The 115,343-nt window shown below is 71.4% G+C and carries 81 protein-coding genes and 2 pseudogenes (2 of these 83 running past the window's edge); 43 read left to right on the forward strand and 40 right to left on the reverse strand.

The features are described 5' to 3' along the window. Positions 1-1,231: the 5' portion of an MFS transporter gene (locus OG841_RS41105; protein ID WP_371569436.1), read on the reverse strand. Its footprint begins 320 nt before the window's first position; the window shows 1,231 of its 1,551 coding nt (coding positions 1-1,231); the start codon lies at positions 1,229-1,231; the stop codon falls past the left edge of the window. 86 nt (positions 1,232-1,317) lie between these two features. Here OG841_RS41105 and OG841_RS41110 point away from each other — a divergent pair, with 86 nt between their 5' ends. Next, positions 1,318-1,698, forward strand: coding sequence for a MarR family winged helix-turn-helix transcriptional regulator (locus OG841_RS41110; protein WP_371569439.1), 381 nt, complete (start codon positions 1,318-1,320; stop codon positions 1,696-1,698). Here OG841_RS41110 and OG841_RS41115 read toward each other — a convergent pair. Together OG841_RS41115 and OG841_RS41120 are read right to left on the reverse strand one after the other, a co-directional pair. Continuing rightward, on the reverse strand, positions 1,695-2,429 hold the full coding sequence (locus tag OG841_RS41115) for a maleylpyruvate isomerase family mycothiol-dependent enzyme (protein ID WP_371569442.1): 735 nt from the start codon (positions 2,427-2,429) through the stop codon (positions 1,695-1,697). The genes OG841_RS41110 and OG841_RS41115 overlap by 4 nt on opposite strands. 76 nt (positions 2,430-2,505) lie before the next feature. Beyond that, on the reverse strand, positions 2,506-3,450 hold the full coding sequence (locus OG841_RS41120) for a LysR family transcriptional regulator (RefSeq protein WP_328636728.1): 945 nt from the start codon (positions 3,448-3,450) through the stop codon (positions 2,506-2,508). Positions 3,451-3,500: 50 nt separating this feature from the next. On the opposite strand from OG841_RS41120, the gene OG841_RS41125 reads away from it, so the two are divergent. Next, positions 3,501-4,196 carry a type 1 glutamine amidotransferase domain-containing protein gene (locus OG841_RS41125; protein WP_328636727.1) on the forward strand — a complete coding sequence of 232 codons (696 nt, stop codon included), beginning with the start codon at positions 3,501-3,503 and terminating at the stop codon, positions 4,194-4,196. 10 nt (positions 4,197-4,206) lie between these two features. Here the strand turns inward: OG841_RS41125 and OG841_RS41130 are convergent, their stop codons facing one another. Both OG841_RS41130 and OG841_RS41135 read right to left on the reverse strand, forming a co-directional pair. Further along, positions 4,207-4,860, reverse strand: a complete 654-nt coding sequence (locus tag OG841_RS41130) for a TetR/AcrR family transcriptional regulator (RefSeq protein ID WP_371569445.1) — start codon at positions 4,858-4,860, stop codon at positions 4,207-4,209. A gap of 26 nt (positions 4,861-4,886) precedes the next feature. Beyond that, positions 4,887-5,129, reverse strand: a complete 243-nt coding sequence (locus OG841_RS41135) for a hypothetical protein (RefSeq protein ID WP_328636725.1) — start codon at positions 5,127-5,129, stop codon at positions 4,887-4,889. Positions 5,130-5,316: 187 nt separating this feature from the next. On the opposite strand from OG841_RS41135, the gene OG841_RS41140 reads away from it, so the two are divergent. After that, positions 5,317-5,652, forward strand: a complete 336-nt coding sequence (locus OG841_RS41140; RefSeq protein WP_328636724.1) for a hypothetical protein — start codon at positions 5,317-5,319, stop codon at positions 5,650-5,652. A 28-nt stretch (positions 5,653-5,680) separates the two neighbouring features. Here the strand turns inward: OG841_RS41140 and OG841_RS41145 are convergent, their stop codons facing one another. Continuing rightward, positions 5,681-6,859, reverse strand: coding sequence for an MFS transporter (locus OG841_RS41145; RefSeq protein ID WP_328636723.1), 1,179 nt, complete (start codon positions 6,857-6,859; stop codon positions 5,681-5,683). A 295-nt stretch (positions 6,860-7,154) separates the two neighbouring features. On the opposite strand from OG841_RS41145, the gene OG841_RS41150 reads away from it, so the two are divergent. Together OG841_RS41150 and OG841_RS41155 are read left to right on the forward strand one after the other, a co-directional pair. Then, a complete protein-coding gene (locus OG841_RS41150; protein ID WP_328636722.1) occupies positions 7,155-8,072 on the forward strand; it encodes a helix-turn-helix domain-containing protein in 918 nt (305 codons plus the stop codon). 128 nt (positions 8,073-8,200) lie between these two features. Then, positions 8,201-8,473, forward strand: coding sequence for a hypothetical protein (locus tag OG841_RS41155; protein ID WP_371569447.1), 273 nt, complete (start codon positions 8,201-8,203; stop codon positions 8,471-8,473). An 80-nt stretch (positions 8,474-8,553) separates the two neighbouring features. On the opposite strand, the gene OG841_RS41160 is transcribed toward OG841_RS41155, so the two are convergent. The 4 genes from OG841_RS41160 to OG841_RS41175 form a co-directional block, all read right to left on the reverse strand. Then, complete coding sequence (locus tag OG841_RS41160) at positions 8,554-9,453, reverse strand: ATP-binding cassette domain-containing protein (protein WP_371569449.1); 900 nt, start codon at positions 9,451-9,453, stop codon at positions 8,554-8,556. A 7-nt stretch (positions 9,454-9,460) separates the two neighbouring features. Then, positions 9,461-10,540 (reverse strand): ABC transporter permease, encoded by a 1,080-nt coding sequence (locus OG841_RS41165; protein WP_371569452.1) that lies wholly within the window; start codon positions 10,538-10,540, stop codon positions 9,461-9,463. After that, a complete protein-coding gene (locus OG841_RS41170) occupies positions 10,540-11,547 on the reverse strand; it encodes a substrate-binding domain-containing protein (protein WP_371569455.1) in 1,008 nt (335 codons plus the stop codon). The genes OG841_RS41165 and OG841_RS41170 overlap by 1 nt, the downstream gene beginning before the upstream one ends. A 315-nt stretch (positions 11,548-11,862) precedes the next feature. Further along, positions 11,863-12,642, reverse strand: a complete 780-nt coding sequence (locus tag OG841_RS41175; protein WP_371569458.1) for an alpha/beta fold hydrolase — start codon at positions 12,640-12,642, stop codon at positions 11,863-11,865. A gap of 79 nt (positions 12,643-12,721) precedes the next feature. On the opposite strand from OG841_RS41175, the pseudogene OG841_RS41180 reads away from it, so the two are divergent. The 6 genes and pseudogenes from OG841_RS41180 to OG841_RS41205 all read left to right on the forward strand — a co-directional run. Continuing rightward, positions 12,722-13,003, forward strand: a pseudogene (locus tag OG841_RS41180) (hypothetical protein); the annotation flags it as partial. A gap of 116 nt (positions 13,004-13,119) precedes the next feature. Next, a complete protein-coding gene (locus tag OG841_RS41185; protein ID WP_371570977.1) occupies positions 13,120-13,518 on the forward strand; it encodes a sulfite exporter TauE/SafE family protein in 399 nt (132 codons plus the stop codon). 281 nt (positions 13,519-13,799) lie between these two features. Further along, the gene (locus OG841_RS41190) at positions 13,800-15,137 is read left to right on the forward strand and encodes a gluconate:H+ symporter (RefSeq protein WP_328636715.1); all 1,338 of its coding nucleotides are present in this window, start codon (positions 13,800-13,802) and stop codon (positions 15,135-15,137) included. A gap of 40 nt (positions 15,138-15,177) precedes the next feature. Next, positions 15,178-16,506 (forward strand): enolase C-terminal domain-like protein, encoded by a 1,329-nt coding sequence (locus OG841_RS41195; RefSeq protein WP_371569462.1) that lies wholly within the window; start codon positions 15,178-15,180, stop codon positions 16,504-16,506. Between the two features lie 146 nt (positions 16,507-16,652). Further along, on the forward strand, positions 16,653-17,252 hold the full coding sequence (locus OG841_RS41200) for a hypothetical protein (RefSeq protein WP_371569464.1): 600 nt from the start codon (positions 16,653-16,655) through the stop codon (positions 17,250-17,252). A gap of 116 nt (positions 17,253-17,368) precedes the next feature. Further along, the gene (locus OG841_RS41205) at positions 17,369-20,563 is read left to right on the forward strand and encodes an amidohydrolase family protein (RefSeq protein ID WP_328643468.1); all 3,195 of its coding nucleotides are present in this window, start codon (positions 17,369-17,371) and stop codon (positions 20,561-20,563) included. A gap of 162 nt (positions 20,564-20,725) precedes the next feature. Here OG841_RS41205 and OG841_RS41210 read toward each other — a convergent pair whose 3' ends face one another. Continuing rightward, positions 20,726-21,706, reverse strand: a complete 981-nt coding sequence (locus tag OG841_RS41210) for a hypothetical protein (protein WP_371569467.1) — start codon at positions 21,704-21,706, stop codon at positions 20,726-20,728. Here OG841_RS41210 and OG841_RS41215 point away from each other — a divergent pair. The 7 genes from OG841_RS41215 to OG841_RS41245 all read left to right on the forward strand — a co-directional run bounded on the left by OG841_RS41215 (position 21,698) and on the right by OG841_RS41245 (position 31,273). Beyond that, positions 21,698-23,695: an ATP-binding SpoIIE family protein phosphatase gene (locus tag OG841_RS41215; RefSeq protein WP_371569469.1), complete on the forward strand. Its 1,998-nt coding sequence runs from the start codon at positions 21,698-21,700 to the stop codon at positions 23,693-23,695. The two genes, OG841_RS41210 and OG841_RS41215, sit on opposite strands and share 9 nt — an antisense overlap. A gap of 2 nt (positions 23,696-23,697) precedes the next feature. After that, positions 23,698-24,642, forward strand: a complete 945-nt coding sequence (locus OG841_RS41220; RefSeq protein ID WP_365116750.1) for a LacI family DNA-binding transcriptional regulator — start codon at positions 23,698-23,700, stop codon at positions 24,640-24,642. Between the two features lie 45 nt (positions 24,643-24,687). Then, positions 24,688-25,932, forward strand: a complete 1,245-nt coding sequence (locus OG841_RS41225) for a sugar ABC transporter substrate-binding protein (protein WP_371569472.1) — start codon at positions 24,688-24,690, stop codon at positions 25,930-25,932. Next, positions 25,929-26,840 (forward strand): carbohydrate ABC transporter permease, encoded by a 912-nt coding sequence (locus tag OG841_RS41230; protein ID WP_328636708.1) that lies wholly within the window; start codon positions 25,929-25,931, stop codon positions 26,838-26,840. The genes OG841_RS41225 and OG841_RS41230 overlap by 4 nt, the downstream gene beginning before the upstream one ends. Continuing rightward, complete coding sequence (locus OG841_RS41235; RefSeq protein WP_328636707.1) at positions 26,837-27,664, forward strand: carbohydrate ABC transporter permease; 828 nt, start codon at positions 26,837-26,839, stop codon at positions 27,662-27,664. The genes OG841_RS41230 and OG841_RS41235 overlap by 4 nt, the downstream gene beginning before the upstream one ends. A 5-nt stretch (positions 27,665-27,669) precedes the next feature. Next, the gene (locus tag OG841_RS41240) at positions 27,670-29,685 is read left to right on the forward strand and encodes a TIM-barrel domain-containing protein (protein WP_328636706.1); all 2,016 of its coding nucleotides are present in this window, start codon (positions 27,670-27,672) and stop codon (positions 29,683-29,685) included. 109 nt (positions 29,686-29,794) lie between these two features. After that, the gene (locus OG841_RS41245) at positions 29,795-31,273 is read left to right on the forward strand and encodes a glutamate-cysteine ligase family protein (protein WP_328636705.1); all 1,479 of its coding nucleotides are present in this window, start codon (positions 29,795-29,797) and stop codon (positions 31,271-31,273) included. On the opposite strand, the gene OG841_RS41250 is transcribed toward OG841_RS41245, so the two are convergent. Both OG841_RS41250 and OG841_RS41255 read right to left on the reverse strand, forming a co-directional pair. Further along, entirely contained in the window at positions 31,274-32,377 is a 1,104-nt protein-coding gene (locus OG841_RS41250; RefSeq protein WP_365116760.1) for a Gfo/Idh/MocA family protein, read from the reverse strand. Further along, positions 32,347-33,057, reverse strand: a complete 711-nt coding sequence (locus OG841_RS41255; RefSeq protein ID WP_365116763.1) for a ThuA domain-containing protein — start codon at positions 33,055-33,057, stop codon at positions 32,347-32,349. Before OG841_RS41255 ends, OG841_RS41250 begins: the two co-directional genes overlap by 31 nt. A gap of 220 nt (positions 33,058-33,277) precedes the next feature. On the opposite strand from OG841_RS41255, the gene OG841_RS41260 reads away from it, so the two are divergent. Further along, the gene (locus tag OG841_RS41260) at positions 33,278-34,420 is read left to right on the forward strand and encodes a S1 family peptidase (protein WP_371569477.1); all 1,143 of its coding nucleotides are present in this window, start codon (positions 33,278-33,280) and stop codon (positions 34,418-34,420) included. Positions 34,421-34,468: 48 nt separating this feature from the next. On the opposite strand, the gene OG841_RS41265 is transcribed toward OG841_RS41260, so the two are convergent. Then, complete coding sequence (locus OG841_RS41265; protein ID WP_371569479.1) at positions 34,469-36,631, reverse strand: serine/threonine-protein kinase; 2,163 nt, start codon at positions 36,629-36,631, stop codon at positions 34,469-34,471. A gap of 283 nt (positions 36,632-36,914) precedes the next feature. Here OG841_RS41265 and OG841_RS41270 point away from each other — a divergent pair, with 283 nt between their 5' ends. From OG841_RS41270 to OG841_RS41285, 4 genes are all read left to right on the forward strand, one after another. Continuing rightward, positions 36,915-39,647, forward strand: coding sequence for a tetratricopeptide repeat protein (locus OG841_RS41270; RefSeq protein WP_371569482.1), 2,733 nt, complete (start codon positions 36,915-36,917; stop codon positions 39,645-39,647). After that, positions 39,551-40,768, forward strand: coding sequence for a hypothetical protein (locus OG841_RS41275; protein WP_371569485.1), 1,218 nt, complete (start codon positions 39,551-39,553; stop codon positions 40,766-40,768). The genes OG841_RS41270 and OG841_RS41275 overlap by 97 nt, the downstream gene beginning before the upstream one ends. Then, on the forward strand, positions 40,765-42,042 hold the full coding sequence (locus OG841_RS41280) for an alpha-glucoside ABC transporter substrate-binding protein (RefSeq protein WP_365116769.1): 1,278 nt from the start codon (positions 40,765-40,767) through the stop codon (positions 42,040-42,042). Before OG841_RS41275 ends, OG841_RS41280 begins: the two co-directional genes overlap by 4 nt. A 67-nt stretch (positions 42,043-42,109) precedes the next feature. Then, positions 42,110-42,757 carry a DUF6629 family protein gene (locus tag OG841_RS41285; RefSeq protein ID WP_371569488.1) on the forward strand — a complete coding sequence of 216 codons (648 nt, stop codon included), beginning with the start codon at positions 42,110-42,112 and terminating at the stop codon, positions 42,755-42,757. Between the two features lie 52 nt (positions 42,758-42,809). Here the strand turns inward: OG841_RS41285 and OG841_RS41290 are convergent, their stop codons facing one another. Further along, the gene (locus tag OG841_RS41290; protein WP_371569491.1) at positions 42,810-43,673 is read right to left on the reverse strand and encodes a LysR family transcriptional regulator; all 864 of its coding nucleotides are present in this window, start codon (positions 43,671-43,673) and stop codon (positions 42,810-42,812) included. Positions 43,674-43,756: 83 nt separating this feature from the next. On the opposite strand from OG841_RS41290, the gene OG841_RS41295 reads away from it, so the two are divergent. Continuing rightward, complete coding sequence (locus OG841_RS41295; protein ID WP_328636695.1) at positions 43,757-44,482, forward strand: SDR family oxidoreductase; 726 nt, start codon at positions 43,757-43,759, stop codon at positions 44,480-44,482. A 287-nt stretch (positions 44,483-44,769) separates the two neighbouring features. Here OG841_RS41295 and OG841_RS41300 read toward each other — a convergent pair whose 3' ends face one another. The 5 genes from OG841_RS41300 to OG841_RS41320 form a co-directional block, all read right to left on the reverse strand. Beyond that, complete coding sequence (locus OG841_RS41300; RefSeq protein WP_365116775.1) at positions 44,770-45,801, reverse strand: LacI family DNA-binding transcriptional regulator; 1,032 nt, start codon at positions 45,799-45,801, stop codon at positions 44,770-44,772. 72 nt (positions 45,802-45,873) lie between these two features. Then, positions 45,874-46,941: a glycerophosphodiester phosphodiesterase family protein gene (locus tag OG841_RS41305; protein WP_371569495.1), complete on the reverse strand. Its 1,068-nt coding sequence runs from the start codon at positions 46,939-46,941 to the stop codon at positions 45,874-45,876. A 324-nt stretch (positions 46,942-47,265) separates the two neighbouring features. Beyond that, positions 47,266-48,027, reverse strand: a complete 762-nt coding sequence (locus OG841_RS41310) for a YqjF family protein (protein ID WP_328643467.1) — start codon at positions 48,025-48,027, stop codon at positions 47,266-47,268. Between the two features lie 109 nt (positions 48,028-48,136). After that, positions 48,137-50,305 (reverse strand): MMPL family transporter, encoded by a 2,169-nt coding sequence (locus OG841_RS41315; RefSeq protein WP_328636692.1) that lies wholly within the window; start codon positions 50,303-50,305, stop codon positions 48,137-48,139. Positions 50,306-50,526: 221 nt separating this feature from the next. Beyond that, positions 50,527-51,534, reverse strand: coding sequence for an aldo/keto reductase (locus tag OG841_RS41320; protein WP_328636691.1), 1,008 nt, complete (start codon positions 51,532-51,534; stop codon positions 50,527-50,529). 87 nt (positions 51,535-51,621) lie between these two features. Between OG841_RS41320 and OG841_RS41325 the strand changes: the two genes are divergently transcribed. Both OG841_RS41325 and icmF read left to right on the forward strand, forming a co-directional pair. Further along, positions 51,622-52,536 (forward strand): AraC family transcriptional regulator, encoded by a 915-nt coding sequence (locus OG841_RS41325; protein ID WP_328636690.1) that lies wholly within the window; start codon positions 51,622-51,624, stop codon positions 52,534-52,536. 702 nt (positions 52,537-53,238) lie between these two features. After that, positions 53,239-56,469, forward strand: a complete 3,231-nt coding sequence (gene icmF, locus OG841_RS41330; protein ID WP_328636689.1) for a fused isobutyryl-CoA mutase/GTPase IcmF — start codon at positions 53,239-53,241, stop codon at positions 56,467-56,469. A 21-nt stretch (positions 56,470-56,490) separates the two neighbouring features. On the opposite strand, the gene OG841_RS41335 is transcribed toward icmF, so the two are convergent. The 3 genes and pseudogenes from OG841_RS41335 to pdhA all read right to left on the reverse strand — a co-directional run bounded on the left by OG841_RS41335 (position 56,491) and on the right by pdhA (position 59,575). Beyond that, the gene (locus OG841_RS41335) at positions 56,491-57,546 is read right to left on the reverse strand and encodes a dihydrolipoamide acetyltransferase family protein (protein ID WP_328643466.1); all 1,056 of its coding nucleotides are present in this window, start codon (positions 57,544-57,546) and stop codon (positions 56,491-56,493) included. After that, positions 57,523-58,497 (reverse strand): annotated as a pseudogene (locus tag OG841_RS41340) (alpha-ketoacid dehydrogenase subunit beta); the annotation flags it as partial. The pseudogene OG841_RS41340 and the gene OG841_RS41335, both read right to left, overlap by 24 nt. A gap of 1 nt (position 58,498) precedes the next feature. After that, complete coding sequence (gene pdhA, locus OG841_RS41345; RefSeq protein ID WP_371569499.1) at positions 58,499-59,575, reverse strand: pyruvate dehydrogenase (acetyl-transferring) E1 component subunit alpha; 1,077 nt, start codon at positions 59,573-59,575, stop codon at positions 58,499-58,501. Positions 59,576-59,829: 254 nt separating this feature from the next. On the opposite strand from pdhA, the gene OG841_RS41350 reads away from it, so the two are divergent. The 6 genes from OG841_RS41350 to OG841_RS41375 are packed head-to-tail and all read left to right on the forward strand — an operon-like array spanning position 59,830 to position 81,759. Beyond that, positions 59,830-61,119, forward strand: a complete 1,290-nt coding sequence (locus OG841_RS41350; protein ID WP_328636687.1) for a cysteate synthase — start codon at positions 59,830-59,832, stop codon at positions 61,117-61,119. Continuing rightward, positions 61,116-68,804 (forward strand): amino acid adenylation domain-containing protein, encoded by a 7,689-nt coding sequence (locus tag OG841_RS41355; RefSeq protein ID WP_371569501.1) that lies wholly within the window; start codon positions 61,116-61,118, stop codon positions 68,802-68,804. Before OG841_RS41350 ends, OG841_RS41355 begins: the two co-directional genes overlap by 4 nt. A 6-nt stretch (positions 68,805-68,810) precedes the next feature. Beyond that, complete coding sequence (locus OG841_RS41360) at positions 68,811-76,460, forward strand: amino acid adenylation domain-containing protein (RefSeq protein WP_371569503.1); 7,650 nt, start codon at positions 68,811-68,813, stop codon at positions 76,458-76,460. Positions 76,461-76,483: 23 nt separating this feature from the next. After that, the gene (locus tag OG841_RS41365) at positions 76,484-80,311 is read left to right on the forward strand and encodes an amino acid adenylation domain-containing protein (RefSeq protein WP_371569506.1); all 3,828 of its coding nucleotides are present in this window, start codon (positions 76,484-76,486) and stop codon (positions 80,309-80,311) included. Continuing rightward, positions 80,308-80,520, forward strand: a complete 213-nt coding sequence (locus OG841_RS41370) for an MbtH family protein (RefSeq protein ID WP_328636683.1) — start codon at positions 80,308-80,310, stop codon at positions 80,518-80,520. Before OG841_RS41365 ends, OG841_RS41370 begins: the two co-directional genes overlap by 4 nt. Positions 80,521-80,538: 18 nt before the next feature. Beyond that, positions 80,539-81,759: a cytochrome P450 gene (locus tag OG841_RS41375; RefSeq protein WP_371569508.1), complete on the forward strand. Its 1,221-nt coding sequence runs from the start codon at positions 80,539-80,541 to the stop codon at positions 81,757-81,759. Between the two features lie 3 nt (positions 81,760-81,762). Here the strand turns inward: OG841_RS41375 and OG841_RS41380 are convergent, their stop codons facing one another. Genes OG841_RS41380 through OG841_RS41390 form a run of 3 tightly spaced genes read right to left on the reverse strand, consistent with a single transcriptional unit; the run spans position 81,763 to position 84,680 of the window. After that, positions 81,763-83,022, reverse strand: a complete 1,260-nt coding sequence (locus OG841_RS41380; RefSeq protein WP_371569511.1) for an MFS transporter — start codon at positions 83,020-83,022, stop codon at positions 81,763-81,765. Between the two features lie 33 nt (positions 83,023-83,055). Further along, a complete protein-coding gene (locus OG841_RS41385; RefSeq protein ID WP_371569514.1) occupies positions 83,056-83,586 on the reverse strand; it encodes an AAA family ATPase in 531 nt (176 codons plus the stop codon). A 47-nt stretch (positions 83,587-83,633) separates the two neighbouring features. Continuing rightward, positions 83,634-84,680 carry a LacI family DNA-binding transcriptional regulator gene (locus OG841_RS41390; RefSeq protein WP_371569516.1) on the reverse strand — a complete coding sequence of 349 codons (1,047 nt, stop codon included), beginning with the start codon at positions 84,678-84,680 and terminating at the stop codon, positions 83,634-83,636. Between the two features lie 148 nt (positions 84,681-84,828). On the opposite strand from OG841_RS41390, the gene OG841_RS41395 reads away from it, so the two are divergent. The 3 genes from OG841_RS41395 (at position 84,829) to OG841_RS41405 (ending at position 87,299) form a co-directional block, all read left to right on the forward strand. Further along, complete coding sequence (locus tag OG841_RS41395) at positions 84,829-85,884, forward strand: glycoside hydrolase family 5 protein (RefSeq protein WP_328636678.1); 1,056 nt, start codon at positions 84,829-84,831, stop codon at positions 85,882-85,884. A 147-nt stretch (positions 85,885-86,031) separates the two neighbouring features. Beyond that, entirely contained in the window at positions 86,032-86,724 is a 693-nt protein-coding gene (locus OG841_RS41400; protein WP_371569519.1) for a restriction endonuclease, read from the forward strand. Positions 86,725-86,828: 104 nt separating this feature from the next. Then, positions 86,829-87,299 (forward strand): carboxymuconolactone decarboxylase family protein, encoded by a 471-nt coding sequence (locus OG841_RS41405; protein ID WP_371569522.1) that lies wholly within the window; start codon positions 86,829-86,831, stop codon positions 87,297-87,299. Between the two features lie 58 nt (positions 87,300-87,357). Here the strand turns inward: OG841_RS41405 and OG841_RS41410 are convergent, their stop codons facing one another. The 6 genes from OG841_RS41410 to OG841_RS41435 are packed head-to-tail and all read right to left on the reverse strand — an operon-like array spanning position 87,358 to position 94,015. After that, complete coding sequence (locus tag OG841_RS41410) at positions 87,358-88,377, reverse strand: ABC transporter ATP-binding protein (protein WP_371569524.1); 1,020 nt, start codon at positions 88,375-88,377, stop codon at positions 87,358-87,360. Then, complete coding sequence (locus OG841_RS41415) at positions 88,374-89,402, reverse strand: ABC transporter ATP-binding protein (protein WP_371569528.1); 1,029 nt, start codon at positions 89,400-89,402, stop codon at positions 88,374-88,376. Before OG841_RS41415 ends, OG841_RS41410 begins: the two co-directional genes overlap by 4 nt. Beyond that, positions 89,395-90,363 (reverse strand): ABC transporter permease, encoded by a 969-nt coding sequence (locus OG841_RS41420; RefSeq protein WP_371569531.1) that lies wholly within the window; start codon positions 90,361-90,363, stop codon positions 89,395-89,397. The genes OG841_RS41415 and OG841_RS41420 overlap by 8 nt, the downstream gene beginning before the upstream one ends. Positions 90,364-90,365: 2 nt before the next feature. Further along, the gene (locus OG841_RS41425; RefSeq protein ID WP_371569534.1) at positions 90,366-91,382 is read right to left on the reverse strand and encodes an ABC transporter permease; all 1,017 of its coding nucleotides are present in this window, start codon (positions 91,380-91,382) and stop codon (positions 90,366-90,368) included. Then, positions 91,379-93,100 (reverse strand): ABC transporter substrate-binding protein, encoded by a 1,722-nt coding sequence (locus tag OG841_RS41430; protein ID WP_371569537.1) that lies wholly within the window; start codon positions 93,098-93,100, stop codon positions 91,379-91,381. Before OG841_RS41430 ends, OG841_RS41425 begins: the two co-directional genes overlap by 4 nt. A gap of 18 nt (positions 93,101-93,118) precedes the next feature. Next, positions 93,119-94,015, reverse strand: a complete 897-nt coding sequence (locus OG841_RS41435) for a proline iminopeptidase-family hydrolase (RefSeq protein ID WP_328636671.1) — start codon at positions 94,013-94,015, stop codon at positions 93,119-93,121. A 282-nt stretch (positions 94,016-94,297) separates the two neighbouring features. On the opposite strand from OG841_RS41435, the gene OG841_RS41440 reads away from it, so the two are divergent. Beyond that, a complete protein-coding gene (locus tag OG841_RS41440) occupies positions 94,298-95,014 on the forward strand; it encodes a FadR/GntR family transcriptional regulator (RefSeq protein WP_328636670.1) in 717 nt (238 codons plus the stop codon). Between the two features lie 6 nt (positions 95,015-95,020). On the opposite strand, the gene OG841_RS41445 is transcribed toward OG841_RS41440, so the two are convergent. Together OG841_RS41445 and OG841_RS41450 are read right to left on the reverse strand one after the other, a co-directional pair. Further along, on the reverse strand, positions 95,021-96,493 hold the full coding sequence (locus OG841_RS41445; protein WP_328636669.1) for an L-fucose/L-arabinose isomerase family protein: 1,473 nt from the start codon (positions 96,491-96,493) through the stop codon (positions 95,021-95,023). 25 nt (positions 96,494-96,518) lie between these two features. Further along, entirely contained in the window at positions 96,519-97,817 is a 1,299-nt protein-coding gene (locus OG841_RS41450) for an MFS transporter (protein WP_328636668.1), read from the reverse strand. Positions 97,818-98,058: 241 nt separating this feature from the next. Between OG841_RS41450 and OG841_RS41455 the strand changes: the two genes are divergently transcribed. Continuing rightward, entirely contained in the window at positions 98,059-102,021 is a 3,963-nt protein-coding gene (locus OG841_RS41455; protein ID WP_371569542.1) for a glycosyl hydrolase, read from the forward strand. On the opposite strand, the gene OG841_RS41460 is transcribed toward OG841_RS41455, so the two are convergent. Then, a complete protein-coding gene (locus OG841_RS41460; protein ID WP_365117154.1) occupies positions 102,004-103,029 on the reverse strand; it encodes a LacI family DNA-binding transcriptional regulator in 1,026 nt (341 codons plus the stop codon). The two genes, OG841_RS41455 and OG841_RS41460, sit on opposite strands and share 18 nt — an antisense overlap. A gap of 334 nt (positions 103,030-103,363) precedes the next feature. Between OG841_RS41460 and OG841_RS41465 the strand changes: the two genes are divergently transcribed. The 3 genes from OG841_RS41465 (at position 103,364) to OG841_RS41475 (ending at position 106,169) form a co-directional block, all read left to right on the forward strand. Continuing rightward, positions 103,364-103,582: a hypothetical protein gene (locus tag OG841_RS41465; protein ID WP_328636666.1), complete on the forward strand. Its 219-nt coding sequence runs from the start codon at positions 103,364-103,366 to the stop codon at positions 103,580-103,582. 161 nt (positions 103,583-103,743) lie between these two features. Next, positions 103,744-104,532 carry a cyclase family protein gene (locus OG841_RS41470; RefSeq protein WP_365116807.1) on the forward strand — a complete coding sequence of 263 codons (789 nt, stop codon included), beginning with the start codon at positions 103,744-103,746 and terminating at the stop codon, positions 104,530-104,532. Further along, the gene (locus tag OG841_RS41475) at positions 104,529-106,169 is read left to right on the forward strand and encodes a thiamine pyrophosphate-binding protein (protein ID WP_365116810.1); all 1,641 of its coding nucleotides are present in this window, start codon (positions 104,529-104,531) and stop codon (positions 106,167-106,169) included. Before OG841_RS41470 ends, OG841_RS41475 begins: the two co-directional genes overlap by 4 nt. A 258-nt stretch (positions 106,170-106,427) precedes the next feature. Here OG841_RS41475 and OG841_RS41480 read toward each other — a convergent pair whose 3' ends face one another. The 5 genes from OG841_RS41480 to OG841_RS41500 all read right to left on the reverse strand — a co-directional run bounded on the left by OG841_RS41480 (position 106,428) and on the right by OG841_RS41500 (position 112,435). Next, positions 106,428-107,873: a glyceraldehyde-3-phosphate dehydrogenase gene (locus tag OG841_RS41480; RefSeq protein ID WP_328636663.1), complete on the reverse strand. Its 1,446-nt coding sequence runs from the start codon at positions 107,871-107,873 to the stop codon at positions 106,428-106,430. A 76-nt stretch (positions 107,874-107,949) separates the two neighbouring features. Next, positions 107,950-109,179: a DegT/DnrJ/EryC1/StrS family aminotransferase gene (locus tag OG841_RS41485; RefSeq protein ID WP_371569548.1), complete on the reverse strand. Its 1,230-nt coding sequence runs from the start codon at positions 109,177-109,179 to the stop codon at positions 107,950-107,952. Positions 109,180-109,272: 93 nt separating this feature from the next. Beyond that, the gene (locus OG841_RS41490; protein ID WP_328636661.1) at positions 109,273-110,415 is read right to left on the reverse strand and encodes a GNAT family N-acetyltransferase; all 1,143 of its coding nucleotides are present in this window, start codon (positions 110,413-110,415) and stop codon (positions 109,273-109,275) included. A 161-nt stretch (positions 110,416-110,576) separates the two neighbouring features. Beyond that, positions 110,577-111,224 carry a response regulator gene (locus OG841_RS41495; RefSeq protein ID WP_371569551.1) on the reverse strand — a complete coding sequence of 216 codons (648 nt, stop codon included), beginning with the start codon at positions 111,222-111,224 and terminating at the stop codon, positions 110,577-110,579. Further along, positions 111,221-112,435 (reverse strand): sensor histidine kinase, encoded by a 1,215-nt coding sequence (locus OG841_RS41500; protein WP_328636659.1) that lies wholly within the window; start codon positions 112,433-112,435, stop codon positions 111,221-111,223. Before OG841_RS41500 ends, OG841_RS41495 begins: the two co-directional genes overlap by 4 nt. Before the next feature lie 159 nt (positions 112,436-112,594). On the opposite strand from OG841_RS41500, the gene OG841_RS41505 reads away from it, so the two are divergent. From OG841_RS41505 to OG841_RS41515, 3 genes are all read left to right on the forward strand, one after another. Further along, positions 112,595-113,380: a class I SAM-dependent methyltransferase gene (locus OG841_RS41505; RefSeq protein WP_371569554.1), complete on the forward strand. Its 786-nt coding sequence runs from the start codon at positions 112,595-112,597 to the stop codon at positions 113,378-113,380. Between the two features lie 52 nt (positions 113,381-113,432). Continuing rightward, positions 113,433-114,050, forward strand: a complete 618-nt coding sequence (locus OG841_RS41510; RefSeq protein WP_328636657.1) for a TOPRIM nucleotidyl transferase/hydrolase domain-containing protein — start codon at positions 113,433-113,435, stop codon at positions 114,048-114,050. 227 nt (positions 114,051-114,277) lie between these two features. Further along, a protein-coding gene (locus tag OG841_RS41515; RefSeq protein ID WP_328636656.1) for a Gfo/Idh/MocA family protein crosses the window boundary here: on the forward strand, positions 114,278-115,343 show its 5' portion. 47 nt of this gene lie beyond the right edge of the window; only the first 1,066 of its 1,113 coding nucleotides appear in the window; its start codon is at positions 114,278-114,280; its stop codon lies beyond the right edge, outside the window.

A 115,343-nucleotide genomic window follows, 5' to 3' on the forward strand; every position in this document is an offset into this window, starting at 1 on the left:
TGAGCAGTCCGGAGACCATGCCCTGCTCGTGGTCCTCGACGCCGTTGGTGGCCTGGATGTTGAGCGACGGGAAGACCAGAGCGCAGGCGGCTCCGATGAGCAGCATCGACGGCAGGATCGCGGCGGCGTACCCGGGGTCCAGGTCGACACCCAGGAACAGTGCGTATCCGACGACCATCAGTGCGAAGCCGGCCGGGATCAGCCGCTGGGTGCCGAACCGGTCGACGATCGAGCCGACCTTCGTCGAGGACACCGCCACCAGCGCGCCCGCGGGCAGGAAGGCGAGCGCGGTGTGCAGCGCCGACCAGCCGAGCAGCGACTGCATGTACAGGGTCACGAGGAACTGGAAGCCCACGTACGAGCCGAAGAAGGCCATGGCACCCAGCTGGGCGCGGATCTGGGTGCCGGAGCGCAGCACGCCGAGCCGGACCAGCGGGCCCGGCGAACGCCGCTCGACCAGGACGAACACCGTCAGCAGTACGGCCACGGCGAGGAAGGACAGCAGGGTGCGGGCCGAGGCCCAGCCGGACTCCGGTGCCTGGACGACGGTGAAGACCAGCAGCAGCATCGAGGCGGTGCCGAGAACGGCGCCGGGGATGTCGTAGCCGTTGTGGTCCTTCTCGCGGGCGCTGCGCGGCAGCAGCTTGAGGCCGGCGACGAGCGCGATCAGGGCGATGGGCGCGGGCAGCAGCATGGTCAGGCGCCAGCTGGCCTCGGTGAGCAGGCCGGACAGCACCAGGCCCATGGAGAAGCCGGTGGCGGCGCAGGTGGTGTAGATGGAGAGCGCGCGGTTGCGCAGCGGGCCCTCCGGGAACGTCGTGGTGATGATCGACAGGCCCGCGGGCGCGGTGAAGGCCGCGCTCAGGCCCTTGATGAACCGGCTGGCGATCAGCAGCGGGCCCGAGTCGACGAGGCCCCCGAGCAGTGAGGCGACCGCGAACACGCCGAGGGCCACCAGGAAGACCTGGCGCCGGCCCAGCAGGTCGGCGGCCCGGCCGCCCAGGAGCAGCAGACCGCCGTAGCCGAGGATGTAGCCGCTGACGATCCATTGCAGTGTGGAGGTGGAAAGGCCCAGGTCGGCGCCGATGGACGGCAGCGCGACGCCGACCATCGACACGTCCAGCGCGTCCAGGAACATCGCGGCGCACAGCACCAGCAGGGTGCCCCAGAGCCTGGGTGTCCAGCGGACCGTTGAGGAAGGGTCCGCGGGGGTGGTGAGCGGAGAGGTCATGCCGACGACACTACATGCGCGTGCATCGAATGTAAGCGCATTTAATTCTGATGCAATAATTCTTCCTCTCTGCTACGGTGCCGCCCATGGCGGCGAAGAAGCCCGAGCGGGAGCTCGCGGAACAGTGGCGGGGCATCCTGGCGCTGCATGCGCGCACGCAGTGCGAACTGGACCGTGCTCTTCATCAACACGGCCTGTGCGGCAGCGACTTCGAGGTACTGGACGTCCTGGCCGACGGCGGCTGCGACTACCGCGTGCAGGAGATTTCCGAGCGGGTCCATCTGAGCCAGAGCGCGCTGTCGCGGCTGATCGCCCGGCTCGAGAAGGACGGGCTCGTCGAGCGCGGGATGTGCGCGGAGGACCGGCGGGGCGTGCGGGTGTCCCTCACATCGAAGGGACGCGCGTTGCACGGCGACGCCCTGCCGGTGCAACGCGCGGTCCTGACAAGGATGTTGGAGGCGTCCTAGCCCACGGCGGACTTCTCCCGCCACAGGCCGGCGACCGACACGTCCCCGGTCACCCGCGGGAACGGCAGCCGGTTCCACAGCGCCAGATACAGCCGTGCGGCGGGCCCGGACACCTCGCAGTCGGCGTCCCCCGCGTCGCCGTACTCGGCCGCGGGCGGTTCCTGCGTCAGTCGTACGGTCCACACGGCGCCGTCCGTCTCGCTCGCCCGCACTCGCAGCACCCGGGGCTCGTCGGTGCGGACCCTGCTCTTCGCGCGCGCGTGGAAGCCGCGCAGCAACTCGTCGATGCCGTCGGCCGCGAAGTCCCGGCCGAGATCCCCGGGGGTGCCGCCACGGGCCGCCTCCGCGTCGAAGCGGTGCACGGCCGTCTCGTGCGCCTGCCGCCGGGCCCAGAACGCGAGCGGCGACGGGGCCGGCAGGAACTGGAAGCACTCCAGGCCGGGGTCGGCGGAGCCGAGTGTGTCGACCAGGAGGCGGTGTCCCTCGCGGAACCAGGCGAGCAACTCCCCACCGTCGAGGTCGGGTCGGTCGGGGAAGGGGACGCGGTCGGAGCGTCCTTTGGCCACGAACGCGGCCGCCCAACGGTGCACTGTCCCTGTGTGCTTCAACAGGTCCCGCACCTGCCAGTCCGGACAGGTCGGCACCTTGGCGTCCGGTCCGGCCTGCTCGGCCGCCGACGCGAGCAGCAGGCCTTCCCGGTTCAGGATGCTGATGAATTCGGCAGTCTCCATGGAGCGAGTGTGCCCCAGAGCGATGCCCTGCTCGCGCGCCTTCCGCACTTCGTCGTCAGGCGATGAATCGACGAAGTCACCAGTCACGGGCGGCCTGAAGCAGGTGGTCGCGGACCAGTGCCACGTGCGGGTTGCCGGAGGTGCCGGGCCGCTGGACCAAGAAGCTCGTGTTGAGGGGCGGGTCTTCGGGGTCGTGGAGCAGGACCAGTGTCCCCGACCGCAGCTCCTCTACGCACAGATAACGGGGGAGCACGGTGAATCCGGTGCCGCCGGCGACCGCGGCCTTGACCGCGTTCAGGTCCGGCATGGTGACCGCGGGCTGCCGGACCAGACGTCGGCCGAAGACATGCCGCCAGTAGCGGCGCACGATGGGCAGATCGTCGGCATAGGCGACGAGCGGGACGCCGTGCAGCACGGCCACGACGGACGCGGGTGCGCCCAGCCGCTGTGCCCAGGTGGGAGAGGCCACCAGCACGAACTCCTCGTCGTTGAGGGGCACGGCCGTGAGGGTCCGGCCGCGCGGCCGGAAGGTGGCGATCACCAGGTCGTGGCGGCCTGCGCGCAGGTCGTCCAGGAGCGGTCCGGTCAGACCCGGCGTGATGCGCAGCCGTACCCCCTGGTCCACCAGGGGAGCGAGACCGGGCAGGACGCACCGGGACAGCAGCTCGGCCGGGCCGGCGAGATGCACCGGCTCGGCCGGGGCGTCCTCCCTGCCCCCGGCGGACCCTGCCACCGTGGCGAGCGAGTCCAGGGGCTGCACGATCCTGGCGGCGAGCTCGTCCGCGTAGGGGGCCGGGGTGACGCCCCGCGCCCGGCGCTCGAACAGTTCGCGGCCCAACTGCCGCTCCAGCGTGCGGATCTGGGTGGTGACCGTGGGCTGGGACAGGCCGAGCAGACGGGCGGCGGCGGTGAAGGAGCCGGTGCGGTACACCGTCAGGAACGTCCGCAGCAGGTTCAGGTCCAGAGGGGCGCCGAAGGCCTGCCCCGGCTCCTCCGAGCCATTGGTGTTCCTATCCCTCATATGCGTGAGCCTATTGGATTTCTATGGCCGGGCGGGACTACGGTCTCACCATGTCGAAGATTCTCTTTGTGATGACCGGTGCCGACCACTGGACCCTGGCCGACGGCACCCAGCACCCCACCGGCTTCTGGGCCGAGGAGGCCGTCGCCCCCTACGAGGCCTTCAAGGCCGCCGGACACGAGATTGTCGTGGCCACCCCGGGCGGTGTCGTGCCGACCGTGGACAAGGGCAGCCTCGCGGCCGAGGTCAACGGCGGCCAGGAGAACGCCGACCGCATCGCCGGGGTGCTCGCCTCGGCCGCCGAACTCCAGCAGCCGGTACGCCTTGAGGACGTGAACCTCGACGACTACGCGGCAGTCTTCTACCCCGGCGGCCACGGGCCCATGGAGGACCTCGCGGTCGACGCGGACTCGGGCCGCCTGCTCACCGTCGCCCTGGAGAGCGGCAAGCCCCTCGGTGTCGTCTGCCATGCCCCCGCCGCCCTGCTCGCGGCGACGAAGGCCGATGGCTCCAACGCGTTCGCCGGGCGCCGGATTGCCGCCTTCACCAACGCCGAGGAGACCCAGGCGGGCTTCGCCGACAAGGCCAAGTGGCTGCTCCAGGACCGGCTCACCGAGGCCGGCGTCCAGGTCGACGTGGCCGAGCCCTGGGCTCCGCATGTGATCGTCGACGGCAACCTGGTGACCGGGCAGAACCCGGCGTCCTCCGCGCCCCTCGCCGTCGAACTGCTGAAGAAACTGGGCTGATTCCCCGGGCTCACACTCCGAGAGAGGGCAGCACCACGGCGTCGATGTAGGCCCCGACGAAGGCCGGGTCGGCCGACTTGTCCTCCAGCAGCTGGTGGGCGATCACGCTGCCCAGCAGCGCGTAGGAGACGTAGGACAGGGCGGCGGTGTCCGCGGGGACCTCGCCGCGCTCGACGGCCTGTCCCAACAGCGCCTCGAGACTGCTCAGTTCGGGAACGACGAGCAGTTCACGCAGTGCCGCGAGGAGATCGGGGTGGGCGTGGGCGGCCTGGAGGACACCCCGCATCAGGGCGGTGTCCTGCTCCATCCGCAGGCCGTCCATCTGGGCCACCACCGCGGTGAAGTCGCCGCGCAGGGACCCGGTGTCGATGCCGGCGAGGGTGGCGGGCTTCTCATGGCGCAGCGCCTCGGCGACCAGCTGCGGCTTTCCTGCCCACTGGCGATAGAGGGTGGCTTTGCTGCACCGGGTCCGGGCGGCTACGGCGTCCATGGTGAGACTGTCGTAGCCGACCTCCCGGAGCAGGTCGAGGACGCTCGTGTACAGCTCAGCCTCGCGCTCCGGCGTCAGACGGCTGCGCCGTCGGCGCCGGGCGGAGCCCGATTCCACCGCGCTTGCCGAGGTCAAACGTCCGCCGCCGTTGCCGTCCATGCGCGCCACATCCAAACGAAACAGTTTCGTACACAACCAGGCTAGCCCTGCGCCGTCAGATGCGAAACCGTTTCGGTGGTGAAATGGCTCATGGGCAGCTTGGCCGGGAGCCCCCCGGAGGAACCGCGCACGGCAGGCGTGTCACGGGTCGCGACCGCGGCGTCCCAGGGATCCGCGAGTTCGCCGCAGGCGCCAAGGTCGCCCAGCGGACCCTCCACTCCCACCGGGTCGAACGCGACGACCTGATCCTGGCCGACCTCGGCAGCCCCCGCCGCGTGCTGCACCTTCGAATGCCCCGACCACCATCGGGGACGTCCTCTTCGACGCCGAACGCAGGGGCGAACTCCACCGCCGTGAGGGGCTCCTCGACCGTTCCTGCGCGGAGCGTGTGCCCGAAGAACAGTGGACCGAGCCTCTGAGACTCCTCAAGTCGCTTGGCGGGCACGGAACATGACCGTCACGATGAGCCGCATGTCGGGAATCGCGGGACTGAACAAGAAACACAACTTCGTGCTGCTCGTCCGGGACGCCGACGTCGTCGGAGCGGCCCTGCGCCAGGCGCTGGCCGAGGCCGCGCCCGAGGAACGCCCAGGGCTGGAACGCGCCATGGCACTCGTCGAGTCCACCGCCGCCGCCACCGAGGCCGAGCTGCGCGCCCGCTGGGTCCGCTCCCGGTGGGCCGCCGCCGGCTTCACGGGCGACATCACCTCGGTCGCGGCGGTGCGGGCACTGCGCAAGGCGGAGCCGAAGCTGAGCCTGTTGGCGGCCGTGGAGTTGCAGAAGGACGCGGTGGCCCATCCGGAGTGATCCGGCCGTCCTACGCCCGGTGCGAGCCTCAGCCCGCCGCGCGTCGGGTCAGCAGGGCGATGACCGCGGCGGTGGCGGCGAGGGCCGCAACGCTGGTGAGGGCGGCGGGGAGGGAGAACCAGTCGGCCATGAAGCCGATCGCGGGCGGGCCGAGGAGCATGCCGCCGTAGCCGAGGGTGGAGGCGATGGCCACCCCGTCGGGCCCGGCCAGCCTGCCCGCGCGCTCGACGGCGACGGGGAAGAGGTTGGCGAGACCGAGCCCGGTGATCATGAAGCCGAGCAGTGCGGCCCAGACGGAGGGGGCGAGGGCGCCGAGCAGCATGCCGAGCGCGGCCGTGGTGCCGCCGCCTACGAGCGTGCGGGTCTGGCCGAGTCGTTCGAGCAGCCTGGTGCCGGTCAGCCTGCCGATGGTCATGGCGAGCGCGAAGCACGAGTAACCGACCGCGGCGACGCCGGGCGTGGCGTCCAGGTCGTGCTCCAGATGCAGGGCGCTCCAGTCGGCCAGCGCGCCCTCGCCGTAGGCCGTGCACAGGGCGATCAGGCCGAAGGTGACGACGAGACCGCGGGTGCGGGTGCCATGGCGACGGGGCGCGGACGTCTGCCGGGGCGCATCCGGCGAGGGTGTCGGGGCCGGGATGCGCAGCAGGGTCCGGCCCGCGACCGCGGTGACGAGCAGACCGATCACGGTGAGGCCGAACAGGTGCCGTGTGGGGGAGAGGGCTCCGGCGACCAGCCCGCCGAGCCCGGCACCGAGCATGCCGCCCAGGCTGAAGGCGGCGTGGAAGCTGGGCATGATGGGCCGCCGCAGGGCGCCCACGAGATCGACGGCGGCGCTGTTGAACGCGACGTTGATGCTGCCGTACGCGGCGCCGAAGAGCAGGAGTACGGCGCCCAGTGCCACCGCGGAGTGGGTGAGTGGCGGCAGCGCGACGCTGAGGGAGAGCAGGACGGCGCAGACGACGGTGACCCGGTGGGTGCCGTAACGGCGGCAGAGGCGGCCGGTGAGCATCATGGTGATCACCGCACCGGCCGAGACGCCGAGGAGGGCGAGGCCGAGGGCGCTGGCGGAGGCGCCGGTCTGTTCCTTGATCGCGGGGATGCGCACGACCCACCCGGCGAAGACGAAGCCGTCGAGGGCGAAGAAGACGGTGAGGGCGATACGGAGTCGGGTGAGGGTGTTGTCCGGCACGGCGATGCGCGTTCGCATTTTGTTTATTAGCGGCACAAATTCAGCGTAAGCGTGTGCTCGATTGTCGGCAAGGATGTTCGAGTGAGCAAGGGTGTGGGGGTGGCTGGAGCGAACGTGGGAAACACGTCCGGCCGTCGGGCTCGATGACCACCCTGCGCTTGAAGTCACCGCCATCAGATCTGCACCCATTGCATGCCAACTTCACTCGGTTACTCGTGAGTCCGGTGCGGTGACGTTGGATGCTGGAAATCACGGAGCTGCCAGGCGGTTGGCTCAGGGCGGTTCCTTGAGGGCGAGAGGAGCGCTCCTGGTGGTGTCTGGCGCACGTGGTGTCATGGCCGGGGCGGGTCCGGTCGAGGTCGCGCGGCTCGGTGGGCTGTGGCGGGTGACCCGGCCCTGGCATCCGGGGTTGCGGCCGTACTTACGCAGTTACGTCGGCTACTGGGAAGCGGTGGCCACACCGTACGAGGCACGGTTGGTGCCGACGGGGCGCGCGACCCTGTTGATCAGTCTCGCGGAGCCGTTCTCGCAGGTGCGGCGGCTGGGCGTGCCGGACGCGGGCAGCGGGACCATCGGGTCGCTGGTGGTGGGGCTGGAGGACCGGCCCGCGATCTGTACGCATCCCGGCGGCCAGGAGGCGATCCGGGTGGAGTTCACACCACTGGGTGCGTACCGGCTGCTCGGCATACCGATGAGCGAGTTGACGAACCTGGCCGTCGGGATACGGGACGTTCTGGGGCCCGAAGCCGGGGTGTTGGTGGAGCGGATGGCAGCAACTCCTGACTGGGCCGCCAGGTTCGACCTGCTGGACGCGGCGCTGCTCGTCCGACTCGAGTACGGCCCGCAGCCCACGCCCGAGGTGGGACGCGCCTGGCAATTGCTCGCCGGCAGCGCGGGGGCGATCCCGATCGCCCGTATCGCCGCCGAAGTGGGCTGGAGCCAGGGATACTTGACTCGCCGGTTCACCCAGCAGATCGGACTCACTCCCAAGGCGTCCGCCCGGGTGCTGCGCTTCCGGCACGCCGTGGCGTTGCTCGGTCGCGGGGCCACGAGTCTGACCGAGATCTCCACGGCCTGCGGCTTCTACGATCAGGCGCACCTCAACCGCGAGTTCCGGGCCATCGCCGGGACCACACCCGGACAGATGGTGGCCGCGCGACGCGTGGAGGGGGCGATGGCTCTCACCACGAGTGCAAATTTGTCCAAGACCGCGTCGACTGCGGGCCTATAGCGTGCCCGCTTGTACAACCGATGGCCGGTCGGATGGCGCGGGGGACCGTCCGACCGGTCGGCCCACGCCGTCCGAGGCCGCAGAGGTTGCCGGCCGGCCAGGACACGTCCATCGACTCAGGAACCGCATTGACCGACAACGGCGTACGGCCGTGCAGAATTTCGCCCGCCGCACCCCACGGCGTCACGCCGGAGCAAAGGGCCGTACTGGAGACGAGGGGCAGGCGCTCCGTCGAGTTCGGTGCGGCCTGGTTCATCGGGGGGCTGCTCGTCGCCGTCGTCACCTTGGGGCAAGCCCAGGGCGCCGGCGTCCAGTTCGTGGTCTGGGTGCCGATGTTCTACGGCGTCCACCGGATCGTCTCCGGTTTCCAACTCATCAGGAAGAGCCGAGAGCTCTCGTAGGCTCCCTGGGTGTCCATGGCCCAGGACGCGGTCATGGACACCCGCCGGACAGCCGTAGGCGGCTGCCGCGTTCGCGGTCGTCAGGGCGACGAGGTTTCGGTGGTGGTGGGTGGGGTGAGGTCGTCCTCTTCGGGGAGGGCTTCGGTGTCGACGCCGCGGACCTGGCTCAACTCGTGTTTGAGTGCGGCGAGTTCGGCGCCGCCGGCCATGTGGTTGGTGAGTTCTTCGAGGGTGATCCGGTCGCGGGCGGCGGACAGTTCCATGGTGCCCAGGCGCAGCACGCTGAAGTGGTCGCCGACCATGTAGGCGTGGTGGGGGTTGTGGGTGATGAAGATGACGCCCAGGCCGCGGTCGCGGGCGGCGGCCACGTACTTGAGCACCACGCCGGACTGCTTGACACCCAGCGCGGCGGTGGGCTCGTCGAGGATGAGGACGCGGGCGCCGAAGTAGACGGCGCGGGCGATGGCCACGCACTGGCGCTGGCCGCCGGAGAGGGTGCCGATGGGCTGTTCGAGGTCGTCGAGGACGATGCCCATCTCGCGCAGTTCGTGGTCGGCGGTCTTCTTCATCTGCTCGATGTCCAGGCGGCGGATCGGCCAGGGGCCCTTGGTCATCTCGGAGCCGAGGAAGAAGTTGCGCCATACCGGCATCAGGGGGACCACGGCGAGGTCCTGGTAGACGGTGGCGATGCCCTTGTCGAGGGCCTCGCGGGGGGTGGAGAAGCGTACCGGGGTGTTGTCGACGAGGAACTCGCCCTCGGTGTGCTGGTGCAGGCCGGAGATGATTTTGATGAGGGTGGACTTGCCGGCGCCGTTGTCGCCCAGCACGCAGGTGACCTGGCTGGGGTGCACCTTCAGGCTGACCCCGTGCAGGGCACGGATGTTGCCGTAGGACTTGCCGGTGGCTCTCAGCTCGACGACCGGGGTGTCGTCCCGGGCTTCCGTGCTGCTGGTGAGGGTGTCCTCGTGGGTCGTTGTCATTGCGCGGTTACCTCCGGGTCGCGGTGCGGCTGACCCACAGATTGATCAGGACGGCGCCGAGCAGCATCACGCCGAGGAAGGCCTTGAACCAGTCCGGGTTCCAGTTGGCGTAGACGATGCCCTGCTGGACCATGCCGAACATGAACGCGCCGAAGACCGGGCCGATCGCGGAGCCCGCGCCGCCGGTCAGCAGACAGCCGCCGATCACCGCCGCGGAGATGTAGATCAGTTCCTGGCCGACGCCCTCGCCGGACTGCACGGTGTTGAAGGAGAACAGGTTGTGCATGCCGACGAACCAGGCGGCGAAGCCCACCAGCATGAACAGGCTGATCTTCGTGAAGGTGACCGGCACGCCCACCGCCCGCGCGGAGTCCTTGTTGCCGCCCACCGCGAAGATCCAGTTGCCGTACTTGGTGCGCAGCAGCACCCAGGTGGCGATCGCGGCGAACACCAGCCAGTACACAATCGTGATCTTGATCTGGACGCCACCGACGTCGAACGAGCTCCCGAAGACCTTCTTGGCCTGGTCGAAGCCGTCCATGGTGCTGATGTCGTCGGTGGCGACATTCCCGGTCACCAGCTTGGTCACCGCCAGGTTGACGCCCTGAAGGATCAAGAACGTGCCCAGCGTGATCAGGAAGCTGGGCAGACCGGTCCTGACCACCAGCCAGCCGTTGAGGAACCCGATCGCCAGCGACACCAGCAGCGCCACCACGACGCCCGCCCACACGTTCAACGTCAGCTGGAAGGCGAACATGCTCGCCGTCAGCGCCGACGTGATCACCGCGACACCCGCCGACAGGTCGAACTCCCCGCCGATCATCAACAGCGCCACCGGCAACGCCATGATCCCGATCGTCGACGACTGATACAGGATGTTCGCCATCGAACTGCCGTCCCGCACCGGCGGCGCGGCGATCAGGAAGAACACCCACACCGCCACCGCACCCAGGAACACCCCGACCTCGGGACGCGCCAACAGACGCAACGCGAGCGGTCGTTCCGAGGTCCGGCCGTCCTTGACCTTGCCCGGGCCGGAGGCCGGCGGTGACGACACCGCCGGCTCGGCGTGCTGGGTCATACCCATCACCTGGTGCCCTTCGCGGCGAACGCAGCCACGGTGTCGGCGTTGTCCTTGGTGATGAAGGCGGGGCCGGTCAGTACCGGAGCTGTTCCGCCGCCGCTGGCGTTGCCGTTGTTCTTGTAGAGCCACAGGGCGTCGACGGCGAGGTAGCCCTGGAGGTAGGGCTGCTGGTCGACGGCGAACTCGACGGAGCCGTTCTGGACGGCGGCGACGAGGTCCTTGTTGAGGTCGAACGTGGCGACCTCGGCCTTGCTGCCCGCGTCCTTGATGGACTGGACGGCGGTGAGGGCGAAGGGGGCGCCGAGGGTCACCACCTGGTCGATGCTGGAGTCCTGCTGGAGTTTGGCCGTGATGGTGGACTTCACGGACGGCATGTCGGTGCCGGTGACATAGATCTTGTCGGTCTTCCCCTTGAAGCCCTTGGCGAGGCCTGCGCAGCGGGATTCCAGGGCGACCTGGCCCTGGGACTGGACGACGCACAGGGCGTGCTTGGCGCCGAGGGTGTTGAGGCGTTCGCCGAAGGCCTGGCCGGCGATGTTCTCGTCCTGGCCGAAGTACTCCAGCATGCCCAGTTGCTTCCAGTCGTCCAGGCCGGAGTTGAAGCCGGTGACGGGGATGCCGGCCTTCTCGGCCTTGGCGACGACGGCCTTCATGGCGTCGGGTTTGGCGGCGGTCAGGGCGATGCCGTCGACCTTCTGGTCGATGGCGTTCTGGACGAGGTTGGCCTGGGCGCCGGCGCTGGGGTCGGCCGAGTAGACGAGCTTGATGTTGTCCTTGGCCGCGGCGGCCTGGGCGCCCTTGCGGACGATGTCCCAGAAGGTGTCGCCGGGCTCGGCGTGGGTGATCATGGCGATGGTCATCCTGGGGGTGCTCGCCTTGCCCGCGGAGGCGCCGTCCGCGCTGTTGTCCTCGGACTGTTTGCCGCCGGAGCTGCTGGAACAGCCGGCGGCGAGCAGGGTGCCCGCCAGGACGGTCGCGGCCAGGGCGGCGGCTCGGTGGTTTCTGTGCATGTCCCTTGCACCTCGCTGTGCTGTTCGAATGGGGATGAGGATCCGGCGTCGACAAAGGGGTTCCGCCCGGTCCGGAGAGCGCGGGCAAGCGGCTTGGAGCGCCTTGTGCGGCGGGAGACGTTGTCGCGGCAGCCGTGGGTGTGGGCCGCGCATCGGGTTACTAGAGCGCGTTACTAGTGCGCGCTAGGTGGTCGTACTATGAAATGCCCCGCTGGTGATGTCAAGAGATTTGTCAGGACGTATCGACAAGCTCCGCCGGTCGTCCCGTGTCCCTCGCGGGCTGCGGGCTGCGGCCCTGGTCGGACCGCGGCCGCCTCAGCGATGTGTGCCGGCCGCCAGGATGTGGGCGAGGACCTGCTCGGGATGGGTGACGACGAGATCGTGCCCGGCGGGCACCCGGCGTACGGTGATCGACGGACGGCCGGCCGCCAGGACGTCGACGGCCTCGCGCCAGGCCGTGTTGAGTTCGCGGGCGCGATCTCCCGATGTTCCGGCCATGGTCTCGGACATGATCATCGTGACGGGGCCGTCGACCTGGTCGAACCTCTCGGCGGAGAACCGCCGATGGGCCTCCACTTCGCGCAGCAGGCCGATGACGTCATCGGCCGACAGTAGCTGCCGTCGCGGTGTCCCGGCCAAGGATCGTTGCGTGTGCAAGGCCTCCTCGCTGCTGAGGCTCTCGCGCATCCCCGTGAGTTCGTCCTCGGTGAGAAGGGGGCGGGGCGTGGGGGTGGCGCCGTCGATGAGGATCAGTGCCCGAGGCCCCCCGGGCAGTGCTGCGGCATGGTCGAGGACGAGGTCCGCCCCGAGCGAGTGGCCCATCAGGACCGATGACTCGGGAGCGCCCAGGGCGGCCATGACGGCAGCGGCATCCGCGGCGAACGAGGCGTAGTCGTAGCTCGCCGCGTGGCTGCTCAGTCCGTGGCCGCGCAGATCGAACGTGGCGAGCCGGAAGAAGTCGCGGAGCGACTCCAGCAGTTGACCGAGATCCGCCTGCGTGGTGCTGAGTCCTGGGACGAAGACCGCTGGTGGCCCGTCGCCGGACACGGTGACAGGGATCGTCACATCGTCACGTCGGACCGTGAACGTCTCCATGAACAAGGGAGTCTAGGCCGTCGGCGAGCCGTCTCCCTATGTAGACAGTGTCTTTCATTTGAGACAGCCGCCGTGGAGGATGAGGCGTCCGTACAGAAGGGAAGTCCGCGTGGGGCCCGATTCCGCCATACTGCTCGCCGTCGCCGGCGTCGCCTCCGGGCTTGCCGGTTCCATCGCGGGTCTGGCCTCGCTGTTCAGTTACCCGGCACTGCTGGCCGCGGGCCTTCCTCCCGTGGCGGCCAACGTGACCAACACGGTGGCCCTGTTCGCCAACACGGCGGGAACCGCAGCCGGTTCACGCGAGGAACTGCGCGGACAGCGCAGGCGTCTCGTACGCCTCGCGATCCTCGCGGCCGCGGGCGGTTCCGTCGGTGCGGCGCTGCTCCTGGAGACTCCGGCCTCGGCGTTCAGTCAGGTCGTGCCCTGGGGATCGCCCTGGGATCGGTCCTCATCCTGGTACGGGAACCCCTGCGCCGACTGGCCGAGAACCACCCGCAGTTCACCGACGGCGGCACCCGAGCGAAGATCCCCCTGGCCGGCGCGGTCCTTCTGGTGGGTCTCTACGGCGGCTACTTCGGCGCCGCGGCAGGCGTCCTGATGCTGGCGATACTGTCCCTGTCCGTGAACGAGCCCCTGCCGGTCACCAACGCGGTGAAGAACATCGCCACCGGGGCCGCGAACGTGACCGCCGCCGTCGCCTACGCCTTCCTGGCGCCGGTCCACTGGACGGCCGCGGCCGCACTGGGCCTCGGTTGCCTGCTGGGCAGCCGTATCGGCCCGATCGTCGTACGGCGACTCCCCGAGAGGCCGCTACGGATCGCCATCGCCCTGGCCGGCCTGGGTCTGGCCGTCTCCCTGTGGCAGCGGGGCGGTTGAGGATCCGCGCAGGCGTGTGCTGTGCCGACCGCGGAGGCGACTCACCGGACCGGCGGTCATGTGGGACGCGTTCCTTGCCGCGACCGGTGGGCCCCTGCGCGGCGCCCCCGTGGGAAGGCGATTCGTGCGCACCCATTGACCCCCGGTGATCTCTCCATCTAGCCTCCGTCCTCATATGTAGACAACGTCTTTGTATGAGGATCACGTTCAGCGGAGTGACTTCAAGGGGTGCTCCGGTGAACTCTCCTCATCGCACTGCCAGTTCAAGGGAGAACTGACGCATGCCGCTCGTCGTGGTCGGAATCAGCGTCCTCGTCCTGCTCCTTCTGATGACGAAGCTGAGACTGAACGGTTTCGCCGCCCTCCTCCTGGTCGCCGTGGGTGTCGCCCTGGTGCGCGGCATCGGCCTCGAGGAGATACCGGACGTCCTCTCCGAGGGCATAGGTGACCAGATCGGCGACACGATGCTCACCATCGGGCTCGGCGCCATGGTCGGCCGTGTGATGGGGGACTCCGGCGCCGCGCAACGGATCGCCGGCAAACTCCTCGACGTCTGCGGCCCGCGCTGGGTGCAGGTCGCCATGGTGCTGTCCGCGATGCTCATCGGCGTGACGATGTTCTACGAGGTCGCCTTCGTGATCATCGTGCCGGTCGCCTTCACTCTCGTCCGGGTCACCCGGGTGAACCTCCTCTGGGTGGGGCTGCCGATGTCGATCGCCCTGTCCACCATGCACAGTTTCCTGCCGCCCCACCCGGGCCCCACGGCCGTGGCCGCGACCTTCCACGCCTCCGTCGGACTGACCCTGTTCTACGGTCTGTTCATCGCGGTCCCGGTCGGCGCGTTCATCGCGCTGCTGTGGCCGCGCCTGCCGTTCGTCCGGCGGATGAACCCCGAGATCCCCAAGGGCCTGGTCAGCGAACGCGTCTTCGAGGAGGAGGAGATGCCCGGCATGGGCTGGTCGCTGGCGGTGGCCCTGCTGCCCGTGGTGCTGATCGCCGGTGCCGCGGTGACCGACCTGGCCACCTCGGGCGACAGCGCCGGACTGCACTTCGTCGCCTTCATCGGCTCAGCGCCGATCGCCCTGCTGCTGACGCTGCTCGTGGCCGTCTGGGTCTTCGGACCCCGCATGGGGCGCAGCCTGGCCGAGGTCAGTACCTCGTGCAAGGAGGCCGCCCAGGCGATGGCGATGATCCTGCTGGTCATCGGCGCGGGCGGTGCCTTCAAGAACGTCCTCGTCGAGGGCGGGATATCCGACTACATCAAGGACGCGACCGACGGCTGGTCCATCTCGCCGATCATCCTGGCCTGGCTGATCGCCGCGATCCTGCGCGTGGCCCTCGGTTCCGCGACCGTCGCCGTCGTCACCGCCTCCGGCGTGGCACTGCCGTTGCTCGCGGGAAGCGGGGTGCACGCCGAGGTCATGGTGCTCGCCGTCTCCTGCGGGTCGATCGCCTTCTCGCACGTCAACGACCCGGGCTTCTGGATGTTCAAGGAGTACTTCAACCTGTCCGTCATCGACGCGATCAAGGCACGCACCACGTACACGACGGTACTCGCGATCCTGGGCCTCGGCGGTGTACTGGTCCTGGAACAGGTGCTGGACGCCCTGAAGGTCTGACCTCTCCCCTCGTCACTCGTCAGAAGGACACCGCCCCGTCATGAGCCAACCCGTCGTCACGAAGTTCTCCGTCCATCCCGTCGCCGGCCGGGACTCCATGCTCCTGAACCTCTCCGGTGCCCACGCCCCGTACTTCACCCGGAACGTCCTCGTCCTCGAGGACTCCGAGGGACGCACCGGTCTGGGCGAGGTACCGGGTGGCGCGGGCATCACCCGCACCCTCCGCGACGCCGAGCGCCTGGTCGTCGGGGCCCGCGTCGGAGACTACAAGCGTGTCCTGCGCACCCTCCACGACACCTTCGCCGACCGTGACTCGGGCGGCCGCGGCGCCCAGACCTTCGATCTGCGGACGACCGTCCACGCGGTCACCGCCGTCGAGTCGGCGCTTCTGGACCTGCTCGGACAACACCTCGAGGTCCCGGTAGCGGCGTTGCTCGGCGACGGCCGGCAGCGCGATGCCGTACGGGTCCTGGGCTACCTCTTCTACGTCGGCGACCCGGGCCGCACCGACCTCGACTACGTCCGTGAGCCCGGCGCGGAAGCGGAGTGGTACCGCATCCGGCGCGAGGAGGCACTGACCCCCGAGGCGATCGTCCGCCAGGCCGAGGCCACCTACGACCACTACGGCTTCCGCGACTTCAAGCTCAAGGGCGGTGTCCTGCCGGGCAGCGAGGAGGTGAAGGCCGTACACGCGCTCAAGGAGCGGTTCCCCGAGGCCAGGATCACCCTCGATCCGAACGGTGCCTGGTCCCTGCGCGAGGCGGTCGAGCTGTGCCGTCCGCTCGTCGGCACGCTCGCCTATGCCGAGGATCCGTGCGGTGCGGAAGGCGGTTACTCGGGCCGGGAGATCCTCGCCGAGTTCCGCCGGGCCACCGGGCTGCCCACCGCGACCAACATGATCGCCACGGACTGGCGGCAGTTGACCCACGCCCTGGCCCTGCAGTCGGTGTCCATCCCGCTCGCCGACCCGCACTTCTGGACCATGCAGGGCTCGGTCCGGGTCGCCCAGCTGTGCCATGCCATGGGGCTGACCTGGGGCTGTCACTCCAACAACCACTTCGACATCTCGCTCGCGATGATGGCGCACTGCGGTGCCGCCGCGCCGGGCGAGTACAACGCCCTCGACACGCACTGGATCTGGCAGGAAGGCCTGGAACGGCTCACCGTCGAACCGCCGCGGATCACCGGCGGCGAGGTCGCCGTCCCGGACACTCCCGGCCTCGGGGTCCGGCTGGACCCCGACCGACTCCGGGCCGCTCAGGAGCTGCACGAGGAGGTGGCCTCGACGCGCCGTGACGATTCCGCCGGAATGCAGTACCTGATCAAGGGCTGGACGTTCGACGCGAAGCGTCCGTGCCTGGTGCGCTGAGTTCCGCACGGACCGACATCATTGACATGGTCAAGACAGCTCATTAGCATCCGGGACACTTCGGAAAGCGCTTTCCAGTTCATGTCTCGACTTCCCCCCACGGGATCCACCCCCCACAGGATCCACCCTCACAAGAGGACCCCCACATGAACCCACGAAAGACCGCAGTGGCGGCAGCGCTCGCCGCCCTGCTTCTGGCCGGCCCCGGCGTCGCCCAGGCCGCCCCGCCCGCCGCGCCCGCACCCCGGGAACAGGTCGCGGCGGCCACCATCACCTGGACCCTGGAGCGGGCGAGCAACCCCACCGCGGACCAGCAGGCGGCGTACACCCGCATCACATCGGCGATGAACGCCGCGGTGACCCGTTACAACAACCTCAGCGACCTGGGGAAGTCCATCACCGTACGCTACGACACGAGCGTGCCCACCGCGGACGGCAACCTCAACGGAACCATCCGCTTCGGCAGCAACCGCAGTTACATGACCGAGCGGACCGCTCTGCACGAGATCGCCCACACCATCGGCGTGGGCACGAGTTCGGGCTGGTCCTCCCTCGGTGGCAGTGGCACCTGGACGGGTGCTCAGGCGACCGCCCTCGTGCGGCAGTTCGACGGTTCCTCGGCCAAGTTGTCCACCGGCGGCGGGCACTTCTGGCCGTACGGCCTCAACTACGAGAACGAGTTCTCCGGCACGGCGGCCGACCGCCACGTGCGGATCGTCGCCGCCATGGTGCGTGACGGTCTGTGAGCTGAGGGGTCCGGGGGCGAAAAACCGCTCCCGGACACGGTGTTCGGGCGCAGCACCGGCCCCTGCGGGGAAGGACCTTGGTCGACCGGCACCTCACCCGCGCACTGGAGGCTCCCTTGGACGCCCACGGCACACATGACACCTTCCGGCCCGGTCCGCTCTCCCGCCGCAGATTCCTCCAGGCCGCCGGTGCCACCGCCACCGCCGTCGCGGCCTCCGGTACACCCGCCTCGGCCGCCCCCTCCCACACAGCCACCCTCTCCCTGACCGCCGCCACCGGCGGTTCCGCGACGCTCTCCCCGGCCGGCGACCGGCTCGTCGCCGAAGTGCAGAACGTGCTCTGGTCGATACCGCGCACCGGTGGCACCGCCGTCGCGCTCACCTCGCCCGGCCTCGAACCCACCCGTCCGCAGTTCTCGCCCGACGGCGGCCGCCTCGTCGTGTGCGCCTACCGCGGCGGCGGCTTCCACCTCTGGACGCTGCGCTCCGACGGCGGCGACGTACGCCGGCTCACCGACGGCCCCTGGGACGACCGCGGCCCCGCCTGGTCGCCGGACGGCACCCGGATCGCGTTCGCCTCCGAGCGGGGCGGCGACACCGTGACCGGCAGCCCGTACCGCATCTGGCTCGTCGACGTACGCTCCGGCGCGCTGACCCGGCTCACCGGACGAGCCACCCAGGAGGGCCCTGCGCAGGGCGGGGGCTGGGAGGACTTCGACCCCACCTGGTCGGCGGACGGCGAGCGCGTGTTGTTCGTGCGCGCGGCCGTCACCGCCACCGGGACCCTGCGCGCCGACACCGTCGCCTCGGTCGCCGCAGACGGTTCGGGACCGGTCACCGTCGAGCACTCCGACGACTCCGGCGCCCAGCTCATGACCCCGGCCGTCTCACCCGGCGGCCGCCTGGCGTATCTGCGCACCACGCCCGCCCCCAGCGCCTCGTGCACCCTCGTCGTGGACGGCACGCCGATCGCCGTCGACGGCGATGTCCTTCCGGCGCCGCCCCGCTGGACCGACGGCGAACGGCTCCTGCTCGCGGTGGACGGCCACTTCCGCCTCGTGGATCCCAAGGCGCCCGCGGCGGGGGAGGAGATCCCGTTCACGGCCGCGATGCCCGTGCCACGACCCCGCTACCGCGGCAAGGCGTACGACTTGGAGGGCGCCGGCACCCGGCCCGTGCGCGCCCTGCATCTGCCCGCCCTCTCGCCCGACGGCAGCAGCGTCGCCTTCGCCGCGCTCAACTCCCTGTGGACCGCCCGGACGTCGGGCGGGCACGCACCCCGCAAGGTGCTCCAGGTCCCGCACACCCGCTATGTGCTGGGGCCGACCTGGACACCCGACGGCACGGGTCTGGTCTTCGCCGACGACCGGGACGGACTGTTCGCGGTACGGCGCCGGGACCTCGACTCCGGCGAGGAGACCGTGCTCGCCGACGGCGGCCGGGTCTTCCCCGCCCTCTCGCCCGACGGGACCCGGCTGGCCTGCCTGGACATGTCCGGCAACCTGCTCGTGCGCGACCTGCCCGACGGCAGCGAACGGACCCTCGTGGCACCGCTCGGCGCGGGCGGTCTGCCGGGCCGCCCCAGCTGGTCTCCCGACGGGCGGTACATCGCCCTGTGCGATCGCAACCGGCTCAACCAGCGCTTCCGCGAGGGCTACAACCTCATCCGCGTCGTCGACACCAGCACCGGCACCGCCGCCCTGCACGCCCTCGCCCCGCACACCTCCCTCTCCGACCGCTACGACTCCGGCCCGGTCTGGTCGCCGGACGGCCGCTGGATGGCCGTGGTCGCCGAGTCCGCTCTGTGGCTGCTGCCGGTCCGCCCGGACGGTACCCCCGACGGTGAGCCGCGCCGACTCACCACCGAGCCCGCCGACCACCCCTCCTGGTCCGCCGACGCCCACACCCTGCTCTACCTCTCCGCCGGTACCCTGCGCCTGATCGACGTCCGCAGCGGCAAGGCCCGTACCGTCAAGGTGCCGTTGGACTACCGGCGCCCCCGCCCCGCCGACACCCTCGTGCACGCCGGCTGCTTCTGGGACGGCACCGGAGCGGACGTCCGCGAGGACATCGACATCCTGATCCGTGACGGCCGTATCGCGGAGGTCTCCCCGCACCGCACCGGGCGATCGGCCGCACACCGACTCGACGCGAGCGACCGCACCGTGCTCCCAGGACTCTGGGACGCGCACACCCACCCCTGGCAGAGCACTTACGGCGGACGCCAGACCGCGCTCCAACTCGCCTACGGCATCACCACCGCCGTCTCCCTGGGCGGCTTCGCCTACGAGCAGGCCCGGATCCGGGAGGCGGTCGCCGCCGGAGTACTCGCCGGGCCGCGGCTGCTGGCCACCGGTGAACTGCTCGACGGGGCTCGCGTCGCCTACAGCATGGGCCGAGCGCACCGGACCCCCGAGGGGCTGCGGCGCTCGCTGGAGCGCGGAGCTGCGCTGGACTGGGACTTCGTGAAGACGTACGTCCGCGCGCCGGGGTGGGTGATGAAGGAGGCCGCGGACTTCGCGCACGAGCGGCTCGGTGTGCGCAGCGGCAGCCATCTCTGTACGCCTGGCGTGCAGCTCGGGCAGGACCTGACGACCCATCTGCAGGCCACGCAGCGGCTGGAGTTCGGGCACGCGACCACCGCCTCGGGCCGCGTCCACGAGGACGTCCAGGAGATCTACACCAAGGCGGGCTTCTCTCTCGTCGCCACCCCGTTCACGGCGCTCGCCCTGCTGGGAGCGGACCGCGCGCTCGCGGAGGACCGCCGTGTCACCTCCCTGATGCCGCCGTGGGACACCGCGTTGGTCCGCCAGCAGGCCGGCCAGCCCCCCACGACCGCTCAACTGGCCACCCTCGACCGGGAGGTGGACGTGTACCGGCGCATCCTGGCCGACGACGGTCAGGTCGCGCTCGGCACGGACCAGCCGCTCGTGCCGGTCGGTCTGCATCTGCATCTCGCCCTGAGGGCGCTGCACCGCGGCGGGCTGTCTCCCGCCGAGACCCTGCGCACCGCCACCCTGCTGCCCGCCCGTGTGTTCGGCGCGGACGCCGATCTGGGGACGCTGGAGGAGGGGAAGCTCGCCGATCTCACGGTCGTGGACGGTGACCCCTTCACCGACTTCGACACCCTGATCCGCACGGTGGCGGTGCTGCGCGGAGGTGTGCCCTTCGAGCAGGCGGACCTCGTGGACGCCTTCGACTCCGTGCCCCGCTCCGGGGTGTCCTCCGACGCGACCTCCGAGGCGGAATGGCTCGGGGTGAGCGAACAGATGCGGCGTGAGGGATGCTGCGATCCGGGGACCGCGCTGTGAGAGATGCCGAGCGATGCGGGTCTGACGCCTGGACGTCCACGGGCCCTGGATCTGACTTGTCCGATTCCTGTGTGGCGCGCACTCTGGGTCTGTGAGGCACCTCACCGCGCGAATTGAGCAAGAATGGCCACTTTTGATCAAGGGAACGGTCACAGCGGGTGGTCATCCGATGTCGCGACGGTCACCCTCAGCCTGGACGGCGTGGTCACAGGGTGGAGCGAGGGCGCTCGTCGACTGCTGGGCCACCGGGCTCCGGAGGTCGTAGGGCGCGCCGCGACGGATCTGCTCCTCGGCGAGGGGGCTCCCGGGGCGACCGGGCTCTCCCTCACCGGCTCCCAGGAATGGAGGGGCACGGCGGCACTGCGGCATCGGGACGGCCACCGCGTCGAAACGGCCCTGCACGCCCAGCCGTCGCTGGGCGGCGACGGTATGGCCCACTCGTTCGTCGTGGCCCTCTCCCCGGGCCCCGACCACAGCATGGTGGAGTGGGCCTTCGACCAGGCCTCGATCGCGCTCTCCACGCACAGCGTGACGTCCGGCTCGTGGCGCCGGAACGCGACGGCGGAGAGCGGGGGGCGAGGGACGACAGGCGGGGGCGGGGCGGGACCGGTTGGGGTCGAGGGCGGCGTGCGGCCGGTGGGGGTCGACGGTGGGGCGCGGCCGGTTGGGGTCGAGGGCGGCGTGCGGCCGGTGGGGGTCGAGGGTGGAGGGCGACTGGTTGAGGCCGAGGGTGGAGCGGGACCGGCTGGGGTCGACGGTGGGGCGCGGCCGGCAGGGGTCGAGGGCGGCGTGCGGCCGGTGGGGGTCGAGGGTGGGGCGCGGCCGGTTGAGGTCGAGGGCGGCGTGCGGCCGGTGGGGGTCGAGGGTGGGGCGCGGCCGGTTGAGGTCGAGGGCGGCGTGCGGCCGGTGGGGGTCGAGGGTGGAGGGCGACTGGTTGAGGCCGAGGGTGGAGCGGGACCGGTTGGGGTCGAGGGTGGGGCGCGGTCGGCAGGGGGCAAGGGTGGAGCGCGAGTCGTAGGGGCCGAGGAGCGGGCGGTGGGCGCCGAGGGCGGCGCGCGATCGCCGGGAGCCGGGGGCGAGTCGCCCGCACGGGGTGGAGAAGAAGCTGTCGCCACGGGCGGGGATGAGCCGGCGATGCGCCAAACCGCACGCGGGCCGGCCCTCGACGCCGGATACGAGCCGCAGGCGCCCGCCCCCGCCGACGAAGGCTTCCTCCGGTGTGTCCGCCGGGTCGCCGAGGAACGCGCCCCGATGCGCTACGAGTGTCTGGCCCCGGAGCCGGTCTGCGCCCCCGGCGCCGCCGCTCCCCGCGGCTCCGCCCACCACCGCGCCTGGGTCATCGAGCTCTGGCCCGTCCGCGACCCCGCGACCGGTGAGGTCGTCGGCGTGGGCACCGCCGCGTTCGACAGCAGCGACCAGCACGCGGCCCGGCAACGGCTCGCTCTGCTGCAGGAGGCCGGCAGCTGCATCGGCACCACCCTGAACGTGACCCGCACCGCCCAGGAGCTCGCCGATCTCGCCGTCCCGCGCCTCGCCGACTTCGTCAGTGTGGACCTCCTGGACTCCGTGCTGCGCGGGGACGAACCCGTGCCGGGACCGGTCGACGCGGCCGTGGTGCTCCGCAGGGTCGCCCACCAGTCCGCCGCCGAGGGGGAGGGCGTCCCCGAGGCGGCCGTCGACCTCGGCGGGATGGACACCTACCCGCCCTTCTCGCCGCCCGCCCGCTGTCTGGCCGACGGGAAACCCGTGCTCAGCGGCGCGGGCGACCCCGACTTCGCCGCCTGGATCGCCGGTCACGAGATGCGCACCGCCCGCGTGGCGGAGTACGGGTTCCACTCCGTCATGGCCACCCCCCTGCGCGCACGGGGCATCACCCTCGGCGTCGCGGTCTTCACCCGCAGCAGCGGCTCCCCGGCCTTCGAACCGGACGACCTGATCCTCGCCGAGGAACTCGCGGGCCGGGCCGCGGTCGGCGTCGACAACGCCCGCCGCTACACCCGCGAGCGCACCAACGCCCTCACCCTCCAGCGCAGCCTCCTGCCCCGGGACCTGCCCAAACAGGCGGCCGTCGAGGTGGCGTACCGCTATCTGCCCGCCGGCACCGGCGCGGGCGTGGGCGGCGACTGGTTCGACGTCGTGCCCCTGTCCGGCACCCGCGTGGCCCTGGTCGTCGGAGACGTGGTCGGGCACGGCATCCATGCCTCCGCCACCATGGGCCGGCTCCGCATCGCCGTCCGCACCCTCGCCGACGTGGACCTCCCCCCGGACGAACTCCTCACCCACCTGGACGATCTGGTCACCCACCTGTCCACGGACGAGGAGGACCTCGCTCCGGACGAGCCGTACGTCGTCAGCGGCGAGATCGGTGCGACCTGTCTGTACGCCGTCTACGACCCGGTCTCCCGCGTGTGCACCTTCGCCAGCGCAGGTCACGTCCCGCCCGTCGTGCTGCTCCCCGACGGCACGGCCCGGGTGGTGGAGCTGACGCCGGGGCCGTTGCTCGGCGTCGGAGGACTGCCCTTCGAGTGCACCGAACTGGAGCTGCCCGAGGGCAGCCTGCTGGCGTTCTGTACCGACGGCCTGGTCGAGGCGCGCGACCGTGACGTCGGGCTCGGACTCGACCGGCTCTGCGAGTCCCTGGCCGGGCCGGTCGCCTCGCTGGAAGCGACCTGCGACACCATTCTCAAGGCGCTGCTGCCCAAGAGCTCCTCCGACGACGTGGCCCTGCTCCTCGCCCGCACCCGCGCCCTGCACGCCGACCAGGTCGCCGCCTGGTCCCTGCCCTCCGACCCGGCGATCGTGGCCGACGCCCGCGCCCAGGTCACCCGTCAGCTCACCGCGTGGGGACTGGAGGAGGCGGCGTTCGTCACCGAGCTGGTGGTGAGCGAGCTGGTCACCAACGCCATCCGCTACGGCGCCGTTCCGATCGGCCTCCGCCTCATCCGCGACCGGACCCTGATCTGCGAGGTCTCCGACGCCAGCAACACCGCCCCGCATCTGCGCCGCGCCCGCACCTACGACGAGGGCGGCCGAGGGCTGCACATGGTCGCCCAGCTCACCCAGGGCTGGGGCACCCGCCAGACGCCCGTGGGCAAGACCATCTGGGCCGAGCAATCCCTCCCGGCCGGCTGACCATGGCGGCGCGACCCAGAACCGACGACTCGGGCGGCGGCACGCACACGCTGGGGCTCCTCTACCCGCCCTCCGGACGCCTCCACGACTACACCACCATGCAGCTCGCCTTCGTGGGCGGGGTGGCCGAGGCCGCCGCCCAACAGGGCTACGACCTGCTGCTCGCCCCCGCCGGCAGCCATGGCGACCCCTCTTTCCCGCGGATGATCGACGACCGGCGGGTGGACGGTGTGATCGTCATGGAGATCCGCCGGGAGGACGATCGCGTCGAGCGCCTGGCCGAGGCGGGTTTCCCCTTCGTGGCCATCGGCCGCAACCACCGGGCCGACGCGGCCGGCTGGGTCGACCTGGACTTCGCCGGACTGGCCGGCGGCTGCGTCCAGCACCTCGCCGACCTCGGCCACCGCAGAATCGCCTTCGTCAACCGGTCCGAGCAACTGTTCAACAGCGGCTACGGCTTCGCGCGGCTCGGGGACGAGGGCTACACCCAGGCGATGAAGAAACTGCTGCTCACCCCGCACGCCTACCTGTGCGGCGACGACCTCGCCTCGGGGGAGAAGGTCGTGGAGCGGATCCTGAGCGAGGACCCGGCGACGACGTCGCTGGTCACCATGAACGAAGCGGCCCTGGAGGGCGTCTACCGCGGACTCACCCGGCACGGCCGCAGCGTGCCGCGCGACTTCTCCGTCGTCGGCGTCGCGGCCAGTCCCTGGGCCGAACAGGTGAACCCGCCCCTCACCGCCGCCGAGATACCCGCCAAGGAGATGAGCCGGGTCGCCGTGGACCTGATGATGCGGCGGCTGCGCTCACCGGACTCGCCGCCCCGGCACGTCCTGCTGAAACCGCTGATCACCCTGCGCGGCAGCACGGGACGCTGCCAGACGGTGCCGGGCTCGGAACCCGAGAATGAACTCCCCGATTTCCCTGATATAGACCTGGATTTCTGATACGTCCGTTTCTGTGACCCGATCACCGAACCCTGGGAGCAGAACATGTCGTACCCCCTCGACCGCCGCGGTTTTCTCCGCGCCTCGGGCGCGACAGCGGCCGCTGCCGGCCTCGGCGCAGGTGCGGCCATGACCTCCTGCAGCTCGGACACGTCGGGCCCGGTGACCCTCGAATGGTGGGACTACTTCACCCTGGACAATTTCCAGCCCGGAATGAACCGCCTGATCAAGGACATCGAGGCCGGCGTCCCGGCCGTGCGGATCGAGCGGCGGACCTTCCCGTTCGCGGAGCTGGAACGGCAGATCACCCTGGGCGCGATCTCCGGCGACCTGCCCGACCTCGCCATCGTCGACAACGTCGCCATGAACACCCTCGGGAGCAGCCGTCTGCTGGCCGACCTCACCGCCAGAGTGAAGAAATGGGGCCAGGCCGACCAGTACTACAAGGGCCCCTGGGAGGGCTGCCAGGTGGGCGGAAAGACTCTGGGCATCCCCAACAACAGCAACTGCCTCGCCCTCTACTGCAACACCCGCATGCTCAAGTCCGCCGGCGTCGAACCCCCCACCACCTGGGACGAACTGGCCTCCGCCGCCCAGAAACTCACCAGCGGCGACCGCTACGGCCTGGCGCTGAGCGCGATCAACACCGAGGAAGGTGTCTTCCAGTTCCTGCCGTTCCTGTGGCAGGCGGGTGGCGACCTGGACACCTTCAGCACCTACGGCGCCACCGCGCTCACCTTCCTGGACGAACTGATCGCCAAGGGCTCTCTGTCCGAACAGTGCGTGGGCTGGACCCAGCAGGACGTCAACACCCGCTTCCTCAACCAGCGTGCCGCGATGCAGATCAACGGCCCGTGGCAGATCCCCACCCTGAAGAAGGCCGCCTTCGACTGGAACGTCGTCGCCCTGCCGCGCGACAAGGAGGCCGCCACCTGCCTGGGCGGCGAGAACTGGGTCGTGATGGCGAACAGCAAGCACGTGGACAAGGCGTGGGAGGTCCTGGAGTACACGCAGCGCCCCTCGGTCCTGGTGCCGTACCTGGTGGCCTTCGGTGAACTCCCCGCCCGCAAGGACCTCGCCGACCGCGGCAGCTGGGCCTCGGACCCGGCCCTGCGGCTCTTCCTCAGCCAGCTGCCCCTGGCCCGGCCGCGTCAGTACGGCCCCCACTACACCGAGGCCTCTCAGGCCATCGCGGAGGCGGAGCAGGCCGTGCTCACCGGATCCGCGTCCCCGTCCGCCGCGGCCAGGACCGCGGCCGTGAAGATCGACAAAGCTCTGAGCGCGCAATGAACCAGCCCTCCGCGCGCCGCCGCCGCACCGGCTACCTCTTCTGCCTGCCGGGCATGGCCTTCCTCGCCCTTTTCCTGGCCTACCCGCTGCTCTACAACGTGTGGACGTCCGTCCACGACGTCGACCTGGGCCAACTCCTCGGTGGGGCCGAGCGGTTCAACGGACTGGACAACTACCGGACCGTGGCCGACGACCCGGCCTTCTGGCACTCCGTGCGCCTCTCCCTGGTCTTCACCCTCGGCTCGCTGCTGCTCCAGTTCACGATCGGCTTCGCCCTGGCTCTGCTCTTCGCCCGCCCGTTCCCCTTCAACGGCCTGCTGCGCTCCCTCCTGCTGGTCGCCTGGCTGCTGCCGCCGGTGGTCAGCGGCACCCTCTTCCGCTGGATGCTGGACGCGGAGTCCGGCGCCTACAACGCCCTGTTCCAGGCAGTCGGCCTGAGCGGTCTCTCCCACGACTGGCTCACCGACCCGTCCACCTCGATGGCGGGGGTGGTCTTCGCCAACGTCTGGGTCGGCGTGCCCTTCAACATGCTGCTGCTCCTGGTCGGACTGCACACCATCGACCCCGAACTCCACGAGGCCGCCGCCATCGACGGAGCGAGCGCCGGCCAGCGTTTCCGCCACATCACCCTCCCGCTGATGCGGCCCGTCTCGGTGACCGTGCTCCTCCTCGGCCTGCTCTACACCTTCAAGGTCTTCGACCTCGTCTTCGTGATGACCGGCGGCGGCCCCGTCGACGCCACCCGCGTGCTCTCCCTCTACGTCTACGAGGTGTTCTTCTCGTTCTTCCGGTTCGGCCAGGGAGCCGCGGCCGGCCTGCTGCTGCTCGTCGTACCCCTGCTGGCAGGCGTCTGGTACGTACGACGGCTGCGGCGCGAGGACGAGGCGCCGGCGGGAGGTGCCGTATGAGACCACCGCGCCACCCCTGGCTGTGGACCGTGATCGCCACGCTCATCACCGCCGTGTTCCTGCTGCCGGTGTACTGGATGGTGAAGACCAGCCTCACCCGGCCGGACCGCATCCTGAGGCCGGACCCGCAGTGGGCGCCCAGCCCCGTCACCGGCGAGAACTACTCGACGGCCCTGGGCTACGAGGGCCTGACCCGGGCCCTGTTCAACAGTCTGGTCATCTCCTGCGGGGTGGTCGCGCTCACGCTGCTTCTCGGCGTCCCGCTGGCCTACGCCCTCGCCCGCATCCGCATGCGGGGCTCGGGCACGATGGTGCTCGCCCTCCTCGTCGCCCAGCTCCCGCCCGCCATCGTGCTGGCGGCCCCGCTGTTCATCCTCGAACGCCGGGCCGGCCTCACCGGCACGTACCTGGGCCTGATCGCCGCCGACACCACGCTCACGCTGCCCTTCACGGTGATCGTGCTGCGTCCCGTGATGCGCAGCATGTCCCCGGAGCTGGAGGAGGCGGCCCTGGTCGACGGCTGCGGACTCCCCGGTGTGCTGCTGCGGGTCGTCCTGCCGCTCATGGTGCCCGGAGTGGTCGCGGCGGCCGGACTGTCCTTCCTGATCGGCTGGGGCGAGTTCCTGTTCGGGCTGACGCTCGGCGAGGGGCCCGACGTCCAGCCCGTCACCGTCCTGCTCAACGCCTTCATCGGGCAGCACGGGACGTCGTGGGGCGCCCTGATGGCCACCGCCACCCTCATCAGCATCCCGGTGGTCTGCGTCTTCGCCGTCTTCCAACGCTTCATCGTCGGCGGGCTCACCGCGGGCAGCGTGAGGGGCTGAACGCCATGCATCCTCGTGACCGCGCGCCCTGGGTGGCACCGCCGCCACCCCCGATCCCGGCCGCGCCGGATCCCTTGGCCGGTGCTTCCGTCGCCTGTGCGGACAAGGACGGCGTGACCCTCGACGTACGCACCGCGGCCGGACGTACCGGCGTCCTCCGGCTGCGCCCCGCGACGGGCAACTGCCTACGGATCACGCTGCGGCTGGACGGCGTACCGGCCGCGCCGCGGGTGTCCGTCGTCACCGCGCCGACGGACACCCGCAGCACGGTCGAGCGGTCACCGGACGCCGTCACCCTCCACCTGGAGTCGCTGTGTCTCAAAGCCCGTCTGACGCCGTTCACCATGGAATTGACGGACCGTCAGCTGCGACAGGCGACCGACGTGAGCGACCCCGGCGGACGCAGGACCGTCCTGCCCCTCGGCGTCACCGAACTCGCCGACGGCCGGCTGGCCTACCACGACAGCTGGTTCACCGAGCCCGACGAGCACTTCTACGGCCTCGGCGAGCGCTTCACCGGCCCCGATCTGCGAGGCCAACGCGTCGACTGCTGGATCGAGGACGCCCAGGGCTCGACCGGCACCCGCTCCTACAAGGCCATCCCGTTCCTGCTCTCCAGCCGGGGCTACGCCGTCCTCGTGGACACCACCACCGCGGCCTCCTTCGATCTCGCCCACAGCAACACGGGCGCCTGGTCCCTGACCGTCCCCGACGAGGAACTCGACTACTACCTGATCACCGGCACCCCCGCCGAGTGCCTGCGCACCTACCGCGACCTGACCGGCCCCGCCCTGCTGCCCCCGGACTGGGCCTTCGGCCCCTGGATCTCCGGCGGATTCCGCCCGGACAGCGCGGACGAGGTACGCGAGCGAGCCCGTCGTATCCGCGAACTCGGCTTCCCCTGCGACGTGGTGCACATCGACACCTACTGGCAGCGCCCCGGCTGCTGGTCGGACATGGAGTGGGACACCGAGGCGTTCCCGGACCCCCGCGGGCTGATGGCTTACTTGGCGGGACAGGGCTTCCACGTCTCGCTCTGGATGAACCCGTACATCAGCGTCGACAGCCCGTACTTCGCCGAGGCGGACCGCAACGGCTGGTTCCTGCACGCCCCTTCGGGCACTACCTGGACCGGCCAGGTCTGGGGCGGCGCGCATCCGGACTCGGCCGTCCTCGACCTGACCCATCCCGGCGCCGTCGACTGGTTCCAGGAGCGCGTCCGCCAGGTCCTGGCCACCGGAGTCTCGGTCCTGAAGACGGACTTCGGTGAGGCGGTTCCCGCGGAGACGGTGGCGTACGACGGCATGACCGGCGACCGGCTGCACAACCTCTACCCCCTGCTCTTCAACGACCTGGTCGCAAAGGTCACCCAGGAGGCTGCCGGCCACGGCCTGACCTGGGGCCGCTCCACCTGGACCGGCGGCCAGCGGCACGGCGCCAAGTGGACCGGCGACCCCAACGCGAGCTGGCAGGACCTGGCGTCGACCCTGCGCGCGGGCCTCTCGCTCTCCTTCTCCGGTCACCCTTTCTGGAGCCACGACATCGGCGGCTTCCACGGCACACCGGATCCCGAACTCTTCGTCCGCTGGGCGCAGTTCGGCCTGCTGTCACCCCTCAGCCGGTTCCACGGCATGACCTCCCGGCTGCCCTGGGACTTCGGCGAGGAGGCGTACACGGCCGTCCTGCACGCGGCCCGGCTGCGCACGAGCCTGCTGCCGTACATCCACCGCGCCGCCGCCGACGCGGTCCGCACCGGGGAACCGCTCGCCCGTCCCATGGCCCTGGACCACCCCGACCGCCCGGACGCGCACGCGGCCGACCTTCAGTACCTGCTGGGCCCCGACCTGCTGGTCGCCCCCCTGTACGCGCCGGGAGGACGGCGGCAGGTGTGGTTCCCGCCGGGGGAGTGGCTGCCGTACGCGGGCTCCGGAGGGCCGCTCACCGGCCCTGCCTGGCGTCGGGTCCGCATCCCCCTCACCGCCGCCCCGCTCTGGCTACGGGCCGGAGCGCACGTTCTGTGAGCAGGAGGTCGCACACCGCCCCGGTGGCGTGCGCCGACTGTCCGGGGCGCTCCCGAGGTGCCACTCTGGGACGGGAGAGGCATCCGCCGAGGGGACTCGGGAGGGCCCGATGGGACGTGACGTGCCGGCCCTGGTGTTCACGCGGGAGGACCGCCGACGGTACCGGGACAAGATGCACACCTGCCTCGACGTCCTCGCGCAGATGCTGCGCGAGTCCGGCTTCGAGAGCGAGCGGCCGCAGGTCGGGCTGGAGATCGAGCTCAACCTGGTGGGCGAGGACGGTCTCCCGGTGATGCGGAACACCGAGGTGCTCCAGGCGATCGCCGACCCGGCCTGGTCCAGCGAGCTGGGCCGCTTCAACCTGGAGATCAACATTCCGCCGCGCCGGCTCCTGTCCGGCGGGCCCGGCTCCTGGGAGCAGGAGATCCGTGACGCCCTCAACCACGCCGAGGAACGCGCCTCGGCCGTCGGCGCGCATCTGATCATGGTGGGCATCCTGCCGACGCTGGGCGAGGCGGACGTCGGAGAGACCGCCCTGTCGGGCGATCCGCGCTACCGGCTGCTCAACGAGCAGATCTTCGCGGCGCGCGGTGAGGACCTGCACATCAAGGTGGAGGGGGTGGACCGCCTGATGATGTACGCCGACGCCATCACCCCCGAGGCCGCCTGCACCAGCACGCAGTTCCATCTCCAGGTCGCCCCCAAGGAGTTCGCGGACTACTGGAACGCGGCACAGGCCGTCGCGGGCGTGCAGATCGCCCTCGCGGCCAACTCGCCCTTCCTCTTCGGCAAGGAGCTGTGGCGCGAGACCCGCATCCCCCTCTTCGAGCAGGCCACCGACACCCGCCCCCAGGAGATCAAGGCACAAGGCGTACGGCCCCGGGTGTGGTTCGGGGAGCGGTGGATCACCAGCGTCTTCGATCTCTTCGAGGAGAACGTGCGCTATTTCCCCGCGCTCCTGCCGATCTGCGACGACGAGGACCCGCAGGAAGCACTGCACAGCGGCCGGGTTCCGGAACTCGGCGAACTGACCCTGCACAACGGCACGATCTACCGCTGGAACCGCCCGATCTACGCCGTCACCGACAGCGGCCCGCACCTGCGCATCGAAAACCGGGTCCTGCCCGCCGGGCCCACCGTGGCCGACATCATCGCCAACGGTGCCTTCTACTACGGCCTGACGCGCGCCCTGGTCGACGAGGACCGGCCGGTGTGGACACGCATGTCCTTCTCGGTCGCCGAGGAGAACCTGCACACCGCCGCCCGTGACGGCATCGACGCCCGCCTGTACTGGCCGGGAACGGGCGAAGTGCCTGTCACGGAGCTGGTGTTGCGGCGCCTGCTGCCCCTGGCCCACCGGGGCCTGGAGCTGGCCGGCATGGACGCGCAGTGGCGTGAGCCCCTGCTCGGCGTCATCGAGCAGCGCTGCGTCACCGGCCGCAACGGCGCCCTGTGGCAGGCGGAGACGGTCCACCACCTGGAGAAGGCCGGCGTCGGAGACCGTCAGGAGGCGCTGCGGCGGATGACGACGACGTACATGGACTACATGCACCTCAACGCACCGGCGCACACCTGGCCCGTGGACTGATCAGCGCCATTCCTGTGGAGGTGTCAGGGGCACCGGAACAGGTCGCTCCACCGACGTCGACAGCTCGATCCGCCGCCCCTCGGCCGACGAACGCAGCAGGGCGGTCATCGTCTCCAGGACATGCAGGGCGAGTTCACCGCTCGCGCGCGGTGCCCGCTGTCCGTCGGCGGCGACGAAGTCGAGCAGACCGACGCCCCGGGCGGCGCCGACGTAGCCCGCGGACGGCGACAGCGTGCGCCAGCCCTTCTCGCCCTCGCCGAGTTCGAGGAGCCGTACCTCGCCGTCGAAGTTGTTCGGATCCGGGACCGTGAGGGTGCCCCTCTCGCCGTGGACCTCGATCGGCGCGGCCGTCGTGGCCACGCCGTCGAAGCTCGTCGTGATCGTCGTCAGGGCCCCGCCCTCGTGTTCGAGGACCCCGGAGACATGGCTGTCCACCTCGACCGGGATCCGCTCGCCGGTGCGCGGGCCGGACCCGATGACCCGCTCGGTGCGGAGTCGGCTGGACGCCCCGATCACGGCACGCACCGGGCCCAGCAGATGCACCAGGGAGGACAGGTAGTACGGCCCCATGTCCAGCAGGGGGCCGCCACCGGCCGTGTAGTAGAAGTCCGGGTGGGGATGCCACCGTTCGTGGCCGGGGGTGACCATGGCGGCCGAGGCGAACAGCGGGCGGCCGACCGCACCGGCCTCCACCGCCGCCCGTGCCGTCTGGACGCCGGTGCCCAGGACCGTGTCCGGCGCGCATCCCACTCCGACCGCCGCCTTCGCCGCGGCCTCCAGGACGGCGCGGGCGTCGGTGAGTTCGGCGGCCAGCGGTTTCTCACCGTAGACGTGCTTGCCGTGCCCGATGGCCCCGAGGGCGATCTCGGCGTGCGCCGAGGGGACGGTGAGATTCAGCACCGTGTCGACGTCCGGGCTGCTCAGCAGTTCCTCGACGGACAGCGCCTGCACTCCGGGCAGTTCGGCGGCGACGGCGGCCGACCGGGAGGCGTCCAGGTCGGCGACCGCGGTGACGCGCACGGCCCGGTGGCCGACGAGTGTCTCCAGGTAGGCGCGGGAGATGACGCCGAGACCTACGACGCCGATGCGGTGCGCGTCGCCCACAGCATGCCCCTCTCGATGACGGTACGGACGTGGGGGTTCTCGAGGACGTCGAGGTTGTGCCCGGGTGTCGTCACCACGACACGTCCGGCACCCCACTGGCGGGTCCAGACCGCCGGGGAGGTGACCGGCCGGTGCCAGGGCTGCCACGGCTGCGCCGGGTGGGTGGTGGTGGCCAGGACGTCGATCAGGTCGTCGTGGAGCACCCAGTACTGCTCGGTGTGCAGCTCGAAGTCCTCTATGCCCGCGGTGACGGGGTGTTCGCGGCCGAGCTCGGTGATCGTGACGGTGTACGGCAGGAAGTTGTCCTCCTCACCGCCCCGCCGCTCGCACGGTTCCTTGCCCGGGTGGGTCGCGAACTGGCCGCCCACCAGATGGAGGTAGTCGGAGGAGGCGCGGAACGAGTCGGCGATTCCGCCGTGCCAGCCGGTGAAGCCGGTACCGGCCGTGACGGCCGTGCTCAGTCCCGACACCTGCTCGGCGGTGATCTCCGACATGGTCACGCACTGCACGACGAGGTCGGTGGCGGCCATCTCGGCGCTGTCGGCGTAGACATCGGTCGACTCCTCGATCCGGACGTCGTAGCCACTGCTCTCCAGGAAGGGCAGAAACAGCTCCGTGGCCTTGACCGGCTGATGTCCCTCCCAGCCGCCTCGGACCACCAGTGCTTTCTTACGCGTCATCTTGTTCCTTTGTGGGGCAGTAAAGGGCTCCTGGGGGAGTTCCCCCGGACGGGCCGGAGGAAATCCACGTTCCGCGTGCCGGGATTTCGCCAACCTCGATATTGGTATGGACCTGTCAATGGTGAGCGGCTAGGCTCTGCCGCGCCACACCACTGAGAGCGCTCTCAGAGAACTCTGCTGTTCCACCCCCACCCCGTTGGAACGACGAAGGGCAATCTCCATGAGACGCACCAGAATCATGCGCGCGGGCCTGGCCGTGCTGCTCCTGCTCGGTGTCGGAGCGACCGCGGGCACGGTTCCCGCCACCGCCGACGAGAAGGCGCCCGCCTCCGCCGGTCTCCTCTCCGCCATGCAGCGGGACTTCGGTCTCTCGCGCCAGCAGGCCGAGGCACGGCTCGCCGCCGAGCGGCGGGCCACGGCTCTTGAGTCCAAGGTCCGCCGGACCGCGGGTACTTCGTACGGCGGCTCCTGGTTCGACGCCGCCGAGGGAACGTTGACCGTCGCCGTCACCCCCGATGCCTCCGCCACCGCCCTCCGCGAGATACGCGCCACCGGTGCCACGGTCCGCACCGTCGCCCACAGCGCACGCGAACTCGCCGCCACCCAGTCCCGGATCGACAAACTCTCCGCACCGGACGCCGTCAGCAGCTGGCACGTCGACCCGAAGGCCGGCGCGGTGGTGGTGAACATCGTCGACGGCCGACAGCGTGACAACGATGTCCGGGAGTTCGTCGCCCGCGCCCGGAAGGCGGGTCCCGTCACTGTGCGGGAGGTGGCCGCCGCGCCGACCACCTTCGCCGCCGGAACCGTCGGCGGTGACCCCTACTACACGGGCAACGTCCGCTGTTCCATCGGCTTCTCGGTGTACGGCGGCTTCGTCACCGCCGGCCACTGCGACCAGCACACCGGCAGCGTCTACGGCTGGGACCGCAGTTATGTCGGCACCTTCCAGGGCTCGTCCTTCCCCGACAACGACTACGCCTGGGTCAACGTGGGCAGCGGCTGGTGGACCGTCCCGGTCGTGCTCGGCTGGGGCACCGTCTCCGACCAGCTCGTGCGCGGGTCGAACGTGGCGCCCGTCGGCTCCTCGATCTGCCGCTCGGGCTCGACCAGCCACTGGCACTGCGGCACGGTCCTCGCGATGAACGAGACCGTCAACTACAGCCAGGGCGCCGTGCATCAGATGACCAAGACCAGTGTCTGCGCCGAACCCGGCGACTCCGGCGGCTCGTTCATCAGCGGCGACCAGGCCCAGGGCGTGACCTCCGGCGGCTGGGGCAACTGCTCCAGCGGCGGCGAGACCTGGTTCCAGCCCGTCAACGAGATCCTCAACCGGTACGGCCTGACCCTGCACACCGCCTGAACACCGGTGTGGGCCCGACCTTCGGGCCGGGCCCACACCCGTTGACGCTCAGGTGACGTCGGCCACTGAGAAGATCCCCGGCCCGCTGACCCCGTACAGCACATCGCCCACCAGGAGAGGCGGCACCGAACTCGGCGACAGCTCCTCGAAGGAGCGGCCCGTCGTGTCGAAGGACGGATTGGTACGGCCGATCTCCTTCCCGGTCCTCGGATCGAGGGCCACGATGCTGGTGTCCGGCATCGTCACGTACAACCGGCCCGCGTGGTAGGCCGGTTCGCTGAAGACGCGCAGATCGCGCGAGCTGGACCACAGCGGCTTGCCCTTCTTCACGTCGAGGGCGAGCAGGGTCTCGTTGCCGTAGTCGAAGATGTACATGGTGTCGCCCTGCACCAGCGGCGGTGCCTCGGGCTCCACGCTCCACGGGAAGTCGATCCGGCGGGTCTTGCCGCTGCTGAGATCCTGGACGAAGAAGGCGGCGGACACGCCGGAGTCGTCCTCCCAGCGCGCGTAGTACGCCGTGCCGTCGTGGACCGTCGCCAGCCACAGGTCGCCCTTCGGCGCGTCGACACTGCCCAGGGTCCTGCCGGTCCGTGCGTCGAGGTGGGCGATGCCGCCTTCGCCGCCGCGCAGATCGGCGTAAAGCGTGTCCTTGGGGCCTTCGTAGAAGGGGCTCGCCGAGGTGGAGGTCAGCTCACGCCGCCACAACTCCTTGCCCGTGCGCGGCTCGTAGGCGGCATAGCGTGCCGTGTCGGAGGAGTCGAGCTGGTCCAGGCGGACCAGAAGCACTCCGCCCAGGGAATCGAACTCGCCGAGCGGGCCCTTCAGTTGCCACAGCCGCTCGCCGGTCCTTCCGTCGTAGGCGTCGACGCCCTGCGAGCGATCCGCGCTGTACACGAACACCACACCGTCATGGACGACCGGCCCGCGCACCGAGAAGCTGCTGACCTGCTTGCGGCTCATGGACTTCGTCCACTCGACGTTCCCCGTCGCAGGGTTCAGCCGCATCAGGGCGACCTGTTCGGAGGAGCAGAAGACGCCGAGCGCGTCCGGAGTGCACGAGGGGCCGACGGTCATCGACTGGTTCTTCCCGCCCGACCCCAGTGCGTTGTGCCAGGGCCTCCAGCCCGCCGGTGCCGTCCCGCTGGGCGTCGGCCGCGGAGCGAGAGCGTCGAACGCGTCGACCGTACTCGCCGGCTCGTCCTCCACCACGGCGACCGCGGCCGCCCCGGCCCCGCCGAGGAGCGCCACGACGGCGACGGCGGCCCACAGTCTCCTCCCGCGGCGCCTTTGCCGGACCGGTCCCACGTGACCGAGCGGTGAGGTCACCACGTCCGTCGTCCGGATCTCCGGGGCGCGGGAGACCACTTGGACCGGTCTCCCGTCGGACAGTTCCTCCGGCAGACCCGACAGGCTTTCCACGACCTCGCTCGACGTCGGCCGGTCAGCGGGTTCCTTCGCCAGGCAGCGCGACACCAACGGGCGCAGCTGCTCGGGCAGTTCACCCAGCCGGGGCTCACCGTGCACGGTGTTGTACGCGGCCAGATAGGCGTTCTCCGCCTCGAAGGGGCTGTGCCCGGTGGCCGCGTACACGAGCACCGCGCCCAGCGAGAAGACGTCGACCGCGGAGCCGACCTCGTGCGGGCGGCTGAACTGCTCCGGAGCCATGAACGGCGGCGAGCCCATCACCATGCCGGTCTGGGTACGGACATCGCTGTCGGCCGCGCGCGAGATGCCGAAGTCGATGACGCGTACGGCCCCGTCGTCGCCCTCGCTCTCCAGCAGCAGCACATTGCTCGGCTTGAGGTCCCGGTGCACGACTTCGGCGCGGTGGATCTCCCGCAGAGCCTCGGCGAGTTCGGTGCCGAGGCGGCGCAGCGAGGGCCAGTCCAGCGGTCCCGACTCGTCCACGCGTTCTGCGAGCGTCCGGCCCGGCACGAACGCCGTGGCCATCCAGGGCCGTTCCGCCTCCGGGTCCGCGTCCACGACCGGTGCCGTGAACGCGCCGCTGACCCGGCGCGCGGCGGCGATCTCCTGCCGGAACCTGGCCCGGAACTCGGGGTTGTCGGCATACCGGGTGTGGACCACCTTGACGGCGACGGCCCGTCCCGACGCCGATCGGCCGAGATAGACGACACCCATGCCGCCGGTCCCGATCCGCGATTCGATCCGGTAGCCGCCGACAGACTCCGGATCGTTCTCGCGCAGGGTCACCGCGTCTCCTTCACCGCTTCTGGCCAGGACGGCTGCGGTCCGGACTCTTCTGACAGGGACCCCTCACTCTAGAGGGGCGCCGATGCGCGGGGGACATGGATCTCGGCCTTGCCGACCGGCCGAACCCCGCGGCATCACGGTTCTCAGGAGGAAAGCGAGGGGTCGATCCCGGCACCTGGCCCTATTCTGAGGAGGCATGAAGGGGGCTCGGGGCGGGAGTGCGTTCGGTGAAGTACCGGAATCCGAGGGATCGTTCGGTCCACTTGTTGTCGCCGGACAGCCGATGTACCTGAGGGCGGCGCACGTCGACCTTCCCTCGGAGAACCCCGATCCGACGGTGCTGCCCACGATCACGCTGCTGGGACGCGGCTGGGACCCCGGCCGCGATCCGGGGGAACTGCCGCTGCCTCCCGGGCAGTTGCTCGCGGGCCAGTACCGGTTGATCCGGCCCCTCGGCTACGGCGGCATGGGCGAGGTCTACCTAGCGCTCGACACCAAGGTCGACAACCGCGAGGTCGCCATCAAGATCCTGCACCCGGAGCAGGCGGCGGCCGCGGCGGGCGCGCTGGCCCGGGAGCGGCGGGCCCTTGTCGACCTCGGCCACGACGACATCATCCGTGTCTTCAACTACGGTCACCATCCCGAGGTCGGTGACTTCCTCGTCCTCCAGTTCGTGGACGGGCTCACGCTGGAGGAGGTGCGGGCGCGGGCCGAACTGAACCCCGGGGAGTTCGGCGGCCACCGCTTCCACGAGTTCGTGCTCGCCTACGGCGTGCGGATCCTGTCCGCCCTCGCGTATCTGCACGCCGACCGGCCCGGCAAGGTCTACGGCGATCTGAAGCCGGACAACGTCATGCACGACGGCACCACGACGAAGATCATCGACGTGGGCAGCGTGCGTCCGGTCGGGGCGCCGGGCATGACCACGAAGGGCTTCAGCGCACCGACCGTGGGACCGAACGGCGAGTCCAGGGAGCAGGACGACCTCTTCAGCCTGGGGGAGACCCTGCGGCGACTGAGCGGACTCGGCCGGTCGGCGGCGGATCTTGCGCGGCTCGGGGATCTCGGGACGCTGGGCGGGGTGGCGGGGGCGGATGTGTCGAGCGCGTCGGCTGCCGAGGCGGCGCCCGCCGCCGGAGAGGCCTTGGCCGCGAGCGACAGGGCGCGGACCGCCGGGGAGGCGTTGGCCGCGGGAGAGACACCGGACGCCCAGGGGGTTCTGGTCACCGGGCGGACGTCGGGTGTCGCTCGGGCACTGGGTGCCGAAGGAGCACCGGGCGTCGGTGAGGCAGCGGGTGTGGTGCGGACGTCAGGGGTCGTTCAGGGTTCCGGCGGGGAGGGTGCACCGGGCCTCGGTGAGGCAGCGGGTGTGGTGCGGACGTCAGGGGTCGTTCAGGGTTCCGGCGGGGAGGGTGCACCGGACGTCGGTGAGGCAGCGGGTGTGGTCCGGACGTCGGGTGCCGAGGGTGCACCGGACGTCGGCGGGACACCCGATGTCGGCAACGGGTCCGTCACCGGGGCGGCGCACATCGACGCGGGGGAGTCGCGCCCCGATGTCCCGTCGGTGGGCGGTGAAGGACCCTCTGCCCAAGTGCCGCCGCCGGCCAGGGAAGCGTGGGCACCCGAGGGCACCACCGCCCCCGTGCCCCGTGGCCTCGGCCTGCTCTCCCTCGCCCGTGTCCTGCACCGCGCGACCGTGAGCGAGCCCGCCGGACGGTTCGCCGACGCGCGTGAGATGGACCAGCAACTACGGGGCGTGTTCCGTGAGTTGAGGTCGCTGCGCACCGGCACCGAGACCTTCGAACCCTCGCCGCTCTTCCTCCAGTCCCCGTACGCCCTCGACGGCGCCCTCGGCTCCGCGCCACCCCTCGCCCACTGGGCCGCCCCCGACGCCCCGTCCCCGTTCGCCCCGCCCACTCCCACCGAGGTCGCCCAGCGCCTGCCCGTGCCGCGCCCCGACCCGCGCGACGAGCACCACGCCGAGCTGAGCAGGCTCGCCGACGCAGCCCCGGAGGCCCTGCTCCAGCACATCGGCGACTGGCGGGACTCCACGGAGGTCCATCTGCTGCGCTGCCGGCTGCGGTTGCGGAACCCGGCCGACGGACCCGACGCCGCAGAACGCGAACTGCGGACGGCCGAGGCACGGATCGGCCCCCGTCGCTCCCCGTACGACTGGCGGCTGGACTGGCACCACGGCCTGCTCGCGCTCGCCCGGGAGCAAGTCGCCGCGGCCCGAGGGCACTTCGACCGGGTGTACGCGGCGATCCCCGGCGAGTACGCGCCCAAGCTGGCCCTCGGACACTGTGCGGAACGGCTCGGACGCCCGCACGAGGCCCTGACGTTCTACGAGGCGGTCGGGCTGCGGAACCCCTCCCTGGGCAGCGCGGCCTTCGGCGCCGCACGGGCCCGCCTCGCGCTGGGCGGCGTTACGGCGCGCGAGGAGGCCGTACGCGAACTCGACGCCGTACCGCAGCACTCGCGGCACCGGACCGCAGCGCGTACCGCGGCCGTGCGGATCGGTATCGAGTACGTGCGGACGGGCGAGTGCGGCCACCAGGCGCCGCAGCGGTTGGGCGAGGTGCTGGGGCGCCTGGCTCTGCTCTTCCACGCGCACGGCCTGACCGACGTGGAGGCCAGGGTCCGGATGACCGTCGAGGCCTGGGAGGCCGTGCACGGCGCCCTCGCGCGCGGTGCTCTCGACGCGGCAGGCCTCGCGGCGCTGTCCGCCGGGGCAGACCCCCGACTCGGTCTCCCGTCCGACGAACACGGCCTGCGGGAGGACCTCTCCCGTCGCTATGTCGTCCTCGCCCACCAGGCCGCCCGCTCCACCGCCCCCGAGGACGCGGCCGTGGCCGAAATCCTCCTGGACCGCGCCTACGAGGTCCGTCCGCTCGCCTTTCGACACCACAGGGACAGCCCATGGCTCGGCAAGAGAGTCGCCCACTGGCTCCGGACGGTCGCTTACGCGCCCTCGCAAAGGACACCCTCCGCCTCACGCGGGCCGTCGCCGCCGTAACCACCGAACTCGCCCGCCGTATCCTGCGCTACGCCTGGCCCGCCACCACGGGTCACCGCAACCGCGCCTATCTGCGGGACCGGCTCCTCGCGCTGCCGCTGCTGACCGTGGTGGCCTTCGGGGCGCTCGGCTGGGCCTACGCGGGCGTGCGCGGCGACTCCGCGTACATCCGGGAACGCGCGGCGCCCGCGCTGGTCGACCTCGCGGACGCCCGGGCCTCGCTGCTCATCGCGCAGGGTGAGGCCCAGCGGAACCTGGACGAAGGGCGCGCGGCGGAACTCAGCGGGCTCAGCGAGCGGTACCGGACTCGGATCGCCCGCGCCACGCAGAGCCTGAACCAGGTCACCCGCAGCGGAGCCCTCACCGTCGCCGAGGAACAGGAACTGCGGGTCGTGTCCGCGCTGGTCGTCGACTACACCAGCTGGATCGGCCGGGCCCAGGGCCATGCCACCGATCCGGTTCTGCGCGATGCCGACTTCACCTACGCGCGCAGCATGCTCTGCTCGCAGGCCCTCACCCCGACCACCGAGAACCCATATCCGGCCTGCCCGCCCGACACCGGTTCCGCCGCGACCTCGATCGTCGACCGGGTGGCCGGCCTGGAGGGGCGGCTGCGCGCGCGGCTCGCCGACCGCGCCGCCTGGGGCGCGGGCACGATCACCGCGGCGGTGATCGCCGCGCTCGCCTTCGCCCTGCTCGCCGCCGGGCTGTGGCGGACGGTGTCCTTCCTGCGCCGCCGCTTCCGGATCCGGCTGAGCATCCCCCTCGCGGCCGCCGCCCTGCCACTGCTCGCCGTACCGTTCCTGACGGCCGACGCCCTGCTCGCCCTGGACGCCCAGCACGAGACCGTCCCCGTCGCGGACGCGCTGGCCGAGCGGACCTCCCCGAAGACGGAGACGGTCGCCGAGGAACGCCCCTTCGCCGGACCGGACCCGCAGGCCATCGAGACGCTCCGGGCCCGGATCGACGACGGTCTCGCCGACGGGCGGCTCGCCTTCCTCGACGGCATCGCCCCGTTCGTGTTCCCGGCGGGCCTGACCGCCGCGGCCGTGATCGCCGGTGCCCTGCACGCCTACCGCCGCGAATACCTCGTCGTCACCCGGCCGGGAGCCGTCGCATGAGCCGTCGCACGGGCCGCCTCCTGCGCGTCCTTCTCACGACCTGTCTGCTCGCTCTCGTCCCCGGCTGCGGGTCCGACACCCGCGACCCGCTGGTCGTCCTCGGACCCTGGACCGGCGAGGAGGGCAGGGCGTTCGAAGCGGCCCTCGACAAACTGGACGACGGGACCGGGCGGACATACACCTACGAGGGCACCCGCTCACTCCGCGAGACGCTCGTCTCGCAGCTGGAGGCCGACGACCCGCCGGACGTGGCGGTCCTCAACAGCATCGGCGAACTCACCGAGTACGCCCGACGCGACAAGCTGAAGCCCCTCGCCGAGGCGAGCGCCGAGCGCGCCTACCCGCCCTGGGCGCCGACCCTGCTGGTGGACGGCAGGCGGCGCACGTACTGGGTGCCGCTGAAGGTCGACCTCAAGAGCCTCGTGTGGAGCAAAAGGGGCGCCCCGAGCGAACGGTCCACCTGGTGCGTGGGTCTCGCCTCGCAGGCCACCTCCGGCTGGCCGGGCACCGACTGGATCGAGGACCTGGTGCTCCATCAGGCGGGCCCCGCCCTCTACACCGCCTGGGCCACGGGCCGCCTCGACTGGCGCGACCCGGCCGTCGAGCGTGCCTGGACCAGCTGGGCGCGACTGCTGGGCAAGCGCTCCCCGGCATCGGTCGAGCGGTCCCTGACCACATCGTTCGAGGGTGTGTCCGATTCCCGGGGAAATCCGCGCGGCCTGCTCGACTCGCCCGGCTTCGACTGCACGCACGAGCACCAGAGCGCCTTCATCCGGTACGTCTACGCGGGCGACGACGTGACCGTGGAACCGGCGGCCCGCTATCTGGACGGGAAGTCCGCCTACCGGGACGCCTTCGAGGTCGCGGGCGACATGGCCGCCGTGTTCAGCGACGACCCGGACGCCCAGGAACTCGTGGAGCGCCTCTCGAGCCCGGCCGGACGGGAGCGCTGGCGGGCGGAGGCGGCTCCCGCCGTACGGCCGCTGTTCCCGGACTCGGCCGGACTGTCACCGCCCGCCTCCGTGACCCCGGTCGAGCGGGAGATCGACTCCCTGCTCACCACCCGCGCCCGCACCCTCTGCTTCGACGCCTCCGACGTCATGCCGCCCGAACTCCGGGACGCCTTCCACCGTGCGGTCCTGGAGTTCTTCCGTGACCCGACCCAGCGGCAACTCGACTCGTTGCTTCAGCAGTTGGAGACCGTACGCGTCCAGGTGAACACGGACTCGGGCACCGACCGCACGTTCCGTCCTCCGCAGGACATCTGCGCGTGAGCGGTCCGCCTCGGCCCCGTCCGCGTCGTGGCGCACGGCCGACGATCTGACCTGACATGGTGGTGTCATGTGCTGGAGTGCGACAGCGGATCTCGTGGCGGGCACGGCCATCGCCTCCGTCGGGGCGGTCTGCGTGGCCCGGACCCGCCGCGCCGGAGACCTGCCCCTCGCCGCGCTGCCCCTGCTGCTCGGCGCCCATCAACTGGTGGAGGCCCAGGTCTGGCACACCGGCGGAGGGACCGGCGCGGCCACTGTCGCCTGGGCCGTCATCGCCCTGCCCGTGCTCGCGGTGTGGGTGCCGGTGGGCGTGTGGTGCACGGTCCCACGCCGAACCGGACGCCGGGTGACGCCCGTCGTGGCGGTGGGCGTCGTGACCGCCGCCTTCCTCGCGCACGCTCTCGTCACCCACCCCGTCCGGGCGGAGATCCGCGGCCACACCATGGCCTACGTCATCGGACTGCCCCACGCGGAACTGCTCGTCGCGGGCTACCTGATCGCCACGGTCGGCGCACTGCTGCTCTCCGGCGACCGCCGCCTGACGGGACTGGGGATCCTGACCGGGGCGGGCGCGCTGATGTGCTGGCTGCTGTGGCGGCTGGAGTTCGTGTCGACCTGGTGCGCGCTGGCGGCGGTCTGCTCGGTGGTCCTGTACGGATGGGTGCGGACACGCCCCACGCCGAGGCCCGTTCTCCCCGCGTGGGACGCCCGGCACTGAACAGCGCGCGCAGCAGTGCCGGGCGGGCCGCCGGGCTGGGTCGTCACCGGAGTCAGGTTGCCGACATGATCATGTCGGCCGCGACGCCGACCAGGGACGCGACCGCCAACGAGCGACTGCTGGGCGGCCAGGCGATCACCGTGGTCACCTGCGGCGCGTCGACGACGGGCACCGCGACGTGTTCGGGCCACTGCCAGGCACGGCTGGAAGCCGGGATGACGAGCAACGTCCTGCTGAGCGCCACGAGTTGAGCGAGCTGAGACTGGGTGCGCACCTCGGGTCCGGGCCCGTCGGGGTAGGACCCGTCGAGCCGGGGCCATCGAGCGATCGGCAGGTCCGGCACATCCTGGACGTCCGCCAGCGTGAGCTCGGCGCGTGACGCGAGCGGATGCCCGGCGGGCACGATCGCGACCTGACCTTCGACGTAGAGGTCTTCGGAGTCGAACCCGGCGAGGTCGTCGTAAGGGTGATGCATGAGCGCCACGTCGGCGTGCCCGTCGCGGAGCAGCCGCGCCTGCTCACCGACCTCGCACAGAAGGATCTCGATCGGTGGCGCCTCCGGTGCGCTCGCCACCGTGTCGAGGAGCTGCCGCAGCACTTCGTGGGACGCCCCGGCCTTGGTCGCGAGCACCAGCGGCCGCTTCGGGTCCCCGGCACGCCGCGTTCGACGCGCGGCGGCAGCGACCGCGTCCAGAGCCGCTCCGGCCTCCCGAAGCAGCACGCCGCCGGCATCGGTGAGCGCCACTCCGCGCCGGTCCCGGTCGAGGAGCCGGACGCCGAGCCGCCGCTCCAGCCTCGCGATCGCGCGGGACAGCGGCGGTTGCGCGATCCCGAGCCGACCGGCGGCGCGTCCGAAGTGCAGTTCCTCGGCGACGGCGACGAAGTACCGAAGCTCGCGGGTCTCGAGATCGTCCACACGGACAGCCTACCGACTGATACCCGGCGAGTATCACAGTGCACCGGTTCGATATTGGACGGCGCATGTCCGGCTCGCCCAGCATGAATCGCGTGAACGACATGAAGACCGCGCTGGTCACCGGCGCGAACAAGGGAATTGGTTTCGCCATCGCACAGGGTCTCGGGGCCCTTGGCTTCACGGTCGCGGTAGGGGCTCGCGACGACTCCAGGCGCGAGCAGGCCGTCAAGGAACTGCAGGCCGCGGGCGTCGACGCGTTCGGGGTCGCCCTCGACGTCACCTCCGACGACAGCGTCGCCGCGGCGGCGGCGACCGTCGAACGGACGACGGGACGGCTCGACGTGCTCGTCAACAACGCGGGTGTCTCCGGCGCCATCGAAGGCGGCACGCAGGATCCGACGACGCTCGACCTCGAGGTCGTCCGCGCCGTCCTCGACACCAACGTCCTCGGGGTCATCCGGGTGACGAACGCGATGCTCCCGCTGCTCAGCCGAGCGAACTCGCCGCGCATCGTCAACGTGTCGAGCAGCATGGGCTCGTTGACGCTGCAGACCGGACCGGTCATGGCCGCCTACGCCCCGTCGAAGTCGATGCTCAACAGCGTCACGGCGCAGTACGCCCGCAGGCTCACCGATACGAACGTCATCGTGAACGCCTGCTGCCCCGGCTATGTGGCGACCGACTTCACCGGTTTCAACGCGCCACGGACGCCCGAGCAGGGCGCGGCGATCGCCGTCCGGCTCGCCACCCTGCCGGACGACGGACCGCGTGGCGGCTTCTTCGACGACGAGGGCGTCGTCCCCTGGTGACCCGGACGGACGGCAGCGGCAGCGACGTACCTGTCCCGCCGTCCCTTCCGTCCGGCGTCGGGCTGCGCCGCCGACCGGGTGCCTTTCCGTGGCGCGCCTGACGGTCGCGGCCCCGGCGCTTCGGAGGTGCCGGGCCCGCTGCCCATCGGTCGCCCGCGCGACGGCGTGCGCGCCTATGTCCTCGACCGCGCCCTGCGACCGGCCCCGCCCGGCACGCCAACCTCCCGCACCGCTTCCTCCCCGCCCGGCCCATGCCCGCTGTTCCGGTGCCGACGAGCGCAGACGGCTCAGGCGGGCGGTCGCCCCGAGCTCTCCCGGACCACCAGTTCCGGCACGGAGACCGGACGCGGGGCGATCGGCACGGACTCCTCCAGTACTCCGTGCAGCAGGGCGAACGCGGCTCGGCCAAGGCCCGTGAAGTCCAGACGTACGGTCGTGAGGGACGGCGTCAGATAGGCGGCGTGCGGGGCGTCGTCGAGCCCGGCCACGCTGACCTCGCCGGGCACCGGGCGTCCGGCCTCGTGCAGGGCGCGCAGCACACCGAGGGCCAGGTCGTCGTTGCCGCACAGGACCGCGGTGACCGAGGGATCCCGGGCGAGTTCCAGGCCCGCCGCGTGGCCACCGGCGGGGCCCCAACCGCCCGGCAGGGGAAGGGGTTCGGGAGCACCCGCCTCTTTGAGTGCCTGGCGCCAGCCGCCGGTGCGGGCACTGGTGCGGCGGGTGCTGGAGGGAATGGCGACGTAATGGACGGTCTCGTGGCCCAGCGACAGCAGATGCCGGGTCACCTCGTGGGCGGCCTCGCGGTCGTCGGTCCACACCCACGGCCGGTCGCCGGTAGGCGCGCTCGCCGGGGTCTCGACCACGCCGACAACGGGCAGCCCGGCCGGGACCGCCTCCAGGGCCCGGACGCCCGCGGGATCGTACGCGATCACGAGCAGCCCGCCGCCCGCGTCGGCGGCACGCTGCACCTCTACGGTGACGGCGGCCTCGTCGGCCGATTCGAGGACGCCCACACCCACCGAGTACGCTGCCGCGCGGGCCGCCTCCTCGACACCCTGGAGGATCGAGGCGTAGCCGTAGTGCGTGGTGTTGGCGGTGAGCACGGTAACGGCCCTGCTGCGGCCCCTGGCCAGGGCGAGCGCGGTGGTGTTGCGCCGGAAGCCCAGCTCGTCGATGGCGGCGAGAACCCGCTCCCGTGTCGACTGCTTGACACTGGGGTGACCGTTGATCACCCGGCTGACGGTCTGGTAGGAGACGCCGGCGGCCGCGGCGACATCCCGGATGCTCGCCGCACCGCGGGTGTGACCGGCCACATTCATCCCGGGATTGTGGCCGGTCACCGGCGGAACGTCAAGCGAACATGGGCTTGGAGACCCGGCGGCCCGACTCCGTCAGCGGGGCCGGTACGCCCTCGGCAGCGGCATGCCGCGGTCGGCCATGATCTGCCGTACGCGATTCGGGTAGTCGGTGATGACGCCGTCCACGCCCATGTCCATGAGCGCTTCCAGGGTGGCGGGGTCGTCGCAGGTCCACGGGATGACCTTCAGGCCTCGGGCGTGCGCCTCCCGGACCATCGTCCGGTCGGCGTAGAAGCGGAAGTCGGGGTCGCCGACCGTGCCGCTCTGCGGGAAGCCGTAGTTGGGGGAGAGGGCCCTGACACCGGGGATCGTGGCGGCCGCCCTGACGAAGTCGCCGCCGTAGTCGTCGGCGTCGATCCCGCCGAGCCACGGGGACGCACCTGGCAGGCCGACCTGGAGGAAGTCGTAGTTCGTGAGCGCGACGAGGGGCCACTTCGGGGCCAGCTTGTGCATCGCCTTCAGCGCGCCCCAGTCGAAGGACTGGATGGTGACCTGGTTCTCGATGCCCGAGCGGTGGATCTCCTCGTGGACCCGCCGCACGAACAGCGCACGCGGCGCGGTCTGCTCGGGCGCGCCCGCCTCGACCTTCGTCTCGATGTTCAGCCTGACCTGCTTGGCGCGGTAGCTCTTGACCAGGTTCAGGACGTCCTTCAACTCGACCATCCGGAAGCCCTTGACCACCTCCTGCTCGGGGAAGCCGGGCAGCTGCTGGTAACCGCAGTCCAGGGTCTTGACCTGAGCCAGCGTCAGATCCTTGATGTACTTGCCGACATACGGATACATCGGGTCGCCGGCCGTCACCGGTCCCGTGTCACGGCACTTGACCGAGCTGATCTGCCGGTCGTGGTTGACGACGACCTTCCTGTCCCTGGTGACATGGGTGTCCAGCTCCAGCGTGGACACCCCGAGGCGCATCGCCTTGCCGAAGCCCTCCAGGGACTCCTCGGTCGTCATGCCGATGCCGCCGCGGTGGGCCTGGAGGTCGAAGTGCGGCTTGGGCTTCGGCGGTTGGTGGCCGTCGTACGCCGTCGCGGGCGTGGCGGCCGACAGCGCGAGCACCGGCACCGCCGCCAGCCCGGCGAGGACACGTCTTGAGGACATCGACACCTCACTCCTATGGGTCGGGACGCCCACAGACGCTAGTGAGGACGCGGGCCGGTTCAACCCCTCGGACGTGATCCCGGCGTGAATGTCCGAGGAACGACGTTCCCGTCGGCGGTACGCGACGAGGTAGATCGCTCGGCGCGCCCCTCGACGTCGGTGCCGGACTGCGCGCGGCCGGCGGGACGACGTCGTGGTGCACGTGAAGGGGCGGGAGGCGATGGGCACGACCTCGACGTGGCCGCCATGCAGCCGTCCGACCGGTTCGAGGGCGCGTCTGCCGGAGATCACCGCCCGGCCCCCGCGAACCCACCGCCCCGGTCGTCAGGGTGTGGGGATGCCCGCCGGGCGGGCCGGACGGCCGAGGCGGACCGGGACGCCGGGGGAGTACAGGACGCTGACCGGGGCGTCGGTCGGGGCGGGCAGGCCGGCCGCGGTGACGAGGTCCTGCCGGCAGGTGAGCAGTTCGGCACGGTACAGGGGCCAGCGCGGATGGTCGTTGGGCAGGTAGGCCAGCGGCTCGGGGCCGCCGAAGAAGGCGTTGTGCATCCCCCAGCGGGCGGTGAGGAAGTGTTCCAGGTCGGTCGGCTCCCCGATGGGTTCGCCGGTCCGTACCGTGATCAGGCTCCGGGCCCCGCGCGGGCCGGGCCACCGGCGTGAGCTGGTGTAGGTGACGGTGTCCCCGGCCGTGCGGACGCTCATCCGGGACCAGAGATACGGCAGCCGGAAGCCGACGCGTCCCATCACCACCGGGATCAGCCGGGAGGCGTCCATCGAGCGGAACACCACGCCACGCCGTCCGTGCGTGTCCACCGAGTACAGCCGCACGTTGGTCTCCGGGAAGGTCCCGAGATACGGCACCCCGGGCAGCCCCAGCCAGCCGACCCGGTGCATCCGGAACGCGACCAGGCCGACGTATGTCAGCCCGTCGTGGGTGTCGGGGACCGTGCCGCGCGGCAACAGCCCGGCCACGACCGATGGTTCGACGCCCCAGTGGATGAAGGCGAGGTCGAGCCACTGCTGGGTGAGGAGCGGGGTCCCTATGAGGGTGGGGGCGTCCGGGGTGACGGGAGCGGGGTTCGGCACGAGGTCCAGGGTGGCAGACACCGATCGTGTCCGGCCCGGCGGTGTGCCGGGACGGGGCGGCGTCCGCCGAGCCATGCGGCCCGGCGGACGCCGCCCCGTGACCTCGCCGTCAGTTGCGGCGACCGGCCGGATCCTGCAACACCGTGTCCCCGCCGCCGGAGACCGGTGCGGGAGCGGCCGGTGGTTCCTTCGCCCGGTCCGCGTGCCCCGGCCACCAGGCCGCATGGCCCATGAGGGCCGTGAGGCTGGGCGTGAAGAACATCGCCATGACGAAGGCGGCGACGGCGATGCCGAAGGAGACGGCGAAGCCCATCTCCGTGAGCAGGACGTTGCCGGCCAGCATCATCGTGGCGAAGGTCGCCGCCAGGATGAAGCCGGCCGCTGCCACCGTGGGACCGGCATGCCGTAGCGCCATACTGGCCGCCTCGCGCGGTTCGCGGCCTTCACGGGCCTCCTCCCTCAGCCGGGCGATCATGAGGATGTTGTAGTCGGTGCCGATGGCGACCACGAAGAGATACATGATCACCGGGAGCATGAACATCAGGCCGGAGTGTCCCTGCCCCTCCTGGAAGATCCACACGGTGGCACCGAGCGTGGCGCCGAAGCCGAGGCCCACCGAGGCGATCAGGTACCAGGGGGCGACCACGCTGCGCAGCAGCAGCCCCAGGATGAGCATGATCAGCACGGCCGCGACGGGGAAGACCGTCTTGTAGTCGTGGTTGACCGCGGTGCCGATGTCCTTGTAGATCGAGGACATCCCGCCGACCACGGCCTCGGTGCCGTCCGGGGCGGCGGAGTGCGCGACGTCGCGTACCCGGCCCACCGCATCGATGGCCTGGTCCGTCGACGCCTCGTACTTGAGGGTGACGGTGAAGTCGATGGTGGTGCCGTCCTTGTTCAACTGCGACAGACGAGCGTTCGCCACGCCGTCCACGGTCCCGAGTTTCTTCACGTACGCGTCGAAGAGCGTCGTGTCGATCGGCTTGCCGTCGGTGCTGGAGAGATAGACGTCGGTCGGTGCGGCGGCACCCGCCGAATACGCCTTCTGCATCTCGTCCTGGACGACCATCGACTCCTTGGTCTTGGGCATGGAGCCGGCCGCCAGGTCGAACGTGGCGTTGTAACCGAACGTCCCGAGCGACAGCGCCACCAGGACGAGTCCCGAGAGCGCGGCGGTGAGCGCCGGGCGCTTCCGCACACCACGGCCCAGGGCGGCGAACCGGGCGTTCTCCGGCTCGCGCTGCCAGGACTTGGACGGCCAGAAGACCTTCGGGCCGATGAGGGAGACGACGGCCGGGATCAGGGTCAGGCCCGCGATCAGGGTGACGGTGACCGCGATCGCGAGCGCCGGACCCATCTGCTTGAGGAAGCCCAGCGTCGACAGGACCAGCGCCAGGAAGGCGATGATGACCGCTCCGGCGGCGGAGGCGATGGCCTCACCGACCCGGTCGACCGCGTTGATCATGGCCTGCTTCGGTTCGTCGCCGAGTCGCAGACGTTCGCGGTAGCGGAACATCAGGAACAGGAAGTAGTCCGTGCCCACGCCGAAGAGCACGACGATCAGGATCGACGAGATCGAGCTGTTGGCCTGGAGACCGAAGAGCTTGGTGGCGTACGCGATCAGTCCGTTGGCGATCGCGGACACCAACCCGATGGTGATCAGGGGCAGGAAAGCCAGGATCGGTGCCCGGAAGATGATCAGCAGGGTCACCAGGATGATGAGGAAGGTGCCGATGCCGATCAGCGCCTCGCCACGCTTGGACGAGTCCTGCTGGTCGAGGGCCTGAGCGGCCGAGCCGCCGAGCTTGACGTCGAGGTTCGTGCCCTTGGCGAGTTGTTTGACGTCGTCGCGCAACACCTTGGCCGCGTCGGCCTGTTTGGGCTGGCCGGCGTTCCTGCTGTCCATCTGGACCAGGGTCAGGGCGTACCTGCCGTCCGAGGACGGCTGGCCGGGGACGACCTTCTGCACCTGGTCGATCTTCTTCTTGCCGAGCTCGGAGGTGATCCGGGCGACGTCCTTCTGGTCGGCGGCGGTCAGCTTGCCGCCGTCGGTGCGCTGGTACAACGCGATCGCGGACGGGGTGAAGGCGCTGGGGAACGCCTTCGCCTGGAGTTCCGCCGCTTGGATGGACTCGTAACTCTTGGGGAGGAAACTGCTCTCGTCACTGTTCGAGGGCAGGCTCGGGGCAGTGGCGACGATCGCCACGGCAGCGAATAACCATGCAACGATCGTCCAGACGGGATGTCGGACGACAGCGTTGCCAATACTTCGGAACATGCGGAAGGTCCTCCTGGACAGGAAGATCACCGCAACCCGGGGAGCGGTCCCTGGCATCGGCGACCCCCGGCCGTCCCTCTGGGCAGTCCCCCGTCGGACCGGCCGGAATGGTTGTCTTGAGCTCTTATCCTAGGGATCACCGGTGAAGATCGCTGGAGGTGCCCTACCTTCAACTGCCGTGCCGTTCGCGGAGCCTCTCGGAGAACCGGGGTGGGCCGCGGCTACCAGGTCGGCATCATGCTCTCCGGGTAGCGGGAGCCGGCCGAGCCGCGGGGAAGGAGCTCCTGGATGCGGGCGAGGTCCTCGGGCGTGAGGTCGACGTACGCGGAGGCGACGTTTTCCTCCAGGCGACGGGGGCTACGGGTGCCCGGGATCGGCACGATGTCCTCGCCCTGCGCCAGCAGCCAGGCCAGCGCCAGTTGGGTCACCGCGATGCCCTTGGACTCCGCCAGAGCGGTCAGGTCACGCACCGCGGCCAGGTTCTTCTCGTAGTTCCCGGGCTGCCAGCGTTCGTCCCAGCTGCGTATGTCGTCGGCCGGATACTCGGCGGCCGGCTTCACCGCGCCGGTGAGGAAACCGCGGCCCAGCGGCGAGTAGGGGACGAAGCCGATGCCCAGCTCGCGCACGACCGGCAGCACCTCCGCCTCCACGGCGCGCTCGAACACCGAGTACTCGGTCTGAAGCACCGACACCGGGTGCACGGCGTGGGCACGGCGGATGATGTCGGGGCCGGCCTCACTCAGGCCGAAGTAGCGCACCTTGCCTTCGGCGATCAGCTCACCGACCGCTCCGGCGACGTCCTCGATGGGTACCTCAGGGTCGACCCGGTGCTGGTAGAGCACGTCGATGTGGTCGGTGCCCAGGTGGCGCAGGCTGTTCTCGGTGACCTCACGGATGTGTTCGGGGCGGCTGTTCAGGCCGAATCCGCCCGCCGTCCCGCCGCTCAGATCGAAGCCGAACTTGGTGGCGAGGACGACATCGTCGCGGACGTCCTTCACGGCCCGCCCGAGGAGCTCCTCGTTACTGCCGGTGCCCATGCCATACAGCTCGGCGGTGTCGAAGAGGGTGACGCCGAGTTCGTGGGCGCGGCGGAGGGTGGCGATGCTGCTCTGCTCGTCCGAGGCGCCGTAGGCCATGGTCATGCCCATGGTGCCGAGGCCGACGGCGCCGACCTCCAGACCCTGGGTGCCGAGCCTGCGGTGCGGGAGGTTCCTGTCGTGCTGTGTCATGCCTCAACGCTAGGGACGCGGTGCCGGGGAGTCATGGGGCACCGGTCGCATAGGATTGCCTGATTCTCTCAGCCGAAGGGTGCTCTCATGCTGGACCGGCTCGCCGACGCCATCGAGCGGCACTGCCCGGGGCTGTGGTCGCAGACCGCTGTGCCCAAGATGTCGCTGGTCTCGCTCGACGAGTTCGTGGACCCGATCGAGGTGACGTACGAGCCGATGATCTGCTTCATCGCCGACGGTGCCAAGCGCACTGCCGTGGGCGAGCGCAGCTGGATCACACCACGCGGCGAGATGGCCCTGTTCACCCTCGACCTGCCGGTCACCGCCGCCTTCGAGAAGGTGCCGTACCGCGCCGCCGTCATGCGGATCGACAGCGAGGTCCTCGCCGCCGTACAGCTGGAGCTGGCGGAGAGCGGACCGCAGTCCCCGGCCGCCGTCGCCGCGGCGGTCACCGCGCCGATGTCCCCGGAGCTCGTCGACGCTGTCACCCGCTGGGTTCGGCTGCTCGACAGCCCGGAGGACATCGGTCCCCTGGCGTCCCGCATCGAGACCGAGATCCTCTACCGGCTGCTGCGCAGCCCGCTCGCACCCGTCCTGCGGCACTGGTCGCTCTCCGACTCGACAGCCGCCCGGATCCGTACGACCGCCCGCTGGATCCGCGACCACTACGCCGAACCGCTCGGCATCGACGAGATCAGCGAGGTGGCCCGGATGAGCCCTGCCACCCTGCACCGGCACTTCAAGGCGGCCACCGGCACGAGCCCCCTGAGGTTCCAGAAGTATCTGCGGCTCCAGGAGGCCCGACGGCTGCTGTTCACCAGGGAGATGATGGCGGCTCAGGTCGCCCAGGAGGTCGGATACGTCAGCGCCACCCAGTTCAACCGCGAGTACCGCCGCGCCTATGGCCTTCCGCCCGGCCGGGACGCGGCGCAGCTGCGCGCCCGGCTGGCGGAGGCCCGGGAGGTGCCCCTGCTGCACGACGGGTCGGGTGCGAAGCCGTGAGGGTCGTTCATGTGAGTGCCTCCGCCGGGTCGTACCCGTAGACCCAGCCGTTGCCCGCCGGCGGGTCGGCGTCGGCGAGCGCCGCGGGCCGGCTGCTCGGGGCCGTCGGGCAGGGTACTGTCGCGGCCCACGTCCTGATCTCCGCTCTGCCTGCCCGGCACTGGTGGCGGATCGCGGCGCGTCGGCTGTCTCGCCTCGCGCCGTGTCCGCGGAGCCGTGGCCGTCGCCGCGCTGACCGGCGTGGCGTTCGAGTGTCCGCCGCGACGGTGCTGACCTGGTCCGGGTCTGCTGGGGGATCGGGCTCTCGCGGTTGTCGGCTGTGTCGTCTCGCGTGGTGTTCACGCCAACCTGGACTGCGCCCGCTGGGGGGCCGCGCCCTCGCGGCCGTCGGTGCGGTGTCCACCGTGCAGCCCTCCGCTCGGGTCGTGTCCGCGGAGCCGTGGCCGTCGCCGCGCTGATCGGCAGCGCGCCGAATGCCGATGCGGCCGCGCCGAGGCCTGGACCCCGTCCTCTGCGGCGTCGGCCGCCGGCTCTCGCCCACGGCGCCGGCGTGTGGCTCTCCGCCGTGCAGGGATGGCCGCCGGGAAGAGCGTCGCGAGCAATCCCGCTGTGCTTCTCCTCACCCCGCCCCCGCGATTTTACTAGGACGTCCTACTATTTTCTCAGCCCGCGTTTTTCGACGTGTCCTGGGAAGGCTCCGCCATGAGCGATCTGCATCGCCCCGTCCACCCCGTCCGCCTGGTCACCGCCTCGGCACTGTTCGACGGGCACGACGCCTCGATCAACATCATGCGGCGGATCTTCCAGTCGCAGGGCGCCGAGGTCATCCATCTCGGCCACAACCGCTCCGTGCGGGAGGTCGTGGACGCGGCTCTCGAGGAGGACGCGCACGGCGTGGCGGTCTCGTCCTACCAGGGCGGACACGTCGAGTACTTCGAATACCTGGTCGCCTCACTGCGCAAACAGGGCGCGGAGCACATCAGGGTGGTGGGCGGCGGAGGCGGTGTCATCGTGCCCGATGAGATCACCCGGCTCAGGGAGAGCGGGGTGACGATCTTCTCTCCCGAGGACGGCCAGCGGATGGGCCTGGCGGGGATGGTCAACACGGTCGTCAAGGACTGTGACTTCGACCTCTGGGACGGCAAACCGGCCGACCTCACCGCGGTCCTGGCCGGCGACCGGTTCGCGATCGCCCGCGCCCTCACCGGTGCCGAACTGGGCAAGCTCCCGCCGGAGTTCCGGCAGGAGCTGCGGGCCACCGCGGCCGCGCGGCACGTGCCGGTGCTCGGCATCACCGGCACCGGCGGCTCGGGCAAGTCGTCCCTGACCGACGAACTGGTGCGCCGGTTCCGTGTCGACCAGCGGGACGCCCTGCGCATCGCCGTGATCGCGGTCGACCCGACGCGTCGCCGGGGTGGCGGCGCCCTGCTCGGCGACCGGATCCGGATGAACTCCCTCGACGGGGACCGGGTGTTCTTCCGCAGCCTGGCCACCCGCGGCAGCCGCGAGCTGCCCGAGCACCTTTCCGACGTGATCGATGTCGTGAAGGCCGCCGGATTCGACCTGGTGATCGTGGAGACGCCGGGGATCGGCCAGGGCGACGCGGCGATCGTGCCGTTCGTCGACGCCTCGCTGTACGTGATGACGCCGGAGTTCGGTGCCGCCTCGCAGCTGGAGAAGATCGACATGCTCGACTTCGCCGACGTCGTGGCCATCAACAAGTTCGAGCGGCGCGGTGCCAAGGACGCCCTGCGCGACGTGGGCCGCCAACTGGTCCGCAACCGCGAGGCGTTCGGCAAGCGACCCGAGGACATGCCGGTGTACGGCACCTCCGCGGCCACCTTCAACGACGACGGCGTCACCGCCCTGCACCAGCACCTCACCGCCGTCCTCGCCGAGAAGGGACTCCCGCTGCCCGAGGGCACCCTGGCGCGGGTCGACGTACGCCACTCCTCCGGCATCCGGCAGGTGGTCCCGCCCGAGCGGGTGCGCTACCTCGCCGAGATCACCGACACGGTCCGTGGCTACCACGCCGACACCGAGCGGCTGGCCGAGGCGGCGCGGCGGGTCCAGCGGCTGGAGCTGGTCGGGGCCGAACTCGCCGACGCCGGCTCCGATGCCGCGAACGTGCACGCGCTGCTGGAGGACGCGCGCACGCACCTCCCGCACGACATCGTGCGGCAGATCGAGAGCTGGCCCGCCGTGATCGCCTCCTACTCCGGCGACGAGCAGGTCGTGAAGGTCCGCGACCGGGAGATCCGCACCAAGCTGACCCGCGAGTCCCTGTCGGGCAACAAGATCCCCCGCGTCGCCCTGCCCCGCTTCACCGACCACGGTGAACTGGTGCGGTTCTGGCGCGCGGAGAACCTGCCCGGACACTTCCCCTTCACGGCCGGGGTGTTCCCCTTCAAGCGCGACGGCGAGGACCCGGCGCGGATGTTCGCCGGCGAGGGCGACCCGTTCCGCACCAACCGCCGCTTCAAGCTTCTCTCCGAGGGCCAGCCCGCCACCCGCCTGTCCACCGCCTTCGACTCGGTGACGTTGTACGGCCGCGACCCCGACGAGCGCCCCGACATCTACGGCAAGGTCGGCACCTCCGGCGTCTCGGTGGCCACCCTGGAGGACATGAAGGCGCTCTACGACGGCTTCGACCTCGTGTCGCCCACCACCTCCGTCTCCATGACGATCAACGGGCCCGCCCCGGCCGTCCTGGCGTTCTTCCTCAACACCGCCGTCGACCAGCAGATCGAACGCTTCCGCGACCAGGAGGGCCGCGACCCCTCGCCCGAGGAGACGGCCCACCTGCGCGCGCACGCCCTGGCGAACGTGCGCGGCACCGTGCAGGCCGACATCCTCAAGGAGGACCAGGGCCAGAACACCTGCCTGTTCTCCACCGAGTTCAGCCTGCGGATGATGGCCGACATCCAGGAGTGGTTCATCGCGCAGAAGGTCCGCAACTTCTACTCGGTGTCCATCTCCGGCTACCACATCGCCGAAGCCGGCGCGAACCCCATCAGCCAGCTCGCCTTCACCCTGGCCAACGGCTTCACCTACGTCGAGGCCTACCTCGCCCGCGGCATGCGCATCGACGACTTCGCCCCGAACCTGTCGTTCTTCTTCTCCAACGGCATGGACCCCGAATACTCCGTGCTCGGCCGGGTCGCCCGCCGCATCTGGGCGGTGGCGATGAAGGAGAAGTACGGCGCCGGCGAGCGCAGCCAGAAACTGAAGTACCACGTCCAGACCTCCGGACGCTCCCTGCACGCCCAGGAGATGGACTTCAACGACATCCGCACCACCCTGCAGGCCCTCATCGCCATCTACGACAACTGCAACAGCCTGCACACCAACGCCTACGACGAGGCCGTCACCACCCCCACCGAGGAGTCCGTACGACGGGCCCTGGCCATCCAGCTGATCATCAACCGGGAGTGGGGCCTGGCGATGAACGAGAACCCGCTCCAGGGGTCGTTCATCATCGACGAACTCACCGACCTGGTCGAGGAGGCCGTCCTTCAGGAGTTCGAGCGGATCAGCGAACGCGGCGGTGTGCTCGGCGCGATGGAGACGGGCTACCAGCGCGGCCGTATCCAGGACGAGTCGATGCTCTACGAACAGCGCAAGCACGACGGCTCCCTGCCCCTGATCGGCGTCAACACCTTCCGCAACCCCCACGCCGACACCGCCGAGCCCGGCGTCGTCGAACTCGCCCGCGCCACCGAGGAGGAGAAACAGTCCCAGCTGGAACGCGTCCGCACCTTCCACGCCCGTCACCACGACGAGGCCCGGGCCGCCCTGGACGCCCTCAAGGACGCGGCCGTACGCGGGGACAACGTGTTCGCCGTCCTCATGGAGGCCACCCGGGTCTGCTCCCTCCAGCAGATCACCGAGGCCTTCTTCGAGGTCGGGGGCCAGTACCGCCGCAACGTCTGAAGCCGGCGTCGGCCTGGTGGGTCAACCGACCCCCACCGACCCACCCCCGACCGCGTCGACGACATGACGCAGGAAGCCCGCCGCGGTGCGCCCGTCGCAGACGCGGTGGTCGAAGGTCAGGGACAGGCCGACGACCTTGCGCACCTCCACCCGGCCGTCCACCGCCCACGGACGGTCGGTGATGCGGCCCACGCCGAGCATCGCCACCTGTGGGTGGTTGAGGATCGGTGTGGCACCGTCGACGTCGAAGACGCCGTAATTGTTGAGAGTGAACGTGCCGCCGGTGCGGTGTCCGACCGGCAGGGCGTCCTGCCGTGCGAGGTCGGTCAGGCGGCGCAGTTCCGCCGCGAGAGCGTCGAGGGGCAGCCGGTCCGCATCCCGTACGACGGGGACGACCAGGCCCTTCGGCGTCTGCGCGGCGAAACCGAGGTGCACCTGGGAGAGGCGGACGACTTCCCCGCGGTCACCGTCGACGCGGGCGTTGAACTCCGGGAACTCGGCGAGGCCGGTGAGACAGGCCCGGGCGAGCAGCGCCAGCAGTCCTACCCCGCGCGAGGCCCGCTCGGCGAGCAGTCCGGTGGCGTCCACGTCCGCCCAGATCGTCACCGAGGGGGTGTCGCGATGGGCGCGGAGGAACTTCTCGGCCGTCGCCGGCATCGGCACCCGGGCGTCGGACGACTCAACTCCGCCTGCCTGACGGACGGGTGAGGGGAGCCGGCGCTCCGACGCCCCCGTCCCGTACCCCGTCAGCACCGCACCCGAAGCGCCGTCGGGCTCCGCCACGGAGAGCAGCGGCGCTCCCACCCGTACGACCTCACCGGCTGGGCAGTGCAGAGCGGTCACCGTTCCCGCGAACGGACTCGGCAGCGTCACCACCGACTTGGCGGTCTCGACCTCGGCGACGACCTGGTCGTGCGCGACGGAGTCGCCCACCTCGACCTTCCACTCCAGGAGTTCGGCCTCCGTCAGGCCCTCACCCAGGTCGGGGAGGCTGAAAGTGCGGCCGGCCGCGGGCGGAACGGCACGGCCGGCGGGCCGTCCGTCGACACCGGACAGCCGGTGCAGCCCGGCCAGCACGCGCGCGACCCCCGGAAGGTACGCGCCCTCCAGCAGCGGCGGGGGATAGGGCACGTCCAGGCCCGTGACCCGCAACACCGGTGCGCGCAGGGCGTCGAAGCATCGCTCCTGCACCAGCGCCGCGATCTCCGCGCCGACGCCCGCGAACCCCTGGGCCTCGTGGACCACCAGACAACGCCCGGTGCGCCGCACGGACTCGGTGAGCGTACGGTCGTCCAGGGGAACGAGGGTGCGCAGGTCCAGCACCTCGACGTCCAGGCCGACGACGGCGGCCTCCGCGGCGGCTGCCAGGGCCACGGCGACCGAGGGGCCGTAGGCGACCAGGGTGGCGTCGGCGCCGGGGCGGCGGACCGCCGCGGTGCCGAACGGCTCGGTGCGGCAGGGGAGTTCGGTCTCCTCCTTCGTCCAGTAGTGCCGCTTCGGTTCGAGGAGGATCACCGGGTCGGGGTCCTCGATCGCCTCGCGCAGCAGGGAGTAGGCGTCCGCCGTCGTCGCCGGGGTCACGACCTTCAGGCCCGCCGTGTGCGCGTAGTACGCCTCGCTGGAGTCGCTGTGGTGCTCGACGGCGCCGATGCCGCCGCCGTAGGGGATGCGCACCACGATCGGGAGCCCCACCCGCCCCCGGGTCCGGTTGCGCATCTTGGCCATGTGGGAGGCGATCTGCTCGAAGGCCGGGTAGGCGAACGCGTCGAACTGCATCTCCACCACGGGCCGGAAGCCCGCCATCGCCAGCCCGATCGCCAGACCCGCGATGCCGGCCTCGCTGACCGGTGTGTCGAAGCAGCGCCGGTCGCCGAAGGCGTCCGCGAGCCCGTCGGTGATGCGGAAGACCCCGCCGAGACGGCCGACGTCCTCCCCGAAGACCAGGACGCGCTCGTCCGCGGCGAGCGCGTCGCGCAGGGCGGTGTTGAAGGCCTGTGCCATCGAGGTCGGTTCCAGGGCCTGTGTCATCTCAGCGCCTTTCCAACTCGTGGTGCAGCGCCTCGCGTTGGGCGAGCAGTTGAGGGGTGGGGGTGGCGAAGACGTGGTCGAACAGGGCGGAGGAGTCGGTTTCGGGATCCCGCGCCAGCCGTTCGCGCAGCCGGGTCGCCTGCGCCTCGGCCTCTTCCGACACGGCGACGACGTCCGCGTCGCTCAGCAGGCCCCGCTCGCGCAGCGCGGCCTCCAGCCGGGCGAGCGGGTCCCGGGCCCGCCAGTGCTCCTCCTCCGCGGCCGTGCGGTAGCGGGACGGGTCGTCGGCGCTGGTGTGCGGACCGACCCGGTAGGTGTGGGCCTCCACCAGCCAGGGCCCGCCGCCCCTGCGCGCGTCCTCCACGGCGGCGGTCAGCACCGCGAGCACGGCGGCCGCGTCATTGCCGTCCACCTGCTCCGCACGGACGCCGTATCCGATGCCCTTGTAGGCCAGGCCGGGCGCGGCGGTCTGTGTGGAGAGCGGCACGGAGATGGCGTACCGATTGTTCTGCACGAGGAAGACGACCGGCGCGCGCAGCACCCCGGCCAGGTTCACGGCCTCGTGGAAGTCGCCCTCGCTGGTGGCGCCGTCGCCGACCAGGGCCAGGGCGACGGTGTCGGAGCCCTTGAGGCGCTCGCCGTGGGCCAGCCCGACGGCGTGCGCGGCGTGGGTGGCCAGTGGAGTGCACTGCGGTGCCGTGCGGTGCCGCGTGGGGTCGTAGCCGCAATGGGCGTCGCCTCGCATCAGGGTGAGCGTCTCGACGGGGTCGATGCCGCGGCTGACCAGCGCGACGCAGTCACGGTAGGTGGGGAACAGCCAGTCGGTGTCGCGCAGCGCGAGGGCCGCACCCACCTGGCAGGCCTCCTGGCCGAGGCTCGAGGGATAGACCGCGAGTCGCCCCTGACGGGCGAGCGCCGTCGCCTGCCGGTCGAACCGGCGCCCGAGGACCATTCTGTGGTAGGCCTCGAGGAGGAGTTCGTCCGGACCCCCTTTTTCCAATTCTGGCAAAAAGGAAACCGGAACCTGGGAAGGGAGCCAGAAGGACGGTTCTTCCCATTCCGAGTCGCCCTTATGCATCGACGCATCTCCCATGTCCCGCAGTCCCTTCGTCGAAGCGTGTGCGAAAGGGATGCTGTCCGCTTTCCCGACTGCGGTGCAGGGGCGGCCGGGTGAAGTGCCGTTGAACATCGATCACCCTGTTCAGTGGGGCGAACGCAAGCGGTGCGCGTTGGGTAGGCGTCGCCAAAGGGTCATGTGCGTGTCACCCCTGCTTTCCGTAACCCGGGGTCCAATTGACCGGCCAGACACGGCACTTCGGAAAGCGAGCGAAAATGTTCCGAGCGCTCCCGGGAACACGTCACTACACGGTTGTCTGTTCCTCATGCGGAACCCGCTACGAGGACGACGGACTCATGCTCGACTGCCGTGCGTGCCGGGAACCGGCGTTCCTGCGCACCCAGTACCACGGGACGCACACCGCGAGCACGACCGGACTCTTTCGCCACGCCCCGCTGCTGCCCGTGGTGCGGACCTTCCCCGGGGTGCCGGGACCGGTGGTGTACCTGGCGGAGCGGCTCGGCCGGCTGCTCGGTCTGGACCGGCTGTGGGTGGCGTTCAACGGCCACTGGCCCGAGCGCGGGGCGCAGTTGCCCACCTGTACGTTCAAGGACCTGGAGGCCTACACCGTCCTGGGGCGGCTGCCCGCCGACCCGCCGCTCCTGGTGATCCCCTCGGCCGGGAACACCGCCGCCGCCTTCGCCTGGGCCGCCACCCGGTACCGGGTCCCGTGTCTGCTCGTCGTGCCCGCCCCGGCCCTGGAGCGGATGCGCTTCCCCGCGCCGCTCGACCCCTGCGTCCGCATCGTCGCCCTCGACGGCGCCGCCACCTACAGCGACACCATCGCGTGTGCCGACCTGCTCGCCCGGATGCCCGGCCACCACGCCGAGGGCGGGGCGCGCAATATCGGCCGTCGCGACGGACTGGGCACGGTCATGCTCGCCGCGGCCGAGGCCGTCGGACGCCTTCCGCAGGTCTATGTGCAGGCCGTGGGCAGCGGCACGGGCGCCATCGGCGCACACGAGGCGGCCCTCCGGATCCGCGCCGCCGGCGAGCCCCTGCCGCGGCTGCTGATGTGCCAGAACGAACCGTTCGCCGCGCTGTACGAGGCCTGGTGCCACGGCGGACAGCCGCCCGCGAGCCGCGAACTCGAACCCCTGGCCCGTGAACTCACCAACCGCCGCCCGCCGTTCGCCGTCCGCGGCGGGGTGCGCGACGCGCTGGAGGAGAGCGGCGGCCAGGTCCGATGTACGGACAACGAAGCCGCGCTCACCGCCATGGCCCTCTTCGAGGAGACCGAGGGGATCGACATCGAACCCGGCGCCGGCGTGGCCGTGGCGGCCCTCGCGGAGGCCGTACGCGACGGACAGGTGCGCTCCGACGAACTCGTGCTCCTCAACATCACCGGCGGCGGCCGCGCCCGTCAGGCCCAGGACCTTCCCCTCGTGCCCGCCGAACCCTGGCTGCGCGTCACCTGGCCGGGCGGCGAGTCCGGGCCGCGCCGCGTTGCCGAGCAGGTCGAACGTCAGCTGGCGGGCGTCGTGCCCGCGGGGGCCGCCCGATGACGGACCTCTCCGCGCCTGCCGACGTGCCGCCGATGACGGGCCTTTCCGCGCCCTCCGACGTGCCGCCGATGAACGACGTGTCCGTACCCGCCCGCGCCCTCGGCCTGTCCGCCGCCCAGCGCTCGATGTGGTTCGGCCAGCGCCTCGACTCCGCCGCCCGATCCGCCTACAACGTCGGCGAGTACACCGAGATCCACGGCTCCCTCGACATCGACCGCTTCCGCACCGCCCTGCGCCAGGTCGTCGCGGCGACCGAGACCCTGAGGGCCCGCTTCACGACCGACGGCGAGCGCGTCCACCAGATCGTCGAACCCGACCCCGCCTGGGAGTTGACCATCGTCGATCTCAGGGATGCCATCGACCCGGTCGCCGCCGCGGACGCCTGGCGGGAGACCGACTTCGCGGTGCCCTTCGATCTCGAAGAGGCCCCGCTGTTCCGGTACGCGCTGCTCAGGCTCGGTGCCGAGCACTGGATCTGGTACCACTGCTACCACCACATCGCCGTCGACGGGTTCAGCTGCTCCCTCATCGCGGCCCGGGTCGCCGACGCCTACACGGCCCTCGTCACGGGCACCGCGCACACCGCGCCCGAGGCCCCCCTCGCCCCGCTGATCGAGGCGGACGAGGCGTACCGCAGCGACGACCGCCGCGAGTCCGACTGCCGCCACTGGGCCGGTGTCTGGGCCGACCGCCCGGACCCGGTCGGCCTCAGTGACCATCCCCCACGGGTGAGCGACGGCTTCCTGCGCCGAACCGGTCATCTTGCCGACGCGGCAGGCGACTTGGTCCACTCGGCCGCAGCGCACACGGGCACCCGCTGGTCCCGTGTCCTGATCGCCGCGACCGCCGCCTATCTGCACCGGCTCACCGGAGCCCGGGACATCGTCCTCGGTCTCGCCGTCACCGCCCGCCGGAGCGACACCGAGCGTGCCACTCCGGGCATGGCCTCCAACGTCCTCCCGCTGCGGCTGTCCGTACGCCCCGACACCCGCGCCCACGACCTCGTACGCCAGGCCGCCGACGCAACCCGGGAGCTGCTCGCACACCAGCGGTACCGGGGCGAGGACCTGCGTCGCGAGCTGGACCGGGCCGGCGGTGCGCGCAGGTTCTTCGGTCCCGTCGTCAACATCATGGCGTTCGGGCCGGAGTTGAGGTTCGCCGACCACCCGACCACCCGCCACAACCTCTCCACAGGCCCGGTCGAGGACCTCGCCGTCAACGTCTACGAGCGCGCCGACGGCAACGGCATCCGCATCGACCTCGACGCGAGCACCGCCTGCTACACCGATGCCGAACTCGCGGCTCACCACGGCCGGTTCACCCACTTCGCAGAACGGTTCGCGGCCGCCGTGCTCGGTCCCGGCACCCCGGTCGGCCGGGTCGAGGTGACGCTGCCCGAGGAGTCGCGGGCGGCCCTGCTGGACGGCCCGGTGCCCCGGACGACCACGGCAACCGTGCCCGCCCTCTTCGCGGCGCGGGTCGCCGCGACGCCCACGGCCACGGCCGTCGTCCACGGCGAACAGGCCCTCAGCTACACCGAGTTGAACGCCCGCGCCAACCGCCTCGCACACCGCCTGCTGCGCCTCGGCGTCCGCCCGGAGGACCGCGTCGCCGTCCTGACGCCCCGCTCCGAGCACCTGGTCGTCGCCCTCCTCGCGGTCCTCAAGGCGGGCGCCGCCTACGTCGGCCTCGACCCCCGCGCCCCGGCCGCCCGCACCCGCCGCATCCTGGACGGAACGTCGGCCGCGGCCCTCCTCGCGGACGGGACGACGGCCGCGGGCCTCCGGACGGACGGGACGTCCCCGTCGTACGACTGTCAGGTGGTCCTGGTCGACGATCTGCCGTCGCTCGCCACCGAGCCCGACAGCGATCCCGAACTCCCGCTGCAACCGGGTCAGTTGGCCTATGTCAGTCACACCTCCGGCTCCACCGGCATCCCCAAGGGCGTGGCGGTCGCCCACCGGGACGTCACGGCCCTGGCGACGGACAGTGCTTTCGCCGGCGGCGCGCACACGCGGGTTCTCGTCCACTCGCCGACCGCCTTCGACGCCTCCACCTACGAGTTGTGGGTCCCGCTGCTGAGGGGCGGCACCGCCGTGGTCGCGGGCCCGGACGAGGACGTGGACGCGGCGGCGATCAGGCGGCTGACGCGTCGCCACGGACTGACCGCGCTGTGGCTGACGGCGGGGCTGTTCCGGCTCGTCGCGGAGGAGGACCCGGGGTGCTTCACGGGGCTCCACCAGGTCTGGGCAGGTGGCGACACCGTGCCCGCGGCTGCCGTCCGCAGAGCACTGGACGCCTGCCCGGGCCTGACCGTCACCAACGGCTACGGCCCCACCGAGACCACGACCTTCGCCACCACCCGCCCCTGCCCCGGCGCTTCGGAGGTGCCGGACCCGCTGCCCATCGGCCGCCCGCTCGACGGCATGCGCGCCTACGTCCTCGACGGCTCCCTGCGACCGGCCCCGCCCGGCACGGTGGGGGAGTTGTACCTCGCCGGCCCGGGTGTGGCCCGCGGCTATCTGGGCCGTCCGGGCGCCAGCGCGGAGCGGTTCGTCGCGGACCCGTTCGGGCCGCCCGGCGGGCGCATGTACCGCACGGGGGATCGCGTACGCCTGACCCCCGACCGCCAACTCGCCTTCCACGGGCGGGCGGACGACCAGGTCAAGCTGCGCGGACACCGTGTCGAACCGGCGGAGATCGAAGCGGCTCTCGGCGGACACCCGGACGTCGAGCAGGCCGTCGCCGTCGTCCGCGAGGACCGGCCCGGCGACCGCGGCCTCGTCGCCTACGCCACCGCCGCTCCGGGCGTGGAGGCGGATGCCCTGCGCGAGTACCTCGCCGGGCTCCTGCCCGCCTACCTGGTGCCCTCCGCCGTCGTCCTCCTGGACCGGCTGCCGCTGACCGCCAACGGCAAGGTGGACCGCGCGGCCCTGCCCGCCCCGGTGCGCACCGGCCGGGACGCCGGGCGCAGTGCGCGTACCGCCCACGAAGAGGTGCTGTGCGCGCTGATCGCCGATGTCCTCGGTCTTCCCGACGTCGGCCCCGACGACAGCTTCTTCGCTCTCGGCGGCCACTCCCTGCACGCGCTGCGGCTCGTCCACCGCATCCGGACCGCACTGGGCACCGACCTCGGCCTGCGGGACGTCTTCGAGGCGCCGACCGCGGCGGCCCTGGCCCGGCTCCTCCCCGCCGCCGAACCGGCGCGCCCGATGCCCCCTCCGGTCAGAAGCACGGAGGACGGTGAGGCGCCGCTCTCCTCAGCCCAGCGGCGCCTGTGGTTCCTGCACCGCGCCGAGCCGACCGGCGCCGCCTACCATGTGCCCCTCGCCGTACGGCTGACCGGCGCAGCCCTGGATCAGGAGGCCCTGCGAGCGGCCCTGGCCGACCTCAGCGACAGACACGAGATCCTGCGCACCGTCTATCCGGACGCCGACGGCACCCCGCGTTCCAGGCTGCTGGCACAGGTGTCCCCCAAGCTGTGCGTCCGGCCGGTGACCGAGGCCGAACTCCCGCTTGCGACGACCGAGTTGGCGTCCAAGGGGTTCGAGCTCGCCACCGACACACCGTTCCGCGCCCACCTCCTCGCACTGGGCCCCGAGGACCACGTCCTCCTGCTGGTGCTCCATCACATCGCCGCCGACGGCTGGTCCCTGCAGCCGCTCCTGCGTGACCTCGCCACCGCCTACCGGACCCGGCTCACGGGCGAGGCCCCCGACTGGGCGCCGCTGCCCCTCCGGTACCAGGACTATGCGCGCCGGCAGCGTGAACTCCTCGCCGCCGACCGCGACCGGCAACTCGCCCACTGGCGGCAGACCCTCGCGGACCTCCCCGACGAACTCCCGCTCCCCGTCGACCGACCCCGCCAGGCCCGGGCCACCCACCGGGGCGGCGACATCCCCGTCCACTGGGACGCCGACCTGCACCAGCGGCTGCGCGACCTCGCCGCAGACCGGGGCGCGACGGTGTTCATGGCCGTACAGGCCGGGCTCGCCGCCCTGCTGACCAGGCTGGGCGCGGGGACCGACATCCCGCTCGGCACACCGGTCGCGGGCCGTCCCGACGAGGCGCTGGACGATCTGGTCGGCTGCTTCGTGAACACCCTCGTACTGCGTACCGACACCTCGGGCGACCCGACCTTCCGTGAACTCCTCGACCGGGTGCGCGAGACCGACCTCGCCGCCCACGCACACCAGGACCTGCCGTTCGAGCAGCTTGTCGAGGCGCTCAATCCGTCCCGCTCGCCGGCCCGGCACCCGCTGTTCCAGGTGATGCTCGCCTTCCGGCCGACCGCCTCATGGCGTCTTGAACTGCCCGGCCTGGACGACCGCACCCTCCCCGTGGAGACCGGCTCGACCAAGATCGACCTCACCTTCAACCTCGCCGAGCACCGGGCGTCCGACGGCAGCCCGAACGGTATCGACGGCACCCTCCAGTACAGCGCCGACCTCTTCGACCGCCGCACCGCCGAGGCACTGGCGGCACGTCTGGAACGGCTGCTGCGGGCCGCGCTCGCCGCACCGGACCAAGGAATCGGGGATCTCGACGTCCTCGCACCGGACGAACGCCGAGGTCTGCTGTCCGACCTGACCGACACCGCGCGGGACATCCCGGACACCACCTTCCCCCGGATGTTCGCGCGGCAGGCGGCCGAAACGCCGGACACCCTCGCCGTTACGGACCCGCGCACCTCATTGACATACCGACAACTCGACTCCCGGTCCGACGACTTGGCGCGCGTGCTGGTCGAGCGCGGCGCCGGTCCGGGCCGAGTCGTCGCCTTCGCGCTGCCCCGTTCCCTCGACCTCGCGGTCGCAGTCCTCGCCGTCCTCAAGGCGGGGGCCGCCTATCTCCCGCTCGACCCGGATCACCCCGCCGAGCGGATGGCCTATCTGCTGTCCGACGCCGACCCCGTCTGCGTCATCGCACGGGAACCCGTCGACGCGAACCGCCCGCACGTGAGCCCCGACGTGACACCCGCCGACCCCACAGCCGACCTCCCGGAGGCCCGCCCCGCCGACCCGGCCTACCTGATCTACACCTCAGGGACCACCGGCCGCCCCAAGGGTGTGGTCGTCGAACACCGCAACCTCACCACCTATGTGGCCCGCTGTGCCGAGGCCTACCCGAGCCTGCGCGGCACCTCGCTGCTGCACGCCACGATGACCTTCGACGCGACCGTGACCACCCTGCACGGAGCACTCGCCATGGGCGGCCGGGTGCACATCGCGGCCTTCCACGAGGCGGGCACCACCGAACTGCCGGGCGGCTACAGCTTCCTCAAGGCCACCCCCAGCCACCTTCCCCTGCTGCCCGCGCTGCCGCACGACCTCTCGCCCGTCGAGGAGTTCATGCTGGGCGGCGAGGCCCTGGTCGGCGAGGCCCTGCGTGCCTGGCGTCGCGAACACCCCGCTGTACGGCTGGTCAACCACTACGGCCCCACCGAACTCACCGTCGGCTGCACCGACCACCGCATAGAGCCGGGGGAGGAGCTTCCCTCCGGACCGGTGCCCGTCGGACGCCCCATGTGGAACACCCGGGCGTATGTGCTCGACGCACGCCTGAACCTCGTACCGGCAGGTGTCGAGGGCGAGCTGTATGTGGCGGGCGACCATGTGGCCCGCGGCTACTGGAGGCGCCCGGACCTGACCTCCGAGCGATTCGTCGCCGACCCCTTCGGCCCACCCGGCGAACGCGTGTACCGCACCGGTGACCTGGCCGTGCGGCGCGCCGACGGCGTGCTGGAACTGCGGGGCCGGGCCGACGGGCAGCTGAAGATCAGGGGGCTGCGGATCGAGCCCGGCGAGGTCGAGGGCACGCTGACCGGCCATCCCGCCGTCGCCCAGGCCGCGGTGGTGGTGCGCGAGGACACACCTGGCGTACGGCGACTGGTGGGCTATGTCGTCGGGGCCGCCGCCGGTGACCTCGACGAGATCCGTGCCCATGCCGCCCGGAACCTGCCCGCGCACATGGTCCCCGAGGCGCTCGTCGCCCTCGACGCCCTGCCCATGACATCCAACGGCAAGCTCGACCGGGCCGCCCTGCCCGCCCCCGAAACCCGCTCCGCGCCGAACAACAGGGAGCCGCGCACACCGCAGGAGGAGACACTGCGCGCCCTCGTCGCCGAGGTCCTCGGACTGCCCGCCGGCCAAGTCGGCCTGGACACCGGCTTCTTCGATCTCGGTGGCGACAGCATCACCTCCATCCACCTCGTCAGCAGGGCACTCGCGGAGGGACTGCGCCTGACGCCCCGGGACGTGTTCGAACAGCGCACGGTTGCCGGCCTCGCCGCGGTGGCCGCCGCCGCGCCGCCCCTGACGTCGGTGACACAGGACGCCCCGACGGGCGAACTGCCCCTCACACCGGCCCTGCGGCGGCTCCTCGAACGCGGCGGCCCCATCGAGGCGTTCAGCCAGTCGATGCTGCTCGTGACGCCGGAAGACGCCGACGAGGAGAGGCTCCGCACGGCGCTCCGGGCAGTGATCGACCACCACCACGCCCTGCGGCTGCGCCTGGACGGCGACGGTACTGCCGTCATCCCGCCCGCCGGCTCCCTCGACGCCACCGGCCTGCTGCAGCGGGCCACCGTCCTGGATCTCGAGCGGCCGGTCCCACGACTCGACCCGCACCGCGGCGATCTGGTGCGCGCGGTCTGGTTCGACGCGGGCCCCGGCCGCCGCGGGCGGCTGCTGCTGACGATCCACCACCTCGCCGTGGACGCGGTGTCCTGGCGCATCCTGCGCACCGACCTGGCCGCGGCCTGGCGAGGAGAGGAACTCTCCCCGGAGGGCACGCCCTTCAGGGCCTGGGCCCGTCTGCTGGAGCGCGAGAGCGTATCGAGATCCGCCGAACTCGACCTGTGGAGAGGGGTGTTGGGAGACCCGGATCCGCTGCCTGCCGCACGGTCCACGGACCGCGTCGGCGAGATGCGCCACCTCACCCGCACGCTCCCGACCTCCGGCCTGCTCACCACCGTCCCCGCGGCCTTCCACGCGGGCCCCGAAGACGTCCTGCTCGCCGCCCTCGCGACCGCCTTCGCCCGACTGCCGGGCCGCCCGGCGCCGCTGCTCGACATCGAGCGGCACGGCCGCGAGGAGTTCGCCGACGGCGTCGACCCGACCCGTACGGTCGGCTGGTTCACCAGCGTCGTGCCGGCCCGCCTCGATCTGCGCGGGCTCGACCTCGGCGACCCGGCGCAGATCCTCAAGACCGTCAAAGAGCACCTGCGGGCCGCCCCCGACCACGGTCTCGGCCACGGCCTGCTCCGCCACCTCAACCCCGAGACCGGCCCGCTCCTCGCCGAACTCCCCGTCCCGCAGGTCGGCTTCAACTACCTGGGCCGCAGCGTCCCCGGCGCGGACACCCCCTGGTCGCCGGCGCCCGAGACCCTGCCCGGCACGGCACTCGGCGCCGCCCACGACCCGGCGCAGCCCGTCGCCCACGGCCTGGAGATCACCGCTGTGGCCGACACCGAGGGCACGCTGACCGCCACCTGGTCCTGGGTGCCGCGCCTCTGGAACGAGGACGAGGTGACCGCCCTGGCCGAGGGGTGGTTCAAGGCCCTGGCCGCCTTCGACGACACCGGCACGGACGGCGGGCACACCCCGTCCGACCTGCCCCTGGTGTCCCTGTCCCAAGCGGAGATCGACGAACTCGAAGCCGAGTTCGGAAGCGAGTGGAGGTAACCCACGGTGACCCGGTCCGGAATCGCCGACATCCTGCCCCTGTCGCCGTTGCAGGAAGGGCTGCTCTTCCACGCCCTGTACGACGACGACCAGGCACCCGACGTCTACGCCGCACAGCAGATCCTCGAACTGACCGGTGACGTCGACCCCGCCGCCGTACGCGCCGCAGGGCAGGCCCTGCTCGACCGGCACCCGAACCTGCGTGCCTGCTTCCGCCGCCGGGAGTCCGCGGCCCCCCTCCAGATCGTCCCCGCGGATGTCGAACTTCCCTGGTCCGAAGCGGACTTGAGCGATCTCGACGACGCCGAACGCGAGACCGCCTGGCAGCGGATCCTGGACGAGGAACGCGCCCGCCGCTTCGACCTGGCCCGGCCCCCGCTGCTGCGGTACCTGCTCGTGCGCCGGACGGCCGACCGGTACCGCCTGGTGATCACCAACCATCACATCCTGCTCGACGGCTGGTCGAAGCAATTGCTGGTACGGGAGTTCACCGCCCTGTACGCGGGCGAGCACCCCACCGCCCTGCCCCCACCCCCGCCGTATCGCGACTACCTCGGCTGGCTCTCCCGGCAGGACCGCGCCGCCGCCGAGGCCGCCTGGCAGAAAGCGCTGGAAGGCGTCGAGGATCCCACCCTCCTGGCCCCCGGGGCGGCGGCCGGTACGACGGTGCTGCCGCACGAACTCGTCGTCGAACTCCCCGAGCCGGCGACCACCGACGCCGAGAGCGCGGCACGCAACCTCGGCATCACCCTCAACACCCTGGTCCAGGGCGCGTGGGGCGTGCTGCTCGGCCGCCTCACCGGCCGCACCGACACGGCGTTCGGCCAGACCGTCACCGTCCGCCCGCCCGAACTGCGGAACGTGGCCTCGATGGTCGGCTTCTGCATCAACACCGTGCCCACGCGCGTGCGTTGGGACGACACCGACACCGTCGCCGGCTTCCTGAACGCTCTCCAGGAGCGACAGGCCGCCCTGCTCCCGCACCAGCACCTCGGTCTCTCCGACATCCGGCGCACCACCGGCACCGGCGACCTCTTCGACACCCTGCTGGCCTTCGAGAGCCACCCCACGGCCACCGGCCCCGGCGAGGGCCGCGTCACGCAGCTGACCGGCCGCGACGCCACCCACTACCCCGTCACCCTCGCCGTCCTGCCCGGCCGTCGCCTGGCCCTGCGTCTGTCCTACCGGCCCGACCTGTACGACGAGACCGCCGCGCGCACCCTCCTGGACCGCTTCGCCGCGGTCCTGGCCCAGCTGACCGCCGAACCGTCCCGCCGCCTCGGCGAGGTGGAGGCCCTGCTGCCACAGGAGCGCGAGCAGCTCACGGGCGGCTCCGCGAGGGTCCCCGCACACGAGTCCGCCGCGCCGTCCGTCGCCCTGACCGACCTCTTCGCCCGTCAGGCCGCCCGCACGCCCGACGCGACGGCGGTGGTCCACGGGGACACCCGTCTCACCTATGCCGAACTGAACGCCCGCGCGACGGAGCTGGCCTCCCTGATGGCCGCCCGGGGCGCCGCCCCCGAACGCCTGGTGGCCCTCGCCCTGCCCCGCTCCACGGACCTGGTCGTCGCGATCCTGGCGGTGTTGAAGACCGGCGCGGCCTACGTCCCGCTGGACCCGCAGTATCCGGCCGAGCGGCTCGCGTACATGCTCAGCGACTCGGCACCCGTCCTGCTCCTCACCACGCGGGACGCGGCACCGGGCCTGCCCGACACCGACGTACCCGTGCTGACCCTGGACGGCCACGGCACCTCCCCGTGCGTCGCGGCTCTCCCGCGGCTGACGGGTGATCACCTCGCTTACGTCATCTACACCTCCGGCTCGACCGGACGACCCAAGGGCGTCGCCGTCCCGCACGGCAACGTGACCCGCCTCTTCGAGTCCACCCGCCACTGGTTCGACTTCGGCCCCGACGACGTGTGGACCCTGTTCCACTCCTACGCCTTCGACTTCTCCGTCTGGGAACTGTGGGGAGCCCTGCTGCACGGCGGCACCCTGGTCGTCGTACCGCACGAAGTCAGCCGGGACCCGCACGAGTTCCTGCGGCTGCTCGCCCGGGAGCGGGTGACCGTCCTCAACCAGACCCCCTCGGCCTTCGGCGAACTCGTGCGGGCCGACGCCGAACTGGCCCAGGTCTCCGACGAACTGAGCCTGCGGTACGTCGCCTTCGGCGGGGAGGCGCTCGACGTCACGCCCGTCGCCGACTGGTTCACCCGTCACCCGGAGGGCGCCCCCACCCTGGTGAACATGTACGGCATCACCGAGACCACCGTCCACGTCACCGGACTCCCGCTCACCCGGGAACGGTGCGAGGGCATCGGTGAGCCCCTCCCCGATCTGCGCGCCCACGTCCTGGACGCGGGTCTGCGCCTGGTACCGCCGGGCGTGGCCGGTGAGCTGTACGTGGCCGGCGAGGGCCTGGCCCGTGGCTATCTGGGCCGCCCGGGACTGACCGCCGGCCGGTTCGTCGCGGACCCCTTCGGCGGGCCCGGCGACCGGATGTACCGCACCGGCGACCTCGCACGCCGCACGGCGGACGGGCAGCTGGAGTACGTCGGCCGGGCCGACGACCAGGTCAAGATCCGCGGCTTCCGGATCGAGCCCGGCGAGGTCGAGGCGGCACTGGCCACCCATCCGGAGGTGTCCCGCGCCGTCGTCCTGGCCCGCCAGGGGCGGCTGGTGGCGTACGCCGCGTCCGACGGCACGCCCGACCCGGTGTCGCTGCGGGACCACCTCGCACGGACCCTGCCCGAGCACATGGTGCCCTTCGCGATCGTCGTCCTGGACCGGCTCCCGCTGACCGCCAACGGCAAGCTGGACCGCGCGGCCCTCCCGATCCCGGCCGCGGCCACCCCCGTCACCGGTGCCGGCCGCGCCCCGCGTACCCCGCAGGAGGAGATCCTCCGCGGCCTGTTCGCCGGCGTCCTCGGGCTCGACGCCCACCAGGTCGGCGCGGACGACGCCTTCTTCGACCTGGGCGGCGACTCCCTGCTCGCCATGCGCCTCACCGACCGGATCAGGACCGCTTTCGGCACCGCGCTGCCCGTCCGGGCCGTCTTCGAGGCCCCCACCCCGGCGGGCCTCGCCGGCCGCCTGGGCGACACGCGGGACGCGCACCGGCCCGCCCTCCTCCCGCTGCCGGACCGGCCCGACCCGGTACCCCTCTCCTACGGCCAGCAGCGGCTGTGGTTCATGAGCCGCCTCGACGGCGGCCACACCACCTACACCGTCCCGGCGGCCCTGCGCCTGACCGGCCCCCTGGACAGGCAGGCGCTCACGGAGGCGCTCGCCGACGTCGTCGCCCGCCACGAGCCGCTGCGCACCCTCCAGCCCGACGTGCAGGGCACCCCGTACCAGCGGATCCTGGCCCCGGAGGCGGCCAGGCCACGCCTGGACGTCGTCCGCACCACTGAGGACGAACTTCCCGGACTGCTGACGGGCGCCGCCGGCCGCCGCTTCGACCTCTCCGCCGAACCGCCCCTGCGGGTGACCCTGTACGACCTCGGCGACGACACCCACGTCCTCCTCCTGCTCGCCCACCACAGCGCGGTCGACGGCTGGTCCATGCGGCCACTGACCCGCGACCTGGAGAGCGCCTACACGGCCCGCCGCGAGGAACGGGCGCCCGAGTGGCCGCCCCTGCCCGTCCAGTACGCCGACTTCGCGCACTGGCAGCGCGAGTCGCTCGGGGACGAGAACGACCCCGGCAGCATGATGGCCGATCAGATCGACTTCTGGCGCTCGGCGTTGGAGGGCATCCCCGAGGAACTCCCGCTGCCGGCCGACCACCCGAGGCCCGCCGAACCCAGCGGCCTGGGCGGTCGCACGGCCGTCGCCCTGGACCCGGCCCTCCATGCCGGCCTCGCCGACCTGGCCGCCGCACAGCGGGTGACCCTCTTCATGGTGCTCCAGGCCGGACTCGCCGCCCTCCTGACCCGGCTCGGCTCCGGCACCGACGTGCCCATCGGCACCCCCGTCGCCGGCCGGAGCGACGAGCGGCTCGACGACCTCGTCGGGTTCTTCGTCAACAGCCTCACCCTGCGCACCGACACCTCCGGCAACCCCACCTTCCGCGAACTCCTCGCCCGAGTCCGGGACTTCGACCTCGCCGCCTACGCCCACCAGGACGTGCCGTTCGACCTCCTGGTGGACGCCGTCAGCCCCGAGCGGAGCCTCGCCCGCCACCCCCTCTTCCAGGTCATGCTGGCCTACACCGGCCATGGCCCGGACCCCGTCCCCGCCCTGCCCGGCCTGAGCGTCACCCGAGAACCGGTGGTGACGGGAGCGGCCCGTTTCGACCTCTCCCTGTATCTCACCGAGCACCGCCACGACGACGGCTCCCCGGCGGGCATCGACGGCGTCGCCGAGTTCAGCACGGATCTCTTCGAGCCGGAGACCGCCCGCCGACTGGCCCACAGGCTCGTCCACTTCCTCGACGCCGTCGTCACCGAACCGGACCGGCGCATCGGCGACGTCGACCTCCTCGTCGAGGACGAGCACGCCCGCCTCGACGACTGGAACGCGAACCGGGGATCGGTACCGCCCGAGTCCCTGGCCGAGATGTTCACACGGCAGGTACGGCAACGGCCCGACGCGCCCGCACTCAACGACCTGTCGTACGCCGAACTCGACACCGAGGCACGGAAGGTGGCCCGCCGGCTCGCAGGGCGCGGCATCGGCCCCGGCGACCTCGTCGCCGTACAACTGCCCCGGTCCGTGGAGCGGATCGTCGCCCTGCTCGCGGTCGCCCTGTCCGGCGCCGCGTTCCTCCCGGTCGACCCGGCCCTCCCCGCCGACCGCATCGACGCGCTGCTGGCCGACGCCCGACCGGCACACGTCCTGACCGACCTCACGACGGACGGCACCCCCGGCGAACCGCCCACCGACCACCACCCCCACCACGCCGCCTACGTCATCCACACCTCCGGCTCGACCGGCACCCCCAAGGGCGTGGTCGTCGAGAACCGCGGGCTCGCCGCCCTCGCGGGCACACAGATCGAGCGCTTCGGACTCGGTCCCGACAGCAGGGTCCTGCAGTTCTCGGCGCCCGGCTTCGACGCGTCCGTGATGGAGCTCCTGATGGCCTTCGCGGCGGGCGGGACCCTGGTGGTGCCGGACGTACAGGGGCCGCTGCTGGGCGAGGAACTCGAACAGGAGCTGACCCGGGGGCGGATCACCCACGCACTGATCCCGCCGACCGCCCTCGCCACCCTGCCGCCGAGCGAGCTGCCCGACCTTCAGACCCTGGTGGTCGGCGCCGAGGCCTGCTCCGGCGAACTGGTGGCCCGCTGGGCACCCGGCCGCCGTATGGCCAACGCCTACGGGCCCACCGAGTCCACGGTCTGCGCCACCATCGCCGTCCCGCTCGGCGGCGACCAGGCCCCGCCCATCGGGCGCCCCGTCGCCGGTACCCGCGCCCTCGTCCTGGACGCCTGGCTGCGCCCGGTTCCGCCCGGCACGGTCGGCGAGCTCTACCTCGCGGGAACCGGCGTGGCCCGCGGCTATCTCGGCCGCCCCGACCTGACCGCGGCGCGCTTCGTCGCCGACCCGCACGGCGGCCCCGGCGACCGCATGTACCGCACCGGCGACCTGGCCCGCTGGGCGCCGGACGGACAGCTGGAGTACCTCGGCCGCGCCGACGAGCAGGTCAAGCTGCGCGGCTTCCGGATCGAACCCGGCGAGATCGAGGCCGCGTTGGCCCGCGACCCCGCGGTCGCGCAGGCAGCCGTAGTGATGCGCGAGGACGAGCCGGGGGAGCGGCGCCTGATCGCCTACGTCACCACCCGCCCCGGACACCCGCCCGCCGACCCCGCCGCACTGCGCGCGAACGCCGATCGGCTGCTCCCGGAGTACATGGTCCCCTCGGCCGTCGTCGTCCTGGACGCGCTCCCGCTCACCCCCAACGGCAAGCTGGATCGCAGGGCCCTGCCCGCCCCCGAGACACGGACGGCCGTGGAAGCGGCCCGTGAGCCGAGGTCGCCCGCCGAGCGCGTGCTCGCCGAACTCTTCCGCGAGCTGCTGAAGCTTCCCGGGATCACCCTCGACGAGGGCTTCTTCGCGCTCGGCGGTGACAGCATCTCCTCGATCCGGCTGGTGAGCCGGGCCGCCGAGGCCGGGGTGGTGATCAGCCCGCGCGATGTGTACGAGCACCAGACGGTGGCCGCCCTCGCGGCCGTGGCCCGCGGTCCCGTGGGCGCCGCGAACGTCGGCGGCGCAGACGACGGCGTCGGGTCGGTGCCGTTCACGCCCGTGATGCACTGGCTGGTCGAGCGCGGCGGTCCGATCGGCCGGCTCAGCCAGTCGGTGCTGCTGACGGTGCCCGCGGACGCCGATGTGCCCCGGCTGACCCGCAGCCTCCAGGCGCTCGTGGACCACCACGACATGCTCCGGTCCCGGCTCACCCGGGAGCGTTCGATGGAGGTCGGCAAGGTGGGCTCGGTCGCCGTCGTCGTGGACCACCGGGATGTCAGCGCTGAGGACGATCTCCACGCTGCCGTGGCCGAGGAGTTCGACCGCGCGCTCGGCATGCTCGACCCGGCGACCGGCGCGATGCTGCGGACCGTATGGCTCGACGCGGGCCGGGACCGCCCCGGACGGCTGCTGCTGGTCGTCCACCACCTGGCCGTGGACGGGGTGTCCTGGCGGATCCTCGTGCCCGACCTGGAGGCGGCCTGGGAGGCGGTCGCACAGGGGCGCGAGCCTCAACTGCCGCCCGTTGGCACGTCGTTCCGTACCTGGGCGGCCGTACTGCGTGAGGAGGCGCGCACACGAGGTGCGGAGGCCAAGCGGTGGCGGCGGCTGAACGACGCCCCGCGCGCCCCCTTCGGTGCCAGACCGCTCGACCCCGCGAAGGACACCGCGGCCACCACCAGGTCACTGCGCCTGACCCTCGAAGCCGACGTGACCGGCCCGCTGCTCGGCAGAGTGCCCGCCGCGTTCCGCGCCGGACCGCAGGACGTGCTGCTCGCCGGGCTCGCCCTGGCGGTCGCCGCACGCCAGGACGTCCCACACGTCCTCGTCGACGTCGAGGGACACGGCCGTGAGGAGATCGCACCCGGCCTCGAACTCTCGCGCACGGTCGGCTGGTTCACCTCCCTCTACCCGGTCCATGTCGACCTGGAGGGCCTCGACCTGCGGGACGCACTGGCCGCAGGTGCCGCCGCCGACGGCGTGGTGCGCCGTGTCGCCGACCGGACCGGTGAACTGCCCGACCGGGGCGTCGGGTTCGGCCTCCTGCGGTACCTGAACCAGGACACCGCGGGCGAGTTGGCCCAGCAGCCCGCACCCCCGATCGGCTTCAACTACCTCGGCCGGTTCGCCACGGCCCCGGCCACCGCCGGCCCGTGGTCGTTCGCCCCGGAGTCCCCGGCACTCGGCAGCGGCACCGACCCCGGCCTCGCCGCCGCCCACGCCCTCGACGTCAACGCGGTCGTCCACGACGGACCGGCAGGCCCCCGGCTCGTCGCCGACTGGTCCTGGCCCGACGGGGTGCTCACCGGGTCCGAGGTACGGGAGCTGGCCGAGGGCTGGTTCGCCGCCCTCACCGCGCTGACCGACCGTGCCGCCCGCATGGCACCGCAGGCCCCGGGCGCCCTGCTGTCGGCAGAGCTCGACGCGGACGAACTCGACGAACTCGCCGCCGGCCTCGACGGCTGACGCGCACGGAAAGAGACGAAACGATGACCCAGCCCGCGCTGGCCGACGTCCTGCCCCTGACCCCCCTCCAGGAGGGGCTCCTCTTCCACGCCGTGTACGAGCACGAGCGGGACGCCGCCGACGTGTACCTCGTACAGCTGGTCTTCGACCTCGACGGCCCGGTCGACACCGGACGGCTGCGCGCCGCCTGGCAGGCCCTGCTGGACCGGCACCCCAACCTCCGGGCCGCCTTCCGGCGCCGCAAGGGCGGCGCGCCCGTGCAGGTCGTCCCGCACCGCGCGACCCTGCCGTGGACGGAGACCGATGTCGACTCCGAGGGCGGCTGGTCCCGGCTCCTCGACGCGGACCGCGACCGCGGTTTCGACCCGGCCACCCCGCCCCTGATCCGCTGCACCCTGGCCCGCCTGCCCGACGGACGGCACCGGCTCCTCGTCACCCACCACCACATCCTGCTCGACGGCTGGTCGGTCTCCGTCCTGGTGCGCGAACTCCTCGCGCTCTACAAGGCAGAGGCCGAACTCCCGCCCGCCCCCGCCTACCGCACCTTCCTGGAATGGCTCGGCCGCCAGGACCGCAGCGCCGCGGAGACCGCCTGGCGGACGGCCCTGGACGAAGTGACCGAACCGACCCGGCTGGCCCCGCCCGACCCCGGGCCCGGCCCACTGGCCCAGGCCCGCGCCGAACTGCCGGAAACCACCGCGGCCGCCCTCACCGCCCTCGCCCGCAGGCTCGGCGTCACCGCCAACACCCTGGTGCAGACCGCCTGGTCGATCCTGCTCAGCCGGACGACCGGCCGGAACGACGTGCTGTTCGGCGCCACCGTCTCCGGACGCCCCGCCACCCTGCCCGGCGTCGAGTCGATGGTCGGGCTCTTCGTGAACACCGTTCCGGTTCGCGTACGGCTGCGGCCCGACCGCTCGCTGAGCGAGCTGCTGCGGGACGTCCAGGACGGCTACGTCAGTCTCCTCGACCACCACCACCTCGGCCTCGCCGACATCCAGCGCACCACCGGCCTACCCGAACTCTTCGACACCCTCGTCGTGTTCGAGAACTACCCGATGGACGACACGGCTCCCGCCGACAGCCTGCGCATCACCGGCACGAGCGGGCGTGACGCCACCCACTATCCCGTCACCCTCGTCGCCTTCCCCGGACCCCGCCTGCGCTTCCGCCTCGCCCACCGGTGCGACCTCTTCGAGGACGGCTGGGCCGACGCCCAACTCGGCCACCTCGTCCACATCCTGGAGATCCTCGCCGCCCACCCCGACCTCCCGCTCGGGCGCCTCGGCCTCCTCGACCCCAAGAACGACCCCCGCCCTGACCCGGCCGCCGAACCGGCCCCCGCGACCCGCACCCTCACCGACCTCTGGACGGCCCAGGCGACGGCCACCCCCGACGCGGAGGCCGTACGAGCGGGCGGTGCGAGTCTGTCGTACGGCGAACTCGACGCGCGGGCCGAGCGGTTGGCCCACCGGCTCACCGCGCTAGGCGCCGGTCCGGAACGGGTGGTCGGTATCGCCCTGCCCCGCACGCCCGACCTGGTCGTGGCCGTCCTGGCCGTCCTGAAGTCGGGGGCCGCCTATCTGCCGCTCGACCCCGCCTACCCCAAGGACCGGCTCGCGTACATCGTCGAGGACGCCAGGCCGGTGGCGGTACTGGCCACGGCCGACACGGCAGAAGTACTTCCGGCGGGGACTCAACTCGTGCTGCCCGAGGACGACATGGCGGGCCCGCGGGAACGTCCGCTGCGGCGACCGCTGCCCGGCAGCCTCGCCTACATCACCTACACCTCCGGCTCGACCGGGCGCCCCAAGGGAGTCCTCGCCACCCACCGCAACGCCGTCGAGTTCGTGGAGTGGACTCACCGCGCCTTCGGCCGCGAGGCTCTGCGCAAGGTCCTCTTCTCCACCTCGCTCAACTTCGACGTCTCGGTGTTCGAGATCTTCGCCCCGCTGCTGTGCGGCGGACGCGTCGAACTCGTCGACAACCTGCTGTCCCTCACCGCGTCCGGCACCGACGCCGGGCTGGTCAGCGGCGTACCCTCGGTGATGGCGGGCGTGATCGCCGAACGCCCCGACGCCGCGCCGCACACCGTCGCCCTGGGCGGTGAGCCCATCCCCGCACAGCTCCGCGAAGACCTCCGTACCGCCTTCCCCGCAGCGCGTCTTGTCAACTTCTACGGGCCCACCGAGGCGACGATCTACGCCACGGCCTGGCGCTCCGACGAGGACACCGTTCAGGGCTCACCGCCGCTCGGTGACCCGCTCGCCCGCAACCGGGTTTACCTCCTGGACCAGGCCCTGCGGCCGGTCCCCGACGGGATCGTCGGCGAGATCCATCTCGGTGGCGGCGGCCCCGCCCGCGGCTACCTCGGGCGCCCGGCACTCACCTCCGAGCGGTTCGTCGCCGACCCCTTCGGGGCGCCGGGGGAGCGGATGTACCGGACCGGGGACCTCGCGGTCCGCGGCCGTGACGGACGGCTGCGGTTCGTCGGACGCGCCGACCACCAGGTGAAGATCCGCGGCTTCCGCGTCGAACTCGGCGAGATCGAGGCCATGCTCACGGCGCACCCGGCCGTCACCGAGGCCGCGGTGACTGTGCGTCAGGACAGGCGCGGTGAGCAGCGGTTGGTGGCCCACGTCGTGGGTGATGCCGCCCCCGACCGCCTGCGCGAACACCTGGCCGGCACGCTCCCCGCGCACATGGTCCCGGCCATCATCGTGCCGCTTACCGCTCTCCCGCGCACCGCCAGCGGCAAGACCGACCGCACGGCCCTGCCCGACCCGTCCGCACCCGCCGAGACCACCGGCGCCCCGCGCTCCCCGCACGAGGAACGGCTGCGCGCGATCGTCGCCGACGTCCTCGGTCTGGAGCCCTCCCGCGTCGGCGTCCACGACAGTTTCTTCGACCTCGGCGGCCACTCCCTGCTGACCCCCCGCCTCACCGCCCGCATCCGCACCGACCTCGGCGCCGCACTGCCCCTGCGCGCGGTGTTCGACACTCCCACGGTCGCCGGACTGGCCCGGCGACTACGGGGCGGCACGCCGGGCGCGGCCCCCCTGGACGCCGTACTGCCCCTGCGCACCCGGGGCGACAAGGAACCCCTCTTCTGTCTGCCGCCCGCCTCCGGCCTCGCCTGGGGCTTCGCCGGACTCGCCCGCCACCTCGACCCCGAACGCCCGCTGTACGGCCTCCAGTCGCGGGGCCTGATCCCCGGCCACCCACGCACGGACAGCCTTCGGGCGACGGTCGCCGACCACCTCGCCCGCATCCGCGAGATCCAGCCCGAGGGCCCCTACCATCTGCTCGGCTACTCCATGGGCGGCCTGGTGGCGTACGAGGTCGCCGTCACCCTCCAGAAGCAAGGCCACGACGTCGCCCTCCTGGCGATGCTCGACGCCTTCCCGGGGGTCTGGATCGACCGGGGCGCCCGCGCGACGGACCGGCCCGCGCTGCTGCGCAGCCTGCTCGGCATCCTGGGCCGCCCCCGGCCCGAGGACACGGAGCCCCTTACCGACACCCGCTTCGCCGAACTCGTGCGCCGCGTCCCCGACATGACCGCGAGCCTCGACGACGCCGAACTCGCCGCCCTGGTCGAGGTCACGTCCGGCAACCGACGGCTGATGGAGGAGTTCGTCCCCACGTCGTACCGCGGTGACCTGCTGTTCTTCACGGCCGCACAGGATCCGGACACACACCCGGAGCGCCACCGTGCCTGGCAGCCGTACGTCGACGGACGCGTCGACAACCACGACCTCCCGTGCGTCCACGGGGAGATGACCCGGCCCGGCCCGCTGGAGCGGATCGGCGCCGTACTGAACACCGCACCCCATGGAAGGAACCCCGCATGAGCGCCAACCCGTTCGACGACGACACCCTCGAGCACTTCGTGCTGGTCAACGACGAGGGCCAGCACTCCCTGTGGCCCGCCTTCGCGGAGGTGCCGGCCGGCTGGACGGTCGTCCACGGCCGGGCGGCCCGCCAGGAGTGCCTGGAGTACGTCGAACAGCACTGGACCGACATGCGGCCCAAGAGCCTGATCCGGGCCATGGGCGAATAGAGCAGGGGGAGTCGAACGATGACCACGCGGCGGACGATCGGTCCGGAAGAGCTCGACACGCTGAACCTGGCGGATCCACGGCTGCACGCCGAGGACGAACTGTCCGCCGTGTGGCGCCACTTGAGGGAGCATGAGCCGGTCCACCGGAACCCGGCCACCGAAACGGCTCCCGGTTTCTGGGTGGTGACCCGGCACACCGACGTGACCTCGGTGTACCGCGACAACACCACCTTCACCTCCGAGGGCGGCAACGTCCTGGAGACCCTGCTCGCGGGCGGCGACTCGGCGGCCGGCCGCATGCTCGCCATCACCGACGGGGACCGGCACCGGGAACTGCGCCGCGTCCTGATGTCCGCGTTCACTCCGCGCGCCCTCCAGCCGGTCGTGGCGAGCGTGCGCCGCACGGTCGACCGGCTGCTGCGCGAGGCCATCGACAAGGGGACCTGCGACTTCGCCGCCGACGTGGCCGCCGGCATCCCCCTCGGGGCGATCTGCGACCTGCTCGGCGTGCCCGAGAGCGACCGCGCCCATGTCCTGAGCCTGACCTCCTCGGCCCTCGGCTCCCACGACGCCGACGGCACCGCCGCCGACGCGTGGATCGCCAAGAGCGAGATCCTGCTCTATTTCGCGAACCTCGCCCGCGACCGCCGGGACAGTGGCCACGCGGACGTCATCGGGCTCCTCGCCGGAAGCAAGGTGAACGGGTTTCCGCTGGACGACGACGAGATCATGCTCAACTGCTACAGCCTGATCCTCGGCGGTGACGAGACGGCCCGGCTGTCCATGGTCGGTGCCGCACTGGCCCTGGTGGAGCACCCCGACCAGTGGCAGGCACTCAAGCAGGGCGACGCCGGTGTCGAGACGGCGGTGGAGGAGATTCTGCGCTGGACGACCCCGGCGCTGCACTCGGGCCGTACGGCCACGACCGACACCGAGATCGCGGGCCGTCCGATCCGCGCCGGAGACATCGTGACGGTGTGGAACGCCTCCGCCAACCACGACGAGCAGGTCTTCGACGACCCCGGACGGCTCCGCCTCGACCGCACCCCCAACAAACACTGCACCTTCGCCTACGGCCCGCACTTCTGCCTGGGCGCCTACCTGGCCCGCGCGGAGATCGGAGCGGTGCTGGAGGGGCTGCGCGATCTGGTGGAGGACATGGAACAGACGGGCCCGGCGAAGCCGGTCTACTCCAACTTCCTCAGCGGTCTCGGTTCGCTGCCGCTGGCCCTGAAGTGAGTCTCACCCGCTGATCACCTCCTGCTCGGTCCCGGCCGGTGCCCGATGGCGCCGGAAGCCGGGGAAGAGCAGGAGGAGGGCGAGCGCCGCCACGACGGTCAGGACACCGCCGCCCGTGACGGCCCACCTGACGCCGAGGGCGGCGCCGACGGTGCCGTGGAGGAGGTCGCCCAGCCGTGGTCCTCCGACGGCCACCACGGTGTCGATCCCCTGGAGCCTGCCGCGCATCCCGTCGGGAACGGCGCTCTGCAGCACCGTCTTCCGGAAGACCCCCAGCGCGAGGAGCGCACCGCCGGCCGGCAGCAGCCACGCCACGGCGGAGAGGAGCGAGTGGGCCAGCCCGAACCCCGCGACCGCCAGGCCCCACACGCCGACCGACACGGCCACCGCGACACCGTGGCGGCCGATGCGCGTGAAGGCCCCGGAGAACAACCCCGCCAGCACGCCCCCGGCCGAGACGGCGGCGTACAACACCCCGATGTCGGAAGGGTGGAAGGTCTGCGCGGCCAGTTGCGGGAACAGTGCCGTGGGCAGACCGAGGGACAGCGCGGCGAAGTCGGCGAGATAGACCACCAGTAGAATCTGACGTCGCGTCACAAACCGTACGCCGTCCGCGATCTGCCCCGGAACCGCGCTCTTTCGTCGCTCACCGCCGCCTGCCGGGGGAAGAGCCGGCAGTCGCCACACGGCCCACACCGTCGCGCAGACCGCGACCGCGTCCGCCAGATACAGCGTCCGGCTGCCCACGACCGGCAGCAGGCCGCCGGCCAGCAGCGGCCCGGTGATTCCGGCGGACAGGAGCACCGTCGACTGCAGCGCGTTGGCGGCCGCAAGCAACTCGGGCCGTACCAGACGGGGTGTCACGGCCCTGCTCGCCGTGGAGTTGGCGCCGAACAGGGCCTGCTGCACGGCCACCAGCACGAGCAGCACGGCGACCGACCGCAGATTCGCCCACGCCTGCGCCCACAGCAGCAACGACGTCACCCCGATGCCGATCGTGGTCGTCAGCAGCACACGCCGTCGGTCGCGTACATCGGCGAGGGCCCCTCCCCACAGTGCCGCCGCGGCCATCGGGGCGAGGCCCACCAGACCGGCCAGCCCCACGTAGGCCGACGAGCCGGAGACCTCGTAGATCTGCAACGGCACGACGACCGCCGTGAGTTGAGCTCCGAGGGCGGTCACGATTCCGGCCGCCCACAATCGCCGGAACGCGCCCGCCCGCAGTGGCCGTACGTCGATCAGCAGCTGTTTTCCTCGCACCATGGAGCGAGGCTGCGGGCTCCCCTTGGGGCAAGGTCAACCGACGTGGGCGAGCACCTGGTCGGCCAGTTCCCGCGGGGTCGACTCGCCGTCGAGGAACACCGTGTCACCGGGCAGGGTATCGACCGCGGCCGTACACACCTCGATGCGGGCCTTGCACCACGCCCGCACCCGTTCCTCCCGCGCGGGATCGTCGGGGAAGTGGCTCCGTGCGTCGATCCGCCGCACCAGGACCTCCGGCGCGACCTTGATGAAGAAGTGGTGGACCACGATGTCCGCGGCCTTCAGGGCGCCGAAGATCTCGCCCCGGGAGCCGGGGTCCACCAGCGTCATGGGGATCAGGAGCGGGCGGCGGTGCTCCTCGACGAGACCGACGGCCAGGTCGGCGACCTGCCGCCGCCACAGGGGAAGGTCCTGGAAATCACCGGTCGGCACGTCCACGATCTCCCGCAGCACATATCCGACCATTTCGGGGTCGAAGACCAGCGCCTCGGGCCATCGCGGGCGCAGTTCCTCCACAAGCGTGCTCTTCCCGCCGCCGAACGGGCCGTTTATCCAGACGATCACAGTCGTTTCCCCCGGTTCCCGCGAACGCCGAACGAGTGACAGTAGCGTCAACCCCGCGGCGGCGCGCTGCTCCCCCTCACCACCAGACGCGTCGGGACGAGGTCCGTACCGGGCTGTCCCCCCTCGTGCGCGCGGATCTGCTGAAGCACCTTCTGGACGCAGCGATGGCCCACTTCCGCGAAGTCCTGGTGGACGGTGGTGAGCGGCGGCACGAAGAACGCCGCGTCGGGGATGTCGTCGAAACCGACCACGCTGACGTCGTGCGGCACGGACAGCCCGCGCTCGTGGAACGCGCGCAGCAGCCCCAGCGCCATCTGGTCGTTGGCGGCGAACACGGCCGTACAGTCCGGCGGTTCGGCGAGCTGCAGCCCGGCCGCGTAACCGGACTCCGCCGACCAGTCCCCGTACAGCGCGGGCGGCACCGGCCGCCCCGCCGACTCGAGGACCGCACGCCAGGCCTGGGCCCGCCGCTGCCCCGCGAAGGAGGCCTGCGGACCGGCCACGTGCCAGACGGTCCGATGGCCCAGGTCCAGCAGATGCTCTACGGCCTTGCGCGCGCCGTCCGCCTGGTCGGTGTCGACCACGCTGTAGCGGTCGCCGGCGTCGGAGTCCACGACGACGACATGCACCCCGGGCGGCAGCTGGACCGTCCCGGTGTCGAGGAGATGGATCTCCATGATGACGATGACCGCGTCCACGGCCAGCTCGCCCATCCGCGTGAAGGCCCCCAGGACGTTGTCCTGCGTCGGGACGTCGATGGGGATCAAGGTGATCGCGTACCCCTCGGCCGCCGCGTGCGTGGCGATCGCCTCCACCGTCCGGCTGTTGCCGGTCGAGGACAGGCTGAACAGGATCACGCCGATCGTGTTGAACTGGCCGTACCGCAGCGCCCGCGCGGCACTGTTGGGGCGGTAGCCCAGTTCCCGCATCGCCGCCAGCACCTGCTCGCGCGTGGCAACGATCACCCCGGGGTGACCGTTGGAGACCCGCGAGACCGTCTGCGAGGAGACACCCGCCAGCTTGGCGACGTCCGCCATGGACACGCGCTGCTTGCGCCGCCCCCCGGGCACACCGGAACCTCCCCGCTCCACCACTGCTGCCTCCTCCGTCCGCACACGAACGTGTTGCGTGTCGCACCGGATGTTACGTGTGGGAAACCTTGACGGTCGCCGGAGCGGATGCCACGATTCCGGCGCCGTCATGTTTACGTAAACATGCTGTCATTCCGAAAGGGTTTGGTCGATGCGCAAGACCCCCGTCAGCACCCGCGCCCCGAGGCTGCGTGCCTCGCTCGTCGCCGTCGCGATCGCCGCGATCAGCGGTGCCACCCTCACCGGCAGCCCCGCCTCCGCCGCCGCGCCGACCACCGACACGACCCAGTTCAAGGGCGTCAACTGGGCCGACCCGCGCGACAACTTCGCCGACGACGAGCTCCAGTTGTCGGGCCTGTCGACCTCCGACACCTACGCCCAGACGTACACCAAGGCGAGCCGCATCATCTCGGCGTTCCGGGCGAACCTCGGCGCCAACACCGTCCGGCTGCCGATCAACCCGTACACCGTCAACGGCTCCTACTGGAAGTCGTACCGGGGCGTCATAGACGCCGCGACGGCCCACGGCTTCAAGGTCATCGTGTCCTACTGGGAGGGCACGGGCGACCGCAAGGACGGCTTCATCGACGACGAGGCCACCTACTGGCCGATGTGGAACACCGTGGTCAAGGCCTACAAGGGCAACTCCCGGGTCTACTTCGAGCCGATGAACGAGCCGCACGGCTACACGGACACCGAGTGGGCCGACATCGCCGCGAAGTGGCTGAACACGTACAAGTCGGTGCCGCGCAACCGGGTCTTCGTCAGTGGCGCCGGCTACAACGACCACGTCACGACCGTGTGCGCCGACCCGCGCCTGAAGGGCACCTACCTGTCGCTGCACCACTACGGCTTCTGGAAGTCGTACGCCACCTACGACGAGTGGGTGGCCGACCTGAAGGTGCGCATCGGCGACTGCGCGAACCGGACCGTGGCGGACGAGTTCGGCGCGCCGATGACGACGGGTCTGAACTACAACGTGAAGACCCCGGACGACAACTTCGTCAACTACGTCCAGGCCGTCACCGACACCTTCCGCGAGCTGAAGATGGGTTCGGTGTACTGGCCGGGCCTGCGCACCGACGACATCTACTCGGTGCAGAAGCTCGTCGGCCCGGCCAACCGGCCGTGGCTGGAGACCACCAACCAGTCGGGCGCCGACCGCCTCGCCTGGGCCTGGGGCCGCGGAACGCCCGTCAAGGGCTGACGCCCTTCCCTGTTCCGGCCGCGGTGCCTTTCGGCGCCGCGGCCGATCGGCGTTCACGGCGGTGTTCGGACATGGCCGACTCGCGCCCTTCTCATGCCCTCCGGAGCTGCCCAGACTTCTTGGCGGGAACACAGGGGGGAGGGCGCTGTGGCCAGGCGTCGACGGGGTACGGCCGCTCGCGGACGGCGGGTGCGGCAGTGGGGGTGGGGCGGCGCGGTGGCGCTGGTCCTGGTGGTGCTGTTCTGGGCGAGCGTGTGGCCCTGTCTCCTGGGCGTGCTGTCGGTCGCCGCCGCCGCGGCGACCGTCTGGCGGCTGTGGCACGTGGACCGGCTGCTCCGGGGCACGGACCGTCTCCGGCGGCAGGAGGAGGCGGTGAAGGCGGGCCGGCGGACCCTCACCGAGGTGGACCTCATGACGGGCACCGAGTTCGAGGAACTGATCGCCGGACTGTGCCGGCGGGACGGGTGCACGGAGGTCCGGCGGGTGGGCGGTGCGGGCGACAACGGCGCCGATGTCCGGGGCCGGCTGCCGGACGGCCGCACGATGGTCGTCCAGTGCAAGCGGTACGCACCGAGCAGAGCGATCCCGAATCGCGAGCTGCGCGATCTGCTGGGCGCCCAGGTGCACTTCCGCGCCGACGTAGCCGTCTTCGTGACGACCTCACGCTTCACCGGGCCCTCCGAGAAGTTCGCGCTGGAGCACGACATCCTCGCCGTGCACCGCGACCTCCTCGGCCTGTGGAACCACGGGGCCACCCTCGTGTCGCTGGGCGAGGTGAACGGCCGGGGCCAGGGGGACGCACGGCATCGGGCCCGCTGGAAGAAGGCGTACGGCGGCTAGGACCCCGTCCCAGAGAGACGCAGGTCACATCCGTGGCTGTCACAATCCGCCGGGTCATTCAGTCGTAGGTGTGTAGCCATCGACCACGGCAGAAGGAGCACACCATGGAAGCCCGACTCGACGTCTTCACCAGCCCGCTGGCCGGCAAGCTGCTGAGGCACTTCGCCTCGGCGGGGAAGGTGGTCACGGACTCGGGACTGCCGACGACGACCCAGGAACTGGTCAAGATCCGCGCGAGCCAGATCAACGGCTGCGGGTTCTGTCTCGACATGCACACCAAGGAGGCCGCAGCCGCGGGCGAGACCGCGCAGCGCCTCCACATGGTCGCCGCGTGGCGTGAGGCCAAGGTCTTCACCGAGGCCGAGCGCGCCGCGCTGGAGCTGACGGAGCAGGGCACCCGCCTCGCCGACGGGACCGGCGTCTCGGACGAGGTCTGGGCGAACGCCGCCAAGCACTACGACGAGGACCAGCTCCTCGCCCTGGTCTCCCTGATCGCCGTCATCAACGCCTTCAACCGGCTGAACGTCATGACCCAGCAGCCGGCCGGCGACTACGTGGTCGGTCAGTTCGGCTGAGCCTGAGGACCGGGTGACCGGCCCGGGGGCTGCAGACCCCGGGCCCGACCTCACAACCTCAGCCGGCCAGCGGGTAGTGACAGGCCACCTGACGGCCGGAGGCGTTCGACGTGAGCCGCGGGCGTTCCACCGCACACAGATCCCGGGCGTACGGGCAGCGTGTGCGGAACGGGCACCCCGTCGGCTTGTCCGCCGGACTGGGCACCTCACCGGTCAGCACGATGCGCTCCCGGGGCGGCCCCTCCTCCGCGAACGTCCCGTCGTCGATGTCCGGCACCGCCGACAACAGGGCCTGCGTGTACGGATGGGCAGGGTCCGAGTACAACGCCTCCGTGCCGGCGAGCTCGACGATCTCACCGAGATACATGACGGCGATCCGGTCCGACACATGACGGACCACACCGAGATCGTGCGCGATGAAGACGTACGTGAGTCCGAACTCCTCCTGGAGATCGGCGAAGAGGTTCAGCACCTGCGCCTGGATCGACACATCCAGCGCGGACACCGGCTCGTCGGCCACGATCAGCTTCGGATTCGTCGCCAAGGCGCGTGCGATACCGATGCGTTGGCGCTGACCGCCGGAGAACTCGTGCGGATAGCGGTCCAGATGGGCCGCCGCCAGTCCTACGACGTCGAAGAGTTCCCGGACCCTGCGGCGGACCGCGGACGCGTCGCCGTACCGGTGCACGAGCAGCGGCTCGGCCACGATGTCCCCGGCGCGACGGCGGGGGTTGAGCGAGGCCTGCGGGTCCTGGAAGACCAGTTGCATGCCCGGCCGTACCGGACGCAGTCGTCGCGCGGACATCGTGGAGATGTCCTGACCGTCGAACTCGACGCGCCCGCCCGTGAGTTCGGTGAGCCGGACCAGACACCGCCCGAGCGTGGACTTGCCGCACCCGGACTCCCCGACGACGCCGAGGGTTTCCCCGCCACGCACCGCCAGGGAGACCCCGTCGACGGCACGCAGCACCTGGCGCCTGCCGCGCACGGGGTAGTGCTTGGTGACGTCCGTGGCACGCAACAGGACCTCGCCGGGGGGTGCCGCCACATCCACTGTCACGATCTCCTGTGCCGTCACGACGCCGCCTCCGTGTTCACGTCTTCGTCGGCCGTCAGCCGCAGTCCCGCACGGTCGTCGCGCGGCAGCCAACAGGCGTCCAGATGACCGGCGTCACCGTTGCCCGCCGACAGCGCGGGCCGCTCCTCGCAGCGGTCGTGCCGCAGCCGGCAACGCGGCGCGAACGCGCACCCCTCCGGAACGCCACCCGGTGCCACCGGCACGCCCGCGATGGTGGGCAGCCGCCGCAGCCGGGGACCGCCCACCCGGGGCACCGAGTCGAGCAGACCCCAGGTGTAGGGGTGTCGCGGACCGTGGAACACCGCCCGCCGCGGGCCCTCCTCGGCCGCCCGGCCGCCGTACAGGACCAGGACCCGGTCGGCGATCTGGGAGACCACGCCCATGTCGTGGGTGATGAGCACCATCGCGGAGCCCCCTGCGTTGAGGTCCCGCATCAGATCGAGAATCTGCGCCTGGACCGTGACGTCCAGTGCCGTCGTCGGCTCGTCGGCGATCAGCAGTGAGGGACTGCAGGAGAGCGCCATCGCGATGACCGCGCGCTGACGCATCCCGCCGGAGAACTCGTGCGGATAGGCGTTCACCCGCGAGGCCGCGTCGGGGATGCCGACGTCCGAGAGCAGCCGGACGGCACGCGCGTGTGCCTCCTTGCGGGAGACCTGTTCGTGCGCCCGGATCGCCTCGGCGATCTGCCAGCCCACGGTGTACACCGGGGTCAGTGCGGTCATCGGGTCCTGGAAGACCATCGCGATCTCCCGGCCGCGCACCGCACGCATCTCCTTCTCGGGCAGGGTGAGCAAGTCACGTCCTCGGAAGAGAACCTCACCCGACACGCTCACGTTCGGGTTGGTGAGCAGCCGCAGCACGGCGAGCATCGACACACTCTTGCCGGAGCCCGACTCGCCCACCACGCCCAGCACTTCGCCGGGGGCCACGGAGAAGGAGAGACTGTCGACGGCCGTGACGAGGCCCTGGCGGGTGCGGAAGCTTACGCGCAGGTCCCGTACGTCCAGCAGCGGTTCAGGCATGGCGGGCCCTCGGATCGAGTCGCGCGTACAGGATGTCCACCAGGGCGTTGGCGAGGACCACGAAGAACGCCGCGTACAGAACCGTGCCCATGATCACGGGCAGGTCCAGGTTCTGCAGGGCGTCGAAGGTGAGCTTGCCGATGCCGGGCAGGCCGAAGACCACCTCGGTCAGGAGCGCGGCCCCGCCGACGAGCGCGCCGAAGTCCAGGCCGAACAGCGACACGATCGGGATCAGCGAGCAGCGCAGGGCGTGCCGGAGCAGGATCCGTCGCTCGGACTGGCCCTTGGCGCGGGCCGTACGGACGTAGTCCTCGTTCAGTGCGGTGACGACCTCGCCGCGCAGCAGCCGGGCGTAGATCCCGGCGTACAGCAGGGCGAGCGTCAGCCAGGGGAAGAGCATGTGCAGCGCCCACTGGCCGGGGTCCTGGCCGAGACCGACGTAGCCGGGCGGGGGCACCCAGGAGAAGAGCGAGTCGTGCAGCTGCTTCTGGGTGAGGAGGTTGACGACCTCGCCGAGCCAGTAGGCCGGGAGCGAAACGCCGACCACGCCCACCAGCATGATCAGCGGGTCGGCGGCACGGCCGCGCAGCGTCGCCGCGGCCGTGCCCATGAGGATGCCGGCCGTCATCCAGATCAGGGCCGCGCCGATGACCAGCGACAGGGTCACGGGGGTGGCCTGGATGATCTGCGGGATGACCCGGGAGCCGCGGTTGACGAACGACTCCAGATCCCGGTCGATCAACAGGTGACGCATCATCAGCAGATAGCGGATCGGCATCGGCCGGTCCAGGCCGAAGGAGTGCCGCACCTGGGCGAGGGTGGCCGGGTCGGCGTTGCGGCCCGCGATGCGTGCCGCCGGGTCGACTCCCGGGGTGGCGAAGAAGATCAGGAACACCAGCACGCTGATCGCGAACATCACCAGCAGGGCCGAGGCGAAGCGTTTGAGGGCGAAGACGAGCATGGTCACACCCCTCCGCGCAGTCGCGCGCTCGGGTCGAGCGCGTCGCGCACCCCGTCGCCGAGGACGTTGAGCGCGGCCGTGGTCAGGGCGATCAGCAGACCGGGCGCGATCGTCACGGCGGGCCGGGTGTAGAGGAGCCCCAGACCGTCCTCGATGATCGTGCCCCAGCTGGCGTCGGGTGGCTGGACGCCGACGGACAGGAAGGACAGCGCCGACTCGGTGAGCATGGCGAGCGCGGTCATCAGCGGGACGAACACGATCGCCGTCGGCACCACGTTCGGCAGCACCTCCCGGCGCAGGATGCGCGGGGTGGGCGCGCCGGAGCCGATGGCCGCCTGGATGTACTCCTTGTTGCGCAGCACCAGCACCTGACCGCGCAACGGCCGTGCGATGTACGGCACATAGATCGCCGCGATGATCGTGACGGGCAGCCAGAGACTTCCCGCGTCGACGGTGACAGGGCCCAGCTCGAGACCGTTGGTGAGCAGCACCACCGACAGACAGATCGCCAGCAGATAGACCGGGAACGCCCAGACGACGTCCAGGACCCGCGAGATGACGGCGTCCACGACCCCGCCCGCGTACCCGGCGACGACCCCCATGGCCGTACCGACGACGCAGGTGAGCAGCGCCGCCGTGAACCCGATGAACAGGCTCGTACGGCCGCCGTACAGCAGCCGGGCCAGCACGTCCCGGCCCTGGTTGTCCGCGCCGAGGAAGTAGTGGGCGGGGTCCCAGGTCGGGCCGATCGGGGTGACGCCGAGGCCGAGGCCGGTGCTGCTCGGGGTGAGCACCGGCACGGTCTTTCCGTCCACGACGGTGGTGCCGGAGACATGGGACTGGAAGGGGTCGGTGTGGGCGATGTGGTCCGCGTAGAGCGGGGCGCACAGGCTCGCCAGCACGATGAGGAGCAGGACCGCGGCGGCGGCCAGCGCCGTCCTGTTGCGCAGCAGGTCGCCGGCGGCGGTCCGCCAGGGGCCCGGCGAGCGCCGGGCACCGGCCGACGGGGACAGGGTCACTTCACCCACAACTGCCCGACCAGCATGTAGAACTGCTTGCTGAACTGGTAATTTCCGACCCGCGTCGACGTGAAGTCGATCAGCTTCGGGTTGATCAGCGGTACCACCGGCGACTGGGCCATGAGCGTCCGGTCCACGGCACCCCACTGCTTGTCGGCGCTCGCCTTGTCGGTCTGCGAGGTCTTCAGCGCCGCCTGCATCTTCGCGTCGACGCCCTTGTCGCAGAACCCGGAGATGTTGATGCTGGAGTCGCTGCCGGGGTGGTAACTCGCGCAGGACAGCAGCACGTTGAGGAAGTCGGAGGCCGCGGGATAGTCCTGGTACCAGGACGTCAGGGCCAACTGCACCTTGTTCTTGGTGTTCTGGATGTAGGTGAACTGGATGTTCCCCGACAGCGGCTTGAGCGTCGCCTTGTATCCGAGCTGGGTGAGCAGGCTCTGCAGGTATTGCCCGATCGATTTGTTGACGTCGTCGTCCTGCGTGACGATGCCGACCTCCTGACCCGCCGTACCGGACTGCTTCACCAGCTCCTTGGCCTTGGTGAGGTCAGCGGCCTTCCAGGTCGCACCGCCGCCCTTGGTGTAGTCGCACGCGTCGACGTGCCCGGGGAAGCCGGGCGGCAGGATCGTGCACGCGGGAGAGGCGAGGTTGGTGCCGCCGTACAGCCGCACCACGGCGGACCGGTCCACGGCCCAGTTGATCGCCTGACGCGCCAACTTGTTGTTGAAGGGAGCCATGTTGACGTTGAGCGTCGCGTACCAGAACGCCGTCAGCGGGTTCACATGCGCCTGCGAGGCGTACTTGGTGCCGATCTCGTTCAGGCGGTCGGCGGGCGGCGCGTCGAACATCCAGTCCGCCTGGCCGTTCTCGACGGCGGTGACCTCGGACTCCACGGTCTGGCCGAAGGTGTAGTCGACGACGTCGGGATAGCCCTCCGGCTCCGCCTGACGCGACCACTCCTTGAAGTGCGGGTTACGGACCAGCTTGAGAGCCCGGTTGGGGTCGTACGACGCCGCCATGTACGGCCCGGTCGACGGCAGCGGCTTGGTCCCGGCGTCCTTCGTCGGCGAGTCCTTCGGTACGACGACCGCGTGCGGGACGGCCAGCTTGTATGCGAACTCCGGATCCGCGGCCGTCAGGTTGATGGTGACCGTGCCGGCCTTGGCGTCACCGATCACGCCCTTGGACAGGGTGCAGGAGGCCGGCGTCTTCAGACAGGCGTCGGCGCCGACGATGCCGTTGTAGAAGGTGCCCGCGGTGGGGCTGGAGACCTTGAAGATGCGCTGGAAGGACGCCACCACGTCGTCGGTGGTCAGGGCCTTGCCGTTGGAGAAGGTGACGCCCTTGCGGAGCGTGAAGGTGTAGGTCTTGCCGCCGTTGGTCACCTTCGGCAGGGCCGTGGCCAGGTCGGGGACGACGGTGAAGGACTCCTGCCCGTTGACCTTTTTGAAGGCGAGCAGCCCGTCGTACATCGACTGGAACAACTGCCAGTACTGGAGCGTGTAGTTCACCTGCGGGTCGAAGCTGCCCGCAGCCGCGTGGGCGACCAGCTTCAGGGTGCCGCCCTTGTGCTGGGCCTGGAAGGCGGAGGAGCCCGAGGAGGAGGCGCCCGGGTCGGAGGAGGAGCCCGAGTCGGAGGACGAAGAACAGGCGGCCGCGGTGAGCGTGAGGGCGACGGTGGCGGCGGCGAGCGCGCCCCGTCCGGCAATACGGGACATGGCTGGGAACTCCCGGGGTCAGTCGGTGGAGTCGAGGAACTCGCCGACGACCCGGAGGTAGAGCTGCTCCTCCTCGACGTGCGGCATGTGGCTCGAATGCTCGAACATGTGCCAGCGCACATCGGGGATGTGGTCGGCGAAGGGGCGGACGGTCTCGGGGGTCGCCTCGTCGAAGCGTCCGGACACCAGCAGGGTCGGCACCTCGATCAGATGCAGCCGGTCGATGACCGACCAGTCCTTGAGGGTGCCGACGACATGGAACTCATTGGGGCCGTTCATCGTGTGGTACACGGTCGGATCGGCCGCGATGTTGTCCCAAGTGGCCTGCACCTCAGGCGGGTTGGGCGTCAGGCGGCACACATGGCGTTCGTTGAAGACCTGTTCGGCCGCCCGGTAGTCGGGGTGGCCCGTGGTCCCGGCCGCCTCGTGGGCGTGCAGGGTGAGCTGGACCTCCTGGGGGAGTTCGGCGCGCAGTTCGGCGGCCGCCTCGAGCCACAACCCCATGGACGCGGGTGAGTTGGCGATGACCAGTCCGCGCAGCCCGGGCGGGCGGCGTACCGCGTGCTCGGCGGCGAGCATGCCGCCCCAGGACTGGCCGAGGATGTGGTAGCCGTCGGCGATCCCCAACTCCTTCAGGAGGTTGTCCAGTTCGTCGAGGAAGAGCTGGACGGTCCAGAAGTCGGCGCCCTTGCCGGGCAGATGGGTGGAGAGCCCGGTGCCGAGCTGGTCGTAGTGGATCACTGGGCGGCCCTGCTCGGAGATGCCCGCGATGCTGAGCGTGTAGTGGTGGCCGGCGCCGGGCCCGCCGTGCAGGACCACCAGGGGTGTCCTGCCCGGTTCGCCCGTGATCCGGTACCAGGTGGAATGGCCGTTGAAGTCGACGGTTCCGGTGTGGTTCGGTTCGGGGATCGCCACGGGGAAGCCTCCCAGGCCGGTCGGAACCAGCCGACCGCTGTCTGAAAATCGTTGGGATGTGACGGATGCATGCGATAGTGAGGGGGTAAAAGGTCAGTCCACAAGACCTTTTAGCGGGGTGAGGGGAAGACGTAACAGCGGGTTCACGTGGCCCGTGCGCGTTAACAGAAACGGCGACTCACAGGAGGACAACTGACATCCGCACCTGAACCCGGTGACGAGTTCTCGCGCGTTCTCGACCGTGTCCTGCTCGGCGGCAGTCCCTCGGGCTCGCTGCGTCCGGTGCGGGTGAACTCGGCGGTCGACGAGGTCGCCGACCGGCTGCTCACCGCGATCGCCGTCGGAGACTTCCTGCCCGGCGAGCGGCTGCCCGCCGAACGCGAGCTCACCGCGCTGCTGCACGTCAGCCGCCCCACCGTGCGCGAAGCGGTCGCACGCCTCCTGGCGTTGGGCGTCATCGAGATCCGCCGGGGCCGCAACGGCGGAGCGTTCGTCCGCGACAGCTGGACCGAGTCCTCGGGCGCCGCGGTCCGCCGCACGCTGCTGCCCCGCTGGGAGGAGTTCGAGCAACTCTTCGACCTGCGCGGGCTGGTGGAGGGCATGGTGGCCGCGACGGCCGCCCGGCGCCGACGCCCCGAGGACCTGGAGCCGATGCGCGAGGCGCTGGAGGCGCACCTCTGTGCGAGTACACCCCGTGAGGAGCAGGCCGCCGACAGCGCGTTCCACCGGGCGATCTGCGCGGCCACCCATAATCCGCAGATCGCCCAGCTCAGCCGGGACCTGCTGACCCGGATCAGTCTGGGCTTCCCGATCGAGCCCTGGGGGAAGGGCGAACGCTCCCACCACGAACAGGCCGGTCACGGGCACAGGGCGCTCTACGAAGCCGTCGCAACCGGCGATCCGGAGCGTGCGGAGGGGACGGCCCGGGAGCATTTCATGATCAGCGCCGAGATGATCCGGGATGTCCTGGCCCGGGTACGGGCGGCCGAGGCTCCCTGACCGGGGCTACACCTCCCGGTGATCGATCCCCAGCAGACTCGCCGCGGCCCCGAAATCGGCGCCGTGGTGCCCCACCGCCAGCGACCAGTGATGCCCCACCCCGGTGGCGCTCCACGCGTCCACCCACTCACCGGGATCCCGGCCGAAGTCGACCCGGCTGGTGGTATTGCCGATCTCCAGCAGCGGACCGGGCACGACCGTGCCCTCGGACGTGATGAACGACAGGCTGCCGTCGGCGTCCTGGCCGAGACCGAGCAGCGTGACCGGCCCCTGCCGGACGTCGAACTCCACGCTGACCCCCCAGCCGCGCTTGCCGTGATAGACACCGAGGCCGCGCAGCAGCGGGTCCCGGGCGCTGAGCGCGAGGTGGGCCGGCCCGTCGTGGCCCATCTCCACCACGCCGTCCTCGAAGTTCAGCGCCTGGATCTCCGTGAAGGAACCCCCGGCACCGACACTCTGCGAGGCCAACTGGGCGAGACTGGTGCGCAGTTCGAACTCACCGGCCGCGGGCACCCCCCGGGCCGTGAGCAGCGAGGCGCCCAGGATCATGCCGGCGCCGAGCCGCTCGTGCGTCTCACCGTCGAGCCCCCGGTGGTAGTACGCGAGGGTGTCGAGGCCGAAGTCCTCCACCAGCCGGTCGAGAGCCACCGACACGGTCGCCCCCCACGCGAAGTCCTCGTCGACCACGCTGTCGTCGACGGTGAAGATCCGCCGGGCGAGCTCCACCCGCTCCCGGGTCTCCGCCTCGGTCACCTTCTCCACCCGGTGCCGCAGATCGTCGAACTCCAGCACCTCGACGTGCGAGCCGAACGTCGCCGACAGCAGGGTCGGATCGGTCTGCACATCGAGCATCCCGGGATACACGTGCCCCATCAGTCCGTGCCGGGCGTGCCGGAGCGCGGCCCGGACGTGCGCGGCCCGCACCCACCGCTCGACGCGCCGCCACGCCGACTCCTGCCGCAGCCAGCCCGACACCGAACGGAAGGGGACGCCGGCCCGGCGGAAGACGTTGCCGACCTCCGGCACGGAGCACTGCGAGCAGTACGCCAGCCAGTCGCCCGTGTCGAAGGAGGCGTGGTCCATCCGCTCGGACGGCTGGAGGTCGACGACCAGCACCGGGGTGTGGGTGCGCTGCGCGATCGGCAGCACCATCGACGAGGTCAGATAGGTCGTCAGGAACAGCACGATCAGATCGCAGTCGGCCCGCCGGAGTTGTTCGGCGGCGGCCGCGCCCTCCTGCGCGTCGGAGACGAACCCGGCGTCCGTCACCTCCGCGTCCAACTGGCCCAGCCGGTCGGCGACATACGCGGCCGACTCCTTCAACTGGGGCAGCAGCCCCGGGAACTGCGGCCAGTAGGTGCCGAGCCCGCCGGAGACCAGCCCGATCCGTGGCCGGCGGCGCGTCACGGGCGGGAGCAACTCGCCCAGCACGGCTTCTCGTGCACCGGCACGCGTCGTGGTGGTATCGGTCGTCGCCATGGTGGGCGCTCCTTCGGGGGTCGGTTCAGGTCTGCGCGACCTTGAGGTCCGCCGGAGCGGTGGCGGCCGGGGACGCGCGGGGAACGAGGACACGGACGATGTACAGACCCGCGAGCGCCGACAGCGCCATGCAGCCGGTGATCACCCAGAGCAGCAGGCTGGGGCTCCGGTCGAGCAGGGCGGGCGTGACGAACGCGACGCCCGCGAACACCCCGCGCGAGACGGCGTAGGTGATCCCCTGCGTGGTGCCCCGGGTGTTGGCGGGCAGCGTCAGCTGCGACCACACCTTGTAGTTGGCCTCGCCCGCGAAGGGATAGGACAGCTGGTAGAGGACGTAGAAGACGAGGAAGCCGACGATGGCGCCCAGGGTGAGCGTGCCGATCGCGAAGGCCGCGATCTGCACGACCGTGGCGACGTAGAACATGCGGTCGCGCCGCGGGCCGTCGGCGATCCGGACGAAGGCGAGCGTCAGCAGCAGGCCGATCGGGAGACAGGCCAGGTTGATGCCGGTGGCCACGCTCTGCGAGGCACCGCTGACGGTGACCAGCAGATACGTCGTGAACTGCCCCATGGTGTTGGCGCCCAGGCCCCAGGTGACGTAGAAGGCGAAGGTCGCGAGCATGGGCACCAGCGCGGCACGGGTCCAGACGTTCTTGAGCGCGACACTCTGCTGCTCGGCCGGCTTCTCCATCGGGACCCGGTCCTGTGCCGGGTCCGGTCCGGTGGCCAGCTCCAGCCGCGAGCGCAGATGCCAGGTGACCAGAGCGGCGACCGCCAGATGGCCGGTGATGAGGCGGGCCCCGAGCATGCCGGTGTCCGACAGGGCGAAGCCGACGAAGACCACGACGATGATGCCCAGCATCCACATGACCTGCGTGAACGCGATGAGCCTGCCTCGGGCGTGATCGGGGGACGCGTCCGAGACCACGGCCAGGGATGTCGGCAGGTCGGCGCCGGCCGCGAGACCCGCGAGGAGGACACCCACCAGAAGGGTGATGTCGTCGGGCGCGAGGGTGATGACGATCGCCCCGAGGGCGTAGCAGAGGATGTCCAGGTTGTAGAGCCGGCGTCGGCCGAACACGTCGGCGAGCCGTCCGCCGACCAGGGAGCCGACAGCGATGCAGATGGTGACGATCGCGCTGATCGCACCGGCCATCCAGACGCCCATGTCGTAGGTGTCGCGGTAGATGGCCAGGTTGACGCCGATGCTGACGATGAGTGCGGCGTCGAGGTAGGACGCCATGCCGGAGAGGGCCGCGACCTTCCACAGGCGCTTCTCGATGGGTGGTTCCGGCTGGTTCGGGGCAGGCGAGGTTCGGGCCATGATGCGGCTCCGTCTGGGGAGAGGGGGTTCCGAGCGGAGGGGGACGTCGCTGTTCTCGGCCGATGTCCAGCGACTATAAGAGCGTAAAAACGTTCCAACAAGACGTCATGCGGCCATCCGTGGAAACCACCTGACGGCCCCGCAGCTCTGGTGGGTGCCGCAGGGGTGTCCTACGGTGAGGCTGATGTAAAACGTTTTTGATCCGTGAGAGTGTCCCGGCCGTAGTCGGAAGGACCTATCCGTGATCTCTCCAGCCCTGCAACAGTTGTTCGACAACCCGCCCCGGGACTTCGGCCCCACCCCGCTGTGGTGGTGGTCGGGCGCGAAGGTCACCCGTGACCGCCTGGCCTGGCAGCTGCGCCGGTTCGCGGACGGCGGCGTCCACAACCTCGTGGTCATCAACCTGGCCCCGGCCGGCCCGACCTTCGGCGCCCGCACCGACGACCCGGTGTGGTTCGGCGAGGAGTGGTGGGACCGCTTCACGGACGCCTGTGAGATCGCCGGGGACCTGGGCATGCGCCTGTGGTTCTACGACCAGATCGGCTTCTCCGGCGCCAACGTGCAGGGCAGCATCACCCGGGAGCACCCCGAGGCGGCAGGCCGCGCACTGCGGTCACGCCTGGCCGTCGTAGCCCACGGCACGGTCGCGCTGCGGGGCGCCGAGACGCTGCTGGGGGCGTACGACAGCGCAGGCGCGCGGCTGCCGGTCACCGGTACCGTGCCCGGCCGGTCCGCCCGGGGCAACCACGAAGGACCGGCACGGCTCGAGGTCGCCGACGGCACCGAGGTGCGCCTGGTCCTCGCCGTCCCCACCGCCTTCGACTACCTGAACCCGGCGTCTGTCGATCTCCTGTTCGACGCCATTCATTGCGAGTACGACCGGCGCGTGCCCGAGTATCTGGGCAACGTCATCGCCGGCAGCTTCCAGGACGAGCTGCCCGCCACCAACTCCTGGACCGGCCGCTTCCCCGAGGAGTTCCGGGCCCGACGCGGCTACGACCTCCTCGACCACATCCCCGCCCTCTTCACGGGCGACGACACCACCCGGGCCCGGAAGATCCGCGCCGACTACTACGCCGTCCGTGCCGAGCTCACCGAAGAGGCGCTGTTCCGTCCCCTCGCCGCCTGGCACGACGAGCGCGGCCTGCTCCTGGGCTGCGACCAGAGCCACCCCGCCCGCTCCGGCTTCCCCGCCCAGTCGACGCAGCTCTACACGGACTACTTCCGCACCCACCGCTGGTACAGCGCCGCCGGCAGCGACCACCACGGCGACGCCAAGGTCCACTCCTCCATGGCCCACCTCTACGGCCACGAGCGCGTCTGGATCGAGTCGTTCCACTCCTCCGGCTGGGGCGGCACCCTGGAGGAGACCTACGACTGGCTGCTGCCGTTCCTGCGCAGCGGCGCCAACCTGTACAACCCGCACGCCAGTTACTTCGGCACCGCGGGCGGCTGGTTCGAGTGGGCGCCGCCGTCCACCGACTGGCGCCAGCCCTACTGGCGGCAGTACCCGGCCTTCTCCCGGGCCGTCGCCCGGATCTGCTCGATCCTGTCCTGGGGCACCTACAGCGCCGACGTGGCGGTCCTGCATCCGACCGCCACCATGCAGGCCCTCATCCCCCTCGACGCCCCCGTCCAGCACTTCGGCGACGGCCGCCCGGTCGGGACCCACGCCGACGTCGACGAGACCCAGCGCCACTACCTGGAGCTGTGCGGCACCAACAACTGGCTCCGGCCCGCCGTCGGCGCCCTCGACCGCCACCGCGTCTCCTTCGACGTCATCGACGACGCCTCCGTCCAGGGCGCCAAGGCCGGTGACGGGGCCCTGCGGATCAGGGACCTGGCGTACACCGCGGTCCTGTTGCCCTCGGCGAGCGTCCTGGAGCACGAGACGGCCCGCCGGCTGGCCGAACTCCTCGACGCCGGGGGACGGGTCGTGGTCGTCGGCCGCCCGCCGACGCAGGCGGCCGGGCTCGCCGGTGACGACTCCGTCGTGGCCGCACTTCTGGATCATCCCCGCCTGGAGCGGGTGACCGACGCCGAGTCCGCAGCGGCCGCGGTCGCCCAAGCCGCGGGATACGCGACGGGCGAGGTGCCACTGCTCGTCAGGCGGCAGGGCGACGCGGCGGTCGCGCTGGTCACGGGGGCGTTCCCCGACGCCCGTACACATCCGCCGAGGGGCCACCACGAGATCGACCCCGCGCGCTACGCCCGCACCTCCTCCGTCACCGTGCGGGCCCCGGTCGCCGAGGCCGAGATCTGGAACCCGGCGACCGGCACACGCCGCCCCGGACGCGTCACCCTCGCCGACGGCGTCTCGACCATCGAGGTACCCCTGGAGGGCGCTCCCGCCGCCCTCGTCGTATGGCGCGAAGGCCCTCCGGCGACGGCCGTGCTCCCGTCGCCCACGGAGCCGTCGGAGACGACCGACCTGTCGACCGGCTGGGAGGGCCGCCTCGCTCCCACCATGGACAACACCTGGGGCGACCTGGCCCTGCCGGCCGGAGCTTCCCTCACGGAACCGCAGATCTGGACCATGCGGTGGACCGAGACCGACGGCTCGTGGGAGCAGGCGCGGGTGACATACGGCAACCGGGTCCGCGTCCTGGCGCCCGTGCCCTCCGCACAGGCTCCGGCTCCCCTGGACCGTGCCGCCGTCGAGCAAGTCCTCTCAGGAAAGCGGGAGTTGGCGACCACCGACTGGTCCGTCTCGCTGTACTCGTCGAGTCGCGGCATTCCGGACCCGTACGGTCTGCTCGGCAACAAGGGCCTGGTGCCGGAGGAGTTCGTGCGGGTGCCGGTACCCGTGGGCGGGACCGTCGCCCGGGTCAGGGCCGTCGTCGAGACCGACCACCGGGGACCCGCCGACCTTCATATCGGCGCCGCGGCGGTCAAACGCGTGTGGTGGAACGGCGGTCGGCTGGACACGGGTGGCGGCTATCTGGCGTCCGCCCGGGTGGAGGTCGAACGGCCCCGCAATGTGCTCGAGTACGAGCTGTCCGACGCCCAGGACCGGCCGCAGACCATCTCGGGCGCCGCCGACACCCCGCTGGGCAGCTACTTCTGTCTGTCCCGCCCGGACGGGTTCGCGCCGCGCCCGCTGTTCATGCGCCTGCCCGACGGCGTACGACCGGACGGCAGCGTGACCTACCGCGGCCGGATCAGCGTCCCTGGGCAGGGTGCGGACGCGGTCCTCGTCGTGGGTGCCGCGGTGGGCGTGACCGTCCTGCTCGACGGAGTCGTCGTGGCGCGGCAGGAGAAGGTGGAGTACTACGAGTCCGACTGGGGCGCGGTGCCGATGTTCTTCCGGCACGAACTGACGCTGAGCGGCGGCGATCACGTCCTCGACGTCGTGGCCGACAGCGTCGACGCGCGGGACGGTGTCTGTGTCGACCTCGTGGCGGACACGACCGCCCTGGTCAGTGGCCCGGGTTGGACGGCCGGGACGGGGGAGTGGAGCGGGCTGACCATCGAACACGCGGGCCGGTGGGGGGAGTTGCAGCACTGTGGCGCGGCGGTACGGCCGCACCCGCTGCCCGACGCCGGGTGGCTCGCCGGTGCTCCGGTGCTCGGGTCCGCCGTACTGCCGTTGCGGTCCACCGACGACCTCCGGGAGGTCGAGCAGCGCTTCCGGTTCGTTGCACCGGCGGGGACCGTGTCGCTCGACCTGCCACTGAAGCTTCCCGCACGGGTGAGGATCAGCGGAGGCCCCGAACTTCCCTTCACTGGCGATACATTGACGCTCGATCAACCTCTCGACCTGGCAGCCGAGTTCGAAGTCGTCACCGCCCCGACGGCCGTGCTGCGCGGTGGCTCCGCCTGGCGGGGACCGGTGCGGGTGCGCACGGTACCGGCACCCATGCCGCTGGGGGAGTGGGGTGAGCTGGGGCTGGGCGGTTGGAGCGGAGGCGTGACCTATGCGCGGACGCTGGAGGTGCCGGCCGGGCCGGACCCGGTGCTGGATCTGGGGAGGGTGCGCGGCAGCGTCGCGGTGTGCGTCGACGGTGAGCTCGTCGGCGAGGCGTTCTGCGCGCCGTACCGCTTCGCACTGTGCGGGACCGCCGGGCGTACCGTCCGCCTCGAAGTGACCGTCCACAACACCCTGGCGCCGTATCTCGCCGAAGCCACGCCGACCGCCTGGGCCTTCCCCTCTCAGCTCCCCTCGGGCCTGCTGGGGCCGGTGACGCTAGAACGGCGCGTCTGAGGACGCCCGAGTGGAGTCCCGTAGGACCAGTCCCGGCGCGAACACCCGTGCCTCGTGGGCGTGCTCCGCGCGGGCCTCCACCTCGTCCAGAAGCATCTCCACGGCCGCCCGGCCGAGCTCCTCGACCGGCTGGCGGACCGTCGTCAGGGTGGTGCCCACGAAGCTGGCGATGTCCAGGTCGCCGTAGCCGACCACCTGGACGTCCTCCGGGACCTTCACCCCGCGCTCGCCCAGTGCCCGGCACAGCCCCGCCGCGAGGAAGTCGTTGGTGCAGAACACCCCGTCGGGCAACTCGTCCAGGCCGTGGGCTATTTCGCTGCCGTACGCCACCGTCATCTCCTCGGCGACGACCTGGCCGAGGCGGGCCTCGCGCCGGGTGCGCACGGCCTGCCGGGCGCCCTGGTAGCGGTCGGCGCACTGACGGATCGTGCGCTCGCCGTTCACGACGAGGACGTCGCGTGCCCCGCGGTCCAGGAGGTGCTGCACGGCGATGCGGCCGCCGGCGATGTCGTCGACGGAGACCGAACAGCCCTCCTCGGCGGGCATCGCACGGTCCGCCAGCACCAGCGGGATACCGCGCTCGCGCAGCCGCGACAGGCGGGTCGGGTCGGCGCTGAGCGGCACCACCACCGCGCCGACCGCCCGCTGTTCGATGAGCATGGTGAAGTAGCCCTGCTCCCGCTCCGGCGCGTCCCCGCTGTCGCACAGGACGAGGGAGTAGCCGTGTTCGTAGGCCGCGTCCGCGGCGCCGCGCGCGATGCGCGAGTAGAAGGAGTTGGCCACGTCCGGCAGTACCAGGCCGATCGACGAGGAATGCCCGGTGCGCAGCCCGGCGGCTCCCGGGTGGGGAACGTAGTCGAGGGCGGCGACCGCGTCGCGGACCCGCTCGGCGGTGCGTGCGTTGACCCGCTCGGGCCGGTTCAGGACGTTCGACACCGTGGAGACCGAGACTCCGGCGGCGGCCGCGACGTCCTGGATACGGGCGGGGCGAACCGAAATGGCGTCCACCCCCTCGCTGTTCCCCATGGGCGACGCAAGTCTACCCCGGTCGCGGATAAAACGTTTTCCGCACCGGGGGCCGGCTGGGTCGGCATCGAAAAACCGGCGAACCTGCACACCGTGAGCTCTTTGGTGGGGGAGTGTCCGCCTTCGGAACGGCACAGCGATGGAGGGTCGGTCACTGCGGCAGCAAATTCTGTGAAGGAACCGGCGGATTGGGTGACCGTGTTGCGACGTCGGTGAAGCCGCGAACGGGAACGTCCTGTGGAGCGTGCCCGGCTGACTGGCCGTCCACATGTCCGCCGTGCTTCCATCCGGTGTCCCTCCTCCTCGAGGATTGCTCATGCGAAAGGAACCGCGCGCCATGAACGTCGCCCCCCACCTCGTAGCGGCCGAGCTCAACGATGCCGACCTGGACAACGTCTCCGGTGGTGTCGCCGCCGCGACCACCGCCGGTCTGCACCTCCAGGTGGCGCACCTCGAGGTCTGCGCCGACGCCGACGCCTTCCTCTCCACCGAGGGTGCCGCGGCGAGCGTCAACGCCCACGTCGGCGTCAACTGACGTAACACCTGCACGCCTGCCGACGGGCCCCGGATCGGACGATCCGGGGCCCGTCGTGGTCTTGGGCGGGGCGCCCGGGTGGGATTGCGGGACACGGTGTGCGAAGCCCGGCCGGACGGTCGGTGACATGCTGTCGGCCTCGGAGGTTTCAGGAGGCCCTCATGCACGAGCAGCCGTCCCTTCTCGCCGCGCTGGTGTCCGCCCTGCGGGCCGGTTCGATCGAAGTCGTCGATCTCACCTCGCCGTTGTCGTCGTCCACACCCGTGATCCAACTTCCGCCGGAGTTCGGCCAGACGGCCGTCTTCGAGCTGGAGGAGATCAGCCGCTACGACGACCGCGGCCCGGCCTGGTACTGGAACAACTTCCGCAGCGGCGAGCACACCGGCACCCACTTCGACGCCCCGAACCACTGGGTGACCGGAAGAGACCTGACCGACGTGGCGTCCGTCCCGGCCCAGCGGCTGATCGCCCCCGCCGCGGTCCTGGACTTCACCGCCGAGGCGGCCAAGGACCCGGACTTCCTCGTGGAGGTGGACCACGTCAAGGCCTGGGAGGAGCACAACGGACCTCTCCCTGACGGCGGTTGGCTGCTGTTGCGCACCGGTTGGGACGCCCGCTCGCACTCCCAGGAGGCCTTCCTCAACGCCGACGAGAACGGTCCCCACACGCCCGGCCTGTCCCCGGAGTGCGCCCGCTGGGTGGCCGAGGAGTCGCCCGTGATCGGACTCGGTGTCGAGACGGTCGGCACGGACGCCGGGCGCGGGCACTCCTTCGACCCGCCCTTCCCCTGCCATTCCTTTCTGATGGGCAGCGACAAGTACGGCCTCACCCAGCTCCAGAACCTCGCCGCGCTGCCCGCGACCGGCAGCGTCGTCGTCGCGGGACCCCTGCCCATCGTCGCGGGCTCCGGCTCGCCCGCGCGCGTGCTGGCCCTCGTGGAGCGGTCATGAAGGTCGCGGAGGCCGTCGGACGGGCCCTGTACGCGGCCGGAGTCGAGCAGGTCTTCGGCGTCGTGGGGTCCGGCAACTTCCATCTGACCAACGCCATGATCGCGGCCGGCGCCCGCTTCGTCGCGGCCCGCCACGAGGGCGGCGCGGCGACGATGGCCGACGCGTACGCGCGCGTGAGCGGCACGGTGGCCGCCGTGAGCGTTCACCAGGGCCCCGGGCTCACCAACGCGATGACGGGGATCGCCGAGGCGGCCAAGAGCCGCACACCGCTCGTCGTGGTGGCGGCCGAGGTGACCCGGCCGACCTCCAACTTCTCTGTCGACCAGGAGGCGTTGGGGACGGCGGTGGGCGCGGTCCCGATGCGGGTCGCGTCGCCCGAGGACGCCGTAGGACAGGCGTGTGCGGCGGTGCGACGGGCCCTGCACGAGCGGCGCACGGTGCTCCTCAACCTCCCCCTGGACGTACAGGCGGCGGACGTCCCCGACGACGCCCTCGCCCAGGCCGCACCGCCACCGCGGCGAACGGCGGTCGAGCCGTCCGCCGACGAAGTGGCGGCTCTGGCCCAGGTGCTGGAGCGGGCCCGGCGTCCGGTCTTCGTGGCCGGACGCGGTGCGCGCTCGCCCGGGGCCCGGGACGCCCTCGAAGCCCTCGCCGAACGCTGCGGTGCACTGCTGGCGACCTCGGCCGTGGCGCGTGGGCTGTTCCACGACAACCCCTGGTCGCTCGATGTGTCCGGCGGCTTCGCCTCGCCCCTGGCGGCCGAACTCATCGGCGGGGCCGACGTGATCGTCGGCTGGGGCTGCGCACTGAACATGTGGACCATGCGGCACGGTGCCCTCATCGGTGCCGACACGACCGTGGTGCAGGTCGACGACGACCCCTCGGCACTCGGCGCGCACCGGAAGCTGCACCTCGGGGTCACCGGCGATGTCGAACTCACCGCGCGGCACGTCCTCGCGGCCCCCGGCGGGCAACGCGAGGGCCTGCGGACGCCCGGCATCGCCGAGACCGTGGCCACGCGGGTGCGCTGGCGTGACGTGCCCTACGAGGACACGAGCACCCGCGACCGGATCGACCCCCGCACGCTCAGCATCGCGCTCGACGACCTCCTCCCCGCGGAACGGGTGATCGGCGTCGACTCGGGCAACTTCATGGGCCACCCGAGCATGTTCCTGTCGGTGCCCGACCAGGACGGCTTCTGCTTCACCCAGGCCTACCAGTCGATCGGCCTCGGCCTCGCCAGCGCGATCGGCGCGGCCCTGGCCCGCCCGGACCGGCTGCCGGTGGCCGCGCTCGGCGACGGCGGCGCGCTGATGGGCGCCGCCGACCTGGACACCGTACGGCGGCTCGGGCTGCCCATGGTCGTCGTCGTGTACAACGACGACGCCTACGGAGCGGAGGTGCACCACTTCGGCCCCGACGGACACCCGCTCGACACGGTCGAGTTCCCGCCGACCGACATCGCGGCCGTGGCCCGCGGTTACGGCTTCGAGGCGGTGACCGTGCACACGCGGACGGATCTGAAGGCCGTCGAGGACTGGGTCGCCGGGCCACGCTCCGCCCCGCTGCTGATCGACGCCAAGGTGGTGCGGGACCGCGGGGCGTGGTGGCTGGAGGAGGCGTTCCGGGGGCATTAGGCGCCCCGGAAAAGGAGGAGCGGGTTCCCCCGCTGTGCCGGCCCGGGCGGTCGGCTCACCGGGCCGGTCATGGACAGGGGCGACGGCTCGCGGACCCTGGTCGGCGCGATGACCGACGACGAGTACCTCTGGGAGCCGGTACCGGACCGCTGGTCGGTCCGTCGGCGCACGGACAGCCGTCTCGTCCGGAGGGGCCGGCTGCCGGAACCGTGGACCGAGTCCCCCCGTCCCGCCGGCCGGCCCGTCCGGACAGCGGGATCAGACCGCGGGCGCCGGGTAGGTCGGGTACTCCACGCCGGTCACGTGCTGCACGACCCGGACCACCTGGCAGGAGTAGCCGAACTCGTTGTCGTACCAGAGGTAGAGGATCGCGTTGTCGCCGTCGACCTTGGTGGCACCGGCGTCGACGATCGAGGAGTGGCGCGAGCCGATGAAGTCGCTGGAGACCGCGTCGGGGGCCGTGGTGAAGTCGATCTGGCGCTTGAGCGGGGAGGTCAGAGAGACGTCCCGGAGGTGGTCGAGGACCTCCTCGCGGGTGGTCTCACGGCCCAGGCGCAGGCTCAGGATCGCGATGGAGACGTCCGGTACCGGGACCCGGATCGAACTGCCGGTGATCGGCGCCTCGAGGTCGGGCAGCGCCTTGGCGACGGCGGAGGCGGCACCCGTCTCCGTGATGACCATGTTGAGCGGCGCCGAACGGCCCCGGCGGTCTGCCTTGTGGTAGTTGTCCAGCAGGTTCTGGTCGTTGGTGAACGAGTGGACCGTCTCCACGTGGCCGCGCAGCACGCCGTACTCGTCGGCCATCGCCTTCAGCGGCGGCACGATCGCGTTGGTGGTGCAGGACGCGCAGGACAGGATCTGCTCGTCCGGCTTGATCGTGTCGTGGTTGACGCCGTGCACGATGTTGGGGACGTCGCCCTTGCCCGGCGCGGTCAGGACGACCTTGTCGATGCCGGGGCGCAGATGCTGGGAGAGGCCCTCGCGGTCGCGCCACTTGCCGGTGTTGTCGATGAGGATGGCGTGGTTGATGCCGTACGCCGTGTAGTCGACCTCGGAGGGGTCGTTCGCGTAGATCACCTTGATGGTGTTGCCGTTGGCGATGATCGCGCTCTCGGCCTCGTCGACGGTGATCGTGCCCTGGAACTGCCCGTGGATGGAGTCCCGGCGCAGCAGTGAGGCGCGCTTGATGATGTCCTGGTCGCCGCCCCCGCGGACCACGATCGCGCGCAGCCTGAGGCCGTTGCCGGAGCCCGCCTTCTCGATCAGCAGCCGGGCCACCAGGCGGCCGATGCGGCCGAAGCCGTACAGGACGACGTCCCGCGGCTCACGGCGGTCGATCTTGTTGCCGCCCGTCGCGCCGGCCACGGCCTCGGCGGTGAACTCGGCCACCGACAGCCCGCGGTCGTCGGCCTGGTGGATCTCGGCGAGCCGGCCGATGTCGATCTGCGAGGGGCCGAGGTCCAGCGCCGTGAGCGCCTGGACGAAGGGCAGGGTGTCGGTGACGGAGAGCTCCTCACCGGCGATCTGCCGGGCGAACCGGTGGGTCTTGAGGATGCTGACCACCGACTTGTTCACCAGGGAACGGCTGTGCAGCAGAACCGTTACGTCCCGCTCCCTGTGCAGCCTCCCGATCATCGGGATCATCGATTCCGCGATCTCCTCGCGGTTCTTCCAGTCGGTGAACGAGTCGTCCTTGACAGTCACAGAATTCTCTTTCGAGCTAGGCGGCGCTCATATGCTAACCCCCTGATGTTTTGATCGATCGTCGGGGTGTCGGAGCTCACTGCCCCAGCAACCGGGGCGGTGTGACGTCCGGAACCGGCCGCAGCAGCGAGGGGTGCGCGTCGGCCACCCGCTCCTTCGTGAACGCGCCCACGATCCTGCGGGCCAGCAGCGGATCGGCCGGGAGCGTGTGCGTGGCGAACCAGCGGGCGGGCGCCGGATCGGGGGAGGGTTCGACGAACTCCGCGCCCGCGTAGTCGTCCAGCGGCGGGTCGTAGATGTAGCCGCAGACCACGTCGTGCCGCACCAGCCGCTGGACGAGCGAGTCGCGGTCGTGGACCAGGAGCGGCACCCGGAAGAGGGGGAGGGGCCCGTCGTGCGCCGTCCGGTCGCGCAGCGCCGGCGAGGCCCACGGTGTGCCCGCCAGCAGGGCGACCCCGGCCCTGCGCCGGGCCAGGTCCTCGTCGAGCCGGGCCATCCGCAGCTTCAGCTGGCCGCGGACCAGCGCGCCGTGCCGGGAACGGTAGCCGTGCAGATCGACACGGACCCACCGCTCGTAGGCGGTCAGGCTCGGTGCCTCCCGCGCGGAGGCGCTGAGCCGTGGTGCGTGCAGGTCCATCCGGAAAGCGTCACGCTCCAGCAGCCCCAGACGCTCCATCGTCCGCCACACCGGGCGCACCAGATGGAGCGACCGGACGGCGGACCGGGCCAGCGGGCGCAGGGTCGTGGCCAGGTCCTCGCGCAGCCGGCCGGGGGTCAGGAGATCGTCCCGCAGCAGCTCCAGCTCCCGGCGCGTACGGGCGTCCTCGACGGCGAGAAAACCGCCCGCCATCCCGGCCACGTGCTTGGACAGGCTGAACGCCGCCGCCCTCCCGAAGGTCCCGATCGGCCGCCCGTCCACATGGCTGCCGATCGCGTGCGCCGCGTCCTCGAACAGGGGGATCCCCAACTGCTCGCAGCGGCGCCGCAGTTCGAGAACCCGGTCCGGCACGCCGTACAGGTTGGTGGTCAGGACCGCGTCCACATTGCGCCAGGTCGACTCCGGTACGGCGGCCGGGTCGATGTTGCCGTCCCACACGGACACGGGGGCCTGCACGGGGCGCAGCCCGGCCGCGAGGACCACGAACAGGATCACGTCGTCGTTCACCGGTGACATCAGCACCCGCGCCCCCGGCCGACACCAGCGCCTGAGCGCCAGGTAGAGGGCCAGCCGGGCCGAGGGCGTGTAGACGCACTCGCGTCCCAGTCGCCGGGTCATCGTCGCGGCCAGCCGCGAGCCATAGGGCATCGGCACCCCTTGTGTCGATGGGCCACGGAAGGACCGTGGAGGAGAACACGCGTCGGCGCCGGCTCCCGCGGGAACCGGAGGTGAGCGGGCTCGTCAGCTCGCCAGCGGTCCCGCGCTGTCGGAGTCCGAGCGGTGCCCGGAGGTGCGCAGGGTGCCGACGGTCTTCAGGAGGCGGTCGGCGGGCTCGCGCAGGGCCGGGTGGGCGTTGACCGTGTTGCGCAGACCCCGCACGGGCCGGCGCCACAGCCGGTGTGCCGTCGCGACCGGATGGGGACGGGTGGCGAATCCTTCCGCCACTCGCAGCTCCCGGGTCTTGAGCCAGTCCTTCCACTCCTTGTCGCCACGCCCCATGTCCATGAGCCGCGCCCCGCGCCGACCCGCCGCCTCGGCCATCCGCAGATGCATGATCAGACCGGGGGAGTAGTAGCGCAGCTCGGGGTCGTACGCGGTGAACCAGGGCGCGAACACCGTGCGCGAGGTCGGCCCGAAGTGCGCGGCCACCGGCCGGTCACCGGCGTACACCACCGAAAGGATCCCGGTGAAGTGCTCCTCGCGGACCTGGAAGAGGTCCTCCACCAGGTTCACGATCCACGGCCGCGCGAACCGGTCCATCCGGCCCGTCCGGCGGTACTGGGCGGACTTCCACTGCATCAGTGTGCGCAGTGCCCTCGGGTCGCGCTCGTCGAACACGAACCGCATCTCACCCAGGTCGCGCGTGAGCCGGCGCTCCTTCTTGAGGGTGGTCTTGGCGAGTCCCGGGTACGCGCCGCGCAGCCACTCGGGGTAACTGTCGCTGCCGACCTTGAGATCGATCACCGGGGAGGCGAACGTCCCGGTGACATAGGGGGCGAAGGGCGTCTGCTCCTCGACGAGGTGATCGAACTCGAACACCGAGAGCCGGCACGCCGTCAGCAGCGCCCGGGTGTCCCACGTGACCCCGGGGCGGTGCACGAGGCCCTGGCAGTCGGAGAGTCCGAGTCCGATGGCACGGCCGACGCCGAAGGAACCCCGTTCGTACGGGAGGAAGCCCACGGCCTCTCCGCGCTGGTGCAGCACCGCCACCCGGGCGCCGCCGCGGCGGTGTCTGCCGATCCCGGCCGCGAACTCCGGTGCCAGGAACGGGTTGGCGTACTCGAACGACTCGTCCATCGCACGGTGCCAGGCCTTGCGGAGCGAGGTGCCGAGCTCTTCGGGTCTGTGGATCGTTATGTCCGTGTCACTGCTCATGGATCGCATGGGCGATCGTTCCCCCCCAATTCCCCCCACGACGCGGCGTCCGCGTCCCGCCGATCGAAGTGTCGGCAAGGACCAAACGTCGCCAAACAGTACGCATGCTGTCAAGGGTGTCTGCCGTAACGGAAGAGTGCGGATCGGATACTCCTGGTTCCCGCGGCCGGTCAAGGCAGCAGCCGTCGTTCCTTGGCGACGGCCACCGCGCCCGCCCGGGTCTCGACGCCCAACTTGCCGTAGATCCGCCCCAGATGGGTCTTGACCGTCGCCTCGCTGATGAACAGGGCCCGGGCGATCTCCCGATTGCCGAGGCCACGGGCGAGTTGCGCGAGGATCTCGTGCTCGCGTGCGGACAGGGCGGGGCGCGGGCTGCGCAGCCGGGTCAGCAGCCGGTCGGCCACCGGGGCGGACAGCGTGCTGCGGCCGGACGCGGCGTCGCGGATCGCCGTGAACAACTCCTCGGGCTGCTCGGCCTTGAGGAGATAACCGGTGGCGCCCGCCTCGATGGCCCGGGTGATGTCGGCGTCCGTGTCGAACATGGTGAGCACCAGCACGCGGGGACCCCGAGAGCCTCCCGCTGTCAACCGGCGGATGGCTGTCACCCCGTCCATGCCGTCGTCCAGTTGAAGATCCATCAGGACGACATCGGGGCCCAGGTGAGCGGCCATGGCGAGCGCCTCCTCGCCGGTGGCCGCCTCCCCGACCACGTCGATGCCGTCCGCGCTGGCGAGCAGGGCCCGCAGTCCGGCGCGTACGACGGCATGGTCGTCGCAGAGCAGGAGCTGGACGGGGGACGAGGGCGGCGACGTACTCACAGGGCGGTCTCCTTGACGACGAGCGGGACGACGAGCGGGACGGCGACCGACACCACGGTGCCCTCTCCCGGCGCGGACTCCACGGTGAGCCCGCCACCGGCCTGGCGGGCCCGGATCCGCATGGCGGGAAGCCCGTGTCCACGCGTCGACGATCCGGCCCCCAGGGCCTCGTCCCGCTCGAACCCGCGCCCGTTGTCCGCGACATCCAGCGAGACCTGATCGTCCAGCCAGGTGAGGGTGAGCGCGGCCCGGGTCGCCGCCGCATGCTCCCGTACGTTGGCCAGCGCCCCCTGGGCGATCCGCACCAGCGCAGCCGCCACCCGCTCCGGCAGCGGACCCGGATCCCCCTCGAGCCGGAACTCCACGGTCAGCCCCGGGCCGCTCTCGCGCCGGGCGAGGGCGCCGAGGGCCTCGGCGAGAGAATGCTCCGCGAGGTCCGCGGGAGCCAGGTCGTGCACGAAGCGGCGGGCCTCGGCGAGGCTGTGCGAGGTGATCTCCGCCGCCGCCCGGACATGCTCCCGGGCCGCGTCCCGGTCCGAGCCCCACACTCGTTCCGCGGCCTGGAGCAGCATCCCCTGACTGGACAGCCCCTGCGCGAGGGTGTCGTGGATCTCCGCGGACAGCCGCTGGCGCTCCGCCAGGACACCGGCCCGCCGTTCGGTGGCGGCGAGTTCGTGCCGGGTGCGCACCAGGTCCTCGATCAGCACGCGCTGCCGGGCCCCCTGCCGTTGCAGATGCACCAGTACGGCGGTGGCGACCGCGGCGACGGCCGGCGGGGCCACGACCATGTTCGGGTTGAGCGGCCCGTCGGCCACCCGTATCTCCGAGACCACGACCAGCGCGGTGAGGACGGCCGCCGAAGGCACCGCGATCCTCGGCGGCAACGCGTGCAGCCCGGCGAACAACAGGGGCATCACACACCAGGTGGCGCTGGGCGCGAGGACCAGCAGGACGACCCAGACGGCGGTGACCGAGCCCAGCCAGACCAGATGACGCCGGGTGGGCGGCAGTCCCGGACGGGGCGGCGGGGCCACCAGATGCCCGAGGACGTACAGCACACAGAAGAAGGCGAACAGCGCCACCACCCAGCCGGTGCGCGCACCACCCTGGTCGCGGGTCAGGAAGCGGACGAACGACGAGCCGAGGAGCAGGAAGAACGCGCCGTGCACGATCGCGCCCAGCCAGCGCTCGTCCGGATCGGAGTGGTTCATGCTCCGTGTCTAACGTGCCGGACGCAGGACCGCATCAACCGATCGGCTGACATGCCGGTCGCCCGAACCTCTCGGCAGCGGGAGCCCGTTGGCCGAGCCGGAGGCCCGGCCTCCGCACCGAGGCTGGCAGCAGAGCGACGACCTGCGAAAGGCCTCACGATGCCCGCCAAGAACCTCACCGCCAACCGCGCCGCCCTCGGCCACCGCGTCGGCTACGCCCTGCGTCACCCCGACCGCGTGCCCCGCCATGTGGCCCGCGCCGCCCGCGACCTGTGGCTGCGCCGCCGGCACCCGGACCACATCTCCTACTACCGCGCCGTGATGCGCTCCGACACCCGGACCGACCCGGAGGCGGCCGTCGGCAGCCGCAACCGGGAACGCTGGCTGGCGCTCGGGGCGATGCAGTTCGACTACCTCCTCGGCCACGGGCTGCGGCCCGAGCACCGCATGCTGGAGATCGGCTGCGGCAACCTGCGCGGCGGCTGGCGGTTCATCCGCCACCTGGAGCCCGGGCACTACCACGGCATCGACATCTCGCCCGACATCCTCTTCGCCGCGCAGCACACGATCGTCGACATGTCCCTTCAGAAGCGGCTGCCGAACCTCACCCCGGTGCGCGACCTGACGCTGCGGTTCCTGCCGGACGCCCACTTCGACGTCGTCCACGCGCACAGTGTCTTCTCGCACTCGCCGCTCCCGGTCATCGAGGAGTGTCTGGCCAACGTCGGCCGGGTGCTCGCCCCGGGCGGCTGGTTCGACTTCACCTTCGACCGCACCGAGGGCGAGGAGCACCACGTGCTCCGGGAGGACTTCTACTACCGCGTCGAGACGCTCGTCGAGCTGGCCGAAAAGCACGGACTGCGGGCCCGGTTCATGGACGACTGGGAGGAACTCCCGCACGGCCAGTCCAAGATCCGGGTGACGCACGGGGAGGCGAGCCGGTGAGGCCGGCGGAAATCGCCTACCGCTGGGGCCGGTGAGGGCACAGACTCCTCCCATGGCTGACATGGGGGAGTTCCGGGACGCGGTCACGTCGTGGGCGGCCGGTGGCCCCGGCGACCCGGCACGCGAACTGGCCGCGCGGCTGTCCGTGAGGACCGTCGTCCTGCTCGAAGGGCCGAGCGATGTGGCGGCGGTCGACGCGCTGGCCGCGAGCCGTGGCCGGAACCTCGCCGCCGAGGGGCTCTGCGTCCTGGCGATGGGCGGGGCGATGAGCGTCGGCCGCTTCGCGGGCCTGCTCGGTCCGTCGGGCCTGGGCCTGCGTCTGACGGGACTGTGCGACGAGCGGGAACGGCCCTTCTACGCCCGGGGCTGGGAGCGGGCCGGCGCGGCGCCGGACGGGTACTTCGTCTGCGCGGCGGACCTGGAGGACGAACTCATCCGCGCGCTGGGTGTGCCACGGGTGAAGGAACTCGTGCGCGAGGAGGGTGACCTGCGGCCCCTGCAGACCTTCCTGTCCCAGCCCGCCCAGCGGGACCGCACTGCTCAGCAGCAGTTGCGGCGCTTCCTCGGAACGAAGAAGGGACGCAAGATCCACTACGGCCGCGTCCTCGTCGAGGCCCTCGACCCCGAGCGCGTGCCCGCCCCGCTCGACGACCTGTTCGCGGCGCTCTGACCGGGGGCTCTCCCGCACACCCGGAGCACCGGAAGGCGTGTGCGGAGGCGAGCACGCCGAATTACTTGCGTCAGGCAAGTGAACGGGCTGTGTGCGTGGCGTGTTCACCGATATCACTGCCCGGGGTCTTGTTAGGACAATCGCCGGGGATCTAGGGTCGACTCCGGGAGAGCAAGCGCTTTCCCCGCATGCCGGCGTCCCCTTGCCGGACGTCCGAGGAGGACCGTATGCCCCGTCCAGCCCGCCGCCGCGTAGCCGTGGTCGGCACCGGCGCCATCGTCAGCGGCAGCCATCTGTCCGCGCTCAGGGTCCACGCCGAGCGCACAGAACTGGTCGCCGCCGTCGACGTGGACCAGGGCAGACTCGACGCCTTCCGGGAACTCGCGGGCGGCGAGGTCGCCGGGTACACCTCCATGGCCGAGATGCTGGACGCGGCACGCCCCGACCTGGTCCTCATCGGCACCCCGCCGTCGCTGCACCGGGAGCAGACGGTGGCCGCCCTCAAGGCGGGTGCCTGGGTGCTGTGCGAGAAGCCGCTGACCCTGTCGCTCGCCGAGTACGACGAGATCGCGGCGGCCGAGGAGGCGTCCGGGGCCTACGCCTCCGTGGTCTTCCAGCACCGCTACGGCTCCGGCGCCGTCCACGCGCGCGAGCTGATCACGAGCGGCGAGCTGGGCGCCCCGCGTGTCGCGCACTGTCAGACGACCTGGTACCGGGACGCCGCCTACTACGCCGTACCGTGGCGCGGGACGTGGGCCAGTGAGGGCGGCGGCCCCACCATGGGCCACGGCATCCACCAGTACGACCTGCTGCTGCACCTGCTCGGCCCGTGGGCGGAGATCCGCGCGATGGCGGCCCGGCTGGTCCACGACACCGAGAGCGAGGACGTCTCCACGGCCCTCGTCCGGTTCGAGAACGGCGCCCTCGCCACCGTCGTCAACAGTGTGTTGTCACCCGACGAGGTGAGCCGCATCCGCATCGACTGTGCCGACGCGACCGTCGAACTCACCCACCTGTACGGGCACCGCAACCAGGACTGGACCTACACCCCCGCCCCCCACGTGGCCGCCGACCGCGTCGACGCCTGGCGTACGCCCGCCGCCGACGTGCCCAGCTCGCACGCGGCCCAGCTCGGCGCGCTCCTCGACGCGTACGACAACGGTGTCAGGCCTCCCGGTAGCGGCGCCGACGCACGTGCCACCCTCGAGTTCGCCGCCGCGCTCTACAAGTCCGCGTTCACGGGCCGGCCCGTGCACGCCGGCGAGATCGCGCCGGGCGACCCCTTCTACCCGG

Source organism: Streptomyces canus (genome assembly GCF_041435015.1).
In the GTDB taxonomy this organism is placed as follows: Bacteria; Actinomycetota; Actinomycetes; order Streptomycetales; family Streptomycetaceae; genus Streptomyces; species Streptomyces canus_G.

Coding starts and splice junctions, on each gene's coding strand:
- OG841_RS41370 (WP_328636683.1), top strand. CDS start 80,308: ATGAGCGCCAACCCGTTCGACGACGACACCCTCGAGCACTTCGTGCTG.
- OG841_RS41275 (WP_371569485.1), top strand. CDS start 39,551: ATGGCTCGGCAAGAGAGTCGCCCACTGGCTCCGGACGGTCGCTTACGC.
- OG841_RS41475 (WP_365116810.1), top strand. CDS start 104,529: ATGAAGGTCGCGGAGGCCGTCGGACGGGCCCTGTACGCGGCCGGAGTC.
- OG841_RS41110 (WP_371569439.1), top strand. CDS start 1,318: ATGGCGGCGAAGAAGCCCGAGCGGGAGCTCGCGGAACAGTGGCGGGGC.
- OG841_RS41215 (WP_371569469.1), top strand. CDS start 21,698: ATGCGCCAAACCGCACGCGGGCCGGCCCTCGACGCCGGATACGAGCCG.
- OG841_RS41245 (WP_328636705.1), top strand. CDS start 29,795: ATGGGACGTGACGTGCCGGCCCTGGTGTTCACGCGGGAGGACCGCCGA.
- OG841_RS41375 (WP_371569508.1), top strand. CDS start 80,539: ATGACCACGCGGCGGACGATCGGTCCGGAAGAGCTCGACACGCTGAAC.
- OG841_RS41500 (WP_328636659.1), bottom strand. CDS start 112,435: ATGAACCACTCCGATCCGGACGAGCGCTGGCTGGGCGCGATCGTGCAC.
- OG841_RS41395 (WP_328636678.1), top strand. CDS start 84,829: ATGCGCAAGACCCCCGTCAGCACCCGCGCCCCGAGGCTGCGTGCCTCG.
- OG841_RS41235 (WP_328636707.1), top strand. CDS start 26,837: ATGAGACCACCGCGCCACCCCTGGCTGTGGACCGTGATCGCCACGCTC.
- OG841_RS41230 (WP_328636708.1), top strand. CDS start 25,929: ATGAACCAGCCCTCCGCGCGCCGCCGCCGCACCGGCTACCTCTTCTGC.
- OG841_RS41160 (WP_371569449.1), bottom strand. CDS start 9,453: ATGACAACGACCCACGAGGACACCCTCACCAGCAGCACGGAAGCCCGG.
- OG841_RS41200 (WP_371569464.1), top strand. CDS start 16,653: ATGAACCCACGAAAGACCGCAGTGGCGGCAGCGCTCGCCGCCCTGCTT.
- OG841_RS41225 (WP_371569472.1), top strand. CDS start 24,688: ATGTCGTACCCCCTCGACCGCCGCGGTTTTCTCCGCGCCTCGGGCGCG.
- OG841_RS41115 (WP_371569442.1), bottom strand. CDS start 2,429: ATGGAGACTGCCGAATTCATCAGCATCCTGAACCGGGAAGGCCTGCTG.
- icmF (WP_328636689.1), top strand. CDS start 53,239: ATGAGCGATCTGCATCGCCCCGTCCACCCCGTCCGCCTGGTCACCGCC.
- OG841_RS41315 (WP_328636692.1), bottom strand. CDS start 50,305: ATGTTCCGAAGTATTGGCAACGCTGTCGTCCGACATCCCGTCTGGACG.
- OG841_RS41280 (WP_365116769.1), top strand. CDS start 40,765: ATGAGCCGTCGCACGGGCCGCCTCCTGCGCGTCCTTCTCACGACCTGT.
- OG841_RS41140 (WP_328636724.1), top strand. CDS start 5,317: ATGTCGGGAATCGCGGGACTGAACAAGAAACACAACTTCGTGCTGCTC.
- OG841_RS41305 (WP_371569495.1), bottom strand. CDS start 46,941: ATGTCCTCAAGACGTGTCCTCGCCGGGCTGGCGGCGGTGCCGGTGCTC.
- OG841_RS41505 (WP_371569554.1), top strand. CDS start 112,595: ATGCCCGCCAAGAACCTCACCGCCAACCGCGCCGCCCTCGGCCACCGC.
- OG841_RS41285 (WP_371569488.1), top strand. CDS start 42,110: ATGTGCTGGAGTGCGACAGCGGATCTCGTGGCGGGCACGGCCATCGCC.
- OG841_RS41195 (WP_371569462.1), top strand. CDS start 15,178: ATGAGCCAACCCGTCGTCACGAAGTTCTCCGTCCATCCCGTCGCCGGC.
- OG841_RS41415 (WP_371569528.1), bottom strand. CDS start 89,402: ATGCCTGAACCGCTGCTGGACGTACGGGACCTGCGCGTAAGCTTCCGC.
- OG841_RS41175 (WP_371569458.1), bottom strand. CDS start 12,642: ATGGAGACGTTCACGGTCCGACGTGACGATGTGACGATCCCTGTCACC.
- OG841_RS41145 (WP_328636723.1), bottom strand. CDS start 6,859: ATGCGAACGCGCATCGCCGTGCCGGACAACACCCTCACCCGACTCCGT.
- OG841_RS41380 (WP_371569511.1), bottom strand. CDS start 83,022: ATGGTGCGAGGAAAACAGCTGCTGATCGACGTACGGCCACTGCGGGCG.
- OG841_RS41125 (WP_328636727.1), top strand. CDS start 3,501: ATGTCGAAGATTCTCTTTGTGATGACCGGTGCCGACCACTGGACCCTG.
- OG841_RS41450 (WP_328636668.1), bottom strand. CDS start 97,817: ATGGCCCGAACCTCGCCTGCCCCGAACCAGCCGGAACCACCCATCGAG.
- OG841_RS41240 (WP_328636706.1), top strand. CDS start 27,670: ATGCATCCTCGTGACCGCGCGCCCTGGGTGGCACCGCCGCCACCCCCG.
- OG841_RS41430 (WP_371569537.1), bottom strand. CDS start 93,100: ATGTCCCGTATTGCCGGACGGGGCGCGCTCGCCGCCGCCACCGTCGCC.
- OG841_RS41170 (WP_371569455.1), bottom strand. CDS start 11,547: ATGCACAGAAACCACCGAGCCGCCGCCCTGGCCGCGACCGTCCTGGCG.
- OG841_RS41510 (WP_328636657.1), top strand. CDS start 113,433: ATGGCTGACATGGGGGAGTTCCGGGACGCGGTCACGTCGTGGGCGGCC.
- OG841_RS41165 (WP_371569452.1), bottom strand. CDS start 10,540: ATGGGTATGACCCAGCACGCCGAGCCGGCGGTGTCGTCACCGCCGGCC.
- OG841_RS41120 (WP_328636728.1), bottom strand. CDS start 3,450: ATGAGGGATAGGAACACCAATGGCTCGGAGGAGCCGGGGCAGGCCTTC.
- OG841_RS41445 (WP_328636669.1), bottom strand. CDS start 96,493: ATGGCGACGACCGATACCACCACGACGCGTGCCGGTGCACGAGAAGCC.
- OG841_RS41350 (WP_328636687.1), top strand. CDS start 59,830: ATGTTCCGAGCGCTCCCGGGAACACGTCACTACACGGTTGTCTGTTCC.
- OG841_RS41485 (WP_371569548.1), bottom strand. CDS start 109,179: ATGCCCTATGGCTCGCGGCTGGCCGCGACGATGACCCGGCGACTGGGA.
- OG841_RS41470 (WP_365116807.1), top strand. CDS start 103,744: ATGCACGAGCAGCCGTCCCTTCTCGCCGCGCTGGTGTCCGCCCTGCGG.
- OG841_RS41255 (WP_365116763.1), bottom strand. CDS start 33,057: ATGACGCGTAAGAAAGCACTGGTGGTCCGAGGCGGCTGGGAGGGACAT.
- OG841_RS41490 (WP_328636661.1), bottom strand. CDS start 110,415: ATGCGATCCATGAGCAGTGACACGGACATAACGATCCACAGACCCGAA.
- OG841_RS41325 (WP_328636690.1), top strand. CDS start 51,622: ATGCTGGACCGGCTCGCCGACGCCATCGAGCGGCACTGCCCGGGGCTG.
- OG841_RS41320 (WP_328636691.1), bottom strand. CDS start 51,534: ATGACACAGCACGACAGGAACCTCCCGCACCGCAGGCTCGGCACCCAG.
- OG841_RS41300 (WP_365116775.1), bottom strand. CDS start 45,801: ATGAATGTGGCCGGTCACACCCGCGGTGCGGCGAGCATCCGGGATGTC.
- OG841_RS41405 (WP_371569522.1), top strand. CDS start 86,829: ATGGAAGCCCGACTCGACGTCTTCACCAGCCCGCTGGCCGGCAAGCTG.
- OG841_RS41355 (WP_371569501.1), top strand. CDS start 61,116: ATGACGGACCTCTCCGCGCCTGCCGACGTGCCGCCGATGACGGGCCTT.
- OG841_RS41220 (WP_365116750.1), top strand. CDS start 23,698: ATGGCGGCGCGACCCAGAACCGACGACTCGGGCGGCGGCACGCACACG.
- OG841_RS41190 (WP_328636715.1), top strand. CDS start 13,800: ATGCCGCTCGTCGTGGTCGGAATCAGCGTCCTCGTCCTGCTCCTTCTG.
- OG841_RS41365 (WP_371569506.1), top strand. CDS start 76,484: ATGACCCAGCCCGCGCTGGCCGACGTCCTGCCCCTGACCCCCCTCCAG.
- OG841_RS41260 (WP_371569477.1), top strand. CDS start 33,278: ATGAGACGCACCAGAATCATGCGCGCGGGCCTGGCCGTGCTGCTCCTG.
- OG841_RS41465 (WP_328636666.1), top strand. CDS start 103,364: ATGCGAAAGGAACCGCGCGCCATGAACGTCGCCCCCCACCTCGTAGCG.
- OG841_RS41270 (WP_371569482.1), top strand. CDS start 36,915: ATGTACCTGAGGGCGGCGCACGTCGACCTTCCCTCGGAGAACCCCGAT.
- pdhA (WP_371569499.1), bottom strand. CDS start 59,575: ATGCATAAGGGCGACTCGGAATGGGAAGAACCGTCCTTCTGGCTCCCT.
- OG841_RS41295 (WP_328636695.1), top strand. CDS start 43,757: ATGAATCGCGTGAACGACATGAAGACCGCGCTGGTCACCGGCGCGAAC.
- OG841_RS41420 (WP_371569531.1), bottom strand. CDS start 90,363: ATGCTCGTCTTCGCCCTCAAACGCTTCGCCTCGGCCCTGCTGGTGATG.